Source organism: Streptomyces sp. NPDC005925 (genome assembly GCF_040638805.1).
In the GTDB taxonomy this organism is placed as follows: domain Bacteria; phylum Actinomycetota; class Actinomycetes; order Streptomycetales; family Streptomycetaceae; genus Streptomyces.
In genome coordinates this window covers 56,384-171,726 of the sequence record NZ_JBEXVL010000008.1, presented here as the reverse complement: position 1 = coordinate 171,726, position 115,343 = coordinate 56,384, and the positions used below count along the sequence as shown (strand labels likewise).

The 115,343-nt window shown below is 72.6% G+C and carries 99 protein-coding genes and 2 pseudogenes (2 of these 101 running past the window's edge); 56 read left to right on the top strand and 45 right to left on the bottom strand.

Translation table 11 applies throughout. The annotated features are described in order from the left end of the window. The 13 genes from uvrC to ABZ354_RS13255 form a co-directional block, all read left to right on the top strand. Positions 1–271, top strand: the 3' end of a protein-coding gene (gene uvrC / locus ABZ354_RS13315) for an excinuclease ABC subunit UvrC (protein ID WP_358656113.1). The gene continues 1,769 nt to the left of window position 1, outside the view; 271 of the gene's 2,040 nt are visible here — the last part of the coding sequence; the start codon falls outside the window, past its left edge; the stop codon is at positions 269–271. After that, complete coding sequence (gene rapZ / locus ABZ354_RS13310; RefSeq protein WP_358656111.1) at positions 268–1,230, top strand: RNase adapter RapZ; 963 nt, start codon at positions 268–270, stop codon at positions 1,228–1,230. Before uvrC ends, rapZ begins: the two co-directional genes overlap by 4 nt. Then, positions 1,227–2,342, top strand: a complete 1,116-nt coding sequence (yvcK, locus tag ABZ354_RS13305; protein WP_358656109.1) for a uridine diphosphate-N-acetylglucosamine-binding protein YvcK — start codon at positions 1,227–1,229, stop codon at positions 2,340–2,342. Before rapZ ends, yvcK begins: the two co-directional genes overlap by 4 nt. Then, positions 2,333–3,322 (top strand): DNA-binding protein WhiA, encoded by a 990-nt coding sequence (gene whiA, locus ABZ354_RS13300; RefSeq protein WP_358656107.1) that lies wholly within the window; start codon positions 2,333–2,335, stop codon positions 3,320–3,322. The genes yvcK and whiA overlap by 10 nt, the downstream gene beginning before the upstream one ends. Before the next feature lie 210 nt (positions 3,323–3,532). Then, complete coding sequence (locus tag ABZ354_RS13295; RefSeq protein WP_358656105.1) at positions 3,533–6,499, top strand: M14 family zinc carboxypeptidase; 2,967 nt, start codon at positions 3,533–3,535, stop codon at positions 6,497–6,499. 223 nt (positions 6,500–6,722) lie between these two features. Further along, complete coding sequence (gap, locus tag ABZ354_RS13290; protein ID WP_358656103.1) at positions 6,723–7,730, top strand: type I glyceraldehyde-3-phosphate dehydrogenase; 1,008 nt, start codon at positions 6,723–6,725, stop codon at positions 7,728–7,730. A 126-nt stretch (positions 7,731–7,856) separates the two neighbouring features. After that, positions 7,857–9,068, top strand: a complete 1,212-nt coding sequence (locus tag ABZ354_RS13285; protein WP_358656101.1) for a phosphoglycerate kinase — start codon at positions 7,857–7,859, stop codon at positions 9,066–9,068. A gap of 5 nt (positions 9,069–9,073) precedes the next feature. Continuing rightward, a complete protein-coding gene (tpiA, locus tag ABZ354_RS13280) occupies positions 9,074–9,850 on the top strand; it encodes a triose-phosphate isomerase (RefSeq protein ID WP_358656099.1) in 777 nt (258 codons plus the stop codon). Positions 9,851–9,964: 114 nt separating this feature from the next. Then, on the top strand, positions 9,965–10,195 hold the full coding sequence (gene secG / locus ABZ354_RS13275) for a preprotein translocase subunit SecG (protein ID WP_358656227.1): 231 nt from the start codon (positions 9,965–9,967) through the stop codon (positions 10,193–10,195). Between the two features lie 199 nt (positions 10,196–10,394). Then, positions 10,395–10,730, top strand: coding sequence for an RNA polymerase-binding protein RbpA (locus tag ABZ354_RS13270; RefSeq protein WP_003976875.1), 336 nt, complete (start codon positions 10,395–10,397; stop codon positions 10,728–10,730). 145 nt (positions 10,731–10,875) lie between these two features. Then, the gene (locus ABZ354_RS13265) at positions 10,876–12,156 is read left to right on the top strand and encodes an MFS transporter (protein ID WP_358656097.1); all 1,281 of its coding nucleotides are present in this window, start codon (positions 10,876–10,878) and stop codon (positions 12,154–12,156) included. Between the two features lie 72 nt (positions 12,157–12,228). Further along, positions 12,229–13,881, top strand: coding sequence for a glucose-6-phosphate isomerase (gene pgi / locus ABZ354_RS13260; RefSeq protein WP_358656095.1), 1,653 nt, complete (start codon positions 12,229–12,231; stop codon positions 13,879–13,881). 90 nt (positions 13,882–13,971) lie between these two features. Further along, the gene (locus tag ABZ354_RS13255; protein ID WP_358656093.1) at positions 13,972–15,012 is read left to right on the top strand and encodes a hypothetical protein; all 1,041 of its coding nucleotides are present in this window, start codon (positions 13,972–13,974) and stop codon (positions 15,010–15,012) included. A 99-nt stretch (positions 15,013–15,111) separates the two neighbouring features. Here the strand turns inward: ABZ354_RS13255 and ABZ354_RS13250 are convergent, their stop codons facing one another. The 3 genes from ABZ354_RS13250 to ABZ354_RS13240 all read right to left on the bottom strand — a co-directional run bounded on the left by ABZ354_RS13250 (position 15,112) and on the right by ABZ354_RS13240 (position 18,941). Continuing rightward, complete coding sequence (locus tag ABZ354_RS13250; protein ID WP_358656091.1) at positions 15,112–17,394, bottom strand: ABC transporter permease; 2,283 nt, start codon at positions 17,392–17,394, stop codon at positions 15,112–15,114. Between the two features lie 285 nt (positions 17,395–17,679). Continuing rightward, positions 17,680–18,429 (bottom strand): ABC transporter ATP-binding protein, encoded by a 750-nt coding sequence (locus ABZ354_RS13245; RefSeq protein WP_358656089.1) that lies wholly within the window; start codon positions 18,427–18,429, stop codon positions 17,680–17,682. Further along, positions 18,426–18,941, bottom strand: a complete 516-nt coding sequence (locus ABZ354_RS13240) for a PadR family transcriptional regulator (RefSeq protein ID WP_358656087.1) — start codon at positions 18,939–18,941, stop codon at positions 18,426–18,428. Before ABZ354_RS13240 ends, ABZ354_RS13245 begins: the two co-directional genes overlap by 4 nt. 122 nt (positions 18,942–19,063) lie before the next feature. On the opposite strand from ABZ354_RS13240, the gene ABZ354_RS13235 reads away from it, so the two are divergent. From ABZ354_RS13235 to ABZ354_RS13175, 13 genes are all read left to right on the top strand, one after another. Then, on the top strand, positions 19,064–20,329 hold the full coding sequence (locus tag ABZ354_RS13235) for an ABC transporter substrate-binding protein (RefSeq protein WP_358656085.1): 1,266 nt from the start codon (positions 19,064–19,066) through the stop codon (positions 20,327–20,329). Positions 20,330–20,533: 204 nt separating this feature from the next. Beyond that, positions 20,534–22,156: a glycoside hydrolase family 13 protein gene (locus ABZ354_RS13230; RefSeq protein ID WP_358656225.1), complete on the top strand. Its 1,623-nt coding sequence runs from the start codon at positions 20,534–20,536 to the stop codon at positions 22,154–22,156. 45 nt (positions 22,157–22,201) lie between these two features. Continuing rightward, positions 22,202–23,530 carry an extracellular solute-binding protein gene (locus tag ABZ354_RS13225; protein WP_358656083.1) on the top strand — a complete coding sequence of 443 codons (1,329 nt, stop codon included), beginning with the start codon at positions 22,202–22,204 and terminating at the stop codon, positions 23,528–23,530. 6 nt (positions 23,531–23,536) lie between these two features. Then, complete coding sequence (locus ABZ354_RS13220; protein ID WP_358656081.1) at positions 23,537–24,898, top strand: ABC transporter permease subunit; 1,362 nt, start codon at positions 23,537–23,539, stop codon at positions 24,896–24,898. A gap of 8 nt (positions 24,899–24,906) precedes the next feature. Continuing rightward, complete coding sequence (locus ABZ354_RS13215) at positions 24,907–25,746, top strand: carbohydrate ABC transporter permease (RefSeq protein WP_358656223.1); 840 nt, start codon at positions 24,907–24,909, stop codon at positions 25,744–25,746. Between the two features lie 198 nt (positions 25,747–25,944). Next, positions 25,945–27,057 (top strand): LLM class flavin-dependent oxidoreductase, encoded by a 1,113-nt coding sequence (locus tag ABZ354_RS13210; RefSeq protein WP_358656079.1) that lies wholly within the window; start codon positions 25,945–25,947, stop codon positions 27,055–27,057. Between the two features lie 749 nt (positions 27,058–27,806). Next, complete coding sequence (locus tag ABZ354_RS13205; protein WP_358656077.1) at positions 27,807–28,307, top strand: flavin reductase family protein; 501 nt, start codon at positions 27,807–27,809, stop codon at positions 28,305–28,307. 297 nt (positions 28,308–28,604) lie between these two features. Then, a complete protein-coding gene (locus ABZ354_RS13200) occupies positions 28,605–30,122 on the top strand; it encodes an FAD-binding oxidoreductase (RefSeq protein WP_358656075.1) in 1,518 nt (505 codons plus the stop codon). Between the two features lie 50 nt (positions 30,123–30,172). After that, positions 30,173–31,384 carry an acyl-CoA dehydrogenase family protein gene (locus ABZ354_RS13195; protein WP_358656073.1) on the top strand — a complete coding sequence of 404 codons (1,212 nt, stop codon included), beginning with the start codon at positions 30,173–30,175 and terminating at the stop codon, positions 31,382–31,384. After that, entirely contained in the window at positions 31,381–33,186 is a 1,806-nt protein-coding gene (locus tag ABZ354_RS13190; RefSeq protein WP_358656071.1) for an AMP-binding protein, read from the top strand. The genes ABZ354_RS13195 and ABZ354_RS13190 overlap by 4 nt, the downstream gene beginning before the upstream one ends. Next, a complete protein-coding gene (locus tag ABZ354_RS13185) occupies positions 33,183–33,710 on the top strand; it encodes a flavin reductase family protein (protein WP_358656069.1) in 528 nt (175 codons plus the stop codon). The genes ABZ354_RS13190 and ABZ354_RS13185 overlap by 4 nt, the downstream gene beginning before the upstream one ends. 55 nt (positions 33,711–33,765) lie before the next feature. Beyond that, positions 33,766–34,749: an LLM class flavin-dependent oxidoreductase gene (locus tag ABZ354_RS13180; RefSeq protein ID WP_358656067.1), complete on the top strand. Its 984-nt coding sequence runs from the start codon at positions 33,766–33,768 to the stop codon at positions 34,747–34,749. A 64-nt stretch (positions 34,750–34,813) separates the two neighbouring features. Beyond that, positions 34,814–36,037 carry a styrene monooxygenase/indole monooxygenase family protein gene (locus ABZ354_RS13175; protein ID WP_358656066.1) on the top strand — a complete coding sequence of 408 codons (1,224 nt, stop codon included), beginning with the start codon at positions 34,814–34,816 and terminating at the stop codon, positions 36,035–36,037. A gap of 22 nt (positions 36,038–36,059) precedes the next feature. Here the strand turns inward: ABZ354_RS13175 and ABZ354_RS13170 are convergent, their stop codons facing one another. Continuing rightward, a complete protein-coding gene (locus tag ABZ354_RS13170; RefSeq protein ID WP_358656064.1) occupies positions 36,060–36,686 on the bottom strand; it encodes a TetR/AcrR family transcriptional regulator in 627 nt (208 codons plus the stop codon). Between the two features lie 215 nt (positions 36,687–36,901). Between ABZ354_RS13170 and ABZ354_RS13165 the strand changes: the two genes are divergently transcribed. Then, complete coding sequence (locus tag ABZ354_RS13165) at positions 36,902–38,398, top strand: MFS transporter (protein ID WP_358656062.1); 1,497 nt, start codon at positions 36,902–36,904, stop codon at positions 38,396–38,398. Positions 38,399–38,510: 112 nt separating this feature from the next. Here the strand turns inward: ABZ354_RS13165 and ABZ354_RS13160 are convergent, their stop codons facing one another. The 9 genes from ABZ354_RS13160 to tkt form a co-directional block, all read right to left on the bottom strand. Next, the gene (locus ABZ354_RS13160) at positions 38,511–39,323 is read right to left on the bottom strand and encodes a class II aldolase/adducin family protein (RefSeq protein WP_358656060.1); all 813 of its coding nucleotides are present in this window, start codon (positions 39,321–39,323) and stop codon (positions 38,511–38,513) included. A 127-nt stretch (positions 39,324–39,450) separates the two neighbouring features. Further along, positions 39,451–40,971: an FAD/NAD(P)-binding protein gene (locus tag ABZ354_RS13155; RefSeq protein ID WP_358656058.1), complete on the bottom strand. Its 1,521-nt coding sequence runs from the start codon at positions 40,969–40,971 to the stop codon at positions 39,451–39,453. 438 nt (positions 40,972–41,409) lie between these two features. Next, on the bottom strand, positions 41,410–42,402 hold the full coding sequence (locus ABZ354_RS13150) for a helix-turn-helix domain-containing protein (RefSeq protein ID WP_358656056.1): 993 nt from the start codon (positions 42,400–42,402) through the stop codon (positions 41,410–41,412). Positions 42,403–42,777: 375 nt separating this feature from the next. Then, positions 42,778–43,440, bottom strand: a complete 663-nt coding sequence (locus tag ABZ354_RS13145) for an SDR family NAD(P)-dependent oxidoreductase (protein ID WP_358656054.1) — start codon at positions 43,438–43,440, stop codon at positions 42,778–42,780. A 256-nt stretch (positions 43,441–43,696) separates the two neighbouring features. Next, the gene (pgl, locus tag ABZ354_RS13140; RefSeq protein ID WP_358656052.1) at positions 43,697–44,482 is read right to left on the bottom strand and encodes a 6-phosphogluconolactonase; all 786 of its coding nucleotides are present in this window, start codon (positions 44,480–44,482) and stop codon (positions 43,697–43,699) included. Continuing rightward, positions 44,479–45,561 (bottom strand): glucose-6-phosphate dehydrogenase assembly protein OpcA, encoded by a 1,083-nt coding sequence (gene opcA, locus ABZ354_RS13135; protein ID WP_358656050.1) that lies wholly within the window; start codon positions 45,559–45,561, stop codon positions 44,479–44,481. The genes pgl and opcA overlap by 4 nt, the downstream gene beginning before the upstream one ends. Next, positions 45,558–47,096, bottom strand: a complete 1,539-nt coding sequence (gene zwf, locus ABZ354_RS13130; protein WP_358656048.1) for a glucose-6-phosphate dehydrogenase — start codon at positions 47,094–47,096, stop codon at positions 45,558–45,560. Before zwf ends, opcA begins: the two co-directional genes overlap by 4 nt. Before the next feature lie 4 nt (positions 47,097–47,100). Next, positions 47,101–48,219, bottom strand: a complete 1,119-nt coding sequence (tal, locus tag ABZ354_RS13125) for a transaldolase (RefSeq protein ID WP_358656046.1) — start codon at positions 48,217–48,219, stop codon at positions 47,101–47,103. A gap of 34 nt (positions 48,220–48,253) precedes the next feature. Next, a complete protein-coding gene (tkt, locus tag ABZ354_RS13120; RefSeq protein ID WP_358656045.1) occupies positions 48,254–50,341 on the bottom strand; it encodes a transketolase in 2,088 nt (695 codons plus the stop codon). 407 nt (positions 50,342–50,748) lie between these two features. Here tkt and ABZ354_RS13115 point away from each other — a divergent pair, with 407 nt between their 5' ends. The 3 genes from ABZ354_RS13115 (at position 50,749) to ABZ354_RS13105 (ending at position 53,335) form a co-directional block, all read left to right on the top strand. After that, positions 50,749–51,702, top strand: coding sequence for a heme o synthase (locus ABZ354_RS13115; RefSeq protein ID WP_358656043.1), 954 nt, complete (start codon positions 50,749–50,751; stop codon positions 51,700–51,702). Between the two features lie 94 nt (positions 51,703–51,796). Beyond that, positions 51,797–52,153, top strand: a complete 357-nt coding sequence (locus ABZ354_RS13110; protein ID WP_358656041.1) for a hypothetical protein — start codon at positions 51,797–51,799, stop codon at positions 52,151–52,153. Positions 52,154–52,222: 69 nt separating this feature from the next. Continuing rightward, entirely contained in the window at positions 52,223–53,335 is a 1,113-nt protein-coding gene (locus ABZ354_RS13105) for an amidohydrolase family protein (RefSeq protein ID WP_358656039.1), read from the top strand. 35 nt (positions 53,336–53,370) lie between these two features. Here the strand turns inward: ABZ354_RS13105 and ABZ354_RS13100 are convergent, their stop codons facing one another. The 3 genes from ABZ354_RS13100 to ABZ354_RS13090 form a co-directional block, all read right to left on the bottom strand. After that, positions 53,371–54,378, bottom strand: coding sequence for a COX15/CtaA family protein (locus ABZ354_RS13100; RefSeq protein ID WP_358656037.1), 1,008 nt, complete (start codon positions 54,376–54,378; stop codon positions 53,371–53,373). Positions 54,379–54,451: 73 nt separating this feature from the next. Then, positions 54,452–55,168, bottom strand: coding sequence for an ABC transporter permease (locus ABZ354_RS13095; protein ID WP_358656221.1), 717 nt, complete (start codon positions 55,166–55,168; stop codon positions 54,452–54,454). A 152-nt stretch (positions 55,169–55,320) separates the two neighbouring features. Next, positions 55,321–56,244 carry an ABC transporter ATP-binding protein gene (locus tag ABZ354_RS13090; RefSeq protein ID WP_358656035.1) on the bottom strand — a complete coding sequence of 308 codons (924 nt, stop codon included), beginning with the start codon at positions 56,242–56,244 and terminating at the stop codon, positions 55,321–55,323. A gap of 274 nt (positions 56,245–56,518) precedes the next feature. On the opposite strand from ABZ354_RS13090, the gene ABZ354_RS13085 reads away from it, so the two are divergent. The 11 genes from ABZ354_RS13085 (at position 56,519) to dapD (ending at position 65,438) form a co-directional block, all read left to right on the top strand. Continuing rightward, on the top strand, positions 56,519–57,298 hold the full coding sequence (locus ABZ354_RS13085) for a metalloregulator ArsR/SmtB family transcription factor (RefSeq protein ID WP_358656033.1): 780 nt from the start codon (positions 56,519–56,521) through the stop codon (positions 57,296–57,298). Beyond that, a complete protein-coding gene (sufB, locus tag ABZ354_RS13080) occupies positions 57,295–58,716 on the top strand; it encodes a Fe-S cluster assembly protein SufB (protein WP_358656031.1) in 1,422 nt (473 codons plus the stop codon). The genes ABZ354_RS13085 and sufB overlap by 4 nt, the downstream gene beginning before the upstream one ends. Positions 58,717–58,897: 181 nt before the next feature. Further along, positions 58,898–59,998 (top strand): Fe-S cluster assembly protein SufD, encoded by a 1,101-nt coding sequence (gene sufD / locus ABZ354_RS13075; RefSeq protein ID WP_358656030.1) that lies wholly within the window; start codon positions 58,898–58,900, stop codon positions 59,996–59,998. After that, entirely contained in the window at positions 59,995–60,312 is a 318-nt protein-coding gene (locus ABZ354_RS13070) for a non-heme iron oxygenase ferredoxin subunit (RefSeq protein WP_358656028.1), read from the top strand. Before sufD ends, ABZ354_RS13070 begins: the two co-directional genes overlap by 4 nt. A gap of 7 nt (positions 60,313–60,319) precedes the next feature. Then, entirely contained in the window at positions 60,320–61,084 is a 765-nt protein-coding gene (gene sufC / locus ABZ354_RS13065) for a Fe-S cluster assembly ATPase SufC (protein ID WP_358656026.1), read from the top strand. Then, entirely contained in the window at positions 61,081–62,337 is a 1,257-nt protein-coding gene (locus ABZ354_RS13060) for a cysteine desulfurase (RefSeq protein WP_358656024.1), read from the top strand. The genes sufC and ABZ354_RS13060 overlap by 4 nt, the downstream gene beginning before the upstream one ends. 101 nt (positions 62,338–62,438) lie before the next feature. After that, positions 62,439–62,906 (top strand): Fe-S cluster assembly sulfur transfer protein SufU, encoded by a 468-nt coding sequence (gene sufU, locus ABZ354_RS13055; protein WP_358656022.1) that lies wholly within the window; start codon positions 62,439–62,441, stop codon positions 62,904–62,906. Then, complete coding sequence (locus ABZ354_RS13050) at positions 62,903–63,235, top strand: metal-sulfur cluster assembly factor (protein WP_358656021.1); 333 nt, start codon at positions 62,903–62,905, stop codon at positions 63,233–63,235. The genes sufU and ABZ354_RS13050 overlap by 4 nt, the downstream gene beginning before the upstream one ends. Before the next feature lie 134 nt (positions 63,236–63,369). Continuing rightward, positions 63,370–63,690 (top strand): multidrug efflux SMR transporter, encoded by a 321-nt coding sequence (locus ABZ354_RS13045; protein ID WP_358656018.1) that lies wholly within the window; start codon positions 63,370–63,372, stop codon positions 63,688–63,690. Beyond that, positions 63,690–64,271, top strand: coding sequence for a TetR family transcriptional regulator (locus ABZ354_RS13040; RefSeq protein WP_358656016.1), 582 nt, complete (start codon positions 63,690–63,692; stop codon positions 64,269–64,271). Before ABZ354_RS13045 ends, ABZ354_RS13040 begins: the two co-directional genes overlap by 1 nt. Positions 64,272–64,448: 177 nt before the next feature. Continuing rightward, positions 64,449–65,438, top strand: coding sequence for a 2,3,4,5-tetrahydropyridine-2,6-dicarboxylate N-succinyltransferase (gene dapD / locus ABZ354_RS13035; RefSeq protein WP_358656014.1), 990 nt, complete (start codon positions 64,449–64,451; stop codon positions 65,436–65,438). Between the two features lie 297 nt (positions 65,439–65,735). Here dapD and dapA read toward each other — a convergent pair whose 3' ends face one another. After that, the gene (dapA, locus tag ABZ354_RS13030) at positions 65,736–66,791 is read right to left on the bottom strand and encodes a 4-hydroxy-tetrahydrodipicolinate synthase (protein WP_358656012.1); all 1,056 of its coding nucleotides are present in this window, start codon (positions 66,789–66,791) and stop codon (positions 65,736–65,738) included. A 145-nt stretch (positions 66,792–66,936) separates the two neighbouring features. Between dapA and ABZ354_RS13025 the strand changes: the two genes are divergently transcribed. From ABZ354_RS13025 to ABZ354_RS13015, 3 genes and pseudogenes are all read left to right on the top strand, one after another. After that, a complete protein-coding gene (locus tag ABZ354_RS13025; protein ID WP_358656010.1) occupies positions 66,937–67,371 on the top strand; it encodes a phage holin family protein in 435 nt (144 codons plus the stop codon). Beyond that, positions 67,368–67,883 carry a DUF3618 domain-containing protein gene (locus ABZ354_RS13020; protein ID WP_358656008.1) on the top strand — a complete coding sequence of 172 codons (516 nt, stop codon included), beginning with the start codon at positions 67,368–67,370 and terminating at the stop codon, positions 67,881–67,883. The genes ABZ354_RS13025 and ABZ354_RS13020 overlap by 4 nt, the downstream gene beginning before the upstream one ends. Before the next feature lie 222 nt (positions 67,884–68,105). After that, positions 68,106–68,366: pseudogene (locus ABZ354_RS13015) on the top strand (antibiotic biosynthesis monooxygenase); the annotation flags it as partial. Between the two features lie 54 nt (positions 68,367–68,420). On the opposite strand, the gene ABZ354_RS13010 reads toward ABZ354_RS13015, so the two are convergent. Continuing rightward, positions 68,421–70,235 carry an endonuclease/exonuclease/phosphatase family protein gene (locus ABZ354_RS13010; protein ID WP_358656006.1) on the bottom strand — a complete coding sequence of 605 codons (1,815 nt, stop codon included), beginning with the start codon at positions 70,233–70,235 and terminating at the stop codon, positions 68,421–68,423. Between the two features lie 473 nt (positions 70,236–70,708). Between ABZ354_RS13010 and ABZ354_RS13005 the strand changes: the two genes are divergently transcribed. The 3 genes from ABZ354_RS13005 (at position 70,709) to ABZ354_RS12995 (ending at position 76,344) form a co-directional block, all read left to right on the top strand. Beyond that, positions 70,709–72,220, top strand: coding sequence for a hypothetical protein (locus tag ABZ354_RS13005; protein WP_358656004.1), 1,512 nt, complete (start codon positions 70,709–70,711; stop codon positions 72,218–72,220). A 730-nt stretch (positions 72,221–72,950) separates the two neighbouring features. Then, a complete protein-coding gene (locus ABZ354_RS13000; protein ID WP_358656003.1) occupies positions 72,951–74,396 on the top strand; it encodes an alkaline phosphatase PhoX in 1,446 nt (481 codons plus the stop codon). Between the two features lie 355 nt (positions 74,397–74,751). Continuing rightward, complete coding sequence (locus ABZ354_RS12995) at positions 74,752–76,344, top strand: TROVE domain-containing protein (RefSeq protein ID WP_358656001.1); 1,593 nt, start codon at positions 74,752–74,754, stop codon at positions 76,342–76,344. 88 nt (positions 76,345–76,432) lie between these two features. Here ABZ354_RS12995 and ABZ354_RS12990 read toward each other — a convergent pair whose 3' ends face one another. From ABZ354_RS12990 to ABZ354_RS12950, 9 genes and pseudogenes are all read right to left on the bottom strand, one after another. Further along, positions 76,433–77,647: a TerD family protein gene (locus ABZ354_RS12990; RefSeq protein WP_358656219.1), complete on the bottom strand. Its 1,215-nt coding sequence runs from the start codon at positions 77,645–77,647 to the stop codon at positions 76,433–76,435. A gap of 144 nt (positions 77,648–77,791) precedes the next feature. Further along, positions 77,792–79,054 carry an MFS transporter gene (locus tag ABZ354_RS12985; RefSeq protein WP_358655999.1) on the bottom strand — a complete coding sequence of 421 codons (1,263 nt, stop codon included), beginning with the start codon at positions 79,052–79,054 and terminating at the stop codon, positions 77,792–77,794. Between the two features lie 215 nt (positions 79,055–79,269). After that, positions 79,270–80,259 carry a zinc-dependent alcohol dehydrogenase family protein gene (locus ABZ354_RS12980; RefSeq protein WP_358655997.1) on the bottom strand — a complete coding sequence of 330 codons (990 nt, stop codon included), beginning with the start codon at positions 80,257–80,259 and terminating at the stop codon, positions 79,270–79,272. Beyond that, a complete protein-coding gene (locus ABZ354_RS12975; protein ID WP_358655996.1) occupies positions 80,256–81,098 on the bottom strand; it encodes a carbohydrate ABC transporter permease in 843 nt (280 codons plus the stop codon). The genes ABZ354_RS12980 and ABZ354_RS12975 overlap by 4 nt, the downstream gene beginning before the upstream one ends. Then, on the bottom strand, positions 81,095–82,039 hold the full coding sequence (locus ABZ354_RS12970) for a sugar ABC transporter permease (protein WP_358655994.1): 945 nt from the start codon (positions 82,037–82,039) through the stop codon (positions 81,095–81,097). The genes ABZ354_RS12975 and ABZ354_RS12970 overlap by 4 nt, the downstream gene beginning before the upstream one ends. After that, a complete protein-coding gene (locus tag ABZ354_RS12965; RefSeq protein ID WP_358655992.1) occupies positions 82,036–83,406 on the bottom strand; it encodes a sugar ABC transporter substrate-binding protein in 1,371 nt (456 codons plus the stop codon). The genes ABZ354_RS12970 and ABZ354_RS12965 overlap by 4 nt, the downstream gene beginning before the upstream one ends. A gap of 88 nt (positions 83,407–83,494) precedes the next feature. Continuing rightward, positions 83,495–84,265, bottom strand: coding sequence for a DeoR/GlpR family DNA-binding transcription regulator (locus tag ABZ354_RS12960; protein WP_358655990.1), 771 nt, complete (start codon positions 84,263–84,265; stop codon positions 83,495–83,497). A 372-nt stretch (positions 84,266–84,637) separates the two neighbouring features. Continuing rightward, positions 84,638–84,784 (bottom strand): annotated as a pseudogene (locus ABZ354_RS12955) (NAD(P)-dependent oxidoreductase); the annotation flags it as partial. A gap of 170 nt (positions 84,785–84,954) precedes the next feature. Next, positions 84,955–86,223 (bottom strand): MFS transporter, encoded by a 1,269-nt coding sequence (locus tag ABZ354_RS12950; RefSeq protein ID WP_358656217.1) that lies wholly within the window; start codon positions 86,221–86,223, stop codon positions 84,955–84,957. A gap of 242 nt (positions 86,224–86,465) precedes the next feature. On the opposite strand from ABZ354_RS12950, the gene ABZ354_RS12945 reads away from it, so the two are divergent. Beyond that, complete coding sequence (locus tag ABZ354_RS12945) at positions 86,466–87,101, top strand: TIGR03086 family metal-binding protein (RefSeq protein WP_358655988.1); 636 nt, start codon at positions 86,466–86,468, stop codon at positions 87,099–87,101. A gap of 63 nt (positions 87,102–87,164) precedes the next feature. On the opposite strand, the gene ABZ354_RS12940 is transcribed toward ABZ354_RS12945, so the two are convergent. After that, positions 87,165–87,638, bottom strand: coding sequence for a GNAT family N-acetyltransferase (locus ABZ354_RS12940; protein WP_358655986.1), 474 nt, complete (start codon positions 87,636–87,638; stop codon positions 87,165–87,167). Positions 87,639–87,641: 3 nt separating this feature from the next. Beyond that, complete coding sequence (locus ABZ354_RS12935) at positions 87,642–88,415, bottom strand: IclR family transcriptional regulator (protein ID WP_358655985.1); 774 nt, start codon at positions 88,413–88,415, stop codon at positions 87,642–87,644. Positions 88,416–88,562: 147 nt separating this feature from the next. On the opposite strand from ABZ354_RS12935, the gene ABZ354_RS12930 reads away from it, so the two are divergent. The 3 genes from ABZ354_RS12930 (at position 88,563) to ABZ354_RS12920 (ending at position 91,857) form a co-directional block, all read left to right on the top strand. Further along, on the top strand, positions 88,563–90,092 hold the full coding sequence (locus ABZ354_RS12930) for an aldehyde dehydrogenase (NADP(+)) (protein ID WP_358655983.1): 1,530 nt from the start codon (positions 88,563–88,565) through the stop codon (positions 90,090–90,092). Between the two features lie 123 nt (positions 90,093–90,215). Further along, entirely contained in the window at positions 90,216–90,725 is a 510-nt protein-coding gene (locus tag ABZ354_RS12925) for a GNAT family N-acetyltransferase (RefSeq protein WP_358655981.1), read from the top strand. Between the two features lie 85 nt (positions 90,726–90,810). Next, positions 90,811–91,857: an aminotransferase class V-fold PLP-dependent enzyme gene (locus ABZ354_RS12920; RefSeq protein ID WP_358655979.1), complete on the top strand. Its 1,047-nt coding sequence runs from the start codon at positions 90,811–90,813 to the stop codon at positions 91,855–91,857. A 112-nt stretch (positions 91,858–91,969) separates the two neighbouring features. Here the strand turns inward: ABZ354_RS12920 and thpD are convergent, their stop codons facing one another. The 5 genes from thpD to ABZ354_RS12895 all read right to left on the bottom strand — a co-directional run bounded on the left by thpD (position 91,970) and on the right by ABZ354_RS12895 (position 96,781). Continuing rightward, entirely contained in the window at positions 91,970–92,860 is an 891-nt protein-coding gene (thpD, locus tag ABZ354_RS12915) for an ectoine hydroxylase (RefSeq protein ID WP_358655977.1), read from the bottom strand. A 6-nt stretch (positions 92,861–92,866) separates the two neighbouring features. Next, positions 92,867–93,265, bottom strand: a complete 399-nt coding sequence (locus tag ABZ354_RS12910; protein WP_358655975.1) for an ectoine synthase — start codon at positions 93,263–93,265, stop codon at positions 92,867–92,869. Positions 93,266–93,328: 63 nt separating this feature from the next. Then, positions 93,329–94,600 (bottom strand): diaminobutyrate--2-oxoglutarate transaminase, encoded by a 1,272-nt coding sequence (gene ectB / locus ABZ354_RS12905; protein ID WP_358655973.1) that lies wholly within the window; start codon positions 94,598–94,600, stop codon positions 93,329–93,331. Positions 94,601–94,637: 37 nt separating this feature from the next. Then, a complete protein-coding gene (ectA, locus tag ABZ354_RS12900) occupies positions 94,638–95,198 on the bottom strand; it encodes a diaminobutyrate acetyltransferase (RefSeq protein WP_358655971.1) in 561 nt (186 codons plus the stop codon). 458 nt (positions 95,199–95,656) lie between these two features. Further along, positions 95,657–96,781: an aminotransferase class V-fold PLP-dependent enzyme gene (locus ABZ354_RS12895; RefSeq protein ID WP_358655969.1), complete on the bottom strand. Its 1,125-nt coding sequence runs from the start codon at positions 96,779–96,781 to the stop codon at positions 95,657–95,659. A gap of 222 nt (positions 96,782–97,003) precedes the next feature. On the opposite strand from ABZ354_RS12895, the gene ABZ354_RS12890 reads away from it, so the two are divergent. The 5 genes from ABZ354_RS12890 to ABZ354_RS12870 all read left to right on the top strand — a co-directional run bounded on the left by ABZ354_RS12890 (position 97,004) and on the right by ABZ354_RS12870 (position 101,928). Then, positions 97,004–97,852 carry a transporter substrate-binding domain-containing protein gene (locus tag ABZ354_RS12890; protein ID WP_358655967.1) on the top strand — a complete coding sequence of 283 codons (849 nt, stop codon included), beginning with the start codon at positions 97,004–97,006 and terminating at the stop codon, positions 97,850–97,852. Continuing rightward, a complete protein-coding gene (locus ABZ354_RS12885) occupies positions 97,849–98,682 on the top strand; it encodes an amino acid ABC transporter permease (protein WP_358655965.1) in 834 nt (277 codons plus the stop codon). Before ABZ354_RS12890 ends, ABZ354_RS12885 begins: the two co-directional genes overlap by 4 nt. Next, complete coding sequence (locus ABZ354_RS12880) at positions 98,679–99,518, top strand: amino acid ABC transporter ATP-binding protein (protein WP_358655963.1); 840 nt, start codon at positions 98,679–98,681, stop codon at positions 99,516–99,518. The genes ABZ354_RS12885 and ABZ354_RS12880 overlap by 4 nt, the downstream gene beginning before the upstream one ends. A gap of 21 nt (positions 99,519–99,539) precedes the next feature. Then, complete coding sequence (locus tag ABZ354_RS12875; protein ID WP_358655961.1) at positions 99,540–100,631, top strand: amidohydrolase family protein; 1,092 nt, start codon at positions 99,540–99,542, stop codon at positions 100,629–100,631. A gap of 334 nt (positions 100,632–100,965) precedes the next feature. After that, positions 100,966–101,928, top strand: coding sequence for an SCO1860 family LAETG-anchored protein (locus tag ABZ354_RS12870; RefSeq protein WP_358655958.1), 963 nt, complete (start codon positions 100,966–100,968; stop codon positions 101,926–101,928). A 49-nt stretch (positions 101,929–101,977) separates the two neighbouring features. On the opposite strand, the gene cobC is transcribed toward ABZ354_RS12870, so the two are convergent. From cobC to cobN, 11 genes are all read right to left on the bottom strand, one after another. Beyond that, a complete protein-coding gene (gene cobC / locus ABZ354_RS12865) occupies positions 101,978–103,054 on the bottom strand; it encodes an Rv2231c family pyridoxal phosphate-dependent protein CobC (protein WP_358655956.1) in 1,077 nt (358 codons plus the stop codon). Beyond that, a complete protein-coding gene (locus ABZ354_RS12860; protein WP_358655954.1) occupies positions 103,044–103,970 on the bottom strand; it encodes a sirohydrochlorin chelatase in 927 nt (308 codons plus the stop codon). Before ABZ354_RS12860 ends, cobC begins: the two co-directional genes overlap by 11 nt. Then, positions 103,967–104,551 carry a precorrin-8X methylmutase gene (locus ABZ354_RS12855; protein WP_358655952.1) on the bottom strand — a complete coding sequence of 195 codons (585 nt, stop codon included), beginning with the start codon at positions 104,549–104,551 and terminating at the stop codon, positions 103,967–103,969. The genes ABZ354_RS12860 and ABZ354_RS12855 overlap by 4 nt, the downstream gene beginning before the upstream one ends. Next, positions 104,548–106,278 (bottom strand): precorrin-3B C(17)-methyltransferase, encoded by a 1,731-nt coding sequence (gene cobJ / locus ABZ354_RS12850; protein WP_358655950.1) that lies wholly within the window; start codon positions 106,276–106,278, stop codon positions 104,548–104,550. The genes ABZ354_RS12855 and cobJ overlap by 4 nt, the downstream gene beginning before the upstream one ends. After that, on the bottom strand, positions 106,275–107,660 hold the full coding sequence (cbiE, locus tag ABZ354_RS12845) for a precorrin-6y C5,15-methyltransferase (decarboxylating) subunit CbiE (protein ID WP_358655948.1): 1,386 nt from the start codon (positions 107,658–107,660) through the stop codon (positions 106,275–106,277). The genes cobJ and cbiE overlap by 4 nt, the downstream gene beginning before the upstream one ends. Continuing rightward, entirely contained in the window at positions 107,657–108,481 is an 825-nt protein-coding gene (gene cobM, locus ABZ354_RS12840; protein WP_358655946.1) for a precorrin-4 C(11)-methyltransferase, read from the bottom strand. Before cobM ends, cbiE begins: the two co-directional genes overlap by 4 nt. 125 nt (positions 108,482–108,606) lie before the next feature. Then, positions 108,607–109,338 (bottom strand): precorrin-2 C(20)-methyltransferase, encoded by a 732-nt coding sequence (gene cobI / locus ABZ354_RS12835; RefSeq protein ID WP_358655944.1) that lies wholly within the window; start codon positions 109,336–109,338, stop codon positions 108,607–108,609. Next, positions 109,335–111,047, bottom strand: coding sequence for a cobyrinate a,c-diamide synthase (locus ABZ354_RS12830; protein WP_358655942.1), 1,713 nt, complete (start codon positions 111,045–111,047; stop codon positions 109,335–109,337). The genes cobI and ABZ354_RS12830 overlap by 4 nt, the downstream gene beginning before the upstream one ends. 68 nt (positions 111,048–111,115) lie before the next feature. Beyond that, positions 111,116–111,715, bottom strand: coding sequence for a cob(I)yrinic acid a,c-diamide adenosyltransferase (gene cobO / locus ABZ354_RS12825; protein WP_358655940.1), 600 nt, complete (start codon positions 111,713–111,715; stop codon positions 111,116–111,118). Next, entirely contained in the window at positions 111,715–113,739 is a 2,025-nt protein-coding gene (locus ABZ354_RS12820) for a putative cobaltochelatase (protein ID WP_358655938.1), read from the bottom strand. Before ABZ354_RS12820 ends, cobO begins: the two co-directional genes overlap by 1 nt. Further along, positions 113,736–115,343, bottom strand: partial view of a cobaltochelatase subunit CobN gene (cobN, locus tag ABZ354_RS12815; RefSeq protein ID WP_358655937.1) — the end only. 2,112 nt of this gene lie beyond the right edge of the window; 1,608 of the gene's 3,720 nt are visible here — the last part of the coding sequence; the start codon falls outside the window, past its right edge; the stop codon is at positions 113,736–113,738. Before cobN ends, ABZ354_RS12820 begins: the two co-directional genes overlap by 4 nt.

Below are 115,343 nucleotides of genomic sequence, written 5' to 3'. Positions count from 1 at the left end.
GAAGGCGCTGATCAAGCACTTCGGTTCGGTGAAGAAGCTCCGGTCGGCGACAATCGACCAGATCTGCGAGGTCCCCGGCATAGGCCGCAAAACCGCGGAGACGGTCGCCGCGGCGCTGGTACGGGCCGCACCGGCCGCGCCCGCCGTGAACACGGCGACCGGAGAGATCATGGAAGACGAGGAAGACGGGGAACCCGGGACGACGGCGGGTTTCCCCGGGGAACCCGTGACAGCGGGAGTCCCGGACGATCGACGGGGGCAGGAGACATGACCGAGCACGACACACAGCAGGACACGCTCCATGAAGAAGCAGGTCAGGACGACGGGTCCCAGACGGGCAAGGACACGGCGGGCGGCGCCCCCGAGGTGGCCATCCCCGAGCTGGTGATCATCTCCGGCATGTCCGGAGCCGGCCGGTCGACGGCCGCGAAGTGCCTGGAGGACCTCGGCTGGTTCGTCGTCGACAACCTGCCGCCCGCGCTGATCCCCACCATGGTGGAGCTCGGTGCCCGCTCGCAGGGCAACGTCGCCCGGATCGCGGTCGTCGTCGACGTCCGGGGCCGGCGCTTCTTCGACAACCTCCGCCAGTCCCTCGCCGACCTCGACACCAAGGGCGTCACCCGGCGCATCGTCTTCCTGGAGTCCTCCGACGACGCCCTCGTGCGCCGCTTCGAGTCGGTGCGCCGCCCGCATCCGCTCCAGGGCGACGGCCGCATCGTGGACGGCATCGCCGCCGAGCGCGAGCTGCTGCGCGAGCTGCGCGGCGACGCCGACCTGGTCATCGACACCTCCAGCCTCAACGTCCACGAGCTGCGCGCGAAGATGGACGCCCAGTTCGCCGGCGAGGAGGAGCCCGAGCTGCGGGCCACCGTCATGTCCTTCGGCTTCAAGTACGGCCTCCCGGTCGACGCCGACCTCGTCGTGGACATGCGGTTCCTGCCGAACCCGCACTGGGTCCCGGAGCTGCGGCCCTACACCGGCGTGCACGAGGAGGTCGCGGCGTACGTCTTCAACCAGCCCGGCGCCAAGGAGTTCCTCGACCGGTACGCCGAACTGCTGCAGCTGATCGCCGCGGGCTACCGTCGGGAGGGCAAGCGCTACGTGACCATCGCCGTCGGCTGTACGGGCGGCAAGCACCGCTCGGTCGCGATGTCGGAGAAGCTCGCCGCCCGGCTGGCGGCCGAGGGCGTGGAGACGGTGGTCGTGCACCGGGACATGGGACGCGAATGACGGGACGTACACCGCGGCTGAGCCGGCTGCGCCAGGCGCTGCCCGAGGGACGCGGCGGCCGGTTCGCCGACCCGCGGGGCGCCGGATCCGCCGCGACCCGTGCCTCCCGGCCCGCCGAGGCCCGGGGTGCCCGGCCGCGACGCCGGGGAGCGCAGCCCAAGGTCGTCGCCCTCGGCGGCGGCCTGGGCCTGTCCGCCTCGCTCGCCGCGCTCCGCCGCATCACCGGCGACCTCACCGCCGTCGTCACCGTCGCCGACGACGGGGGCTCCAGCGGACGGTTGCGCGACGAACTGGGCGTGCTGCCGCCCGGCGACCTGCGCAAGGCGCTGGCCGCGCTGTGCGGCGACGACGACTGGGGCCAGACCTGGTCCCGCGTCATCCAGCACCGCTTCCAGTCCCGCGGCGACCTGCACGACCACGCGGTCGGCAACCTCCTGATCGTCGCCCTGTGGGAACAGCTCGGCGACCACGTCCAGGCGCTCGACCTGGTCGGCAGGCTGCTCGGCGCGCACGGGCGGGTGCTGCCCATGTCCGCCGTGCCGCTGGAGCTGCAGGCCTTGGTCAGGGGGCACGACCCGGCCCGCCCGGAGGACATCGACACCGTCCTCGGCCAGGCCACCGTCGCTCTCACCCCGGGCGAGGTGCAGTCGGTGCACCTGGTGCCGCACGACCCGCCGGCCGTGCCCGAGGCCGTCCAGGCGGTCCTGGACGCCGACTGGGTGGTGCTCGGCCCCGGCTCCTGGTTCTCCTCCGTCATCCCGCACCTGCTGGTCCCGGACCTCCTGGACGCGCTCACGCAGACCAAGGCCCGCCGGGTGCTCTCCTTGAACCTCGCGCCGCAACCCGGGGAAACCGAGGGCTTCTCCCCGCAGCGTCATTTGGAGGTTTTGGGACGACACGCCCCTAAACTCGCCCTGGACGTGGTGCTGGCCGACGAGGCCGCCGTGCCCGACCGCGATGCGATGACCGATGCCGCCAAACGGCTCGGTGCCGCGGTCGAGCTGGCGCCGGTGGCCCGGACCGACGGGACTCCGCGGCACGACCCGGAGCTGTTGGCAGCCGCGTACGACCGTATTTTTCGGATGCATGGAAGGATCGGCCCATGGCGATGACGGCAGCGGTGAAGGATGAGATTTCCCGGCTCCCCGTCACCCGGACCTGCTGCAGAAAGGCGGAGGTCTCCGCCCTCCTGCGGTTCGCCGGCGGCCTCCACCTGGTGAGCGGGCGCATCGTGATCGAGGCGGAGCTGGACACCGCGATGGCGGCCCGCCGTCTCAAGCGGGACATCCTGGAGATCTTCGGTCACAGCTCCGAGCTGATCGTGATGGCACCGGGCGGGCTGCGCCGCGGCTCGCGCTACGTCGTACGGGTCGTCGCGGGCGGCGACCAGCTGGCCCGGCAGACCGGTCTGGTCGACGGCCGCGGCCGGCCGATCCGCGGGCTGCCCCCGCAGGTGGTCTCGGGGGCCACCTGCGACGCCGAGGCGGCCTGGCGCGGGGCGTTCCTGGCGCACGGCTCGCTCACCGAGCCCGGCCGCTCCTCCTCCCTGGAGGTGACCTGCCCGGGCCCCGAAGCCGCGCTCGCTCTCGTCGGCGCCGCCCGCAGGCTGTCGATCGCCGCCAAGGCCCGCGAGGTCCGCGGCGTGGACCGCGTGGTGGTCCGCGACGGCGACGCGATCGGCGCCCTGCTCACCCGGCTGGGCGCCCACGAGTCGGTGCTGGCCTGGGAGGAGCGCCGGATGCGCCGCGAGGTCCGGGCCACCGCCAACCGCCTCGCCAACTTCGACGACGCCAACCTGCGCCGTTCCGCCCGCGCGGCCGTCGCCGCCGGCGCCCGCGTGCAGCGCGCGCTGGAGATCCTCGGCGACGACGTGCCCGAGCACCTCGCCGCGGCCGGGCGGCTGCGCATGGATCACAAGCAGGCCTCCCTGGAGGAGCTGGGCGCGCTCGCCGACCCGCCGCTCACCAAGGACGCGGTCGCCGGCCGTATCCGCCGCCTGCTGGCCATGGCCGACAAGCGGGCCTCAGACCTCGGCATCCCGGGCACGGACGCCAACCTCAGCGACGAACTCGCCGACAACCTGGTGGGCTGACGCCCCGGCAGCGCTGCCGGCCGGTCGGCCGACGCCCCGTCAGCGCCGTCTTGCGATGGCCTGACGCGCCGGCACTTCGCCGGTACCGACCACCCACTCGGGTGGTCGGTACCGGCTTTTTCGTGTCATTGCCGCTCTATTGACTGGATCATGGAGTGTCATGAGCCTGACTTCAGTTCGCCGCTGCGGCGGACAGCCCTAGGGGGGTTCATGAGACACAGAGCGAGATCGATCCTCGCTGTCGGCGCGCTCCTGCTCGGCGGAGCGGGCATCGCACCCGTCGCCCAGGCACAACCACAGCGACAGCCCGCGAGTCCGTCCACCGGTGACGCGGACGAGGTCAAGGTCTTCCGCGCCGACGTCACCCAACGCCAGGTGCCCCTGCTGCTGGCCGCCGGGCAGGACGGCCACGAACTCGGCGAACGGATCCCCGGCCGGGGCACCGGAACCGTCGAGGTCTACCTCACCGGCCGGCAGGCGGAGAAGCTCAGGAAGCAGGGCGTCGAACTCACCGAGCACACCCTGTCCGGCCGGGCGGAGTCCCGCCTCCAGGCCGCGGCCGAGGGGGGGTTCCGCCCGTACAGCGGCAGCGGTGGCCTGAAGGAGGAGATCGTCAGGACGGCCCGGCAGAACCCGGGCCTCACGAAGGTCGTCTCCCTGGGCAAGACCCTCAGGGGCCAGGACATCCTGGCGCTGAAGCTCACCAAGGGCGCCAGGAAATCCGCGGACGGCTCGAAGCCCGCCGTGCTGTACATGTCCAACCAGCACGCGCGCGAGTGGATCACGCCGGAGATGACCCGGCGCCTGATGCACCACTACCTGGACACCTACAAGAAGGACAGGCGGATCCGGCGGATCGTCGACACGACGGAGCTGTGGTTCGTGCTGTCGGCCAACCCCGACGGCTACGACTACACCTTCGACAGCGACGACAACCGCCTGTGGCGCAAGAACCTGCGCGACGTCGACGGCGACGGCACCATCACGACCGGCGACGGCGTCGACCTCAACCGCAACTTCCCCTACAAGTGGGGCTACGACGACGAGGGCTCGTCCCCGCTCCCCACCAGCCAGACCTACCGCGGCGCCGGCCCCGGCTCCGAGCCCGAGACCAAGGCCCTGGACGCCTTCGAGAAACGGATCGGCTTCACGTACGGCATCAACTACCACTCCGCCGCCGAACTCCTCCTCTACGGTGTCGGCTGGCAGGTCGCCACGCCCACCCCGGACGACGTCCTCTACAAGGCACTGGCGGGCTCACCCGGCAACTCCGCGATCCCCGGCTACCTCCCGCAGCTGTCCTCGGAGCTCTACACCACCAACGGCGAGGCCGACGGGCACGCGGCCAACGTCAACGGCATGGGGATGTTCACGCCCGAGATGTCGACCTGCCAGACGGCGTCGGAGGCCGATCCCGACGACGACTGGAACGCAGCCGACTGCCGCTCGGTCTTCACGTTCCCCGACGACGAGAAGCTGATCCAGCAGGAGTTCGCGAAGAACGTCCCGTTCGCGCTGTCGGTCGCCGAGACCGCCGCCCACCCCGACCGCCCGGCGTCCTCACTGGGCCTGACCGCCGCCGACTTCACCCCGGAGTCCTTCACCACCTCGTACGCGCGCGGCGCCGACCAGGAGGTCTCCGTCGTCGTACGCAAGGCGGTGCGCGACAAGGAACTCAAGTACCGCGTCGACAACGGCCGTGTCCAGCACATGGCGCTGAGGCCCTGGAAGGGCGGCGAGCGGTTCGGCGGCGAGGACAACCTGCACTTCGACGCGTACCGCGCCACGGTGCGGGGCGGGAACCCGGGCGACAAGGTCGAGGTCTGGTTCACCGGCGGGACGCGCGGCGGCAAGGACGTCTCCAGTGAGCACTTCACGTACACCGTCGCCGAACGCCCGCGCGCGGACGTCCTCGTCGTCGCCGAGGAGGGTGCGCCCGCCGCGCAGGCGCAGACGTACGTCGACGCCCTGAAGGCCAACGGCCGTGACGCGGTCGTGTGGGACGTCGCCACGCGGGGCTCGCCCGACGCGCTCGGCGTGCTGAGCCACTTCGACACGGTCGTCCACCACACCGGCGCGGCCGTCCCCGGCGTCGCCACCCAGCTCGAACTGCGCGCCTTCCTCAACGAGGGCGGCAAGCTGATCGAGGCCGGTGAGCAGGCCGGCGGCAACGTCGACCTCGGTGCCGGAGCCCTGTCGGACGACTTCGCCCAGTACTACCTGGGCGCCTATACCCGCACCTCCACGCCGGGCGCCGACGGCTTCACCGGCACCGGGAAGCTCGACGGTTTCACCGCGGCCCTCGGCGACGCCCCCGGCAACCCGCTCGACCGGGCCGGCACCTACAGCGTCACCTCCGACGAACTGCCCGCGGCCGACTACCCGCAGTTCGCGAGCGCGGGCGCGGGACAGTTCGCCGGCACCGTCAACCCGTACGGGCCGTACGCCGGGTCCTGGATGGCCGCCGCCGTCCACACCGACGACGCCTACAAGCGCCTCACCCGCACCATCGACCTCACCGGCACCGCCGCGGCCGACCGGCCCACACTCCGCACCCGTCTGCTGTGGGACACCGAGCCCGGCTACGACAACGCCATCGTCGAGGCGCACACCGCGGGCGCCGACGACTGGACGACCCTGCCCGAGGCGGGCGGAGCCACCGGCACCACCGTGCCCGCCGAGTGCGAGGGCGGCTTCTACCTCGGCGAACACCCCTGGCTGGAGCACTACCTCACCCTGAACGACGGCAGCTGCGCCGCCACCGGCACCTCCGGCGCGTGGCACAGCCTCACCGGCGCCTCCGACGGCTGGCAGCAGGTGAACTTCGACCTCAGCGCGTACGCCGGCACAACGGTCGAGGTCTCCCTCGCCTACGTCACCGACCCCGGCACCGGCGGCCACGGCGTCCTGGCCGACGAGGTCTCGCTCGTCCTGGGCGGCACGGCCACCGGCACCGAGGGCTTCGAGGCGTCGCTGGGGGACTGGCGGGTCCCCGGACCACCTCCGGGCAGCCCCGCCGTCCTGAAGGACTGGACCCGCACCGGAGAACTGTTCCGCACCCACGCGGCCGTCACCACGCGGGACACCGTGCTCCTCGGTTTCGGCCTGGAACACGTCACCTCCGCGACCGGACGGAGGAACCTCGTGGGCAAGGCGCTCACTGCCCTGAAAGGGTGACCTTCCGGTCAAGATGAATTGACCCCGTGCAGCGAAAACGAGTGACACGACCCCGTGGTCGCCGCGGTCCGTACCTCTACTGGTGGGTACGGACCGCGGCGCGGTGTATGGACCGGCTCAATGTCACCCCCCGGGCCCCGGAGAGGTAGGGTCGTAGGCGGTCGGGGACATCCCATACAGCTCGCCGGTCTCGAAACCGGCGTACCAACGAGGAGATCGGTTCGTGACGATCCGCGTAGGCATCAACGGCTTTGGCCGCATCGGTCGTAACTACTTCCGCGCGCTGCTGGAGCAGGGTGCAGACATCGAGATCGTGGCTGTCAACGACCTGGGTGACACCGCGACCACCGCTCACCTGCTGAAGTACGACACGATCCTCGGACGGCTCAAGGCCGAAGTGACCCACACCGAGGACACCATCACCGTCGACGGCCACACCATCAAGGTGCTGTCCGAGCGCAACCCCGCCGACATCCCGTGGGGCCGGCTGGGCGTCGACATCGTGATCGAGTCGACCGGCATCTTCACCAAGAAGGCCGACGCCGAGAAGCACATCGCGGGCGGCGCCAAGAAGGTCCTCATCTCGGCTCCGGCCAAGGACGAGGACATCACCATCGTGATGGGCGTCAACCACGACCAGTACGACGCGGCGAACCACCACGTCATCTCCAACGCCTCCTGCACCACCAACTGTGTGGCGCCGATGGCGAAGGTCCTGGACGAGAACTTCGGCATCGTCCGGGGTCTGATGACCACGGTGCACGCGTACACGAACGACCAGCGCATCCTGGACTTCCCGCACAAGGACCTGCGCCGCGCGCGTGCCGCCGCCGAGAACATCATCCCGACCACCACCGGCGCCGCCAAGGCCACCGCCCTGGTCCTGCCGCAGCTCAAGGGCAAGCTGGACGGCATCGCGATGCGCGTCCCGGTCCCCACCGGCTCCGCCACCGACCTGGTCGTCCAGCTGCAGCGCGAGGTCACCAAGGACGAGGTCAACGCCGCGTTCAAGAAGGCCGCGGACGGCGAACTCAAGGGCATCCTGTACTACACCGAGGACCCGATCGTCTCCTCCGACATCGTCAGCGACCCGGCGTCCTGCACCTTCGACTCCTCCCTGACCATGGTCCAGGAGGGCAACTCGGTGAAGATCCTCGGCTGGTACGACAACGAGTGGGGCTACTCCAACCGCCTCGTCGACCTGACGCTCTTCGTCGGCGGTCAGCTCTGATCGTCTGACCGGCACCTCGATGCGTGAGCAGGGCTCGGACAGTGCACCATGCATTGTCCGAGCCCTGATTCACGTGCAGATCAGAGCCACACCTCGATCACGAGCCCTTCTCAGGAGACAACCCTCATGAAGACGATCGACGAACTTCTCGCGGAAGGCGTCGCGGGCAGGCGCGTATTCGTCCGCGCCGACCTGAACGTGCCACTGGACGGCACCACCATCACCGACGACGGCCGTATCCGCGCCGTGCTGCCCACCGTCAGGGCACTGGCCGAGGCGGGCGCCCGCGTGGTCGTCGCCTCCCACCTGGGCCGCCCCAAGGGAACCCCGGACGCGGCGTTCTCCCTCGCCCCGGCCGCCGCCCGGCTCGGGGAGCTCCTCGCGGCGGACGTCGCGTTCGCCACCGACACGGTCGGCGAGTCCGCCGGATCCACCGTCGCCGGCCTCGCCGACGGCCGCGTCGCGGTGCTCGAGAACCTGCGTTTCAACGCCGGTGAGACCAGCAAGGACGACGCGGAGCGCGGCGCCTTCGCCGACCGCCTCGCCGCCCTCGCCGACGTGTACGTGGGCGACGGCTTCGGCGCGGTCCACCGCAAGCACGCCTCGGTCTTCGACCTGCCGGCCCGCCTGCCGCACTACGCCGGACACCTCATCGCCACCGAGGTCGGCGTCCTGAAGAAGCTCACCGAGGACGTCAGGCGTCCCTACGTCGTCGCGCTCGGCGGCTCCAAGGTGTCCGACAAGCTCGCCGTCATCGACCAGCTGCTCGGCAAGGCCGACCGGCTGCTCATCGGCGGCGGCATGGTCTACACCTTCCTCAAGGCCAAGGGCTACGAGGTCGGCGCCTCCCTCCTTCAGGAGGACCAGCTCCCGGCCGTCACCGAGTACATCGAGCGCGCCGGGAAGAACGGCGTCGAGCTGGTCCTGCCGGTCGACGTCGTGGTCGGCACCGAGTTCCCGGACCTGAAGACCAAGGCTCCCACGAAGGCCACCACGGTCGCCGCGGACGCCATGCCCGCCGACCAGCTGGGCCTGGACATCGGCCCGGAGACCCGCACGCTGTACGCCTCGAAGCTCGCCGACGCCGCGACCGTCTTCTGGAACGGCCCCATGGGCGTCTTCGAGCACCCCGACTACGCCGAGGGCACCAAGGCGGTCGCCCAGGCCCTCCTCGACTCCCCGGGCTTCACCGTGGTCGGCGGCGGCGACTCCGCCGCGGCCGTGCGCACCCTGGGCTTCGACGAGAACGCATTCGGCCACATCTCGACCGGCGGCGGCGCCTCCCTCGAATACCTCGAGGGCAAGACGCTCCCCGGCCTCGCCGCACTGGAGGACTGACTCACATGAGCACGCGCACGCCGCTGATGGCGGGCAACTGGAAGATGAACCTCAACCACCTCGAGGCCATCGCCCACGTCCAGAAACTCGCCTTCGCCCTGGCCGACAAGGACTACGAGGCCGTCGAGGTCGCCGTCCTGGCCCCCTTCACCGACCTGCGCTCCGTGCAGACCCTGGTCGACGGCGACAAGCTGAGGATCAAGTACGGAGCCCAGGACATCTCCGCGTACGACGGCGGTGCCTACACCGGCGAGATCTCCGGCCCGATGCTGGCCAAGCTGAAGTGCTCGTTCGTGGCGATCGGCCACTCCGAGCGCCGCCAGTACCACAACGAGACCGACGACGTCGTGAACGCCAAGGTCAAGGCCGCCTACAAGCACGGTCTGACCCCGATCCTGTGCGTCGGCGAGGAGCTGCAGGTCCGCGAGGCGGGCAACCACGTCGCCCACACCCTCGCCCAGGTCGAGGGCGGTCTGAAGGACCTGCCGGCCGAGCAGGCCGAGTCCGTCGTGATCGCCTACGAGCCCGTGTGGGCCATCGGCACCGGCAAGGTCTGCGGCGCCGGGGACGCCCAGGAGGTCTGCGCCGCGATCCGCGGCAAGCTCGCCGAGCTGTACTCCCGGGAGCTGGCCGACCAGGTCCGCATCCAGTACGGCGGCTCCGTGAAGTCGGGCAACGTCGCGGAGATCATGGCGCAGGCCGACATCGACGGCGCCCTGGTCGGCGGCGCGTCGCTGGACGCGGACGAGTTCGTCAAGATCGTGCGCTTCCGCGACCAGTAGCTCGACCAGTGAGTATGCGCTAGCGACGATCCGTCGTACTCTTGCGGGGGCATGGCCGCCGTGCCGTGCCCCCGTCGTCCGTCCGATTCCGAGGAAGTTGGTCCAGCCGTGGTTATGGGGTTCTCGATCGCCCTGATCGTCTTCAGCCTGCTGCTGATGCTGCTCGTGCTGATGCACAAGGGCAAGGGCGGCGGCCTCTCCGACATGTTCGGTGGCGGCATGCAGTCCTCCGTCGGCGGCTCCTCAGTCGCCGAGCGCAACCTCGACCGGATTACCGTCGTGATCGGTCTGCTGTGGACGGCGTGCATCTTCGTCCTCGGCCTGCTCATGAAGGCGAACAACTGAGCGGTACACGCATTGTGTACGTATGGCCCCATGTTGGGTACGCGCGACTGAGCGCGGCCTATCATGGGGCTTGCGTCTGGATGCGGGGGCTGTAACTCCCACCACTGGACGCGCGTTGGGCCTTACGTAGACTGAGGCGCTCGCAGTGAAGCGAAACGCCGACTCGCTTTGCGGCACCATCACGCAGGGAGTTACGACCGTGGCAAGTGGCAACGCGATCCGAGGAAGCCGGGTCGGGGCGGGGCCGATGGGCGAGGCCGAGCGCGGCGAGTCCGCGCCGCGTCTGCGCATCTCCTTCTGGTGCTCCAACGGGCACGAGACGCAGCCGAGCTTCGCCAGCGACGCGCAGGTGCCCGAGACCTGGGACTGCCCACGCTGCGGCTTCCCAGCCGGACAGGACCGGGACAACCCGCCGGACCCGCCGCGCACCGAGCCCTACAAGACGCACCTGGCGTATGTGAGGGAGCGGCGCAGCGATGCGGACGGCGAGGCCATCCTCGCCGAGGCGCTCGCCAAACTGCGGGGCGAAATCTAGACGTGGGGATCCGGCCGGGCACCGTGTGGTGCCCGGCCGGAGCTGCATCGGGCCCCTGGCCCGGGCCGTCGGTCCGCCGCGCTCCGGGACCCGTTGTCAGTGCCGCCCTCTAGGTTTGCGCATCGGCGAATCGTGAGGGGGAGCGATGGCGACGGTCGAGGCGGGGAGTGATGCGGCGGACGCGCGCACACCGGCGTGGCGGGGCGGGTTCGGCCGGCTGTGGACCGCCGCCGTGCTGTCCCGTTTTGGTGACGCGCTGCGTACGGCCGCGCTGCCCCTGATCGCCGTGCGGCTCACGGACGACCCGCTCGCCATCTCCTCCGTCACCGCCTGCGGATATCTGCCCTGGCTGCTGTTCGGGCTGCTCGGTGGCGCCGTCGCGGACCGGGTGGACCAGCGGCGCGCGATGTGGGCCGTGGACCTGACACGCGGACTGCTCGTGGCGGGCTTCGCGCTCGCCGTCGCCCTCGGACACGCCTCGATCCCGCTGCTCCTCGCCCTGGCCTTCTCGCTGACGGCGCTCCAGACCCTCTTCGACAACGCCGCCACGGCCCTGCTGCCCTCCCTCGTCGACCCCGCCGCCCTGGGCAGCGCCAACGCCCGGCTGATGACCGGGCAGCAGTTCGCGGGCGGCCTGCTCGCCGGGCCCGTCCTGCCGCTGCTGCTCGCCCTCGGCCTCGCCGTGCCGTTCGCGGCCGACGCCGCCACCTATCTGCTGGCCGCCGTCCTCGTGGCCTCCCTGCGCATCGTGCCGCCCGAGCGGGGGCCGAGGCCGGCGGGCAGCACCCTGCGTGCGGACATAGGCGACGGCCTGCGCACCCTGTGGGACGACCGCCCGCTGCGGGCGGTGTGCGCGGCCACCCTCCTGTGCAACATCGGCATGGGCGCGCTGATCGCCACCCTCGTGCTGCATGTGACGCGCTGGCTGGACGCCGGGAACACCGGGTTCGTGGCCGCGACGACGGCGTACGCGGCCGGCGGCATCGCGGGCGGCCTCCTCGCCCGGCGTGCCGCCGACCGTGTCGGGCGGATCCGCGCGCTGCTGCTCGCCGGAAGCGTCCAGACGGGGGCGCTGCTGCTCATGGGGACCGTGCGGTACCTCGGGGCGCTCCTCGTGGCGATGTCGCTGCTCGGCGTGATGGGCATGGTGTGGAACGTCAACCAGGCCACCCTCGTGCAGCAGCGCAGCCCCCGGGCCGTGCTGGGCCGCGTCGCCGCCGCCTTCCGTACCGCCTCCACGTCCGGAGCGCCGCTGGGAGCGCTGCTCGGCGGGGCCGTCGCCGGGCAGGCCGGTCCGAACGGGCCCGCGCTGCTCGCCGCCGCCCTGTTCGTGCTCGCCGTCGGCTGCCTGATACCGGCGCGCGAGCGGGACGCACCTGTCGTCGGACCGGACGACACCCCGACGACGGGCCGCGTCGCCCACTGATCAATTAGGTTGGACCGGCAGCGGGGCAAGGTACGCAGCAGGGACAGGTAGAAAAGAGGCTTGAGGTCCGAAATGAACGCAGACGGCCGTACCAGGCTCAATCAGATGCCCGAGTGGACCGCGCTCGCCGAGCACCGCGAGGAGTTCGGCGAGACGCACCTGCGTGAGCTGTTCGCCGCGGAGCCCGGCCGCGGCTCGGGGTACACGCTCCGGGTGGGCGACCTCCACGTGGACTACTCCAAGCACCTCGTCACCGACGAGACACTGCGGCTGCTGCGCCAACTGGCCGCGGCGACCGATGTGTTCGGGCTGCGCGACGCCATGTTCCGCGGCGAGCGGATCAACACGACCGAGGACCGCGCCGTGCTGCACACGGCGCTGCGCGCCCCGGCGGACGCCGTGATCGAGGCCGACGGGGAGAACGTCGTACCGAAGGTGCACGCCGTGCTGGACCGGATGGCGGACTTCGCGCAGCGGGTCCGCTCGGGCGAGTGGACCGGCCACACCGGCCGGCGGATCAGGAACGTCGTCAACATCGGCATCGGCGGCTCCGACCTCGGCCCGGCCATGGCGTACGAGGTGCTGCGGGCGTACACGGCGCGGGACCTGACGTTCCGCTTCGTGTCGAACGTGGACGGCGCCGACCTGCACGAGGCGGTCCGCGACCTCGACCCGGCGGAGACGCTGTTCATCGTGGCGTCCAAGACGTTCACCACGATCGAGACGGTCACCAACGCAGCCTCCGCGCGCGCCTGGCTGCTCGCGGCCCTCGGCGACGACAAGGCCGTGGCGAAGCACTTCGTCGCCCTGTCGACCAACGCGGAGAAGGTCGCCGGCTTCGGCATCGACACGGCGAACATGTTCGAGTTCTGGGACTGGGTCGGCGGACGCTACTCGTACGACTCGGCGATCGGCCTGTCGCTGATGATCGCCGTCGGTCCGGACAACTTCCGGGAGATGCTCGACGGCTTCCGGCTCGTGGACGAGCACTTCCGCACCGCGCCCGCCGAGTCCAACGTGCCGCTGCTGCTGGGCCTGCTGGGCGTCTGGTACGGCAACTTCATGGGCGCCCAGTCGCACGCGGTGCTGCCCTACAGCCACTACCTGTCCAGGTTCACCGCCTACCTCCAGCAGCTCGACATGGAGTCCAACGGCAAGTCCGTGGACCGGCAGGGGCGCGAGGTCGAGTGGGAGACCGGTCCGGTCGTGTGGGGCACGCCGGGCACCAACGGGCAGCACGCCTACTACCAGCTGATCCACCAGGGCACAAAGCTGATCCCGGCCGACTTCATCGGCTTCGCCGAGCCGGTCGCCGAGCTGAGCGACACGCTCAAGGCGCAGCACGACCTGCTGATGGCCAACTTCTTCGCCCAGACGCAGGCCCTGGCCTTCGGCAGGCCGCCCGACGAGGTGCGGGCCGACGGCGTGCCGGAGGACCTGGTCACGCACAAGACGTTCAAGGGCAACCACCCGACGACGACGATCCTCGCGCGTGAGCTCACGCCGTCCGTGCTGGGGCAGCTCGTCGCGCTGTACGAGCACAAGGTGTTCGTGCAGGGCGCGATCTGGGACATCGACTCCTTCGACCAGTGGGGCGTCGAGCTCGGCAAGGTCCTCGCCAGGCGCGTCGAGCCCGCCCTCACCGGGGGCGACGGGGTCGAGGGCCTCGACGCGTCCACGCGGGCGCTGGTCGCCACGTACCGGGAGCTGCGCGGCCGGAGGTGAGCCGGTCGGGCAGTCCTCGGCAGGTGCCGTGTCGTACCGGTCACGTAAACTCCCGGCGATCGTGAGAACCACGTCTCGGGGGAGGCCAACGTGGCCGGTGGGCACGGAAGTTGGACGGGCGGCACGCTGACGGGGCGGGAGGCGTGGAAGCCGAAGCACGTGGCGCGGGCCGTGTTCCACCCGGCGTGGATCCCGGACGCGCTGGACCCGGCGGTGGAGCAGCTCAAGCGTGCGCGGCTCATCGCCGGGACGGTCGCGGCGGTCGGTGTGTACACGTTCCTCGAAGGTGGTCTCGCCTTCGACGAGCTGCTGGAGAACATGCTGACCGCCTCCGCCGTCCTGCTGTTCATCACACCGCTGACGGTCGCCGTGATGCTGTATGTGTGGCGGCGCGGTGGCCGGGTGGGGGCGTTGAGACAGCCCCTGATCAACTCGCTGAAGCTGCTGCTGGCGTTCGTGGGAACAGTCGTCGGGACGGTGCTGGTGTGGCAGTTCGCGGCAGGCACCGGCCTGTTCGCGCTGCTGCTGTTCCCCGTCGCGTTCTGGCTCACCGCCGTCGTGATCCGCGGCGCGGTGCACGTCTCGGGGAACTTCTTCGGCACCGCGGGTGTGCACCGCTGCCTGCCACCGCTGCTCGCCACCGTCACCTCGTGGCTGATGGCCCTGCCCGACCTCCTGACGGGCGACCTGCACGGGCTCGGGTTCACCGTGGGCGTCGTCTTCGTCCTCGGCGCACCGGTCACCGTCACGGGCATCGCCCTGCTGGAGGCCAACCGGCTCAGGGACCGCTACGGCATCAGGCTGGGCGCCCACCCGGCCATCCTGCCGCCCGCATCCCCCACGCCCCCTGTTCCCCCGATGCCTCCGACGCCCCCGCCCGTCGGCCCGCCGCCGGGCCCCGTGCCGCCGCAGGCCGACCCGTACGGCCGGAGGTACGGCTACCCGCAGGGACCGGGAGTGCCGGGCGCCGGGCGCCCGCCCTGCCCCCCGCCCGCCGGCCGGCCCCCGTACCCGCCCACCGGACCGAACCCCTACGGACCCGGCGGCGGCAACCCGTACTCACCCGGCGGCGGCAACCCGTACTCACCCGGTGGGGGCAACCCGTACGGGCCCGGTGCCGGGGACCGTTAGTCACCGCCACCGCCACCGCCACCGCCACCGCCACCGCCACCGCCACCGCCACCGCCACCGCCACCGCCACCGCCACCGGGGACGTCCCGCGGAACGGTTTCACGCCACGGCGCTGAGGGTGTCCGCCAGGCGGCGGCGGGCGGCCCGGGCCGCGGGAAGGGCTGCGAGGGCGGTGGCGCCCAGTACCGCCGCCGCGCCGAACAGCAGCAGGAGCAGCGGGGACGGCAACTGCGCGATCCCGGCGCCGATGCCGCTGGAACTGCCCTGGTAGTCGATCAGCCAGTAGGCGAGGGGCAGCCCCAGGGCCGTGGCGACGACGACGGCGAACAGAGCGGTGCAGCCGGTCGCGGTGACGGTGATCGAGGTGATCTGGCGCGGCGTGAGGCCGATGGCCTTCAGCGCCAGCAGATCGCGCTCGCTCTCACGCACCGTGCCGCCGATCGCGGTCAGCAGCTCGAGGAGCCCGATGAGGGCGAGGACGCCGATCACCCCGACGACGACGCCGCGCAGCGGGGACAGCCCGTCGGCCGGGTTGGGCACGCTGTGCACGTCCAGGTGGCCCGCGCCCTCCGAGGTGATCCGGGCGGCCACGGCATCCGGGTCGGCGCCCGGCGCGAGCCGGATCTGGTACAGGGTGGGACGCAGTTGCGGGTCGTTCTCACGCAGAGTGTCCAGCGAGGTGGAGATGACGCGGCCGGCGTTCTCCGCCTCGATGCTGCGGCCCACGATGTGCAGGATCTGCGGCTGGTCGCCCACGGTCATCCGCACCCAGTCGCCGACGCGCACGTTCAGCAGGTCGAGCAGGCCCTGCCCGGCCACGGCCTCGTCGGAGCCGCGCGCGGCACGGCCCTCGGCGATCGGGTACGGGTACGGCTTGTCGCGGGTGCCGAGGCCCCGCAGCGCGATCGTGGCGGTCTGACCGGGGACCAGCGCGGCCATCTCCACACCGGGATGCGCGGCGGCGACCTGCGGATCGCGCTCCAGCAGGGAGCGGGTCTCCCGGTCGCTCAGCCGGGCGTCGGTGTGGACGGTGAGCGCGGCGGGCAGGCCGATGCGCTCGGGGTTGTCGCTGTAGCGGTCGATGGTGGTCCAGGCGCTCATCGCCACCACGATCAGCAGCAGCGGCAGCGCGAGCCGCGCCACCGTGCCGAGCGAGCGCGGGCGGCGTGAGAACGCCTTGTGGCATCCCAGGACGAGCGCGGGCGGCACCCCCGTGCCGAGGGCCCGGCGCGCCGCCACCGGCAGCCGTCCGCCCGACGAAGCGGCCGGCCTCGGCAGCGGCACCGGCGGCACCCGGCCCGCCCGCCAGGCCGCGAGTCCGGTCGTCGCGCCGATGAACAGCACCGCGCCCACCGGCACCGTCCCCAGCGCCAGGGTGTGGCCGGGCAGCCCCTGCCACACGCCCACCGCGTCCCCGAGCCGCCCCGGCACGCGGCTGCCCAGCGCCTCGGCGAGCGCGGCGGCGGACACGGCGCCCAGCAGCGCGTAGGCGATGTGCTGGATCAGGAACACCCGGACGACCTGGCCGGGCGTGAAGCCGATCGCCTTCAGCACGGAGATGTCCCGCAGATGGCCCCGGATACGGGTGCCGATCGCGCCGTGCACCGCCAGCCCGGCGGCGACCAGCGCGCCCAGCCCGAACAGTCCGAGCACCTGCCCCAGCAGCCGGTTGTCGCCCTGCGCCTCGGCCCGCGCCTGCTTCCACGTGCTGACCTCCCCGATCGCGCCGGCGCCCAGTACGGTCACGGCGCGCTGCACGGCGTAGTCCGTGTCCTGGGGGTCGGTCAGGCGCAGTCCGATCGCCTGGCCGGTCGGGTCGGGCACGACGGACGGCTGCGTCCAGATGACGCCGGGCCGCTCGCCCGGCCGGTAGCGCCGCTCGGCGCTGTCGGCGACGCCGAGGACGGTCAGGGTGCGGGTCGAGCCTGGCACGCGGACCGTGTCGCCGGGCTCGGCCAGCAGTGCGCGGGCCACGCGGGTCTCCAGCACCACCCCGTCGGGGTTCCCCGCGTCCAGCCAGCGCCCGGCGTTGAGCAGCGGGCGGCCGACCTCGGGCAGCTCGGGTGTGCCGCGCAGTTCGACGGAGGCGCGGGTGCCGCGGGCGGTGACGGCGGTGGACTCGGTGGGGTAGGGGCCGGCGACGGATTCCACGCCGTCCAGCGCGGCCAGGGCGGCCGGATCGGCGGACACGGCGGTGTGCAGCCACACGTGCGCACCGCGGGACTGCGTGAAGACCCGCGACCACGGGTTGGTGGCGTACCCGAACAGTGCCGTGGCCAGCAGCAGGGAGGTGACGATGCCCGCGGTGGCCAGCACCAGGAACAGCGCCTCGCCGCGGTGCGTGCGCAGATCGGAGTGCGCCCAGCGCATGGTGGCCCGCACGTGCTCAGCCCTCCGGCCCGCGCGGGACGGGGCAGCCCCGGAACGCGCCGTGACCGGCACCGTGCTCCGCGCGGCGCGCGGGTCCCGGCCCGCAGCGGGAGACCCGGCCGCGGCCCGCCCCCGCCGCTGCCCCGGGCGCGCGGCAGCAAACCGCTCCAGGCCCGCGCCTCACCCGGCAGCGACCGTCGTACGACGGCGGCAGTGCACCGTGCGCCGGCCGTGCCGCATCCCGCACCGGAGCCTGTGCCGCACCCCGTCCCCGCCACATCAGCCCCGCACCCCGCATCAGTCCTTGAGCTCCAGCACCCCGGATATGCCGGCGCCGCGCGGCGGGGCGCCGTCCAGGACGGCGTCGTCGGCGATCCGGCCGTCGAAGAAGCTGATGACACGGTCGGCGGCGCTCGCCATCCGGGCGTCGTGGGTGACCAGCAGGATCGTCTGACCGCGCTGGTGGAACCGGGACAGCAGCCGCATCACCTCGCGGGTGCCCTTGCTGTCCAGGCTGCCCGCGGGCTCGTCGGCCAGCAGCAGCGGCGGGTGGTTCACCAGCGCGCGGGCCAGCGCGACCCGCTGCTGCTCACCGCCGGACAGCTCGCCGGGCATGCCGCGCTCCTTGCCGGCCAGGCCCAGCTCGGTCAGCAGCCGCTCACGCTCGGCACGGGCCTGCTTGGGCGGCACGCCGGCGAGCAGCGCGGGCAGCTCCACGTTGTCGGCGACCGACAGGTTGGAGACGAGGTTGAAGAACTGGAAGACGATCCCGATGCGCTTCCTGCGCTCCACGGCCCAGCGCGCCTCGCCGTAGCCGTCCGTGCACTCGCCGTCCAGCCAGACGCTGCCGGCGTCGGGGCGCTGGAGGCCGCCGAGCAGATGCAGCAGCGTCGACTTGCCGGCGCCGGACGGACCGGTGATCGCCACGAACTCGCCCGCCCGCACGCTCAGGTCGACCCCGCGCACGGCGTGCGCGGGCGCGCCCTCGCCACGGTGTGTCTTGACCAGGCCCTCGGCGCGCAGCACGGGAGCGGAACCGTCGCTCAATCCAGCTCCTCCAGCTCTTCCTGACACCGCTCGAGCCAGTCGAGGTCGGCCTGCAGGTGCAGCATCGCACCCTCGATGAGCAGGTGCGCGATGCGGTTCTCCCGGCTCTCCGCCGCGGCCAGTTTGGACAGACTGCGCATGGTGTTGAGGTACTGGCGCCGCTGTCTGTTGATGAGGGCGATCTGGTCGGCGAGGCCGGTCTGCGGGGCGACGGCGAGTTTCATGAAGAACTCGTCGCGCACCCGCGGCTCGTCCTCGGGTTCCGCGAACCAGGCGCGCAGCGCCTCACGCCCGGTGTCGGTGAGGTGGTAGACCTTCTTGTTGGGCCGGCCGTCCTGCTGGACGTCCTCGCCCTCGATCAGTCCGGACTTCTCGAGGCGGCCGAGGGTCACGTAGATCTGGCCGACGTTCGGCTGAGGGTACGCGGAGCCCAGCAGTAGCTCAAGGTCCTGTTTGAGCTCGTAACCGTGAGCCGGGCCGCGTGCCAGGAGTGCCAGGAGGGGCAGACGCACTCGTGCTGTCCTCCTGTCTTCGGTATACGCTCCAGGCCCTAGTATCGCCCATTACCTAACAGGTATACATGGCCATCGACCGCGGGCGAAGAGGCCCGGTGACGGTGATCGGGGAGGGACCCATGCGGTGGACGCACGCCGCCGGCAGGTGCCTCCTGGCTCTCGCGGTGGTTCTGGCCGGTTACGTGACGTCCGGGCCGCGGGCCGGCACCGGGGAGGCGCGGGGGCCGCTCACGCTGGCCACCGCCGGAGACCTCACCGGCTATCTCGGCCCCCTGCTGGAGGGCTGGAACCGGACACACCCCGGCGAGCACGTCACCCTCGTCGAGCTGCCGGACTCCGCCGACGAGACGCGCGCGCAGATGGCCACCGATCTGCGGGGCGACGGCGAGCGCAGCCGGTTCGACGTCCTCAACATCGACGTCAACTGGACCCCGGAGTTCGCGGCGGCCGGATGGATCCGCCCGCTGCCGCGCGAGCGCTTCCCGCTCGACACCTTCCTGCCACCGGTGGTCGCCACGGCCACTTATGACGGCAAGCTGTACGCCGTGCCGTACGTGACCAACGCAGGACTGCTCCTGTACCGCAAGGACGTCCTCGCCGAGGAGGGCGTGCCGCCGCCGCGGACCTGGGCCGAACTGGAGCGGGCGGCGAAGACGATCGCCCCGGAGCACGGACTCGACGGTTACGCGGGCCAGCTGCTGCCCTACGAGGGCCTGACCGTGAACGTCGCCGAGGCCGTGTACTCGGCGGGCGGTTCCATCCTCGGCGACGAGGGCGAGCGCGTCACCGTCGACTCGCAGGCGGCCCGCGACGGCATCGGCTTCCTCGTGCGCGGCGTCCGGGAGGGCTGGATCCCCGAGCGGGCGCTGACGTACAAGGAGGAGGAGTCCAAGCAGGCCTTCCAGGACGGCCGGCTGCTCTTCCTGCGCAACTGGCCCTACGCCTACGTGGGCGCCTCCGCCGAGGGTTCCCGGGTCGCCGGCAAGGTCGGTGCCGTACCGCTGCCGGGGCCCGACGGGCCGGGCACCAGTGTCCTCGGCGGCTCCAACCTCGCCGTCAGCTCGCGCGCGCGGCACCCCGACTCGGCGGCGCGGCTCATCGCGTACCTCACCAGTGCGCGCGTCCAGCGGCAGGTGCTCACGCGGGGCGCGCTGCCGCCCGTGCGGGCCGACCTCTACGAGGATCCGGGGCTGATCGCGCGCTTCCCGTACCTGCCGACGCTGCGCAAGAGCGTGCTCGCCGCCGCGCCGCGGCCCAAGAGCTCGCGCTACGACCAAGTCTCCCTGGTGGTGCAGGCGGTCGTGCACGACGCACTGACCGGACACGGCACGCCGAGGACAGCGGTGCACCGTCTGGCGCGTGAACTCTCCGCGATCACTCGCTAAACCTGTGACAGTTACCTGTTAGGTAACGCTCGCATCTCAACTCAGTGCGGGATGCCCGAATGTGGCCGGATATTGTCTGGTCAACTCGCCAGTAGCATCCGCAAGTTCATTGACACTCCCGCGTGACGCCTACCTAACATGAATGCATAACGTCCGGCATGAACCCGCACGCACAGACAGGTCGACGGGGTGAGTCTCAAGCGCATCGACACCCACCGCTGGTGGCGCGACGCAGTGATCTACCAGGTGTACGTCCGCAGCTTTCTGGACAGCACCGGTGACGGCATCGGCGACCTCGCCGGAGTCCGGGCAGGACTGCCCTACCTCAAGAAGCTCGGCGTGGACGGCATCTGGCTGAGCCCTTTCTACCCCTCGCCGCAGCACGACCACGGCTACGACGTCGCCCACTACTGCGGTGTCGACCCCGTCTTCGGTGACCTCGACGAGTTCGACCGGCTGATGGCGGCGGCCCGCCGGCTCGGCATCCGCGTCCTGCTCGACATCGTCCCGAACCACTGCTCCAGCGAGCACTCCTGGTTCCAGGCGGCCCTCGCGGCCGAGCCCGGCAGCCCGGAGCGCGCCCGCTTCCACTTCGCCGACGGCCGCGGCCCGGACGGCGACGAGCCGCCCAACAACTGGCACGCCATGTTCGGCGGGCCCGCCTGGACCCGCGTCACCGAGTCCGACGGCAGGCCCGGCCAGTGGTACCTCCACATGTTCACGCCGGAACAGCCCGACTGGAACTGGCGCCACCCCGAGGTGCCCGTCGAGTTCGACCGCGTCCTGCGGTTCTGGCTCGACCGGGGCGTCGACGGCTTCCGCATCGACGTCGCCGCCGGCCTCTACAAGCACCCCGACCTGCCGGACTCCGACGACCCGGAGGCCGACGCGCGCACCCGCGACTCGGTCAACCCGCTCGCCTGGAACCAGCCCGAGGTGCACGACGTGTGGCGACGCTGGCGGGCCATCTGCGAGGAGTACACCGCCGAGGACGGCCACGACCGTCTGCTGGTCGGCGAGGTGTCCGTCCCCACCGCCCGCGAGCACGCCATGTACGTCCGTCCGGACGAGCTCCACCAGGCGTTCTTCTTCGACCTGCTCAGCGCGCCCTGGGACGCCGACGCCTTCCGCAAGGTGATCTTCGAGGCGATGCAGGACATCGCGGGCACCGGTTCCACGGTCACCTGGGTGCTCAACAACCACGACCAGGTCCGTACCGTCACCCGCTACGGCGAGCACGACCCGCACGGCAGCGGCCTCGGTGCCTCCCGGGCTCGCGCCGCCGCGCTGCTGATGCTGGCGCTGCCCGGTGCCGCGTACATCTACCAGGGCGAGGAGCTGGGTCTGCCCGAGGTCGTCGACCTGCCGGACGACGTCCTCACCGACCCGATATTCCGCCGCACGGGCAGCCGCTCCCGGGTGCGCGACGGATGCCGGGTGCCGCTGCCCTGGTCCGGGCAGGCCTCCCCGTTCGGGTTCACCTCCGGGGCACACAGCGCCAAGCCGTGGCTGCCGCAGCCGGAGTACTTCGCCCTCTACACCACCGACCGGGCGCTCGACGACACCCGCTCCTTCTGGCACCTGTACCGCGACGGCCTGCAACTGCGCGCCGCACTGCCCCAGCTGGGCGAGGGCACGCTGCGCTGGCTGGAGTCCGCGCCCGGCGTGCTGGCGTTCGACCGCGGCGACGGTCTCGTCTGCGCCGTGAACTTCGGGACGGCGGACACGCCGGCCCCGGTCCCCGGCGCCCCCCTGCTTGCCAGCGGCCCCTGCCCCGCAGGGGTCCTCCCCGGCTCGACGGCCGCCTGGTGGCTCACCGACGGCTGAGCCCCACAACTTCCCGGCCAACCCCATCTCGAAGGGACATCAACGATGATGCGACGACGTACCACTCTCGCGAGCTGCACCGCCATAGCCCTGGCGTTCGGCATGACCGCCTGCGGCGGCGGTGACGACGACTCCACCGGCGACGACAAGGCTCTCAGCGGCCAGACCGTCAGCGTGGCCGGCGTCTGGTCCGGCTCGGAGCAGAAGAACTTCCAGAAGGTGCTCGACGCCTTCACCGAGAAGACCGGCGCGAAGACGCAGTTCACGTCGACCGGTGACAACGTCTCCACCGTCGTCGGCAGCAAGATCGAGGGTGGCAACGCCTTCGACGTGGTGATGGTCCCGCAGGTCGGTGTGCTCCAGCAGTTCGCCAAGAAGGACTGGCTGAAGCCGCTGTCGAAGAAGACGCAGACGGCCGTGGACGAGAACTTCGCGCCGGTGTGGAAGAACTACGGCAGCGTCGACGGCGAGCTCTACGGCCTCTACTTCAAGGCCGCGCACAAGTCGACCGTCTGGTACAGCCCCGACGCCCTGGCACAGGCCGGCGTCGAGACGCCGAAGACCTACGACGAGATGCTCAAGGCCGGCCGGACCGTCTCCGACTCCGGTCTCTCCGCCTTCGCGGTCGCCGGCCAGGACGGCTGGACGCTCACCGACTGGTTCGAGAACATCTACCTCTCCCAGGCCGGCGCGGACAAGTACGACGCGCTCGCCGCCCACAAGCTGAAGTGGACCGACCAGAGCGTCGTCGACGCGCTCACCACGCTCGGCAAGCTCTTCAAGGACAAGCAGCTCATCGCCGGCGGCCAGAAGGGCGCCCTGAACACCGACTTCCCCGGCTCGGTGGAGAAGGTCTTCGGCCCCAAGGCCGAGGCCGGCATGGTCTACGAGGGCGACTTCGTCGCGGGCGTCGCCAAGGACCAGTTCGGCAAGAAGATCGGCGAGGACGCCAACTTCTTCCCGTTCCCGCCGGTCGGCTCCGGTGACGCCCCCGTGGTCAGCGGCGGCGACGCGGCCGTCGTCCTGAAGGACGGCAAGAACAGCGAGGCCGGCATGGCGCTCCTGGAGTACCTGGCCAGCCCCGAGGCCTCCGCCGTGTGGGCCGAGATCGGCGGGTACATCTCCCCGAACAAGAACCTCGACCTCGCCTCCTACGGCGACGACGTGACCCGCGCGACCGCCAAGTCCCTCGTCGACGCCGGCAACTCCGACTCCGTCCGCTTCGACATGTCCGACCAGGCCCCGGCGGCCTTCGGCGGCACCAAGGGCACCGGCGAGTGGAAGATCCTCGCGGACTTCCTGCGCGACCCGTCGAACCCCAAGGCCACCGCGGCCGAGCTGGAGAAGGCGGCTGCCAAGGCGTACGGGAGCTGACCTGAGATGACCGCCACCATGGTGAAAGAAGCGGGGCCGCCCAGCGCGGCCGGCCCCGCGCCGAGCCCCCGGCAGAGGCGGCGCCGCGGGCGGATCGTCGCCCTGCTGTTCGTGTTCCCCGCGGTCCTCCTGCTCGGCGCCCTGGTCGTCTACCCGGTGCTGTTCTCCTTCGGGCGCAGTGTCTTCGACGCCTCCGGGGACAAGTTCGTCGGTGTCGACAACTACACCGAGATGTTCCAGGACCCGGCGACGCTCAAGGCCATCCGGAACACCACGATCTGGGTGGTGGTGGCGCCGGCCCTGCTGACCGGCCTCGGCCTGATCCTGGCCGTGCTGGTGGAGAAGGTGCGCTGGGCGACCGCCTTCAAGCTGCTGATGTTCCTGCCGATGGCGGTGTCCTTCCTGGCCGCCGGCATCATCTTCCGGCTGGCCTACGAGGAGGACCCGGACAAGGGCGTGCTCAACGCCGCCATGGTCTCGGTCCACGACGCCTTCGAGGAGTCCTCGTCCTACCCGACCGCCCGCGCCCGCGACGGCCAGGGCATCGTCAAGGACAAGGACGGCTCGTACCGCACCGGGGCGGCCGTGTCGCCCGGCGACACGGTCAACCTGGGCCTGGTCGGCGTCCTGCCGGGCGACCTGCCCGGCAGTGCGCAGCCGGCCCACGACGCCGCCGCCCGCAAGGCCGGCGCGGAAGAACTGCGCGGTGTGGTCTACCTGGACTTCACGCCCGGTGGGGGAGGGGAGCAGGGCCGCGTCGACCGGCGCGAGAGCGGCCTGCCCGAGATGAAGGTCGAGGCGGTGCGCGACGGCAAGACGGTCGCCGGCACCACGACCGCGTCCGACGGCTCCTTCAGCTTCACAGGTCTGACGGACGGCTCCTACGAGGTGAAGCTGCCCGCGAAGAACTTCGCACCCCCGTACGACGGCATCTCCTGGCTCGGGCCGACACTGGTCACCCCGGCGATCATCGGGGCGTACCTGTGGATCTGGACCGGCTTCGCGATGGTACTGATCGGTGCGGGCCTGGCCACGCTGCCCCGGGACGCTCTCGAGGCGGCACGCATGGACGGAGCCAACGAGTGGCAGATCTTCCGGCGCATCACCGTACCGCTGCTGGCCCCCGTGCTTACGGTCGTCTTTGTGACGCTCGTGATCAACGTCATGAAGGTCTTCGACCTGGTGTACATCATCGCCCCAGGACCGGTGCAGGAGGACGCCACCGTACTCGCGACGCAGATGTGGCTCGTGTCCTTCGGCGGCGGCAACAACCAGGGACTCGGCAGTGCGCTGGGTGTGCTGCTTCTGGTGCTGGTGCTGCCCGCCATGGTGTTCAACGTCCGGCGCTTCCGAAGGAGTCAGCGATGAACTCGGCGATGAACGCGATCCGCCGTGGTCTGAGCAGCGCCGTTGTGCAGGCCTTCCTGGTCCTCGTCGGCTTCGTGTGGCTGACGCCGCTGGCCGGCCTGTTCCTGTCGTCGCTGCGCTCCGCCGAGGAGTCCGCGACGGACGGCTGGTGGACGGCGCTGGCCAGCCCCGGGCAGCTCTCCTTCGAGAACTACTCGGCGCTGCTGGACAACTCGGGCATCACGCAGTCCTTCTGGAACACCGTGCTGATCTCGGTGCCGACGACCGTCCTGGTCGTCGTCATCGCGGCACTCGCCGGATACGCCTTCGCGTGGCTGGACTTCCCGGGCCGTGACTCGGTGTTCCTGCTGGTGGTCGCCCTGCTGGTGGTCCCGGTGCAGATCGGTCTGCTGCCGGTCGCCAAGCTCTTCGGCGAGCTGGGCCTGTTCGGCACGATCCCGGGCGTGGTGCTCTTCCACGTCGCCTACGGTCTGCCGTTCGCGGTGTTCCTGCTACGGAACTACTTCGCGGAGATCCCGAAGGAAATGCTGGAGGCCGCCCGCATGGACGGCGGCAGCGAGTGGCGCATCTTCGTCCAGCTGGTGCTGCCCGTGGGCCGCCCGGCGATCGCCTCGCTGGCCATCTTCCAGTTCCTGTGGGTGTGGAACGACATGCTGGTCGCGCTGCTGTTCGCGGACAGTTCCTCGCAGCCGCTGACCGTGGAACTGCAGTCGCAGATCCGCCAGTTCGGCAGCAACGTGGACGTGCTCGCACCGGGTGCGTTCCTCTCCCTGATCGTGCCCCTGGTGGTGTTCTTCGCCTTCCAGCGGCACTTCGTGCAGGGCGTCATGGCCGGCTCGGTCAAGTAACGCCCGCCCCTGTACGCCGGCCCTCCGCTTTCGGCGGAATGCGGAGGGCCGGCTTTTCGCTGTGCCCCGCCGGGCGCTGCCCCGGGAACAGGGCGGCCCCAAGCCGGGCAGGCACGGCTCAACTGCCCGGTGAGGACCGGCACGCGGGGTGCGGCCGGGTGAGGAATAGCGTGCGCCGGGCCCGGGGTTGTTGCGGGCATGACTGATTTATACGGCGTCCCCTCGCGGAACAGTGCGCGCGGATCCGCTCCCGTTCCGTTGTCCGTCCTGGACCTGGTGGCCCTCGGCGAGGGCAACAAACCGCACGAGGCGCTGCTGACCTCCCGGCGACTGGCCCGTCAGGTCGAGGCCCGCGGCTTCCTGCGGTACTGGGTCGCGGAACACCATTCGATACCCGGGATCTCCAGCAGCAGCCCGGCGGTCGTCCTCGCCCACCTGGCGGCCCACACCCACCGCCTGCGCCTCGGCTCGGGCGGCGTGATGCTGCCCAATCACGCGCCGCTGGTCGTCGCCGAGCAGTTCGGCACCCTCGAGGCGCTCGCCCCCGGGCGTATCGACCTCGGTCTCGGGCGGGCACCCGGCACGGACGGCGCCACCGCGGCGGCACTGCGCCGCAGCCAGGCCGCGCCGGGCGCCGGCTCCGGGGACGACTTCCCTGCCGAGGTCGCGGAACTCGTAGGCTTCCTGCGCGGTGACTTCCCCGACCGGCACCCCTACCGCCACGTGCACGCCGTCCCCGGCCCGGTACAGGGCAGTACCGAGCACCCGCAGGTGTGGCTGCTCGGCTCCTCCGGCTTCTCCGCGCGCCTCGCCGGGCAACTGGGTCTGCCGTTCGCCTTCGCCCACCACTTCTCCGCGCGGAACACGCTGCCCGCGCTGGAGCTGTACCGCAGCAGCTTCCGGCCCTCCGCCGCGCTGGCCGAACCGTACGTGGTGCTCGGTGTCTTCGCGTTCGCCGGGGACGACCCCGCGGAGGCCCGCAGGCAGGCCCTCACCGGCGCCCTCACCACCCTCCGGCTCCGCAGCGGCAGGGCCGGACTGGTCCCGACGCCCGAGGAGGCCGAGGCGTACGTCTTCACCGAGCGGGACAGGGCCGTCCTCGGCGGCTGGCTCGACAACGCGCTGTACGGGACGGGGGAGGAGGTCGTCGCCGGGCTGGACGAGCTGCAGAAGCGGACCGGCGCCGACGAGCTGATGCTGGCGATGAACTCGCACACCCTGGACTTCCGGCTGCGGTCGTACGAGGTGATAGCCGACGCCTACGGCCTGCCGGCGGCACCCGACCCGGCCGGCTCGACGCCCGGGGACTGACAGGACGGGGCACTGGTCGCCCGCTGGACTGGACGTGGCCGGGGGCGCTCGAGGGCCGCCGGACGTGGGCCCGACCTCCGGGTTCCGGCCCTGGAGGGGAGCGGGGCGGAGCGGGGGGAGCCGCCCCGTCGCCCGTGCGCTGACACGACGGGGCCCGACCCGGCGGCCGGACTCGGTCCGGGGCCCTCAGGGACATCCGCCGGACTCGGTCCGCACTGCCGGGACATGCTCCGGACGTGGGCCGGGCCGTGGGGGCGTGCGCCGGACGTGGGCCGGGGCCGTGGGGACGTCCGCAGGATGTGGCCCGGGGGCGTGGGGGCGTGCGCCGGACTCGGTTAGGGCCGCCTGGACGTGCGCCGGACGTGGGCCAGGGCCGTGGGGGCGTCCGCCGGACGTGGCCCGGGGCCGTAAGGACATGCTCCGGACATGGCCAGGGCCGTGGGGACGTCCGCAGGATGTGGCCCGGGGCCGTGGGGGGACTCGGTCCGGGTCGCCTGGACATGCACCGGATGTGGGCCGGGGGCGTGGGGACGTCCGGTGGCGGGGGTCAGCACTCGTGGGCCGAAGGGGCGAGTGCCGTGTCCGCGACCCGGAGGTGTTCGCGGACGCGACAGAGCACATGCGCGTGCACGGCACAGGGCGCCCCCGGCAGTTCGTAACGTCGTCGTGCCGGAGCCCGCCCGACGCATTCCGGAGGGCGGCGACCCCGGATTCCCCGCGGGGCCGGCACACGACGGAGAGGATGAGCGGTGGAACTCGATCTGCGTACCGTGATGCGGCATTTCGCCACCGGCGTCGGCGTGGTGAGCACCTGGACCGAGGAACCGAGCGCGCCCGGGGGCCGACGTCACGACGCCATCACCGTCAACTCGCTGATCCCCGTGTCGTACGGCCCCCCACTCGTCGCACTCTCACTGCGCCACGGCTCGGTCTTCCTCGCGGACCTGCTGACGTCCGGGTTCTGGGGCGTGTCGATCCTGGCCGCGGACGCGGCGGACACCGCCCGGACGCTGGCGCGCCCGTGGGAGGTCCGGGCGGGCGCGCTGCGCACGCTGGCCGCCTCCCCCGGGCCGCACACCGGCGCGCTGCTGCTGGACGGCCCCGGCTGGATGGAGTGCACGCTGGCGGACACCTTCACCGCCGGCGATCACCTGATGGTGATCGGCTCCGTCGTCGCCACCGGCGTGCGCGAGGCCCAGAACCCGCTCGTCTTCCTGCACGGCTCGCTCGCGCCCGCCCCCGCCGCCTGACCCGCCTCCCCGCCGCGCGGACACCACCGGCCGCCCGGCCGGTCGCCGCCGCCCCACTCGCCTTCGACCGTCCGGCCCGCCAGCGCCGCACGACACGCTCCGCCCGCCCGACTCGCCTTCGTCCGTCCGGCCCGCCGCCGCACGCCCCCACGCCCGACTCCCCATCGACGGCCCGGCCCGCTCCGCCCGCCCGAGTCGCCGTCGGCCGTCCAACCCGCTGCCGTCGCGCGACACGCTCCGCCGCCCCACTCGCCACCGACCGCCCGGCCCGCATCCGCAGCGTCCAGGGAGACCCGTATGTCCGACCTGTCCACGGCCGTCGAAAGTCCCGCCGCCTCCTCGCACACGCCGGAGCCCGCCGCCCTGCGCTCGGCGCTCGACGCGGCCGGCCGGCTGCTCGGTGAGGACCGGGTGACGAGGGCCGGGGGCGGCCCCGAGCAGACCCGGCTGCTCGGCCCCAACACGAGTCTGTTCCGCTCCCGCCGGGTCGCCGCCGTGCTGCGGCCCGCCACCGCCGAGCAGGCCGCCGGGATCGTCGAACTGTTCTCCCGCGAGCCGGACTCCGGCAGCCTGCACGCCGTCAGCACCGGACGCAACTGGGGCCTGGGCTCCCGCGAACCCGCCCAGGACGACACCGTGGTGCTGGACCTCGGCGGTCTCGACCGCGTGCGCTCCCTGGACCTGGACGCCGGGTGGGCGGTCGTCGAACCCGGCGTCACGCAGGGGCGGCTCTCCCGGCTGCTGGCCGACACCCCGCGGATGGTCAACGTCACCGTGTCCGCCGCGGCGACCAGCGTCGTCGGCAACGCCCTGGACCGCGGGGTCGGGCTGCGCGGTCAGCGTACGGAGGACCTCGCCGGCCTGGAGGTGGTGCTGCCGGGCGGCGAGACCGTGCGCGTGGGCTGGTGGCCGACCGAGGGGCGCACCGCGCCGGTCTACCCGTACGGCCTCGGCCCGTCGGCACTGCAGCTCTTCGTCCAGTCCAACCTGGGCGTCGTCACCGCCGCCGTGATCCGGCTGCCCCAGCGGCCCGAGGCCGTGCGGGTGACCCGGCTCGGCTTCCCGGGCGGGGCGCTCGCCGAGGTGACCGACTTCGTGCGCCGCCTGGTCGCCCAGGGCCTGACCCGTGGCGTGCCCCGGATCTACGACCCGGCGGCCGGCCGGTCGTACGGCGGGGCCGAGGGCGAGTACACAGCGCACCTCGCGGTCGACGGCACCGCCGAGTCGGTGGAGGCACTCACCGGCATCCTGACCGACGAGGCACGCCGCTCCGGCCTGTTCACCGGGATCTCCGCCACCGAGGGCGCCGATCCGGACGACCCCCACCACGAGGTGACCCGCCTCGTGGAACGCGCCTACGCCGGCGACCCGGACGTCAGCGACCGGCTCTTCCGGGACAAGATGGGCGTGGGCGCCGACCAGGTCGACTCGGACGCCGGGTTCCTGTTCTTCCTGCCGCTGCTGCCGTTCACCGGCGAGGCGGTCACCCGCGCGGACCGGCTGCTCCGGCAGGCCGCGGCCGAGACCGGTGTCCGGCTCTCGGCGACCCTGCACATGCTCGGCCCCGACCTCGTCGACTGCGTCGTGGCGATGAAGTTCGCCCACGAGAAGGAGGCGGCCGGCCGGGCCCACCGGGCCCTGGATCTGCTGTACGCGTCGTTCGCCGAGGCCGGTTTCGTGCCGTACCGGCTGGACGTCGACCACGTCGAGCAGCGGGACACGCTCGCCGCCGACGCCGCGGCCATCGCGCTCACCCGCCGGCTGAAGGCGGTGCTCGACCCCAACAACGCCATCGCTCCGGGACGTTACCGCTGAGTGCGGAACGCCGTCGGACACGGACACCAGTGAGACAGGGGACTTCACAGATGGTCACATCCAAGGCGGAGGCCAACGGGCACGCCGTCACCTCTGGGCCCGTCACGGCGGAGGAACTGCTCCGCAGGGCCGAGGCCCTCATCCCGGTGCTGCGGGCCGCTTCCGAGGGCATCGAGCAGGCCCGCATGCTGCCGGCGGAGATCGTCGAACACCTCCGCGAGGCGGGTGCCTTCCGCACGGGCGTACCCGTGGAACGCGGCGGGCCGGGACTGAACTCCGTCCAGCAGACGCTGTTCGTCGAAACCCTGGCGCGCGGCGACGCCTCGGCCGCGTGGTGCGCCATGATCGGCATGGACACGCCGCTGTACTCCCAGTTCCTGCCCGAATCGGTCGCCCGTGAGGAACTGAGCGACCCGGACAGCGTCACCGCCGGCCTGATCCTTCCGCTGGGCCGGGCGGAACGGGCACCGGGCGGCTACCGGGTCACCGGGCGCTGGCCGTTCGGCAGCGGCATCACCCACGCCGACTGGGTCGTGGCCGGCTGCTTCGTCCACCGGGACGGCAGCCCCGAGCCCGGACCGGGCGGAGCACCGCGCCACTGGCGCATCATGCTGGCCCGCCGCGAGGAGTTCGAGATCCTGGACACCTGGCACACCACCGGCCTGGCCGGCAGCGGCAGCCGCGACTACCAGGCCAAGGACCTGTTCGTGCCGGAACACCACTCCTTCAGCCTCGGCTCCCCGCGCACCACCGGGCCCAGCGCGACCCCGGAGGCCATCCTGCGCAACATGCCCGGCGTACCGCTCGGCGTGGCCAGGGCGGCGCTCGACTACGTGCGTGAGCTGGCCGCCGAACGCACGGACCGTGCCACCGACACGCCCTGGGCGGACACCTACCGCGTGCAACTGGCCGTCGCCGAGTCGGAGATGGAGCTGGGCGCGGCCCGGCACGCCGTCTACGGCAGCCTGCGCCGTCAGACGGAGATCCTCGAGGCGGGGGGCGAGATGGGGCGCGACGAACGGGTCGACACCGTCCTGGCACGGGTCAACTCCTTCCGGGTGGCGCGCGCCATCGTCACCCGGCTGTACGACCTCGTGGCGACCACGGCGATCTACCGGCCCTCGCCGTTGGACCGCTGGCTGCGCGACCTGACCACGATGCGCCAGCACGTGATCGCGCAGGACCAGGTGCTCCAGTCCGCGGGGGCTCACCTGCTCGGCGGCACGCCGCACAACCCGTTCAGTCTGGGCATCGTGGCATGACCGTGCCCCCGCGCACAGGATGCTCCGGCCCGCCGGCCCCGCCCGCGGCCCCCGAGGTTCCGTACGGCGGGGACCTGCCCGCCGACCCCGACGTTCCGTGCGGCCGGGACCTGCCCGCCGGCCCGGTGGTCCCGTACCGCCGGGACGTGCCGGCCGCCCCCGCGGTCCTGCACGGCGGGGACCTGCCCGGGCCGGCCGTCGGCACGCTCGGCGAGGCGCTGCTGCGTGCCGTCCGCTCCCCGCACGGTGTGGTCCTCGTCGACCGGGACGGCACCGCCACGCGGCGGACCTACCGCGAGCTGTACGACGACGCGGCCCGGGTGCGGGCCGGGCTGGCCGGGGCCGGGGCACGCCCCGGTACGCGGGTGATCCTGCGGACCGCGGAGGCCGCCGATCTGCTCGCCGCCTTCTGGGCGTGCGTGCTGGGCGGGATGGTTCCGCTGCCGGTGTCACGGGACACCGGGGCGGACGCCGTCGAGGAGGCCGCCGCCGCGGTGGGGGAGGCGTGGCTGGTGGGCGACGCCCTCCCCGCCGGACTGTCCGCGCGGGTCCGTCCGCTCGGCCCCGTCCGCGCGCTGCGGGCGGCCGGCGCCGGAGTCCCTTCCGCTCCGCCGGTCACCGCCCGGCCGGACGACCTGGCGGTGCTCACCCTCACCTCGGGCAGCGGAGGCCGCCCGAAGGCCGTTCCCCTGACTCATCGTCACGTGCTGAGCCGGGCCCGGGCCACCGCCCTCGCGCGCGGTCTGGGCACGCGCACCCGAAGCCTCAACTGGATGCCGCTCGACCACGTCAGCGGGATCGTCATGTTCCACGTCCGGGATGTCCTCCTCAGCTGCCACCAGGTGCACGCCGACACCGCGTGGGTCCGCGCCGACCCGCTGCGCTGGCTCGACCTGGCCGACAGTGAACGGATCGACACCACCTGGGCACCGAACCCCGCGTTCGCGGTCCTGGTCGACCGGCTGGCGCGGGAGCCGCACCGGGACTGGGACCTGAGCGGGCTGCGCTACGTCATGAACGGCGGTGCCCCGGTCAAGGACCGAGTCGTGCGGCAGTTCGTGGCGGCGCTCGGACGGTACGGCCTGCCGCCGGACGCGGTGCACCCGGGCTGGGGCATGCCGGAGACCGCCTCGGGGGTCGTCGACAGCGTCTTCACGCCGGGCGGGGGCCCCCCGCGCCGGTTCGTGCCCGTGGGCGTCCCGCACCCGGGAGTGTCGGTACGGGTGGTGGACGAGCGGGGCGAGGTGCTGCCGACGGGCGTGGTGGGCCGGCTCCAGGTTACCGGGGCACCGGTGGTCCACGCCTACCTGGAGGACGGCGCGGTGCGGCGGGCCCCGCTCTCCGCCGACGGCTGGCTCGTCACCGACGATCTCGCCTACGTCGCGGACGGCGAGCTGGTGGTGACGGGCCGCGCCGACGGCCTCGTCGAGCTGAACGGCGCCGAATGGTACGGCCACGAGATCGAGGACGCGGTCGAGGAACTGCCGTGCGTCCTGCCGGCCTCCGCGGTCGCCCGCCCCGTGCCCGTCGGGGCCGGCGAAGACGGCGAAGGCGGCCCCGCAGGGCCCGCGGTGTTCTTCCGGCCGAGGCCGGGAGTCCCGCCCGGCACGGCGGAGGTGCGGGTGCGGGAGCGGCTGCGCAGCCGGTTCGGTGCCGAGGCCGTCCGGGTGCGGGCGCTGGCGGAGCACGAACTGCCCAGGACGGCCACGGGCAAGCTCCGCCGCTCGGAGCTGGCCGCCCGACTGCCCGATGCCCGGTGCCCGGCGGCGGCCGAGGCACCCCGAACGGAGGGACCGACGTGACCCCGGACCTGAGCGCGACCATGCGGACGTTCGCCACCGGACTCACCGTCGTCACGACCTTCGCGAAAACGGAGGCGGAAACGGAGGCGGAGGCAGAGGCGGGGGCGGACGGCGTACGGCGGCACGACGCCATGGTGGTGCGTTCCTTCACCTCCGTGTCCCTGGACCCTCCCCTCGTCTCCCTGGCCGTCCGGCGCGACTGCGACGTCCTGGGGACACTGCTCGACACCGGTGTCTGGGCGGTGTCCATCCTCGACGTGGCCGGCGCCGATCTGGCCCAGGCGCTGGAGGGCGACCGGGAGTCCAGGGCGCGCGCCCTGCTCACCTGCGCGACCACGCCCGGCTCACGGACCGGTTGCCTGGTGCTGGACGCGCCGGGCTGGCTGGAGTGCCGCCTGGACGCCCGGCACGACACCGGCGACCACACCGTGCTGATCGGTGAGGTGCTCGCCACCGGCGGCCGGCACCGGCGCCCGCCGCTGGTGTCCGTCAACGGCACGCTGCGCGTGCTGTCCGAGGCCTGACCGCCGGCGTACTCCCTCCCCTTGCCGAACCAGAACCCAACTCGCAGGAGGAACCGTGAAATTCGGCATCTGGCTCGACTTCCGCAATCCCGAACGCTGGCGGCAGCCGTGGGCCGAGGTGTACGAGGAGAACCTCTCGTTGGCGACCGGGGCCGAGGACCTGGGGTTCGAGTCGGTCTGGCTTTCCGAACACCATCTGACCGACGACGGCTACCTGCCGTCCCTCTTCCCCGCCCTGGCGGCCATCGCCATGCGCACCAGCCGGATCCGGCTCGGTACGGCGATGCTGCTGGCGAGCCTCGTCCACCCGCTGCGTCTCGCCGAGGACGCCGCCGTCACCGATCTGCTCTCCGGCGGACGCCTGGAACTGGGCCTGGCCCCCGGCTACCGCGAGAAGGAGTTCGAGGCCCTGGGCATCCCGCGGGCCGAGCGCGGGGCCCGCACCGAGGAGACGGTGGAGATCCTGCGCCGGGCCTGGGAGGGCAAGCCGTTCTCCCACACGGGCCGGCACTTCACCCTGGAGGACGTCGAGGTCACCCCGGTTCCCGACGCCGCACCGCCCCTGTGGATCGGCGGCGGTGGCAGGGCGGCCGCACTCCGGGCCGGCCGGCACGGTCTGCGGTTCCTGCCCGACCTCGGCACCCCCGCGGAGATCCTCGGCCTCTACCGCCGTACCCTCGCCGAGCACGGCCACGACCCGGCCCGGTTCGGGATCACCGCGATCGTCACCCCCGGCGTGTACGTCTGCGAGGACGCCGAGGAGGGCTGGCAGGAGATCAGGGAGCACTACTGGTATCTGCTCGACAAGTTCCAGGAGTGGTTCGGCAACCCCGGTCTGCCGTCCGTCGAGGACCTGCCGCGCGAGCTGTTCCTGGTCGGCCCGCCCGACACCGTCGCACAGGGCCTGCGCGAAAGGGTCGAGCCGCTCGGCGACGTGGAACGGGTCATCTTCTTCGGCCGGGCCCCCGGTCTGCCCGCCGACCGGGCCCGCCGCTCGCTGCGGCTCTTCGCCGAGCACGTGATCCCGCAGTTCGCCTGAGGCGCGGTATCCGCGCAGGCACGCCGCATCCCCCCGCACGACGTTCCGTCACCGAAGGAGCACCATGCCAGACATCGCCATAGTCGGAGCAGGCGTATCGGGTCTGCACCTGGCCCTGCGGCTGCAGCAGGCCGGGGTGAGCACCACCGTGTACGCCGAACGCAGCCCGGAGGAGGTCGCCGCGGGCCGCCCCCTCAGCCTCCCGGTACGGTTCGGCAACACCGTCCGGCGCGAGCGGGAACTGGACGTCGCGCACTGGGACCAGCCCGAGAACCACACCCTGGGCGTGCACCTCGTCGCGGCCGGCGAGCCGGACATCCGCTTCCTCGGACGCCTGGACGAGCCCGCGAGCGGCATCGACCTGCGGCTCTACCTGCCGACCCTGACCGCCGACTACCTGAACCGCGGCGGCCGGATGGAGGTGCTGACCCCCGACGCCGAGGGCATCGACCGCGTCTCCCGCCGCCACGACCTGGTCGTCGCGGCGAGCGGGCGCACGGCGCGCACCGGACTGTTCCCGCGCGACCCGGAGCGCTCGCCCTACACCGAGCCCCAGCGGATCCTGACCGCCGGTCTGTTTAACGGCATCGCGCCCGTCGAGCCCGGTCACATCCACTTCCAGGTCTCCGGGGCCGGCGAGATCTTCTCCACCCGCATCCTCACCGCCGACGGCCCCGTGCACGGCATGGTGGTCGAAGGCCTGCCGGGCGGCCCGCTGGAGCAGCTCGCCTCCCACGACCACGCGGCCGACCCGGCCGGCTTCGAGAAGACGCTGCTGGCGCTGGTCGCCGAGTACGCCCCCGACCTGCGCGCGCGCATCACGGACAGCGAGTTCGGCATCCGCCGCCCCGGCGACGTGATCCAGGGCGGTCTCACCCCGACGGTGCGCCGGGGCTGGGCCACCCTGCCCTCGGGCCGGGTGGCCCTGGCGCTCGGCGACGCCTGGGTGCTCAACGATCCGCTGACCGGCCAGGGCGCCAACCTCGGCTCGCGGTGCGCGTTCGAGCTGGCCGGACTGATCGAGCGGGGCGGCCCCTTCGACGCCTCGTTCGCCGAGCGGGCGAGCGAGCGGCTGTGGCGGATCGCGGAACCGGTCGTCTCCTGGTCCAACCTCAACATCGGGCCGCCCCCCGAGCACCTGGGCGGCATCTTCGTCACGGCCACCGGCGACCAGCGGGTCGCCGACGCGTTCGTCAGCAACTTCAATCACCCGGCGGACATGTGGGAGGCCGTCAAGTCGCCGGAGGCGACCGAGGCGTGGCTGCGGGACGTCACGGCCGCCGGCTGAGGTCCCGTCCCGTCCGGTCCTGTCAGGCCCTCGCCGCGGTGCCGGCGAGGGCGCCGGGCGCGTCCCAGGCGGCCATCGCCATGTCCACCAGGCAGTGCAGCCCGTCCCGGTCCGCTCCGTCGCGCGCCTGGACGGACAGGCCGTTGAGGAAGGTGGTGTAGAACGCCGCGAGGCGGTCCGTGTCCGCTCGCGGGGCCAGTTCACCGGCGGCCCTGCCTCTGTCCAGACGCGTCTTGATCGTGTCCTTGGTGCGGGCGCGGCAGCGCAGGGCGAAGTCGCGGACCGACTCGTGGTCCTCGGTGCAGTTGGTGGCGGCGAGCACGATCATGCAGCCCCGCGGTCTGTCCTCGGCGGTGAACGCGTCGACGCTGGCGTGCAGCAGTGCGGCGACGGCCTCCCGGGCGGTGGGCGCCGCGTCCATCGCCCGCCGGGAGGCGTCCGCCTCGGTGCGCTCGTAGAGGCCGATGGCCTCCCGGAACAGGTTCTCCTTGTTCTGGAAGGCGGCGTACAGGCTGGGCGGGTTGATGCCCATCGCGACAGTGAGGTCATTGGTCGACGTGGTCGCGTAACCACGCTCCCAGAAGACCAGCATGGCCGTGTACAGGGCCGCGTCGCGGTCGAAGGCGCGGGGGCGTCCGGTGCGGGCCACGGGACCTCCTTGACGGCGGATCAGCCGATCGTTAGCTTCTTCTGTAGAGGCTAGTACAGAAGTCGTGCTGTCTGTTGTCCGCGCATACGGGCGGACGTACGGCTCCTTCGTTCGTTCTGCGTCGATTTTACGGCCCCCCGCCCCCGCCCGGCCCAGGCCGGTCACGGCGGAGCCGTGCTCCAACCCGAAGCCCTATCCCGAAGGAGATCCAGCTGATGGCTATCGCGGACGACGTTTCGGAGGGCGGCGCATTACCCGGCGCGGATGCCCAGGCCCCCGTGCGCTGGGGCCCGCGCCAATGGCTGATGCTCGTGGTGGTGTGCGCCGCCTTCTCGCTGGACGCCCTGGACAACATCATGGTGGGCATCGCGACCCCCCAGATCAAGGACGAGTTCGACATGAGCACGTCCGCCGCACAGTGGATCGTGAGTGCCTACGTCCTCAGCTTCGGCGGCTTCCTGCTGCTGGGCGGCCGGATGGCCGACCTGCTCGGCAAGCGCCGCGTGTTCCTGACCGGCCTCGCCGTCCTCGCCGTCGGCTCCCTCGCCGGCGGCCTCGCGACCGACGGCTTCATGGTGATCGCCGGCCGCCTGGTGATGGGCATCGGCGCCGCCCTGACCGCCCCCTCCGCGCTGTCCATCGTCGTCGGCGGCTTCCCCGAGGGACCGCAGCGCAACCGGGCCATCGGCATCTACACGGCCTGCGGCGCCGTGGGCTACTCCATCGGCGTGGTCGTCGGCGGCGCCCTCACCCAGGCGAGCTGGCGCTGGACCTTCATGCTCTCCGTGCCGGTGGCCGTCGCGGCCCTGATCGGCGCCCTCGTGCTGGTCCCCAAGGACCCCGCGCGCGGCCCGGGCACACGCCACTACGACGCCGCGGGCGCCGTCACCGTCACCGCCGCGATGCTGCTGCTGGTCTACGGCATCGTGCAGGCCCCCACCGAGGGCTGGTTCTCCGTCCGTACCCTGGCAGTCCTCGCCGTCGCGGCGCTGCTGCTCGCCGCCTTCACCGTCATCGAACTGCGTGCCCCGGAGCCGCTGCTCCGCCTCGGCCTGCTGCGCAACAAGTCCCTGGTCGGCGCCAGCCTCGTCGCCGCGGCCATCCTGGGCACCTACATGAGCTACCAGTTCATCGGCAGCCTCTACATGCAGTCCTACCGCGGATGGTCGCCGCTGGAGATGGCGTTCGCCTTCCTGCCGCTGGGTCTGATGATCCTCACCTTCGCCCCGCGCGCCGGAAACTGGCTGGGGAAGACCGGGCTGCGCCGGCCGGTCTTCGGCGGCATGGCCGCGTACGCCGTCGCCTTCCTGCTGTTCCTGCGGGTCGGGGAGCACTCCTCGTACTGGGTGATGATCCTGCCGAGCATGCTGCTCATCGGCATCGGCTTCCCCTTCGCGTTCACCGCGGCCAACGTGCAGGCCACCCAGGGCGTCGACGAGTCCGAACAGGGTCTCGCCGCGGGCATCCTGCAGACCGGCTACCAGGTGGGCGCCGCCGTGGTGCTCGCGGTCGTCACGGTGCGCATGGGCGGAGAGGAATCCAGTGTCGCGCGTGCCGACCTGCTCAACGGCTATCACCAGGGCACGTGGGTGATCGTCGCCATCGCCGCCGTAACGGCCCTCGCGGTCCCCGCCGCGGCCCTCGTCGGCCGTCGTCGGACCGGCAGGACCGCTCCCGCGGCGGCCGGACCGGCCGAACATCACGCGGGCTGACGGTCGTCCGGACCACGGCCGGCCCCGCGCGGCCCCGCACGGCCTGAGGCCGCCCCCCGGACCGGGGGGCGGCCTCAGGCCGTGCACGCGGCGGGAAGGCCGCGCGGCGCGGTCACTCCTCCAGCAGGTCAGGCTGCTCGTGGACGATCTCGTCCCACAGCAACTGGAAGCTGAACCAGCCCAGTTGCCGGTCACCGAAGCCGTCGCGCGCCGCCACCGCCTGCTCGTGCCGCATGGGCCGGGGCCGCCCTGCCGCCGCCGCCAGCAACTGCACCTGCGCGGCCGCCTCGTAGGTGAAGAACCAGTGCACCGCCTCGTCCACCGAGCCGCCCACGGTGATCAGCCCGTGGTGCCGCAGCAGGATCGCCCGGTGGTCGCCCAGCTTGTCGGCGATGTCCTCGCCCTGCGCCAGGCTGATGGACGGCCCCTCGTAGTCGCTGTAGAGCACCTGGTCCTGGTAGAAGGCGGCGGACTCCTGGTCCAGCGGCTCCAGCAGCCTGCCGAGCGCGCCGAGCGCCCGGGAGTACGGCGTGTGGCCGTGGGCGGCGGCGGTCGCGTCCGGGTGGGCGCGGTGGATCGCGGAGTGGATCACGAACGCGCTGGGGTTCACGCGGTGGTGCCCCTCGACCACCCGGCCCTCGGAGTCCACCAGGATCAGGTCCCGGACCTTGACCCGGCTGAAGGAGACACCGAACGGATTCACCCAGAACCGGTCCGGGTCCCCGGGGTCACGGACCGATATGTGCCCCGAGATGCCCTCGCCGTAGCCGTACTTGCCGAACAGCCGCAGGGCGGCCGTCAGGCGCTGCTTGCGGTGCCTGCGGGTCTCCTCCACGGAGTCGAAGACCGGCTCCGACGGCAGGGGAAGACCGGTCTGCGTGTCGGCGAGGTAACCGGGCCGTTCATGGGTTGCGGTTTCGCTCATCGGGCAACTCCTCGGTTGTCGACGGTCGTCCGGCCCGTGAACCGGACAGGGACACGGACGCGGACAGGGATACGGACGCGGACAGGGATACGGACAGGGGCCCGGCGGGCCGGCCGCCGGGCCCGGGTCAGACGGACTGCATGGAGTCGGCGGTCCCCACCGGACCGCGTACCGCCTCCCGGCGTATCGCGTCGGCGATGTCGACGGCGCGGTCCACCAGCGAGGGAACACCGAACGTGAAGAACAGCGACCCCGAGGCGAGGTCCCCCAGGGCGTAGATCTGCCGGTCGGTGCCGGCGGGGGTGCGCAGACCGCTGGTGGCCCGGGCGACACCCACTCCGCCGCGCGGATGCCGCACGGCGAGCCCCCGGCCGGTCAGCGAGTCGATCAGCGGCGCGGCGGCCGGCGGCACGCGGTGGGCCGGCGGGCTCACCGCGTTGACGACGACGTCGGCGCGCAGGACACCCTCGGCGCCGTGCACCTCGAACCCCCCGGACGCCGTGGGGCGGATGGACTCCACCCCGCGCACCATGCTCAGCCGTCCGCCGTCGGCCTGCTCCAGCAGCGCCGCCGCGCTGGACGGCGGCATGGGGCAGCACAGGCTCATGATCGTCCGGTAGTGATCGCGCAGCAGCCGCTCCCGGTCCGGCTCGCGCAGCAGCGGCCACACGTCGGGTCCGGTGTCCGGCACCGCGCGCTGCAGGATGCGCAAACCGGGGTCGGGGTCGTCGACCATGCCGAGCTGGCGGCGCAGCCGGGCGAGCGGGTGCTCGCCGCCGTCCGGGCCGATCTCCCGCAGCACGGTGCCGAGGCTGGAGCCGGCGGCCGTCAGCTCGGTCCGCATGAGGGCCACGGCGTCCTCCAGCGCCAGCCGCTCGCCGCGCGCCGACTGCGCGCGGAAGCGCGCCGCGGTGAAGAACCGCAGCTCGTGCTCGATCGGCTGCTGCCGGACACCGGGCAGGACGCCGCGCCGGGACGCCATGACGACGTTCCCGGTGTGTCCGGCGGCGGTGAGGGACAGCACCACGTCCACCGCGGTCAGCCCGCTGCCCAGCACGACCACCCGGTCGCGCGCGCCGATTCCGGCCAGCCGCCACACCACCGGGTAGGGATCGGCGATGAAACGCGGCACGCCGGTCAATCCGTACGGATCGGCCGGCGGCCCGGTGCCGACGCACAACACCACCTGGTCCAGGGTGCAAGAGGCCTGGTCGTCGGCGGTGCGGGCGACGAGAAGGCCGCCCTCGCGGGCCAGATCGGTGACGGCCTCGCGCACGAGCCGGATGCGGCAGCCCCGGGCCGCCAGCCGGCTCAGTGCGCCGCGGGCGCACTGTTCGAGATAGTCGCCGTAGACGGCCCGTGGCGGAAACGCGATGCCCGCCCGCGCGTCCACGTGGTCCTTGTGCGGGTCCAGCAGGACCGCGCGCGTCTGCAGCCAGCGAGTGAAGTGGTCCGGGTCTGCGGCGTGCACCGTCATGTCCTCGGGCGGGGCATTCACCCGCAGGACCGCCGAGTCCGGTTGATAGGCGCGGCCCCGCCAGAGATGCGGGGACGGGTCGAATACGGTTACTGAGCCCGGGACGTCTTCGTGCCGGCTCAGCGCATCGAGCAGACATACTGCGGAGGCGCCCCCTCCGACTATTCCCATGCCTGTTGGAATCGGCATGCGTGAACCCCCGTTTCCCTTCCAGGGTGGTGTTCTTTCGGTGGCCGCCGCATTCCAGAACCGAAAACTGAAATCGATAAGGGGACGGTGCGTGGAAGTCGTTCGCGCCGTCTGGTGAACCGGAATACGTACGTGCGAAAGTACGGGTACATTCTTGTGACGTATGCGGGGCGTCCCTGGCGTGTGCACGCATACCGGATGACGGATTCGCGCACGGCGGGCGCGGTGGCCGTGGCGGGCCACCGGCCGGATGCGAGGGGGTGGGACGGGAGCGCCCCCGGCGGGGGCACCGGTGGTATCCGGGCGGGGTGTCCGGCACCTGAGCGCGGGAGCGGGAGCCGGTGGTGTCCGGCGCGTGTGCCCGCCGGACGCCGGAACGCCCCCGGCGGGGTCCCCCGCGCGAACGGGGCCGGCCGTTGTCTACGTGCGCGACAGCAGGGACTGCCGTCGCCACTCCCGCGGCGTCAGCCCATAGCGTTCCCGGAAGAGCTTGCTGAAGTGCGAGGCGCTGTCCAGCCCCCACCGTTCGGCGACGTTGGCGACCGTGAGGTGGGCGGTGCGGGGGTCGGCCAGGTCGTCGCGGCAGCGCTCCAGTCGCTGGTCGCGGATCCACAGGGCGGGGCTGGTGTTCTCCTCCTGGAAGAGCAGCTGCAGGTACCGCAGTGAGATGTTGTGGCTCCGCGCCAGCATGCTGGGGCACAGGTCGGAGGAGTTCAGACGGGCACGCGCGAACATCTTGATGCGGTGCAGGAGGGCCCGGCGGGCCGCGGCGGGGCCGGCGCCCGCCGCCCCCAGCTTCTCCGCGCACACGGCCGTGACCAGACTGGCCAGACTGCTGCCCAGCTGGTCCGCCACCGTCCGGTCGAAGTCGGCGATGTGCGGCGCCGCGGTGCGCAGGAGTCCCGCCAGCAGCACACTCGCCCCCTGTGTGCCGCACCAGGTGGCCGCCCACAGCGGGTGTTCGAGTCTGGCCCTGAGGTCGACCAGGCGATGGTCGAACTTCACGCTGACCATGTGGATCGGCCATCGCATGGACATGCGGAAGGGGTGGGAGCCGTCGTAGGAGAACAGACTGCCGGCCCGGACGACGGCCGTGCGCCCGCCCTGGCTCACCCGCACTTCGCCGTCCAGGACGCAGGTGAGGTGCAGCGGCGTGAACTCGGCCCGGCGGGCGAGGCGTTCGGTGCGTTCGACGGAGTGCGGCCCGGCTTCGATGGAGGCGAGCTGGACGGTGCCGAAAGTACCGGCGGAGATCGCTCCCCGGAACTCGCCCGGCTCCGTCCGGTAGACGTGCAGGGGCCCGCAGGCGTCGTCCACCATTTTTCCCCAGGCGTGGAAGCTCTGACGCGGGCGGGAATCTGGTGCGCGGAGCGCCCGCACTGCGGTCGGCGAGTCGGTCTGCCCGGAAGTCATGATTGGTGTCCCGGAACCGGCCCGGGTATGCTTCCACCTCGTCTTGAGCGGGGCATGAAATCTCCTTTCCTCATGCCGTGCAAACGGGTAGGAACAGATTCCGTTCGGCATTCTGTTCCAGCGCCCCGCCGGGTTGTCAGTGACGTTTACGCCATGCTAAAGAGGTAATCAACTTACTCTGCGTAGTGATCGCTCGTCGTGTGTACCGCGGCCCGGTATTTCACGGACAATGAGCGCACCGGTGCGCCCATGCAAAGAAACCGGGCGGCCGGTGTCCATGCCCGGACGGACGAGGCGGGGACGCCGGCCGCACCGTGTCGGAAAGGGCCGAAAAGCCGCCCTTGACGTCGTGGGCGTGACCCGGTGGCCGATTCTCTACGGAACGGGCACACCGCCGTGCACGACTTCGTGCTCCCACGCCTCCCGGGGCTGGGAGTGAAGCCGCCAGTAGTGCTCCGCGATGTCGTCGGGGTCGCAGGCCGTGCCGGGCGCGACCGCCCCGGGCACCGTCACCGAGGCCACGTGGACACCGGCGGGACCGTAGTGCGCGTCGAGCAGGCCGACCAGCGCCCGCACACCGGCCTTGCCGAGCCCCAGGCTGACGTAGGCCGGGTCGGGGCGTGGCATGCCGCCGGTGACCAGGATCGATCCGTGTCCCCGCGCGGCCATGTCCGGAGCGACGTGGGCGGCCATGGTCAGCGCTCCGACCACGTTGACGGCCCAGGCGTCCAGTTGTCCCCGGACGCCGAGCTCGCCCGGAGCGTCGGGACGGATGAGAGCGGCGTTGTACACGGCCGTCTCGATCGGCCCCAGTTCCGACGCCGCCGTGCTCAGCGCGTCGCGCAGCGCCGCCTCGTCCGTGCTGTCGGCGGTCAGCGGCAGGACCGTGCGCCCGCTGTGCCCGACGGTCGCGGCGGACCGTTCCACGGTGCTCCGGCGGCGTGCGATCACGGCCACGGAGAAACCTTCCCGAGCGAACCGTTCCGCGACCGATGTGCCGATTCCTGGCCCCGCACCGACCACCACTGCTGCCGGCATCGTCAGCTCCCTTGCTTCCGAGGTCTGTTACGCCCCGGAGCGTATGCTCCGCGAGCGGTGCGAACACATTCCGCCGCGCGCGTCACCCACCCGGAAGCGGGGCCGCCGGCGCGCGAGGTGACAGACAGTCAGATTTCCAGCCACACGGACCCGGCGCATTCGAGCCCCCGGTACGGCACTGGGGCGACGGAAGTGTTCCCGCCACCCCAGTGGTGCGCCCGTGACTCAGGTCATCCCCGGTTCTCGACCCAGGTCCTCACGACGTCGCCGGCGGATACAGCGCCCGCGGCAACCGCGAGGCCGCGCCCGCGTCCAGCAGCCACAGGGTGCGGCCGCGCCCGTACGCCCCCGCCGCCGGCGCCTGGATCTCCCCGGCGCCCGACAGGGCGATCGCCGCCGCCTCCGCCTTGTCCTCACCGGCGGCCAGCAGCCACACCTCGCGGGCCGCGCGGATCGCCGGGAGCGTCAGCGTCACCCGGGTCGGCGGCGGCTTCGGCGCGCCGTGCACCCCGACCACCGTCCGCTCCGTCTCCCGCACCGCGGGCAGCTCCGGGAACAGCGACGCCACATGCGTGTCGGGACCGACGCCCAGCATCAGCACGTCGAACACCGGGACCGCGCCATGGTTCCCGGGGCCGGCCGAGGCGGCCAGCTCCTCCGCGTACGCCGCGGCCGCCGCGTCCACGTCGGAACCGTACGGGCCGTCCGACGCCGGCATCGGGTGCACCCGCTTCGGGTCGAGCGGCACCGAGTCGAGCAGCGCCGCGCGGGCCTGCGTGACATTGCGCTCCGGATCACCCTCCGGCAGGAACCGCTCGTCGCCCCACCACAGGTCCAGCCGGCCCCAGTCGACCGCGTCACGGGCCGGCGCCTCGGACAGCGCCGCCAGCACGCCGTTGCCGTTGCGCCCGCCCGTCAGCACCACGGAAGCCGAACCCCGGGAGGCCTGCGCGTCCACGATCCTGGTGATCAGCCGGGCCGCCGCGGCCCGGGCCATCAGCTCCTTGTCGCGGTGCACGACCAGCTGAGGTGCCGTGCTCATTTCGCCGCCGCCTTCCTCGCCGGTGCCCTCTTGGCCGCCGCACGCCTGGCGGGAGCCTTCGCGGCCGTCTCCACGGGCGCCTCGACGGCCGCGGGGGCGTCGCCGGTCACCTCGGGACGGTCCGCCGACGGAGTGCCGTCGCCCACCGCACCCGGTGCGTTCAGCCGGTCCACGCCGTAGCGCAGCGCCGAGGCGTACGTGTCGTCCGGGTCGAGCCGCCGCAGCTCCTCCGCGATCAGCTCGGCCGTCTCCCGCCGCTTCAGCGCCACCGCGCGGGCCGGCTGGCCCTCGATGGACAGGGTCGCCAGGGAGCCGTCCGCCCGGTCCAGCACGATCGGCCCGCAGTCGGTGTCCATCCGGACCGCGGTCAGCCCCGGCCCGTCCGACAGCGAGCGCCGCACGGGCACGCCGAGCCGGTCCGCGAGCCACATCGCGAGCAGTTCGCAGCTCGGGTTGAACTCCTCGCCCTCCACCTCGACGCCCCGCACCTCGCAGACGACCTGGTCGAGCGCCGCCGCCAGCATCGAACGCCAGGGCGTGATCCGGGTCCAGGACAGGTCGGTGTCGCCGGGCGTGTACGACTCGGCGCGGGCCACGAGGTCCCGTACCGGCTGCTCGGAGGCGTAGCTGTCGGTGACCCGGCGCTGCGCCAGCGCGCCGAGCGGGTCGCTCGCCGGGTCGAGCGGGGCGTCCACCGGCCACCAGACCACCACGGGGGCGTCCGGCAGCAGCAGCGGCAGCACCACCGACTGGGCGTGGCCGACGACGTCGCCGTACAGCCGCAGTACGACCGTCTCGCCGGTGCCCGCGTCCGCGCCGACCCGTACCTCGGCGTCCAGCCGCGAGCGGGTGCGGTCGCGGGGCGTGCGCGAGACGCGCCGGACGACCACGAGGGTGCGCGACGGATGCTCGCGGGACGCCTCGTTCGCGGCCTTCAGCGCGTCGTAGGCGTTCTCCTCGTCCGTCACGATGACCAGCGTGAGGACCATGCCGACGGCCGGCGTGCCGAGGGCGCGGCGGCCCTGCACCAGCGCCTTGTTGATCTTGCCGGCCGTGGTGTCCGTGAGGTCCGTCTTCATGGCCGGCGCCAGCTCCGTCCGTCTCGCTCGAGCATGTCGTCCGCCTCGACGGGGCCCCAGGTGCCGGCCGGGTACTGGGCGGGCTTGCCGTGCGTGTCCCAGTACTCCTCGATCGGGTCGAGGATCTTCCAGGACAGCTCGACCTCCTCGGTGCGCGGGAAGAGGTTCGAGTCGCCGAGCAGCACGTCCAGGATCAGCCGCTCGTACGCCTCCGGGCTGGACTCCGTGAACGACTCGCCGTACGCGAAGTCCATCGACACGTCCCGGATCTCCATGGACGTACCGGGGACCTTCGATCCGAAGCGGACCGTGACGCCCTCGTCGGGCTGGACGCGGATCACGATCGCGTTCTGGCCGAGCTCCTCCGTCGCCGTCGTGTCGAAGGGGGAGTGCGGGGCGCGCTGGAAGACGACCGCGATCTCCGTGACCCGCCGGCCCAGCCGCTTGCCGGTGCGCAAGTAGAAGGGGATGCCCGCCCAGCGGCGGTTGTCGATGCCCACCTTGATCGCGGCGTACGTGTCGGTCTTCGACGCAGGGTCGATGCCCTCCTCGTCGAGATAGCCCACCGCCTTCGCGCCGCCCTGCCAGCCGGCCGCGTACTGTCCGCGCACCGTGTCGCGCCCGAGGTCCTTCGGCAGCCGCACCGCACCGAGCACCTTGGTCTTCTCCGCGGCCAGCGCGTCCGCGTCGAAGGAGGCGGGCTCCTCCATCGCGGTCAGCGCGAGCAGCTGGAGCAGGTGGTTCTGGATGACGTCGCGGGCGGCGCCGATACCGTCGTAGTAGCCCGCCCGCCCGCCGATGCCGATGTCCTCGGCCATGGTGATCTGCACGTGGTCCACGAAGGACCGGTTCCAGATCGGCTCGAACATCGTGTTGGCGAACCGCAGCGCCAGGATGTTCTGGACGGTCTCCTTGCCCAGATAGTGGTCGATGCGGAAGACCTGGTCCGGGGCGAAGACCTCGTGGACGACCCGGTTGAGCTCCTCGGCCGACCTCAGGTCGTGCCCGAACGGCTTCTCGATCACCGCGCGCCGCCAGGAACCGCCCGTCTGGTCGGCCAGCCCGTGCTTCTTCAGCTGCTGGATGACCACCGGGAAGGACCGCGGCGGCACCGACAGGTAGAAGGCGAAGTTGCCGCCCGTGCCCTGTGCCTTGTCCAGCTCGTCGATCGTGGCGCGCAGCCGCTCGAAGGCGTCGTCGTCGTCGAACGTGCCCTGCACGAAGCGCATGCCCTGGACGAGCTGCTGCCAGACCTCCTCGCGGAAGGGCGTGCGCGCGTGCTCCTTGACGGCGTCGTGGACCTCCTGCGCGAAGTCCTCGTGCTGCCACTCGCGGCGCGCGAAACCGACGAGGGAGAACCCCGGCGGCAGCAGACCCCGGTTGGCGAGGTCGTACACCGCGGGCATCAGCTTCTTGCGGGACAGGTCGCCCGTGACGCCGAAGATGACCAGGCCCGACGGCCCCGCGATCCGCGGGAGCCGTCGGTCCGAGGGGTCACGAAGCGGGTTCGCTCCGGAACCGGAAACGGGGGGCAAGATCTCAGCCCTCCGACGGGGCGAGGCGCTGGAGCTCGGCCTCGGTCGACTTCAGCAGGTCGTTCCAGGACGACTCGAACTTCTCGATGCCCTCTTCCTCGAGGAGCAGCACCACGTCGTCGTACGCGATGCCGAGCGCCTCGACCGCGTCCAGGTCGGCGCGGGCCTGCTCGTAGGTCCCGGCGACCGTGTTCCCGGTGATCTCACCGTGGTCCCCGGTGGCCTCCAGGGTGGCTTCCGGCATGGTGTTCACCGTGTTCGGCGCCACCAGGTCGGTGACGTACATGGTGTCCTTGTACGCCGGGTCCTTCACGCCCGTGGACGCCCACAGCGGACGCTGCCGGTTCGCGCCCGCGTTCTCCAGCACCGACCAGCGCTCCGAGGAGAAGACACCCTCGTACGCCTCGTAGGCCAGGCGCGCGTTGGCGACGGCGGCCTTGCCGCGCAGCGCCTTCGCCTCGTCCGTGCCGAGCGCGTCGAGCCGCTTGTCGATCTCGGTGTCCACGCGGGACACGAAGAAGGACGCCACGGAGTGGATCTGCGACAGGTCCAGGCCACGCTCCCTGGCCTTCTCCAGGCCGGACAGGAACGCGTCCATGACCTCGCGGTAGCGCTCGAGGGAGAAGATCAGCGTGACGTTGACGCTGATGCCGTGGCCGATCACCTCGGTGATCGCCGGCAGACCCGCCCGGGTCGCCGGGATCTTGATGAGCGTGTTCGGCCGGTCCACCAGCCACGCCAGCTGCCTGGCCTCGGCGACGGTCGCCCGCGTGTGGTGCGCCAGACGCGGGTCCACCTCGATGGAGACCCGGCCGTCCTGTCCGCCGGTCGCGTCGAACACCGGGCGCAGGATGTCGGCGGCGTCCCGGACGTCCGCCGTCGTGATCATGCGGACGGCCTCTTCGACCGTGACCCTGCGCGCGGCGAGGTCGGTGAGCTGCTGGTCGTAGCCGTGGCCCTCCGAGATCGCCTTCTGGAAGATCGACGGGTTGGTGGTGACGCCCACGACGTGCTGCTGGTCGATCAGCTCGGCCAGGTTGCCGGACGTGATCCGCTTGCGCGACAGGTCGTCCAGCCAGATCGCGACGCCCTCCTCGGAGAGGCGCTTGAGTGCGTCTGTCATGGAAATTCCATCTCCTACGTGTCGTATGTGAGCGTCAGCGCCGGGCGGCGGCGAGTGATTCCCGCGCCACGGCGGCCACGTTCTCGGCGGTGAAGCCGAACTCGCGGAACAGCACCTTGCCGTCGGCGGACGCACCGAAGTGCTCCAGGGAGACGATGCGGCCCGCGTCCCCCACGTACTTGTGCCACGTCAGACCGATACCGGCCTCGACCGCCACGCGCGCCTTCACCGACGGCGGCAGGACGCTGTCCCGGTACCCCTGGTCCTGCTCCTCGAACCACTCCACGGACGGCATCGACACCACACGCGTCGGCGTGCCCGCCGCCTGCAACTGCTCCCGCGCCTCCACCGCCACGTGCACCTCGGAACCGGTGGCGATCAGGACGACCTCCGGCGCGCCGCCCTCCGCCTCGAACAGCACGTAGCCGCCCTTGGCCGCGTCCTCGTTCGGCGCGTACGTCGGCACGCCCTGCCGGGTCAGCGCCAGGCCGTGCGGGGCGCCCTTGCCGAACTCCTTCGTCCAGCGGCGCAGGATCTCGCGCCAGGCGGTCGCCGTCTCGTTCGCGTCGGCCGGGCGCACCACGTTCAGACCGGGGATGGCGCGCAGCGAGGCCAGGTGCTCCACCGGCTGGTGGGTCGGGCCGTCCTCGCCGAGACCGATGGAGTCGTGCGTCCACACGTACGTCACCGGCAGGTGCATCAGCGCGGACAGCCGCACCGCGTTGCGCATGTAGTCGGAGAACACCAGGAAGGTGCCGCCGTAGATCCGGGTGTTGCCGTGCAGCGCGATGCCGTTCATCTCCGCGGCCATGGCGTGCTCGCGGATGCCGAAGTGGATGGTGCGGCCGTACGGGTCCGCCTCCGGCATCGGGTTGCCCGCCGGAAGGAAGGAGCTCGTCTTGTCGATGGTGGTGTTGTTGGAGCCCGCCAGGTCGGCCGAGCCGCCCCACAGCTCCGGGATCACCGCGCCGAGCGCCTGCAGGACCTTGCCGGACGCGGCACGCGTGGCGACCGCCTTGCCCGGCTCGAAGACCGGGAGCGTGTCCTCCCAGCCCTTGGGCAGCTCGCCCGCGGCGACCCGGTCGAACTCGGCGGCCCGCTCCGGGTTCGCGGCGCGCCACGCCCGGAACGACTTCTCCCACTCGGCCCGCGCCGCACGGCCGCGCTCCAGCGCGCCACGGGTGTGCGCGAGGACCTCCTCGGACACCTCGAAGGTCTGCTCAGGGTCGAAGCCGAGGACGCGCTTGGTGGCGGCCACCTCGTCGTCGCCGAGCGCCGAGCCGTGGGCGGCCTCGGTGTTCTGCGCGTTCGGAGCGGGCCAGGCGATGATCGAACGCATCGCGATGAACGACGGCCGGTCCGTGACGGTCTTGGCCTCCTCGACCGCGGCATGGATCGCCACCGGGTCCAGGTCGCCGTTCTCCTGCGGCGCGACGCGCTGCACGTGCCAGCCGTACGCCTCGTACCGCTTGACGACGTCCTCCGAGACGGCCGTCTCCGTGTCGCCCTCGATGGAGATGTGGTTGTCGTCCCACAGAAGCACCAGGTTGCCGAGCTTCTGGTGCCCGGCCAGCGAGGACGCCTCCGCGGAGATGCCCTCCTGCAGGCAGCCGTCACCGGCGACGCAGAAGACGAAGTGGTCGAACGGGGAGGTGCCCTCGGCCGCCTCCGGGTCGAACAGGCCGCGCTCGTAGCGGGCGGCCATCGCCATGCCGACCGCGTTGGCGACACCCTGGCCCAGCGGGCCGGTGGTCGTCTCCACGCCCGTGGTGTGGCCGTACTCCGGGTGGCCGGGGGTCTTCGAGCCCCAGGTCCGGAAAGCCTTCAGATCATCCAGCTCAAGACCGAAACCGGCCAGGTACAGCTGGGTGTAGAGGGTCAGGGACGAGTGGCCGGCGGACAGCACGAAGCGGTCGCGTCCGACCCAGTCGGCGTCCGCCGGGTCGTGCCGCATCACCTTCTGGAAGAGGGTGTAGGCGGCGGGGGCCAGGCTCATCGCCGTACCGGGATGGCCGTTGCCGACCTTCTGTACGGCATCGGCGGCCAGGACGCGCGCGGTGTCGACGGCCCGCTGGTCCAGCTCGGTCCAGTCGAGGTCTGTGGTGGTCGGCTTGGTGCTCACCCTGAGTCAGGGCTCCTCTCCACATGTCGGATGCCGGTGCACGTGACGCCCACCGGCTGCCGGCGTACTGCTGGGCAATGGCCGGACGCAGCCGAGCCTACCCCCGAAGCGCGTACGATTTTTCGGTCCATTCCAGACTGCCGGTCCCCTTTGCAAGGCGCTCTCGACCAGGCCTGTTCGATATTCGGCATCCGCATCCGGAGGCGGCCGAACGAGCGCTCGATCGAGCGCCGGAACGCCCTTCGGAGGGCGCCCCGGCCAGGACACGACACCCCCCTGCGAGCGGGCCCGCCAACACGACCGACCCCCGCGGAGATCCAGGTGTGGGCAACGTCTACAGTGGCGTGGTACGCGCGGGCCTTCACCCGGAATTCACACCGGCCGGCCCGCTGGGATGTCTCTTAGGGGTGTGCGTGACGGCCGTTGAATCCCGTCCAGCGGGGGTAATCGGTGCGAGCCAAAGCCCGGTCCACCGGCCGTTCGGGGCCCGTGTCATGGGCTTCGTGGCTCTCACGAAGCCGCGGATCATCGAACTGCTGCTCATCACCACCGTTCCGGTGATGTTCCTCGCGCAGCGGGGCGTGCCCGACCTCGGCCTCGTGCTGCTCACCTGCCTCGGCGGCTACCTCTCCGCGGGCGGCGCCAACGCGCTGAACATGTACATCGACCGTGACATCGACGCGCTCATGGACCGCACCTCCCGGCGCCCGATCGTCACCGGCATGGTCAGCCCCGCCGAGGCCCTCGTCTTCGGCATCGCCCTGGCGGTCGTCTCCACCCTGCTGTTCGGCCTCACCGTCAACTGGCTCTCGGCCTGGCTCGCCCTCGGCGCCCTCCTCTTCTACGTCGTCGTCTACACGATGATCCTCAAGCGCCGCACCTCGCAGAACATCGTCTGGGGCGGCATCGCCGGCTGCATGCCGGTGCTGATCGGCTGGTCGTCCGTCACGAACTCCATGGCGTGGGCGCCGGTCATCCTCTTCCTCGTCATGTTCTTCTGGACGCCGCCGCACTACTGGCCGCTGTCCATGAAGGTCCGTGACGACTACGCGCGCGTGGGCGTGCCGATGCTCCCGGTCGTCGCCTCCAACAAGGTCGTCGCCCGCCAGATCGTCCTCTACAGCTGGGTGATGGTCGGCGTGTCGCTGCTGCTGACGCCGCTCGGCTACACCGGCTGGTTCTACACGGCCGTCGCCCTGCTGGCCGGCGGCTTCTGGCTGTGGGAGGCGCACGGGCTGCAGAACCGCGCCAAGGCCGAGGTGACCGGCGCGAAGCTCAAGGAGATGCGCCTGTTCCACTGGTCCATCACCTACGTGTCGATCGTCTTCCTGGCGATCGCGGTGGATCCGTTCCTGAGCTGAACCCCCCTGATTCCCGCGCGGGCGGGGGTGCGTGGCCAAAGCCACTCACCCCCGCCCGTCGCCGTTTGGCCTACCCGTGGGTAGCATCCTGGCCATGGCAGACACCAAGCAGGTTGACGAAGGCGACGGCGGCGCCCGGCAGGACGCCAGGGAACAGCGCCGGGTGGCCAGGGTCGCCCGCCGGATCGGCGCCTTCGCCAAGGCGCACGGCGGGGCCGAGGGCCAGGTGGCGTACCTCGGGGAGCGCGGCTCCCGGATCGTGCTCGTCGGCGCGGACGGCGGCTGGGGCGACATCGTGGCACCCACCGGGATCGCCCGGCAGGCCGTCGAGAAGTCCGGCATCACCGTCCACGAGGACTTCGACGGCGAGTTCGCGGCCAGGGTCAGGACCGGGCCGTACGAGTGGTCCCGCATGGCGGGCATCCAGGTGGGCGGCAAGAGCAACACCTGATCGCCCGTTCACCCGTTAGGACCGTAGGAAGCCGTTCGACGCGGCACGGTCCAGCCACGGGGAGCCCGGATGATCGAGACGCCGTCCCTCGTGGACCAGTACTGCCACGGCGTGGTGCGGACGGAGCTGGGCCTCGGCACCTTCGAGGCCCGGCTGTCCCGCACCGAGGGACAGCCCGCGCCGGGCACCACCCTGTTCGACACCCAGACCGGCTTCGCGGTACGCCGCTGGTGCCCGCCGCTGCTCGGACTGGAGCCGCACTGCCCGCCCGCCCGCTACCTGGCCCGGCGCCGCGAACTCGGCGCGCCGGAGGTGGGCCGCAGGCTGCTGCGCGGCAGCGGCATCACCACGTACCTCGTCGACACCGGACTGCCCGACGACCTCACCGGGCCCGACGAGATGGCCTCCGCGGGAGCCGCCGAGGCCCACGAGGTCGTGCGCCTGGAGCAGCTGGCCGAGCAGGTCGCCGACACCTCCGGCACCGTCGAGTCCTTCCTCGCCAACCTCGCCGAGTCGGTGCACGCCGCCGCGGCACACGCTGTCGCCTTCACGTCCGTCGCGGGCGTTCGGCACGGTCTCGCGGTCGCGCCCGAGCCGCCGGGCCCGGGGGAGGTGCGGGACGCCGCCGCGCGCTGGCTCGCCGCCCGCCGGGTCGGCGGCGAGCTGAGCGACCCGGTGCTGCTGCGACACCTGCTGTGGATCGCGGTCGCCTCCGGCCGGCCCCTCCAACTGCATGCGGGGCTCGGCGAGCCGGGCCTGAGGATCGACCGCACCGACCCGGTGCTGCTCACCGACTTCGTCCGGGCGACCGCCGGGCTCGGCACCGACCTGGTGCTGCTGCACGGCTACCCCTACCACCGGCACGCCGCCCACCTCGCCGGGGTGTTCCCGCACGTCTACACCGACTCGGGCGCCGCCCTGGTGCGCACCGGGGCGAGGGCCGCGACCGTCCTCGCGGAGATCCTCGAGCTGGCCCCGTTCGGCAAGATCCTCTTCTCCAGCGGCGCCCACGGGCTGCCCGAGCTGCACGTGGTGGGTGCCCGTCTGTTCCGCGAGGCCCTCGGGCGGGTGCTGGGCAACTGGGTGGTCGAGGGCGCGTGGTCCCTGGCCGACGCGGAACGAGTGGCCGGCCTGATCGCGTCGGGGAACGCCCGGCGGGTGTACGGGCTGGACCAGCGGTAGCGGAAGGTGCCGGGGCGGCGCCGGCCGGTCTCCGCTCAGGCGGTCGTCAGGGTGGCCTCGGCCGACGGGTTCGGCAGCCCGGCGCTCGTCGCGGGACGCTCGCGCAGTGACAGCAGCACCCGCAGCACCGCGATCCAGATGACGGCGGAGCCGAGCATGTGCAGGCCCACCAGCAGCTCGGGCAGGTCGGTGAAGTACTGGACGTAGCCCAGGGCGCCCTGGGCGAGGAGCACCAGGAACAGTTCGCGGGTCCGGCCGAGCGGGCCGTGCGGGGCGTCCACCGCCTTCAGCACGAACCACAGGGCGAACGCCAGCGTCACCACGATCCACGCCAGCACGGCGTGCGCCTTCGTGACCGTCTCCCAGTCGACCGGCATCCGCTCGACCTCGCTGGAGTCGCCCGCGTGCGGACCCGCGCCGGTGACGACCGTGCCGGCCAGGATCAGCAGCGTGCTCGCGCCGACCAGGACCCACACCAGCTGCTGGATCGCCGTACCGACCAGCGGACGCGGCGGCGCGTCGCCCTCCCGGGCGCGCTGCCACATCACCGTGGCGACCGCGATCAGCGCCGAGGTCGCCACGAAGTGCGCCGCGACCGTGTAGGGGTTCAGCCCGACCAGGACGACGATGCCGCCGAGGACCGCGTTGCTCATCACGATCCAGAACTGGGCCCAGCCCAGCCGGGTCAGGGAGCGCCGGTACGGCTTCTCGGAGCGCGCGGCGACGATGGCCCAGCCGACGGCGGCGCACAGGACGTACGTCAGCATGCGGTTGCCGAACTCGATGGCGCCGTGGATGCCCATCGCGCCGGTCGCGGTGAGCGAGTCGGAGGTGCACTTGGGCCAGGTCGGGCAGCCGAGGCCGGAGCCCGTCAGCCGTACGGCACCGCCGGTGACCACGATGATCACCGCCATGACGAGTGCGGAGAGGGCCGCCCGCCGAACCGTCCGGGGGGCCGGGGTCCAGCGTTCGGCGATGAAGGCGAGAGGGTTGCGTACGGCCGCCAGGGCGTCGTCGCGGGTCACGTTCGGCACGCGCACCATGGTAGGCCGCCCGTTTCTGCACGCTTTCGCGAGGGTCGCTCCCCGGTCGGCGTGCGGAAGGCGGGGCGGCCGGCTACTCCCAGCGGAAGAACCTCCCGGCGGCGGCGAGCCCCGCGACCGCCCACACCGCCAGGATCGCGAGGGTGCCCCAGGGCATGCCCGCCCCGTGCTGCAGGACGTCCCGCAGGCCGTCGGACAGCGCCGAGATCGGCAGCAGACCGAGGACGTCCTGCGCACCGGCGGGGAACCTGTCCAGCGGCACGATCACGCCGCCGCCGACGAGCAGCAGCAGGAACACCAGGTTCGCGGCGGCCAGCGTCGCCTCCGCCTTGAGAGTGCCCGCCATCAGCAGCCCGAGCCCGGAGAACGCCGCGGTGCCGAGAACCAGCAGGAGCAGTACCGCGAACGGGTCGCCGTGCGGCGACCAGCCCAGCGCGAACGCGATCACCGTCAGTAGCACGACCTGCAGCACCTCGGTGACCAGCACGGACGCCGTCTTGGCGGTCATCAGGGCCCAGCGGGGCAGCGGCGAGGCGGCGAGCCGCTTCAGTACGCCGTAGCGGCGCTCGAAGCCGGTCGCGATGGCCTGCCCGGTGAACGCGGTCGACATCACGGCGAGCGCGAGCACACCGGGTGTGAGGAAGTCGACGGCCTCGCCGGAGCCGGTGTCGACGACGTCGACCGTGCTGAACAGGACCAGCAGCAGCGCCGGGATCACGACGGTCAGCAGCAGTTGCTCGCCGTTGCGCAGCAGCATCCGCGTCTCCAGCGCGGCCTGCGCGGCGATCATCCGGGAGAGCGGCGCAGCCCCGGGACGCGGCGCGTACTGGCCGGTGCCGGTGGTGCCGGTGGTGCCGGTGGTGCCGGTGGTGCCGGTGGTGCCGGTGGTGCCGGTGGTGCCGCCAGGTGCGGCGGTGGTGCCGGGGGAACTGGGGGTGGCGGTCACGAGCGCAACTCCTTGCCGGTGAGCTCCAGGAACACGTCTTCGAGGGTGTGCCGTTCGACCGAGATGCGGTCCGGCATCACGCCGTGCTGGGCGCACCACGAGGTGACCGTCGCCAGCAGCTGGGGGTCGACCATGCCGACGACCCGGTACGAGCCCGGTGTCAGCTCGGCGGCGGCGGTGTCCGGGGGCAGCGCCTTGAGCAGGGAGCCGACGTCGAGGCCGGGGCGGCCGGTGAAACGCAGGGTGTTCTCGGCGCCCCCGCGGCACAGCTCCTCGGGTGAGCCCTGGGCGACGACCCGGCCGGAGTCGATGATCGCGACGTCGTCGGCGAGCTCCTCCGCCTCGTCCATGTAGTGCGTGGTGAGGATCACGGAGACGCCGTCGGCGCGCAGGTCCCGTACGAGGTCCCAGGTGGCGCGGCGGGCCTGCGGGTCGAGTCCGGCGGTCGGCTCGTCGAGGAACACCAGCTCGGGCCGGCCGACGACGGCCATGGCGAGCGCGAGCCGCTGCTGCTGCCCGCCGGACAGCCGCCGGTAGGCCGTGCGGCCGCAGGAGCCGAGCCCGAGGCGCTCGATCAGCGCGTCCACGTGGAGCGGGTGGGCGTGCAGCCTGGCGACGTGCCGCAGCATCTCGTCGGCCCGCGCGCCGGAGTAGACGCCGCCGGACTGGAGCATCACGCCGATCCGGGGGCGGAGTCCGGCGGCCTGCCGCACCGGGTCGAGGCCCAGGACCCGCACCGTGCCGCCGTCCGGCCGCCGGTAGCCCTCGCAGGTCTCGACCGTGGTCGTCTTGCCCGCCCCGTTGGGGCCGAGCACGGCGGTGACGCCCGTACGGGCCACCAGGTCGAGGCCGTCCACCGCGGTCTTCGTTCCGTACCGCTTCACCAGGGCCTGGACCTGGACCACGGGCTCGCTTCGCATGGGTCCTGAGTCTAGGGACGCGTGCGGGCCCCCGAACCGGCGGGTTGGGGAGTTCCTCCGCACGGGCCGACCCGCCGGAAGTCCGCGCTCCGCGTACGCCCACGCGCCCCCACCACGTACGCCACCGGGAGCGGCCGCGCGCCGGCGGCGTACGGTGTGACCGGTCAGAGATCGTCGCCGCAGGTCACCTTAGGTATACCTAAGTGACGCAGGGCACCCGGGGCACCCGGGGCGCGGCTTGTCACGCTCCGCGGAATTACGCAACAATGGCGTTGTGAAAAACGTCGGTGAGGCTCGGGAGACCCCCACGGGGGCCCCGCAGGAGGAGCTGGCGACCGGAGAGCGTTCGACGCGCAACCGAGTCGCGCGGTCCATCCTGGACCACGGCCCCTCCACCGTCGCCGAACTGGCCGGCCGCCTCCGCCTCACCCAGGCCGCCGTCCGCCGCCACCTCGACGCGCTGGTCGCCGACGACGTGGTCGAAGCCCGTGAGCAGCGGGTCTACGGCGCACGCACGCGCGGCCGCCCCGCCAAGGTGTTCGCGCTCACCGACTGCGGCCGCGACGCCTTCGACCAGTCGTACGACGCGCTCGCCGTGGACGCCCTGCGCTGGATCGCCCGGCAGGAGGGCGGGGAGCAGGCGGTCGCCGCCTTCGCCCGCGCCCGCATCGCCGACCAGGCGAAGGCGTACCGCAGCGCCGTCGAGTCCGCCGCGCCCGACGAGCGCACCGAAGCCCTCGCCAGGGCTCTCAGCGCGGACGGGTACGCTGCTGCCGCACGCAGCGCCCCCCTCCCGCAACAGGGCGAACAGCTCTGCCAGCACCACTGCCCGGTCGCCCACGTGGCCGAGCAGTTCCCGCAGCTGTGCGAGGCCGAGACGGAATTCTTCGCCGAGCTGCTCGGTACCCACGTGCAGCGGCTGGCGACCATCGCGCACGGCGACGGCGTCTGCACGACGTTCATCCCCGCGGCGTCGAAGAAACCGCCGCCCCCCGAGTTTTCCAACGCCACACGTAACGCATCTGCAAGCAAGGCCGGGAGGAACCCCGCATGACTCTCCCCACGGAGACTGCCCACCCCGAGCTCGAGGGCCTGGGTAAGTACGAATACGGCTGGGCCGACCGGGACGAGGCCGGTGCGTCGGCGCGCCGCGGCCTGAACGACGACGTCGTCCGGGACATCTCCGACAAGAAGTCCGAGCCGGAGTGGATGACGAAGCTCCGGCTCAAGGGCCTGAGGCTGTTCGAGAAGAAGCCCATGCCGAACTGGGGCTCCGACCTGTCGGGCATCGACTTCGACAACATCAAGTACTTCGTGCGCTCCACCGAGAAGCAGGCCGCTTCCTGGGAGGAACTGCCCGAGGACATCAAGAACACGTACGACAAGCTCGGCATCCCGGAGGCGGAGAAGCAGCGCCTCGTCGCGGGCGTCGCCGCGCAGTACGAGTCCGAGGTCGTCTACCACCAGATCCGCGAGGACCTGGAGGAGCAGGGCGTCATCTTCCTCGACACCGACACCGCGCTGAAGGAGCACCCGGAGCTCTTCAAGGAGTACTTCGGGACCGTCATCCCGGTCGGTGACAACAAGTTCGCCTCCCTGAACACCGCCGTGTGGTCGGGTGGCTCTTTCATCTACGTGCCGCCGGGCGTGCACGTGGAGATCCCGCTCCAGGCCTACTTCCGCATCAACACGGAGAACATGGGCCAGTTCGAGCGGACCCTGATCATCGTCGACGAGGGTGCCTACGTGCACTACGTCGAGGGCTGCACGGCACCGATCTACAAGTCGGACTCGCTGCACAGCGCCGTGGTCGAGATCATCGTCAAGAAGAACGCCCGCTGCCGCTACACGACCATCCAGAACTGGTCGAACAACGTCTACAACCTGGTCACCAAGCGCGCCGTGGCGTACGAGGGCGCGACCATGGAGTGGATCGACGGCAACATCGGCTCCAAGGTGACGATGAAGTACCCGGCCGTCTACCTGATGGGCGAGCACGCCAAGGGCGAGACGCTGTCCATCGCCTTCGCGGGCGAGGGCCAGCACCAGGACGCCGGTTCCAAGATGGTCCACATGGCGCCGAACACGTCGTCCAACATCGTCTCCAAGTCGGTGGCGCGCGGCGGTGGCCGCACGTCCTACCGCGGTCTCGTGGAGATCGGCGAGGGCGCCCACGGCTCCAAGTCGAACGTGCTGTGCGACGCGCTGCTCGTCGACACCGTCTCCCGCTCCGACACGTACCCGTACGTGGACGTCCGCGAGGACGACGTGTCCATGGGCCACGAGGCGACCGTCTCCAAGGTGTCCGAGGACCAGCTCTTCTACCTGATGAGCCGCGGCCTCAGCGAGTTCGAGGCGATGGCGATGATCGTGCGCGGTTTCGTCGAGCCGATCGCCAAGGAACTGCCCATGGAGTACGCGCTGGAACTCAACCGGCTGATCGAGCTGCAGATGGAAGGCTCGGTGGGCTGACGCCCCCGCCGCCCCGTCAAGCCACTCAGGTACGCAAAGGAAAGCGAGCACTACGACAGCCATGGCTGAGGCTCAGAACTCCCCCACTCCCGGCTCCGCTCGTGCGGGGGGACCCCCACCCGGGGGGTCCACCACCGCGGGTTCGATCGCGGTGGCCGCGGAGTCGACCGTCGCCACGCGCATGAGCGCGCCCCCGTCCTTCGACGTCGCGGACTTCCCCGTCCCGCACGGCCGCGAGGAGGAGTGGCGGTTCACGCCGCTGGAGCGGCTGCGCGGCCTGCACGACGGCACGGCCACCGCGAACGGCGCCGGCGTGAAGGTCGACATCCGGGCCCCCGAGGGCGTCACCGTGGAGACCGTCGGGCGCGACGACGCGCGGCTCGGCAGGGCCGGCATCCCGGTGGACCGTGTCGCCGCGCAGGCGTACTCCGCCTTCGAGAAGGCCTCGGTCGTGACCGTGCCGAAGGAGACCGTCCTCACCGAGCCGGTCCGCATCGCGGTGCACGGCGAAGGCGGTGTCGCCTACGGCCACCAGGTGATCGAGCTGGGCGCGTTCGCCGAGGCCGTGGTCGTCATCGACCACACCGGTGACGCGGTGCTCGCCGCCAACGTCGACTACGTCCTCGGCGACGGCGCCAGGCTGACCGTCGTCTCCGTCCAGGACTGGGACGCCAAGGCCGTGCACGTGGGCCAGCACAACACCGTCGTCGGCCGCGACGCCTCCTTCAAGTCGGTCGTCGTCACCTTCGGCGGCGACCTGGTCCGGCTGAACCCGCGCGTGACGTACGCCGGTCCCGGCGGCGAGGCCGAGCTGCTCGGCCTGTACTTCACCGACCGGGGCCAGCACCAGGAGCACCGCCTCCTGGTCGACCACAACGTCCCGCACTGCAAGTCCCACGTCGTCTACAAGGGCGCCCTGCAGGGCGACGACGCCCACGCCGTGTGGATCGGCGACGTCCTCATCGAGGCCGCCGCCGAGGGCACCGACACGTATGAGATGAACCGCAACCTCGTGCTGACCGACGGCGCCCGAGTCGACTCGGTCCCCAACCTGGAGATCGAGACGGGCGAGATCGTCGGCGCCGGACACGCCTCCGCGACCGGCCGCTTCGACGACGAGCAGCTCTTCTACCTGATGGCCCGCGGCATCAAGGAGCACGACGCGCGCCGCCTGGTGGTGCGCGGCTTCTTCGCCGAACTGGTCCAGCAGATCGGTGTCCCGGACATCGAGGAGCGCCTGCTCGCCAAGATCGAGGAGGAGCTGGAGGCGTCGGTCGCATGACCTTCGTACGCGCCTGCGGACTCGGCGAGCTGGAGGAGGACACCCCGAAACGGGTGGAACTCGACGGCACGCCGCTGTCCATCGTGCAGACCGAGGGCGAGGTGTTCGCGATCCACGACATCTGCTCGCACGCGAACGTGTCACTCGCCGAGGGCGAGGTCGACGACTGCCACATCGAGTGCTGGCTGCACGGCTCGCGCTTCGACCTCCGGTCCGGCAAGCCCGACAGTCTTCCGGCGACGCGCCCCGTCCCCGTATACCCCGTAAAGATCGAAGGGGACGACGTGCTCGTCTCCCTCACCCAGGAGTCCTGAGGCACCCATGGCAACGCTTGAAATCCGAGACCTGCACGTCACCGTCGAGGCCGACAACGCCACGAAGGAAATCCTCAAGGGCGTCGACCTCACCGTGAAGCAGGGCGAGACGCACGCCATCATGGGCCCGAACGGCTCCGGCAAGTCGACCCTCGCCTACTCCCTCGCGGGTCACCCCAAGTACACGATCACCGGCGGCACCGTCACCCTCGACGGCGAGGACGTCCTGGAGATGTCCGTCGACGAGCGCGCCCGCGCCGGCCTGTTCCTCGCGATGCAGTACCCGGTCGAGGTCCCGGGCGTGTCGGTGTCGAACTTCCTGCGCACCTCCGCCACCGCCGTGCGCGGCGAGGCCCCCAAGCTGCGGCTGTGGGTCAAGGAGGTCAAGGAGGCCATGCAGCGCCTCAACATGGACCCGGCCTTCGCCGAGCGCAACGTCAACGAGGGCTTCTCCGGCGGTGAGAAGAAGCGCCACGAGATCCTCCAGCTGGAGCTCCTCAGGCCGAAGGTCGCCATCCTCGACGAGACCGACTCCGGCCTCGACGTCGACGCCCTGCGCGTCGTCTCCGAGGGCGTGAACCGGGTACGCGAGACGGGCGAGGTCGGCACCCTGCTGATCACGCACTACACGCGCATCCTGCGCTACATCAAGCCCGACTACGTGCACGTCTTCTCCGCCGGCCGCATCGTCGAGTCCGGCGGCGCCGAACTCGCCGACAAGCTCGAGGAAGAGGGCTACGAGGCCTACGCGAAGGGTGGCGCATCCGCGTGACACAGCTGCCGGGCCTCCTCGACACCGAGGCGATCCGCAAGGACTTCCCCATCCTGGACCGCCAGGTCCACGACGGTCAGAAGCTCGTGTACCTGGACAACGCGGCCACCAGCCAGAAGCCGCGCCAGGTGCTGGACGCCCTGAGCGAGTACTACGAGCGCTACAACGCCAACGTCCACCGCGGTGTGCATGTGCTCGCCGAGGAGGCCACGGCGCTGTACGAGGGCGCGCGCGACAAGGTCGCCGAGTTCGTCAACGCGCCCTCCCGCGACGAGGTGATCTTCACCAAGAACGCCTCGGAGTCGCTCAACCTCGTGGCGAACATGCTGGGCTGGGCCGACGAGCCCTACCGCGTGGACTCCGACACCGAGATCGTCATCACGGAGATGGAGCACCACTCCAACATCGTGCCGTGGCAGCTGCTCGCGCAGCGCACGGGCGCGAAGCTGCGGTGGTTCGGTCTCACGGACGACGGCCGCCTCGACCTGTCCGACATCGACGAGGTCATCACGGAGAAGACGAAGATCGTCTCCTTCGTGCTGGTGTCGAACATCCTCGGCACGCACAACCCGGTCGAGGCCATCGTGCGCCGCGCCCAGGAAGTCGGCGCGCTGGTCTGCGTCGACGCCTCCCAGGCCGCGCCGCACATGCCGCTGGACGTGCAGGCCCTCCAGGCCGACTTCGTGGCCTTCACCGGCCACAAGATGTGCGGCCCGACCGGCATCGGTGTCCTGTGGGGCCGCCAGGAACTGCTCGAGGACCTGCCTCCGTTCCTCGGCGGCGGCGAGATGATCGAGACCGTGTCGATGCACTCGTCGACGTACGCCCCGGCCCCGCACAAGTTCGAGGCGGGCACCCCGCCGGTCGCGCAGGCGGTCGGCATGGGCGCGGCGATCGACTACCTCAACTCGATCGGCATGGACAAGATCCTCGCCCACGAGCAGGCCCTCACCGAGTACGCGGTGAAGCGGCTCCTGGACGTCCCCGGCCTGCGCATCATCGGCCCGGCGACGGCCGAGGACCGCGGTGCCGCGATCTCCTTCACGCTCGGGGACATCCATCCGCACGACGTGGGCCAGGTCCTCGACGAGCAGGGCATCGCGGTCCGGGTCGGCCACCACTGCGCCCGCCCGGTCTGCCTCAGGTACGGAATTCCTGCGACCACGCGAGCGTCGTTCTATCTGTACTCCACACCGGCGGAGATCGACGCGCTCGTCGCCGGCCTGGAGCACGTACGGAACTTCTTCGGCTGAGGGGCCGGACGGACGGCGCTGTGCCGTCCCGGGGACGACCCCCGGACCCCCGGCCGGAAGAGCACGCGGCGGACGCTGGCAGAGACGCGAGGTTGATTGGTGTGAAGCTGGATTCGATGTACCAGGAAGTCATCCTGGACCACTACAAGAACCCGCACGGGCGGGGCTTGCGGGACGGCGACGCCGAGGTGCATCACGTCAACCCGACCTGCGGTGACGAGATCACGCTGCGCGTGAAGTACGACGGCACGACCGTCAAGGACGTCTCCTACGAGGGGCAGGGCTGCTCCATCAGCCAGGCCTCCGCCTCCGTGCTGAACGACCTCCTCGTCGGCAAGGACCTGGCCGAGGCGAAGAAGGTCCAGGAGACCTTCCTGGAGCTGATGCAGTCCAAGGGCCGGATCGAGCCCGACGACGCGATGGAGGAGATCCTGGAGGACGCGGTCGCGTTCGCCGGGGTCTCCAAGTACCCGGCACGGGTGAAGTGCGCCCTCCTGAGCTGGATGGCGTGGAAGGACGCGACGGCCCAGGTGCTGGGCGGAGCCGACGCCGAAAGGAAGACGGCATGAGCGAGACCCTTGAGATGAAGCCCGCCTCGGAGGAAGAGGTCCGTGAGGCGCTGTACGACGTCGTCGACCCCGAGCTGGGCATCGACGTCGTCAACCTCGGACTGATCTACGGCATCCACATCGACGACGCGAACATCGCGACGCTCGACATGACCCTGACCTCGGCGGCCTGTCCGCTGACGGACGTCATCGAGGACCAGGCCAAGTCCGCCACCGAGGGCCTCGTCAACGAGCTGCGCATCAACTGGGTCTGGATGCCGCCGTGGGGCCCGGACAAGATCACGGACGACGGGCGCGAGCAGCTGCGCGCGCTGGGCTTCAACGTCTGACGGCCGTCCGGCCGGGTGTGCGGAGGCCCCCGGGAGAACCCAAGGAGCGCGGGTTCTCCCGGGGGCCTCACTGCTTGCCGCCCGCGGGGCGGTGATGCGTACGCCTGTACACATCGCGGGGTACCGTCGGCCGTATGGGATACCTGATGCTCGCCGCGGCGATTGCGGCCGAGGTCGGCGCGACGACGGCGATGAAGTACAGCGAGGGATTCAGCAGACTGGGCCCGTCGCTGCTGACGGTGCTCGGCTACCTGGTCTCCTTCACGCTCCTCGCCCGGACGCTGAAGACGGTCCCGGTCGGCACGGCGTACGCGATCTGGGCGGGCGCGGGCACCGCGGCGATCGCCACGATCGGCATCGTGTTCCTGGGGGAGGGAATGACCGCGGCCAAGGCGACGGGCATGTCCCTGATCATCGCCGGGGTCGTGGTGCTCAACCTGGGAGGCGCGCACTGATGCCCCGGCGGTACGACCCCGAACGGCGCCAGCGGATCGTCGACGCGGCGATCCGCGTCGTGGGCGCGAAGGGCATCGCCGGGCTGAGTCACCGCTCGGTCGCCGCCGAGGCGGACGTCCCGCTGGGTTCGACGACGTACCACTTCGCGACCCTGGACGAGCTGATGGTCGCCGCGCTGCGACAGGCCGGCGAGGGCTTCGCCGAGGCGGTCGCCTCCCGGGGCGGCCTCACCGACCCGGACACCGACCTGGCCGCGGACCTGGCGGCCCTGCTGGGGGAGTGGCTGGCCGGTGACCCGACGGGTGTGGAGCTGGAGTACGAGCTCTACCTGGCCGCTCTCCGCCGCCCGGCCCTGCGCCCGGTGGCCGCCGAGTGGTCCCGGGACCTGACCGCGCTGCTGGCGCGCCGCACGGACACGGTGACGGCTCGCGCGCTGGTGGCCGTGCTGTACGGCATGTGCCTCCAGGTGCTGCTGACGGGGGCGGCGTACGAGGAGCGGTACGCGCGGGACGTCTTCGCGAGGGTGCTGGCGGGGCCGGCGCGCGCAGCATCCCGCGGTGAGCCGGCCGGAGAGGCGTAGTCCGGCGGTGAGAGGCCCGGGAGGTGCGGGACGTGTGCGCCGGGGATGTCGCCCGGACCGTCCCGCCGGAGGGACGCGGGCCCGGCCCGTGAGCCGTCGGAGTGGCCGCGGACCGGCCGGTGAGACGCCCCGGGGACCGGTTGGCCGGTACGACGCCGGGCGGGTTAGGTTTCCCTCATGACCGACACGACCGCACCTCGCACCACCGGCGCCGTTGCCGCCGGCCTCGCCACGATCGCCGCCGACGGCACCGTTCTCGACACATGGTTCCCCGCGCCCGAACTCGTGGAGGAGGCGGGTCCCGCCGGCACCGAGCGGCTGACGGCCGAGCGTGCCGTGGAACTGCTCGGCGAGGGCGCCGCCAAGGCGATCGGCCCGGACGCCCGCCGCCGCGTCGAGGTGGTCGCGGTCCGCACGGTCATCTCCTCCGTCGCCGAGAAGCCGGTCGACGCCCACGACGTCTACCTGCGCCTGCACCTGCTGTCGCACCGCCTGGTCACGCCGCACGGCCAGAGCCTGGACGGCATCTTCGCCCACCTCGCCAACGTCGCCTGGACCTCCCTCGGGCCGGTCGCCGTGGACGACCTGGAGCACGTGCGGCTGAACGCCCGCGCCGAGGGTCTGCACCTCCAGGTGACCTCGGTCGACAAGTTCCCGCGCATGACGGACTACGTCGCGCCGAAGGGCATCCGCATCGCCGACGCGGACCGGGTCCGGCTGGGCGCCCACCTCGCCGAGGGCACCACGGTCATGCACGAGGGCTTCGTCAACTTCAACGCCGGCACGCTCGGCACGTCGATGATCGAGGGCCGCGTCTCCGCGGGCGTCGTCATCGGGGACGGCTCGGACATCGGCGGCGGCGCGTCCACCATGGGCACGCTGTCCGGCGGCGGCAACGTCACCATCTCTATCGGCGAGCGCTGCCTGATCGGCGCCGAGGCGGGCATCGGCATCGCGCTGGGCGACGAGTGCGTGGTGGAAGCCGGCCTCTACGTCACCGCGGGCACCCGCGTCACGATGCCCGACGGCCAGATCATCAAGGCCCGCGAACTCTCCGGCGCCTCCCACATCCTCTTCCGCCGCAACTCGGTCACGGGCGCGGTGGAGGCCCGGCCGAACAACGCGGTGTGGGGCGGGCTGAACGAGGTGCTGCACAGCCACAACTGAACCAAACGCTGGATTGCGGTTCCGGGCGGACGGGGCGTCGGCGCGCTCGCGTTCTCGCGCGACGGGCAACGGCTCGTCGCAACGACGTACGAGGGTCATCCGGACGAGATGCGGCTGCCCGAAGGCGGCGGGGGGCCCGACTGGGGGCCGCTGTCCGGCGGATCGAGCCGTACGGGCTTCGCCGTCCTCGACGTGGCGTCCGGCGCGGGGACCTGGGCCGCACCCCCGCCCCGTCCCGCCCGACGCCGACGACAAGCGGCTCGTCGCCTGGGAGCGGGTCACGAGCCTGGAGGAGCCCTACCGGCTACGGCTCGTGCTGGTCACGATCGGCAGCGACAGGGTCGTACCGCTGAGTGGGGTTCGTGAGCCGGACGTCGGCATGTCGCGGCACGGGTGGGAGCCCGTCTTCGTCGAGCGGTGCTCCGCGCCCTGGCCGAGGGTCTGGGCCAACAGCCGTTCGTACGCTGCCCGGAGCCCGTCGGTCGTCTTGCGGTCGGCGGGCCGCAGCGGTGGGCGGGGTGGGCCCGCCGGGAGGCCCAGCTCGGTGAGCAGCGCCTTCGCGGTGACCGTGCCGGGCAGGCCACCCGCCATCATCGACTCCACCAGTTCGGCGGCCTGTTGCTGGAGCCGGGCCGCCCCGGTCGTGCATCCCGCGTCGAACGCGTCGAGGATCGCCCGGAAGTGGCCCGGCGTCACGTTCGCCACCGTGCTGACGCATCCCGCGCCACCGCTCGCGTAGAGGGCGAGCGTGTACTCGTCGCAACCCGTGTAGTACGCCAGCCCGGTACGGGACATGACCCGTTGGGTGCCCAGGAGGTCGTACGCGCAGTCCTTGACGGCCACGATCCTCGGATGGTCCGCGAGCCGGAGCATCGTGTCCGGCTCGATGCGGGTGCCGGTGCGGGCGGGGATGTCGTACAGCATCAGCGGCAGTCCGGACGCGTCCGCGACCTCGCGGAAGTGCGCCTCGACCGCGTCCTGCGGCGGCCTGCTGTAGTACGGCGTGACCACCAGCACGCCGTCCGCTCCCGCCTTCTCGGCGTCCCGGGCCAGCTCGATCGTGTGCCGCGTGTCGGAGGTGCCCACGCCGGCGACGACGTGCGCGCGCTCGCCCACCGCGTCACGTACCGCCCCGACCAGCGCCGCCTTCTCCGCGTCCGTCGTGGTGGGCGACTCGCCCGTCGTGCCGGACAGGACCAGGCCGTCGCAGCCCCCGGACACCAGCCGGTGGGCCAGCCGCCGGGCGCCGTCGAGGTCCGGGGCCCCGGACTCCGTGAAGGGCGTGACCATCGCGCACAGCAGGCGGCCGAAGGGGCGGGGAGGTCCGGGCGCGGTCGTGGAAGCCGTCGTCATGGACGTAGTTTCCGTCTGCCGACAGTGAAGCACTACTTATATTTTCTGCCGCACATTGCTTAGGGGTCCTTAGCGGTCCCGAGGGTGGTGTCCGCCACCTCCGGAGGGGTACCCGGGGCTTTCCGGAATCGAGAGGAGGCGGAACGTGACCGGGACCATGGACACCCAGCGCCCCACGCGCAACGGGTACGCCCGTGACGAGCACTCCGTGGGCGAACTCGTCGGGCAGGCCACCGAACAGCTCTCCCGGCTCGTACGGCAGGAGATCGCCCTCGCCAAGAACGAGCTGGCCGAGAAGGGCAAGCGGGCCGGCAAGGGCGGCGGCATGCTCGCCGGCGCGGGAGCCTTCGCCTACGCCGGGCTGCTCGCGCTCGCCGGCACGGGCGTCGCCGCACTCTCGCTGGTGCTGCCGGTCTGGGCCGCGGCGCTCATCGTGACGGCGGTGCTGTTCGCGATAGCGGGCGTTCTGGCCGTGCTGGGGCGCGCCCAGTTGCGCCGCGCCACGCCGCCCACGCCCGAGGCGACCCTCGGCAGCGTCCGGGCCGATGTCGAGGAGATCAAGGAAAGGGCACACCGATGAAGCCGTCGGCCGGGGCCAAGGGGCCCGATGAGCTGAGGGAGCAGATCGCACGCACCCGCACCCAGCTCGGCAACACCGTCCAGGAGTTGGCGGGCAAGACGGACGTGAAGGGCCGGGCCCGGGCGCGGGCGGCCGACCTGCGCGACAAGGCCGGCGCGATGACCGTCCAACTGCGCAGCTCCGCCGCACAGGCCGGGCACACCGTGCAGGGCAAGGCGGCCAAGGCGGGTCACACCGTGCAGGGCAAGGCGGCCAAGGCCGGTCACACCGTGCAGGGCAGGGCGGCCAAGGGCGGCCATGCGGCACGGAGCGCGGCCGACGGAGCCGGGCACCTGGCACGCGGCGGGTCCACGCGGGTCGAGCGCGCGGCCGAGGGCACCGCGGGTCCCGTCCGCCGTCTCGTCGGCGCCGGGCGACGGCATCCACGGCCGCTGCTGCTGGCCGCGGTGGCGACCGTGGGCGCGGTGATGGCGGCGGGCGCCGTACGGCGGCGTCGCGACGGGCGCTGCTGACCACCGGGGCGGCGGCCGGCCATACGGCGATCAGTCCCGGGACCCCCGGTCGAGGTCACTCGGCCGGGGGTCCGTCTCGTGCCCCGCGCCCCGCGCGCCCCCGCGTGCCCCGCACGCCGCAGCGTGCTTGACCTCGACCTCACTTGAGGCACCACCGTGTCCGCCATGATGTCCTGAACTCCCGGTACTCCCCGGACTCCCGGTACTCCCCGGACCCCGCGCACGCGCCGTACCGCCGCGCACCCCGATCCCGCCGACCCCCGCGTCGGCGCCCCCTTCTTCAGCACCTGGCGCCTCGGCAGGCCCGAGCGGCAGTGGCAGGCCGTCGATGCCGTGGCCGAGACCTGGGAGCGCCGGCCCTGGCCCGCTCGCGGCCTGCTCGGCCACCACCTCTACACCGGTCACGACGGCTCCACGCTGCTGCCCTACTCGCAGTGGCGCGACGAGCAGGGGTACGAGGGCTTCGTGACGACGCACCGGCAGGCGCGGCGGTAGCGCCCCCGGGGCCGCGCGGCAGCGGCCCCGGGGCATCCCGGATCACGGGTGGAAGCGCAGCACCTGCGGGTCGTGGTCGCTGATCTGGTCGTGGAACTCGGCGTTGATGTGCACGCTGTCGTAGGCGAAGTCGCCGCCGCGCCGGATCGCCGGGCTGACGAGGATCTGGTCGAGCGTCTGGCTGTTGCCCTGGTACGTGTAGGTGTAGCGCTCGCCGCGGGGCAGCGACTTGATCGCCGACCACAGCGCGCCGTCCCGCTCGAGCGTCCGCGCCGTCCCGGAGAACTCGAAGTCGTTGATGTCGCCGAGCGCGATCACGGCCGCGTTCCGCCGGACGTCGAGGATGTCCTTGGCGAAGGCGTTGACGGCGGCGGCCTGCAGGTGGCGCCGCGTCTCCGAACTGCGCACCGGCGGCTGGAACTGCGAGGTCATGCCCTGGTCGCCGCCCTTGGAGGAGAAGTGGTTGGCGATCACGAAGACGGTACGGCCGCGGAAGACGAACTCGCCGGCCAGCGGCTTGCGGCTGTCCTCCCAGGCCTCGTTCGCGGGGTCGACCCGCCCGGGGGAGAACGTCAGGGCGGCCCGGCCGTGCCGTTCGGTGACGCCGGTGGCCGTCGTGGCGTCGCCTCCCGCGCGGTCCGTGAAGGAGACCCGGTCCGGGTTGAACAGGAACACCTGGCGGATGTTGCCGCCCGGCTCGCCGCCGTCCGCGCCGTCGGCCGGGTCGATGCCGCGCCAGTCGTAGCGCGGGCCGCCCGCCGCGGCGATCGCGTCGATCAGCTTCGCCACCGTCTCGTCGGCGGCGACCGTGCCGTCGTCCGTGGCGCCGTTGTTGTCCTGGATCTCCTCCAGGGACACGATGTCGGGCGACTGGAGGTTGTTCACGATGGCGGCGGCGTGCGCGCCGAACGTGTCGTCGGACGGGTCCAGGTTCTCGACGTTGTACGTCGCCACGGCCAGCTCGCCGGGGCGCTGCGCGCGGGTCGTCTCGCGCTCGGTGCCGCCGTCGCGCAGGGTGCCGAGTTCGCCCGCGACCAGCGTGTAGCCGCCGAACTGGTTGTAGTCCAGGGGGCCCGTGGTGGTGCCGGCCAGGGTGTCGCCCACGTTCGCGGCGGGGAAGTCGGCTGCGGCGCCCAGGGACTGGATCTGGAGGCGGCCGGAGTTCTGGGCGTCGTACGAGCCGTACACGGTGCCGCCCCGGCGGGCGGCGTTCTCGTCCGGCTTCACCGTGACCCACAGCTCGGTGTACGGGTCGGTGGCGCCGACCACGCGGGCGTCGGCCACCTGGACGTTCATGCCTTCCAGGGACTCGTAGAAGTCCAGGGCGTACGCGTCGGGCCGCAGCGGCAGCGCGTTGATCGAGCCGTTCGGCTCCGCGGTGTACGCGTCCGGCACCGAGGCGGCGTCCAGGACCGCCGGCGCCGGGAGCGCGTTGCCCGCGGACACGACCTGCACGGTGGGCCGGGTGATCTCCGTGACCGACTGGTTGCCGGACGAGGTGCCGCCCGGGACGTACTCCGAGACGGTGCCGGACACGGTCACGGCGTCGCCGACGGCCACCTTCGGGGCGGAGCCGGTGAAGACGAGCACGCCCTCACTGGTGGCCGGGTCGGCGTCCGGGCTCGGGTCCTGCATCCAGAAACCCTTGGAGGAGCCGTAGGCGCGGATGGCGGTGACGATTCCCGCCACGTCCGTGACCTGCTTGCCGGCGTACGGGGAGATCCGGGTGCTGCCCTGGATGTCGTGGACGCGCACGGTGTCGGCGTGCGCCGGGGAGACGAGAGCGACGGTGGACGCCGCGGAACACACGGCGGCGACGGTGAGCGCGGCGAGGCGCGTGGACGACTTGCTCGGCAACGGAATCCCTCCGGGGACATGACAATGCGCCGGGACCAGGGGCGATCGGGCAACACCCTGGGGCGGCGGACGGGAAACGCGGATGGCGCGACCGGATGGGGCGGTGCGACGCTCGTAGCCGTCGGGTCGGTGAACGGCTGTCGCCCGACTTCTACGCGCGTCAATCTCCTGCCTGATCTCACCACTTGTCAAGGTTTCAGCCACGTCCGGCGGCCGACCGCGAGATGAACCGGGCGGCATGGGGTGAAATCCGTCTAGGCTGAGCGGCTGAGCCGTACGACGGCCACGGGCGGTCGTACGGTACGTCGTACGACGGCTTCCCGGTGGTCGTACGGCAGGTCGTACGGCGGCTCCCCGGCTGCCGCACGGCACGTCGCGCGCCGGCCTGCGGGCGGGGGTGCGGCACCCCGCACGGGTCGTACGGCACCCGCGCGGGTCGTACGGCCTTCGAGGCGTCCTAGGAGAATCCGCCGATGTCAGACAGCTCCCCCCTCCCACCGGTGCGGCTGCGCCCCGAAGCGGAGCTGGCCCGCGCCGCGCTGTCCACGCCCCTGCTGTCGCGGGCGGTACGGATCGCCCGCTGGGCCGGGCCGGACACCCGCGTCGACGCCGGGGGCGGCCTCGTCGACGAGCAGCTGCCCGCCGCCGCGGAGGCGCTCGGGCCGAGAGGAAACCACACGGCCACCGGGACCCCCGGCCCGAACGTGCCCGACGCGGCGGCGGACCCGGCCGCGGGCACGGCGGCCGGCACCGCAGCGGACGCGGTGGCTCTCGCGAGCGAGGCGTGGCGGGTCGCCGTGGACACCGGGCTCGTGAGGATCACCGACGAGGAGGAGGGCACCGTCGCACCCGGCGAGGACCTCGCCCTGCTCACCGGCGGTTCCCCGCACGACGTGCTGGGGGTGTGGCTCGGCGCGCTGGACACGGTGCTGGCCGACGCGAGCGTGCCCGCCCTCGACGGGCTGGTGGAGGCGGTCGACCGGGGCGGCGACATCGACCTGTCGGCCCTCGGCTGGGACCCGGAGGCCGAGGCGGAGTTCCTCGACGGGGTGCTCGGCAACCTGTACCTGATGAGCGTCAGCGAGGACGGCCCCGGCGACGCCGCGGTGCCGCTGCCCGCCCTGGCCGCCTCGGTGATCGTGCCCGGCGACATGGCGGAGCCCACCAACGCCGTGCTGGAGCAGGTGTCCGACGCGATGATGCGGCTCGACGACCAGTTCCGGATGCTGGAGCCGGTCGGGCTCGTGGAGTACCGGCCGGTGGCAGAGGCACTGCTGGCCGACGCCGAGGAGGAACCGGCCGCGCCTGTCGACGAGACCGACGTCTCCCGCTACGGCATGGTGCGCCTGACACCGCTCGGTCGGTACGGGCTGCGGGCGCGGCTCATGGACGCCGGGTTCGAGGCGCCCGCCGTCGGGGACCTCGCCGACAAGGGCGCGGACGCGCTGCTCGACGGGACGTCGGCGTTCGGGCCGGCGGCGGCCCGGGCCGAGACCGAGCAGTGGCTCGCGCGCCGCGAACCGCTCGCCGCGGCGCGGGAACTGCTCGCGGCGGCCCGCGGCACCGACACCGGGGCGCCGCTGCGCCGGCTGCGCTGCCAGCAGGCCCTGTCGCTGGTGGGCGGCACGGCGGAACCGGCTCTGCGCGAGGTCCTCGACGACGCCGAACTCGGTGGTCTCGCCCGGGTGTGGCTGACCGAGCACGGCGCTGCCCACGTGCCGCCGCCCGCCGAGGCGATGGTCTACTGGCTGACCATCGACACCCTCGCCGCGCAGCTCGCCGCCGAGGGCGACTCCGAGGAACTGCGGGCCCTCGTCCAGGGCCTGGCCCAGCAGCACGGCCGCTTCTTCGAGGCGGTCTGGCGCGTGGACCACCCGGCGACGGCGGACGTCCTGGAGGCCATGGGCCGTCTGCACCCCGACAAGAACATCGCCAAGGAGGCCCGCAAGGCCGCCTTCAAGGCGCGGTCGCAGCGCGGCGCCTGAACGGAAGCCGCCAGCCTCTGCGGGCGGGGGCGTCGCCGGGGGTGGCGGCCACGCCGGGTTTCGCCCACCGCGGGGCCGTCCACCGCGGGGCCGCGCGGCGGGGGCCACGCGGCGGGCGGAGCGAGGCCGGGGGCCAGCGGCGCGCGTTGTGCCTCTCCCGGACCCGGAGCGCTGTTCGGGGCGCGGTGCGGCTGCCTGGCGCCGGAGCGCTGTTCGGCGTGCGGTGCGCTGCCTGGCGGGAGGTGAGCTGCCCGGTCCCGGGGCGCCGCACTCCAGGCAGGGGTGCGCTGCCGTCCGGGGCGCCGCGCGGGGCCCGCGTCGCTCGGCGTGCGCCGCTTCGGCCTGCCCGCGTCGTTCGGCGTGCGTCGATCCGGCCTGCCCGCGTCGTTCGGCGTGCGCCGCTTCGGCCTGCCCGCGTCGTTCGGCGTGCGTCGATCCGGCCTGCCCGCGTCGTTCGGCGTGCGTCGATCCGGCCTGCCCGCGTCGTTCGGCGTGCGTCGCTCCGCCCCGCCCGCGTCGTTCGGCGTGCGTCGTCGGTGGCCCGTCCCGGCGCGCCCCGTGGCGCGGTTTCCGGTAGGCGGGCCGGCTCCGGGCAGGTTGGTTCACCGAACCGGGGCCGGTCGCGTCGCCCCGTGTTCAGGCGGTGTTCAGGCGCGGGCGGGACGGTGGCGCGGAACGGGACGCACCGCCCACCACGGTCCACCGCCCGCCCACCGTCACAGGAGACCCCATGTCGCTCACCCGCAGGGACTTCGCCAGATCCTCCGCGCTCACCGGGGCCGGTGTCGCCCTGGCGGGCAGCGTCGGCGCCCTCGCCTCCGCCCCGGGCGCCCTCGCGGCCACGGACACCGAGAGCACCGGCCGCGGACCGGCGGACCCGCACGACGGGGTCGGCTACGGCCCCCTCGTCCCCGACCCCGACGGCATCCTCGCGCTGCCCGCCGGATTCTCGTACCGCGTCATCACGCACAGCGGTCGCACCAGGCTGGAGTCCGGGGAGTTCACCCCGTCCCACCACGACGGCACCGCCGCATTCCCCGGCCCGCGCGGCACCACCCTCCTCGTCAACAACCACGAGCTGAAGGGCCCGCGCGCCGGCTGGGACCACCCCGTGCCGCTCACCGAGGGTCTCGTCTACGACCCGGCCGCGTCCGGCGGCTGCACCGTCGTCGAGGTGCGCCCCGACGGACGCGTCGCCGAGTGGGTCGGCATCGCCGGCACCTCCACCAACTGCGCGGGCGGCAGCACCCCGTGGGGAACCTGGCTGACCTGCGAGGAGAACTCCGACAAGGCCGGCGTCAACGGCATGACCAAGGACCACGGCTACGTCTTCGAGGTCGACCCCGCCGACCGGCGCGCCAACCGCGACCCCGAGCCGCTGAAGTTCTTCGGCCGCTACGACCACGAGGCCGTCGTCATCGACCCCCGGCGCGGCCACGCCTACCTCACCGAGGACGCCTCCGGCCCCAACGGCCTGTTCTTCCGCTGGACCCCGCCGGAAGACTTCGCGTACGGCCCCGGAAAATTCCGTGACCTCGCCGACGACGCCGGACGTCTCCAGGCGCCCCGGTGCCACGACTCGGGCGGCACGTTCGTCGACGACCTGTCCCGCGCCACGAAGACCGGCACCGTGTACGGCGTCGACTGGGTCGACGTGCCCGACCGCGACGCCCGTACCGTCGCCGTCCGCAGGCAGTTCGCCGACGGCGACGTCACCCGCGCCCGCAAGCTGGAGGGGATGTGGTGGGGCGACGGCGGCGCGTACCTCGTGTCCTCCTACGCCCGGGAGGAGAGCCCCGTCCAGCACGACGGGCAGGTCTGGTTCTACGACCCCCGGCGCCGAACCCTCACCCTGAAGGTGCTGCTCGGCGTGAACCCCGACCCGTCGGAGGACGGCGCCCTCGACGGCCCGGACAACATCACCGTCTCCCCGTACGGCGGTCTGGTCCTCGCCGAGGACGGCGAGGGCATCTCGCACCTCTTCGGCGCGACGGAGAGCGGCCGCACCTACCCCATCGCCCGCAACGAACTCAACATCGGCACCGGGGAGGCACCGGAGTACAGCGAATTCACCGGTGTCACCTTCTCGCCCGACGGCCGCACCCTGTTCGCCAACATCCAGACCCCGGGCATCCTGCTCGCCGTCACCGGGCCCTGGAAGCGGCAGCGGAAGTAACCCCCGGCGCACGCCCCGTTATTCGTTCGCACCGCGCGAGCTGCGCCTCCTACAGTGTGATCAGAACGTCACGCACCTCCCGGTGCGAAGGCGGCGGCTCCTTCTTCTCTTCAAAGAATCCGACGCCGCCGCCGACCTGATCTCGGGAGGCGCAGCTCACGGCGGGTGTCCGGTGCGCAGGCAGCGGATACTTCATTGGATCAGAGGGCTGCGGGTTCGAATCCCGTCACCGGCTCAGGGCCGGTGTAGCTTAATCGGGTAGAGCATCCGGCTAAAAGCCCGTCGCCGACTCGATCTCGGACACCTCCCTTTTGCTGCGCCCTCCGGAACACTGCCGAATTCGGGGGAATTCACCATGGCGCGATTCAACACACGCGGCGCGAAGGCGCGGCCCGTCTCACGGGTGACGTCGACCGGCCGTGTCCTGCGCACCCACGAGGGCGGCCGGGGCCGCGAGCGGGACCCGCGTTCCGAGCTCTTCCTCCTCGCTGTGTCGAACTTCGTCTCCCAGCGGACCTTCTACGAGACCGGCGCCGACCGCGACGACCGGTTCGCGAGGCTCGTGCGCGAGCTCGCCGTCACCGACCCCGAGTGGACCGCCGGCCTGCTCGGCTGGCTGCGCGGCGCGGGCAACCTGCGCACCGCGTCCCTCGTGGGCGCCGCCGAGTACGTGAAGGCACGCCTCGACGCGGGGGCGACCGGCGGCCCGTCCAACCGGCGGGTCGTGGACAGCGTGCTGCGCCGCCCCGACGAGCCCGGCGAACTGCTCGCCTACTGGGCCGCGACGTACGGCCGCGCCCTGCCGAAGCCCGTCAAGCGGGGCACCGCCGACGCCGTGCGGCGGCTCTACAGCGGGAAGTCGCTGCTGAAGTACGACACCGGTTCACGGGGGTACCGCTTCGGCGACATCCTCAACCTGGTGCACGCCGCACCGGACCCGGACAAGCCGTGGCAGGGCGAGCTCTTCCGGTACGCGCTGGACCGCCGGCACCACCCGGACACCGCCGTGCCGCCCTCGGCCGACCCGGTGCTGACCGCGCACCGCGAGCTGATGGCGGTGCCGGCCGGTGAGCGGCGCGCGGTCGTCACGTCGCCCGGCGCCGCCGAGCGGCTGGCCGCGGCCGGCATGACGTGGGAGGCGCTGGCCGGCTGGCTCCGGGGCCCGCTGGACAAGGCGGCCTGGGAGGCCGTCATCCCCTCCATGGGCACCATGGCGCTGCTCCGCAACCTGCGGAACTTCGACGAGGCGGGCGTCTCGGACGAGGTCGCCGAGCAGGTCGCGGCCCGGATCGCCGACCCGGTGCAGGTCGCGCGCTCACGGCAGTTCCCGTTCCGGTACCTCGCCGCGTACCGGCACGCGCCGTCGCTGCGCTGGTCGTACGCGCTGGAGCGGGCGCTCGGGCATTCGCTGGCCAACGTGCCGGCACTGCCCGGCCGGACGCTGGTCCTGGTCGACCGCTCGGGCTCGATGTTCTGCGCGCGGCTCTCGGACCGCTCGGAGCTCGACCGGGCCGACGCGGCGGCCGTCTTCGGTACGGCGCTCGCGCTGCGGGCGGCGGACGCGGACCTCGTGGAGTTCGGTACGACGAGCCGCGCGGTGCGGTTCCGGCGGGGCGAGTCGGTGCTGAAGATCCTCGGCCGCTTCGGCGACCTGGGCGGCACGGACACGACGGAGGCGGTGCGCCGGCACTACCGCGAGCACGACCGGGTGCTGATCGTCACCGACGAGCAGTACGCGTACAGCCGTCACGGCGACCCGACCGAGCAGGTCCCCGCCGACGTGCCGGTCTACACCTGGAACCTGGCCGGCCACCGGGCGGGCCACGGCCCGTCAGGAAAGGCGAACCGGCACACCTTCGGCGGCCTCTCGGACGCGGCGTTCCGCATGGTGCCGCTGCTCGAGGCGGCCCGGGACGCCGACTGGCCGTGGGCGGCGACAGCCGGCTGAGCCGGGCGGCCCGCCTCCTTCCGTGCCTCCCGGCGGGGCGGCGCGCATCCCTGCCGGGGTGCGGGCCGCGCCTTTCCCGTGCCGTCCGCTACAGCGCCTGGGCCGCCGGCTTCACCATGCCCCGTACCGTGCGCGACTTGACGAAGGTGCCCATCGCCGTCATCTCCCACTCGCCGGAGTACTGCCTGATGAGCTTCGCCATCATCACGCCCGTCTGCGCCTCGGCACCGGTGAGGTCGAAGCGGACCAGCTCCTCGCCGGTCGTGCCGTCCAGGAGGCGGCAGTAGGCCTTGGCGACCTCGGTGAACTTCTGGCCCGAGAACGAGTTGACCGTGAAGACCAGGCCCATGACGTCCTGCGGGAGACGCCCGAGGTCGACCGTGATCACCTCGTCGTCACCGCCGCCCTCGCCGGTGAGATTGTCCCCGGAGTGCCTGATGGCGCCGTTCACGATCTGGAGCTTGCCGAAGTAGCAGCTGTCGATGTGGTTGCGCTGCGGGCCGTAGGCGATGACCGACGCGTCCAGGTCGATGTCCTTGCCGCGGTACGCCGGCTCCCAGCCGAGGCCCATCCTGATCTGGCTGAGCAGCGGCCGGCCGCCCTTGACGAGGGACACGGTCTGGTTCTTCAGGAGGCTCACGCGGCCCTTGTCCAGGTTGACCTTGCCGGTGCCGGGCGCCGCGGCGGGCGGGGCCGGGGGAGCGGCGGGCACGGGCGGCGCCTGCGGCGCGGACACCGGCGGTGCGGGCGGCGTCACCGGGGGCCGCACCGGCGCCGCCGGGGCCCCGGCGGGGGCGGCCGACTGGGCCGGTTCCTCCACCGTGACGCCGAAGTCGGTGGCGATTCCGGCGAGGCCGTTGGCGTAGCCCTGCCCGACCGCGCGGGCCTTCCAGGCGCCGCCCCGCAGATAGACCTCCACCACCACCAGGGCGGTTTCCGCGCCGAGCTGCGGCGGGGTGAACGTGGCCAGCACGGAGCCGTCGTCCGCGTCGCGCAGGGTGGCCGTCGGCTCGACGCCCTGGAAGGTCTGGCCCGCGGCGTCCGGGCTGGCGGTGATGACGATCTTCTCGATCCCCGGGGGCACCGCGCCGGTGTCGACGGTGATGGCGTCGGGGGCGGTGCCGCCGCCCGAGCGGTAGGTCACGCCGGGGCCCGCGGGCTGGTTGTAGAAGATGAAGTCGTCGTCGGAGCGCACCTTGCCGTCGGCGGTGAGCAGCAGGCCCGATACGTCGAGCCGCACCGGGGCGGCGACGTCCACCGTCACGCGCGCGGCGGAGAGAGGGATGTTCGAGCCGGGGGTCATAGCTGTCATGCCGGGTGAACGAGCGAGCCCCTCTTACCGTTCCCTTACTTGACGGCCGGACGGGTCGGAGCGCACGGCCCTCCGGGCCCGGGCGCGGCCCCCGGGCGGGGCGCGTACCTGGGCGTCACGGCTCAACCCCGCGGATCAGGGCGCGTCGGCCGCGGGTGCGGCCTCCGCCGGGACCGGCTCCGCTTCGTGGCGGGGCAGCAGCAGCGGCGTCGCGAGCAGCAGGACTCCGGCGAGGGCGAGCGCCGTACGGATGCCCGCGAGGCCGGCGAGCAGACCCCACAGGGCGGTCAGGGCCGCGATGGTGAGCTTGCCGGTCACGGACCACGCCGACAGGGTGCGGGCCACGCGGCCGGTCTCGGTGTGGTCGAGCCGGGTCGTCGAGAACACCGGGTTGAACACACCCATGCACAGGATCAGCCCGAACTCCACGCCCATCACGAGCACGAGCCCGCCGGTGCCGGGCCCGACGAAGGCCAGCCCCACCGACCAGCAGGCGCGCAGCGTCCCGGTGACGCGCAGCACCCGGTGCCGCCCGTGCCGCGCGACGAGCCGGCGGGACAGCCGCGAGCCGATCAGCCCGCCCAGGCAGGGCACCGCGAAGGCGAGTCCGTACTGCCAGGGCGCGAAGCCGAGCCGGCCCACCATGAGCACGATCATCAGGGGGGCGGCGGCCATGATCAGGCCGTTGACGAGGACTGTGTTGAGGAACAGGGGGCGCAGCACCGGGTGGCCGAGGATGTAGTGCCAGCCGCCGAGCAGGTCCCGTGCCTCGAGCCGGCCGGAGGACCCCTCCGCCCGCGCGGGCGGTGCCTCCTCGCCGCCGACGGCGCGCAGGCCGAGTGCCGACAGCAGGAAGCTCGCCGCGTCCACCAGGACGGTCGTGACCGGGCCGAGCAGGCCGACGGCGGCTCCGCCGAGCGGTGGGCCCAGCATCGTCGTCGTCCAGGTCGTCGCCTCGAACCGCGCGTTGGCGGTCAGCAGGTCCTCGCGGCGTACGAACGACTTCAGGAAGGCGCCGCTCGCCGCGGCGAACGTGATGTCGGCCGCCGCGACCATGACCGACACGAGCAGCAGCTGTGTCAGCGACACCATGCCCAGGGCGTAGGCGGCGGGCACGGAGAGGAGGGCGGCGCAGCGGATCAGGTCGGTGGCGATCATCACGGGCCGCTTGCGCCGGAGATCCACCCATGGGCCGAGCGGCACGGCCACCGCGGCGCCGGCCGCGAGGCCCGCCGCGGCCAGTACCGACACCTCGGTCGGCCCGGCGTCCAGCACCATGACGGCGATCAGCGGAATCGCGTCGAAGGCGAACCGGGTGCCGAAGGCGCTGACGGCGTACGCCGCCCACAGCCAGCCGAAGCGCCGTCCCAGCGAGGTGCCGGGCGTCCCGTCCGGCACCCGTGTCTTCCGGTCCGGTGTCGTTCCCGGTGTGTTCGACGCCCCCGGCGTGCCGTCCGTCACCCGTCGCCCCCGCCCCGGCGAAATGTGTCCGCCACCTGCCATTTCCGCGTTCCGTGCCGCGGGACAACCTACCGGCGGGGGAGGGGCGGACAGCGCGCGGCTCCCGGGACGGGGGAGGCACCGGGAGCCGCGCTGTCTTGGGGAGGGTGCCGTTACGGCACCACCACGATCTTCCGGCCGACGCCCGCCGCGAACTGTGCCAGCGCCTGCGGGTAGCGGTTCAGCGCGATGCGGTCGCTGATGAACACGTCGGGGTCGAGCACCCCGTTCGCGAACAGTTCGGCCGCCCGCTCGAAGCTGTGCAGCACGGCCATCGACCCGGTGATGGTGATCTCCTGGTTGTAGATCCGGTACGGGTCGATCGTGACACGTGTCGCGTAGTCGGCGACACCGAACTGCAGGAAGGTGCCGGACTTGGCGACCCGGTCGAGTCCGTCCTGGATGGCCGCCGCGTTTCCGGTGGCGTCGATGACGACGTCCCAGCCCTGCGGGCGGTCCAGTTCGTCGGCGCCCGTGGCCGACGCCGACGCCCCGAGCTGCCGGGCGGTCTCCAGCCGGGCCGGGTTCACGTCGACGATGTCGACGGCGGCGGCGCCCGTGCGCTTGGCGAGCTCCAGCATCATCAGGCCCATGGTGCCGGAGCCGTAGATCAGGACGTGGGCGCCGAGCCGGGACTGCAGGATGTCGTAGCCGCGTACCGCGCAGGACAGCGGTTCGACGAGGGCGGCGTCCTGGGTGCGGACGTGGTCGGGCAGTCTGACGCAGTTCGCGACGGGCGCGAGGGCGTACTGGGCGGCGCCGCCGGGGGTGGTGACGCCGATCGCGGCCCAGCGTTCGCAGAGGTTGTTGTGGCCGCTGCGGCAGTAGCGGCACTCGTGGCAGTACAGGGAGGGATCCACGGCGACCCGGTCGCCCACGGACACCTCGGTGACCTGAGAGCCGACCTCGGCGATCACCCCGGCGAACTCGTGTCCCGGCACGATGGGCAGCTTGGGCGCGAACTCGCCCTGCAGGATGTGCAGGTCGGTGCCGCACAGCCCGCACGCCGCGACCGCCACGACCACGTCACGCGGTCCCGGGGTCGGGTCGGGGACCTCGGAGACGACGGCGCGGCCCACGGACTCGATGACGGCGGCCTTCATTTCACGGCTCCCAAGGACAGGCCCTGGACGAGTTTGTCCTGGGCGGCGAACCCCGCGGCGAGCACCGGCAGGGAGATGACGAGCGACGCGGCACACACCTTCGCCAGGAACAGGCCCTGGCTGGTGATGAAGCCGGTCAGGAAGACGGGGGCGGTCTCGGCGGCCACGCCCGTCAGGACCCTGGCGAACAGCAGTTCGTTCCAGCTGAAGATGAAGCAGATCAGGGCGGTCGCCGCCATGCCGGGCAGGGCGATCGGCGCGACCACGCGGGTGAGGACGGTCGGCAGCCGGGCGCCGTCGATCTGCGCCGCCTCGATCACGGCGACGGGGATCTCGGAGAGGAAGGACTGCATCATCCACACCGCGATCGGCAGGTTCATCGAGGTGTAGAGGATGACGAGCAGCCAGATGTTGTCGAGCATCCCGGTGTTCTTCGCGAACAGGTAGACCGGCAGAAGTCCCGCCACGGCCGGCAGCATCTTCGTGGACAGGAAGAAGAACAGGACGTCCGTCCACTTCCTCACCGGCCGGATCGACAGGGCGTACGCGGCGGGCAGTGCCAGCAGCAGCACGCACAGCGTGGAAGCGACCGACGCCACCGTGGAGTTGATCAGCGCGGGCCAGGGGCTGGCACCGCCGCCCGTGCCGAAGAACTCGCGGTAGCCGTCCAGGGTGAGGGCGGCGGTGAAGGAGGGCGGGTTGGTCGCCGCGTTCTCCTCCGAGTGCAGGGACGTCAGCGCCATCCACGCGATCGGCAGGAAGAACACGATGCCGGCCAGCCAGGCCACCAGGCCAAGACCGGCGCCCTTGCGGTTCACTCGTACGGCCGTGGCGCTCATGCGCGGGACACCTCCTCGCGGAACAGGGACGACACCACGCGCAGCGCGAAGGTCGCGATGAGAATCGAGCCGATGACGACCAGGACGCCCGCGGCCGAGGCGAGGCCGTTCTCGTGGGCCTGGTAGAAGCTCTGGTAGACGGTGTAGGGCAGGTTGGCGGTGCCCAGGCCGCCGGAGGTGATCGTGAAGACGGCGTCGAAGTTCTGCACGATGTAGATCGAGCCGAGCAGCGCGCCGAGTTCGAGGTAGCGGCGCAGGTGGGGCAGCGTGAGGTGGCGGAAGATCTGCCAGTCGCTCGCGCCGTCGACACGGGCCGCCTCGATCTGCTGGTGGTCGCGGCTCTGCAGGCCGGCCAGCAGGATGAGCATCATGAACGGCGTCCACTGCCACACCAGCGAGGCCTCGACCGCGAGGAGTGGAGTGTGAGAGATCCAGTCCGGCTGGGGGCCGCCGACGTAGTGCAGCAGGCCGTTCAGCAGCCCGTACTCGGGGTTGTAGAGGACGTGTTTCCACAGCAGGGCCGCCGCGACCGGGACCACCAGGAACGGGGCGATGAGCAGGGTGCGGACCAGGCCCCGGCCGCGGAACCTGCGGTCCAGCAGCAGGGCCAGGAGCAGGCCCAGCACCAGGCAGGCCAGGACGACGCCCACGGTCAGCAGGACCGTCGTCCACACCGAGTGGCGCAGGTCCGCGTCGGTGAGCACCTCGTGGTAGTTGTCGAGTCCGGTGAAGCTGCGGGCGTCCGGGTAGAGCGCGTTCCAGTCGAAGAACGAGATGACCAGCGTCGCCACGAACGGCAGCTGGGTCACCGCGATCATGAAGACCAGGGCGGGCAGCAGCGGGGCACGGGTGGCCCAGGCGCGCAGCCGGCGGGAGGGCCCCCGGCGTGCGGGTCCGGGGGCCTCGGGGGCGGCCACGGGGGCCGGTGTCGTGGCGGTCATCGTCCCTCGTACTCCTCGGAGATCTTCTCGGCGAGCGCTTGCGCCTTCCTCAGGGCCGTCTCGACGGACTGGCGTCCGGCGATCGCCGCGCTGATCTCCTGGGAGACCTTGGTGCCGAGGTCGGTGAACTCGGGGATGCCGACGAACTGGATGCCGGGCGCGGGGCGCGGCTGCACCCCGGGGTCGGTGGGCCGGGCGCCCTCGATGGCCTCCCTGGTCATCTCCTGGAAGGCGGCGGCCTCCTTGCGGTAGGCGGGGTTGTCGTACGTCGAGGCGCGCTTGCCGGCCGGCACGGCGGACCAGCCGATCTCGTCGCCGACGAGCTGCTCGTACTCCTTGCCGGAGGCCCAGGAGACGAACTTCCAGGCCTTGTCGGGGTTGCGGGAGGCGTCCTGGATGCCCCACGCCCAGGTGTAGAGCCAGCCGGAGGACTCGGTCCTGTCGACCGGGGCGGGCGCGTAGCCGACCTTGCCCTTGACGGGGGACTTGGCGGACTCCAGAGAACCGGCCGCGGAGGTGGCGTCGTACCACATGGCGGTCTTGCCCTGCGTCATGTTGTTCAGGCATTCGGCGAAGCCGGCCTGGGAGGCGCCGGACTCACCGTGCTCGCGCACCAGGCCGACGTAGAACTTCGTCGCCTTCACGAACTCGGGCGAGTTCAGGCGGGCCGTCCAGTCCTTGTCGAACCAGGTGCCGCCGAAGGTGTTCACCACGGTCGTCAGCGGCGCCATGACCTCGCCCCAGCCGGGCAGGCCGCGCAGGCAGATGCCCTTCATGCCCTTCTCCGCCCCGTCGGCGCGGGCGGCGAGATCGGCGACCTGCTGCCAGGTGGGGTGCTGGGGCATCGTCAGGCCCGCCTTCGCGAAGACGTCCTTGCGGTACATCAGGAAGGACGACTCGCCGTAGAAGGGCTGCCCGTAGAGCTTGCCGTCGTCGCCGGTGAGCGACTCGCGCATCGGTTTCAGCACGTCCTGCTCGTCGTACGCCGGGTCCTCGGCGACGTAGGGGTCCATCGGCCGCAGCCAGCCGTTGCGGGCGTAGATGGGGATCTCGTAGTTGGACAGCGTGGCGACGTCGTACTGACCCGCCTGGTTGGCGAAGTCCTGGCTGATCTTGTCGCGGACGTCGTTCTCGGGCAGGACGGTGAAGTTGACCTTGATGCCGGTTTCCCTGGTGAAGTGCGCGGCGGTCAGCTTCTGCAGCTCGGTCATCTGGGGGTTGTTGACCATCAGGACGTTGATCGAATCGCCGCCGGACCCGGCCCCGCCCGCTCCGACCCAGCAGCCGGAGAGCAGCGGGGCGAGCAGCGTCCCTGCGGCGGCCGCTGCGAGTGTGGCTCGCGGCCTCCGTCGGCTCTGGGTTCGCATGGATCGCTCCTGGAGGTACGTATGGGGGGGATGTGCGGGGAGGTGAGGGATGGGGGCGGGCAAGGGGGTGCCCGGGGAGGGGTGGGGGTCAGGCGCGGATGACCTGCGGGCCGAGCAGTGAGTAGCGGTGTGCCTCGGACGACGGCAGCAGGGTGCTCGTCACGATCGCCTCCAGTGCGTCGACCCGGGCGAACCGGCAGAAGCTGACCGCGCCGAACTTGGTGTGCACGCCCGCGAACACGGTGCGGCGCGCGGCCCGCATCGCCTGCGTCTTGACCTCGCTGACCGCCGGGTCGGGCGTGGTCAGGCCGTGCTCGCGGGAGATGCCGTTGGCGCCGATGTAGGCGAGGTCGAGGACGAAGCCGGCCAGCATCTTCGTCGTCCAGTGGTCGACGGTGGCCAGCGTGCCGGGGCGGACCCGGCCGCCCAGCAGCAGGACGGAGACGTTGCCGGCCTCGGCGAGCGCGCCCGCGACCGGCAGGGACGCGGTGACCACGGTCAGCGGACGGTCCCGGGGCAGGGCCTCGGCGATGAGCTGGGGGGTGAAGCCCTCGTCGACGAAGACCGTCTCGGCGTCCCCGAGCAGGTCGGCCGCGGCGGACGCGATCCGGCGCTTCTCGGGCACGTGGCTGGTGGCCCGGAAGGCGAGCGTCGTCTCGAAGCCGGCGCTCTCCACGGGGTAGGCGCCGCCGTGGGTGCGGCGGACCAGGCCGTGGTCCTCCAGAGCCCGCAGGTCGCGCCGTACGGTCTCCTTGGCGACGCCGAGCCGGGCGGCGAGCGTGGTCACGTCGACCGATCCGGCGGCGCGGGCGACCCGCACGATCTCGTGCCGGCGTTCCTCCGACGTCCTGGCGTCCATGGCCGTCACCGCCTCCGTGCGTCATCGCCCGCGCGTCGTTGCCCGTGGCGTCGTTGCCCGTTCGGGCCCGGTGGGGCCCTAGGGGGAAGTTCTACAGTGGGTGTGCGGCACTGACCAGGCCTGTCGCCGATCCGATGCTGCCCGTTTGGGCCCGACTCGGGCAGGGGCGGTCCGCTGCGGACCTGCGCCGGGAGCGGCCGGCGGCAGGAAACGGGCGGTGCGGGCGCCCGGATGCCCGGACGGACGGGCCCGTTCGGTGCCCGTCCGCCACCCGTCCGGCGGAACGGGGACGTGTCCGTGCCGCCGGGGGGCCCGCGCGACGCCGGTCCGGGCGGGGCACGGGGAGCACATCGGGGACCGCGCCGGGCGCTGGTACGGCCAGACCGGCGGATCGGTGACGAAGTGACCGCCCGGGCAGGGGTGCGCCGGATTGCCCGGATCGAGCTCGCCCTGCTCGGCGGTCAACCGCCCGGTGAACCTCTCGGAGTCGTCCTGCGGCTCGTGACCGAGCGCGACGGCCCGGGGACAGGGCGGCGCGGTGACCTCACGGGTGGGGCTCTGGAGGCGCTGGGACGGCCCGCCCCGTCCACGGCCGCGCGTCGGCGGGCCGTGACACCATCGCCCTCGTGCCCGCGCCGTGCCGGGGTCCCCCCACAGCCGGGTGTGGGCGGAGGAGCCGTACACGACCATCACGCCGGGTCGGCGTCCGACGGGGGCCTCGCCGCCGCACGGGAGGCACGCGCCGGACCGGGGCGCAGCGCCGCCGCCGTCAGCAGCAGCGCCACGCCCACGGCGACCAGCAGCAGCCTGTGGTCGACCAGTTCGACCAGGGCCGCGCCTGCCGCCAGACCCAGCACGTTCGGCGTGAACACCAGCGTGTTGGCGGTGGCGGTGACCCGGCCCAGCAGCGCGCCCGGCGTCTCGCGCTGCACGGCGGTCAGCGCGGCGATCAGCACCGCGGGCAGCCCCGCCCCGATCGCCACGCCGCACACCACGGCCACCGCGGTGGACGGCACCGCCCGCGACGCCACGGCGACCGCGAGGACGGCGATGCCGAGCGCCGCGAACCGCCGCTCACCCAGCCGGCGCATCGCCGGTCCCGACAGCAGCCCCACCGCCACGGAACCGGCGCCCTGCGCGGCGTACAGCACACCGGCGAACGCGGGAGGCCGGCCCAGGGCGTCGACCACGGCGTACACCAGCGCGCCCGCGAGACCCGCGCACAGCATGGTGCCGCCGCCGGCGAGGACGAGGGGGCGCAGCAGGGCGTGCGAGCGGAGGTGGCGGACGCCTTCGGTGACGCCCTGGCGGCCCGGAACCCCCTGGTGCGTGCCCCGGTGGTCGTCCCCGTCGTCCCCCTCGTCCCTGGACTCCCCGTCGTTCCTGGCCGGCGTGGGTGTGTCCTCCCGTACCCGCAGTCCCAGGCACAGGGCCGCCGCCAGGACGAACGTGGCCGCGTCGAGCAGGGCGACGGCCGGGCCGCCGTACGCGCTGTACAGGCCGGCGCCGGCCAGCGGAGCCAGCAGTTTCATGCCCTCGGCGGCGGTCATGCGCAACCCGTTGACGTCGCCGAGCAGGGCGGTGTCCACGGCGGTGGCGATCACCGCCGACTCGGCCGCGTCGTGGACGACGCCCGCCGCGCCGTACACGAACAGCACCGCGAACACGAGCCACACCCGGTCCGGCCCGTCCACGGCCGTCAGAACGGGGAGCAGCGCGGCCATCAGCAGGTTCGCGCCGGTCAGCAGCGGCCCCCGGCGGAGCCGGTCGGCGAGCGCGCCCAGCAGGGGCCCGGCCAGGGTGGGGGCCCACATGGCGAGCATGCACAGCGCGGCCAGGCCGTCCGAGCCGGTGAGGTCCTTGACCCAGACGCCGGCGGCCAGCCAGAGCGCGGAGGTGCCGAAGCCGGAGATCACGACTGTGCTCAGACACAGGGCCGCGTTGCGGTCGCGCAGCACCCGCGTCACCGCCCATGGCGTCGATGGGGTGCCCGTCAGGTCGGTGGTGCTCGTGTCGGTGTTCTTCACACCTGGTCATCGTGGTCCTGAGGAGGCGCCGGGGGGATCGGGAGAATGCCTCAGGAATGCGGTCGGAGGCCGATGAGCCGGGGCGTCGCCGTAGGTCTACCTCCTCAGTGAACCGTCTTCGCAGCGGACCCGCCGCGGGCCCGCGAGCCACCCCCGACGACCAGGAGCCCCCGATGACCGACCCGACCCGGACCCCGCCGGTGCCCCCGCCCGTGGCCCCGCCCTTCGACCTCGCGGCGCAGGCCCGGATCGTGGCGCGCCTGGCCGAGGGCGTGACCGAGGAACAGCTGGCGGGCGCGACGCCCTGCCCGGACTACACCGTGCGCAACCTGCTGGGCCACCTCCTCGGGCTCGCCGTCGCCTTCCGTGACGCCGCGCGCAAGGACCTGGGACCGACGACGGACACCACCCCGGACGCCTCCGTGCCGGACGCCGGGCCCGGCTGGCGCGAGGAACTCCCCAAGGCGCTCGACGAGCTGGCCGACGCCTGGCGCGACCCGGCCGCCTGGACCGGCATGACCCGCGCGGGCAGTGTGGACCTGCCCGGAGAGGTCGCCGCCGCCGTCGCGGCCGACGAGATCGTCGTCCACGGCTGGGACCTGGCCCGCGCCACCGGCCAGGACTACGCGCCCGACCCGGTGCTGCTGGAGACGGCGTACGGCTTCCTCTCGGCGGCGGTTGAGGAGTCGGGCCGGGACGGCAACGGCATCTTCGGGCCGGTCGTGCCCGTCCCGGCCGACGCCCCGCTGCTCGACCGCGCCGTCGGCCTGAGCGGCCGCGATCCCGGCTGGACGCCGGCGGCCGCCTGAGGCCGGGGCGCCGAGGGCCGCCGGGTTCGCCCGAGCGACAGGGCCGGCGCGGAGCCGGCCCGCTCAGTCGTCGAGCCGCAGGACGACCTCGGCGATCTCGGCGCCCCGCGCGGGCGCGTAGCCGGTGGTCCGGGCAGACTCGCGGAAGCCGCACTTCTCCAGCACGCGCACCGACCCGGCGTTGTCCGCCGCCGCACGCGCGTACAGCGGGCGTTGCGGCACCTCGGCCAGCAGCGCCCGCAGCGCGGCCGTCGCGATGCCGCGCCCCCAGTACGCCCGGTCCACCCAGTACGTCACCTCCCGCTCGCCGGGCTCCCCGTACACGGCGGCGTGGCCCACCACGTCCCCGTCCAGAAGTACGGTGCGCTTCACGATGTCGGCGGCGGCGCGCACCCGCTTCCAGTGGGCCTCGAAGACGTCCCAGTCGGCCGGGTTCTCGGGGGTGAAGGCCGCCATCCGCAGCGACTCGGGGTCGTTCAACTGCCGGTAGAACACGGGCAGATCGCTGTCGTGCACGGCACGGAGCGCGATGTCCACGGGTCAGAGCCTCCTGGTGGCGAGCGTGAGCCGGTCGCGCGCGTCGGACAGCGCGTCCCTCACGAGTTGTTCGTGGGCGGGTGTCAGCCGCGCCACCGGTACCGAGCAGCTGATCGCGTCGCGGGCCGGTGTGCGGTAGGGGATGGCCACGCCGAAGCAGCGCAGACCGAGCGTGTTCTCCTCGCGGTCCACGGCGAACCCCTGCTCCCGCACCCGGCGCAGCTCCTCGATGAGCTCGTCCCGGTCGGTGAGGGTGCCCTCCGTCAGCGCGGGCAGCGTCCGGGGGAGCATCTCGCGGACCTGCTCGTCCTCATACGTGGCCAGGATCGCCTTGCCCAGCGAGGTGGAGTGTGCGGGCAGCCGGCGGCCCACCCGCGTGAAGGGCCGCAGATGGTGCTGCGACTGCCGGGTGGCCAGACAGACGACGTTCGTGCCGTCGAGGCGGGCCAGGTGGATGGTCTCCGTGGTGTCGTCCGAGAGCCGGTCCAGCGTCGGGCGGGAGGCCGCGACGACCTCGTCGCCGTCGATGTACGAGGTGCCGACCAGCAGGGCCCGTACGCCGATGCCGTACCGCGTGCCCGTCGCGTCGGTCTCCACCCAGCCCAGCTCCACCAGGGTGCGCAGCAGCATGTACAGGCTGGACTTGGGGTACCCGACGGCCTCCTGGACCGCCGCGAGGGAGTGCATGCCGGGCCGGCCCGCGAAGTACTCGAGCAGCTCCACCGTCCGTACCGCGGACTTGACCTGCGCCCCGCCGCCCGTCCCGTCTGCCGACATCGCCGTTGACCCCTTCGTCCGACGAGCACGTGGAGATATAGTCGCCAAAGTTCATCATCAGAGACAGTGTTCAGTATATCGAACGCGTCCGGTGGACCGTACAGAACTGCGGCATGGCATGCGGCAACAAGTGTGGAGGGATCCGCGGTGGCAGCAGCACCAGTCTGGAGTGTCGACCCACGAACCGGGAAGCAGCGCGAGCAGGTTGCGGTGGAGGCCACGGCCCAGGAGGTGGACGCCGCCGTCCGTGCCGCCCACGCCGCGCGGTCCGCGCTCGCCGACCGCGCGGTGCGCTCGGCGTTCCTGCGCTCCGCCGCCGACGAACTGCAGGCGGCGGAGGACGGCCTGATCGAGACCGCCGACGCCGAGACCGCGCTCGGCCCGGTCCGGCTGACCGGCGAACTCGCCCGCACCCGCTACCAGCTGCGCGCCTGCGCCGACCTGGTGGACGAGGGCGCCTTCCTCGACGTCGTCATCGACCACCCCGACGACACCGCCACCCCGCCCGTTCCCGACCTGCGCCGCTACAAGGTCCCCCTCGGCGTCGTCGCGGTGTACTCCGCCTCCAACTTCCCCTTCGCCTTCTCCGTCCCCGGCGGCGACACCGCGAGCGCCCTCGCCGCGGGCTGCCCCGTCGTGGTCAAGGCACACCCCGGCCACCCGGCCCTGTCCGAGCTGGTCGCCAAGGTGCTGCGCCGCGCCGCCGCCCGGCACGGCATCCCGGCGGGCGTGCTCGGCCTGGTCCACGGCTTCGAGGCCGGCACCGACCTGATCAGGCACCCGCTGGTCGCCGCGGCCGGGTTCACGGGCTCGGTGCGCGGCGGGCGCGCCCTGTTCGACGCGGCCGCAGCCCGGCCCGCACCGATCCCGTTCCACGGCGAACTGGGCTCCCTGAACCCCGTCGTGATCACCGAGGCCGCCGCCGGGGAGCGCGCCGAGGCGATCGGCGCGGGGCTGGCCGGCTCGATGACACTGGGCGTCGGACAGTTCTGTGTGAAGCCGGGCCTGGTGCTCGCCCCGTCCGGCCCGTCCGGCGACCGCCTGCTGAAGTCCCTGACGGAGGCCGTCAGCAACACCGGCGCCGGGGTCCTCCTCGACCACCGCATGCGGGACAACTTCGTGTCCGGCGTCGCCGAGCGCGCCCAACTGCCGGACGTCGACTCGCCCGTGACGCCGGGGGCGGGCGGCGAGCACACCGTCAGCGCGGGCTTCCTCACCGTCCCGGCGAGCCGGCTGGCCGGCGGGGACGCGCACGACCTGCTGCTGGAGGAGTGCTTCGGCCCGGTCACCGTCGTCGCCCGCTACGACGACGAGTCCGAGGTCGGGGCCGTACTGTCCCGCCTTCCCGGCAATCTCACAGCGACCGTCCACCTCTCGGAGGCGGAGACGGCGGGCGAGGGCCGCGGGACGCAACTCCTCGCCGACCTGACGCCGCTCGCGGGCCGCGTCCTGGTCAACGGCTGGCCGACCGGCGTCGCGGTCGCCCCCGCCCAGCACCACGGCGGCCCCTACCCGTCGTCGACGTCGACGTCCACGTCGGTCGGCGGCACCGCGGTCGAACGCTGGCTGCGGCCGGTCGCGTACCAGAACACGCCGGAGGCCCTGCTGCCCCCCGAGCTGCGTGACGACAACCCGCTGGGCCTGCCGCGCAGGTTCGACGGGCGCCTGGAGCGCTGACCCCCACCGGCAGGGGAGGGCCCGGCCCCGCCGACCGCGTGCGCGCGGCGAGGACGGCCCCGGCCCGGTCCCCGGACGGCCGTGCGGCGGAACCGGACCGGCGGCGGTCCCGTCCTCCTTCTCATGATCAGTGACCGTGGAACCGGGCGGCGCATCATCCGCACCGTGCTGCCCGCCGAGGCCGGGACCGTCGCCGCCCTGCACGCGCGGGCCCGGGCGACGTACTACCCGGACGGGCTGCCCGAGGACGGCATCGACTGGACCGCCGCCTGGCGCGGTGCCGTCGGACGTCCCGACGGGCAGGTGCTGTGCGCCGTGCGGGACGGCCGGATCGTCGCCGTCGCCTCGTACCGCACCCCGGACGGCGCACCCGCGGAAACGATCAAGCTGTTCCAGTTCCACGTCGACCCCGCCCACTGGGGCGCCGGGATCGGCACCGCCCTGCACGCCGCCTGCGTGGAGCAGTGGCAGGGCGACCGGCGCGCCACCGCCGTCCTGGACGTGCACGCCGGCAACCACCGGGCCCGCGCCTTCTACGCCGCCCGCGGCTGGACCCCCGACCCGGACCACCCGGCCGCACCGGACGACCACCACCTCGCCCTGCGCCTCCCCGTTCGGCACATCCGTCCATAAGCGGCTCTTTTCATAAGCATCGCTTTGAGGAACCGTCAAGAAATACGCGATGGACTTTGGGTGGGGTCGGCGTCACAGTGAAGGGATGGAGACCTTCGAGAGCCTGGTCCGAGCCGAGTTCGCCCCGAAGACCACCTATCTGAACAGCGCGAGCACGGGCCTGCCGCCCGCCCGCACCGTGGCCGCCGTGCACGCCGCCTTCCAGGCCGCCGCGGCGGGCCGGCCGGCCGACATGTTCGCCGACGTCGAAGCCGCCCGTGCCTCGTTCGCCCGGCTGACCGGTGTCAGCACCGACCGGGTCGCCGCCGGTGCCTCCGTCGCCGTCTACAGCGGCCTCGTCGCGGCCTCGCTGCCGCCCGGAGCCGATGTCGTCACCGCCGAGGGCGACTTCAGTTCGCTGGTCAACCCCTTCCACCAGCGCGGCGACCTCAAGGTCAGGGCCGTACCGCTGGAGCGGGTCGCCGAGTCGGTGCGGCCCGGCACCGCCCTCGTCGCCGTCAGCGCCGCACAGTCCGCGGACGGCCGGATCGCCGACCTGCCCGCGATCCGCGCCGCCGCCCACGAACACGGGGCCCGCACCTACGTCGACGCCTCGCAGGCCGCGAGCTGGCTCCCCTTCGACGCGGACGCCTACGACTACGCCGCCGCCGTCGCCTACAAATGGCTGCTCTGCCCGCGCGGCGTCGCGTTCCTCGTGGTGCGCGACCCCGACTCGGCGCCCGCGCTGTTCGCCGGGTGGGTGGCGGGGGAGCGGCCGTGGGACTCCTGCTACGGCCCGATCGGCGAGCTCGCCCGCAGCGCACGGCGGTTCGACGAGAGCCCGGCGCTCTTCTCCTACACGGGCGCCCGCCGCTCCCTGGAACTGATCGAGGAACTCGGCGTCCCGGCGATCCGCGCCCACGACCTCGCCCTGGCCGACCGGTTCCGCGCGGGGCTCACCCGCCTCGGGCACGCGCCGGTCCCCGCGCCCGGCTCACCCATCGTCTCCGTGCCCGGACTGGGCAGCCGCCAGGCCGCGCTGAGCGCCGCCGGCATCGAGGTCTCCGCCCGGGCGGGACACCTGCGGGCCGCGTTCCACCTCTACAACACCCACGCCGACGTGGACCGCCTGCTCGAGGCCCTGTCCGGCTGACACGGCGGCGGGCCGCGCCACCCGAAGGTGACACGGCCCGCTCGAGCCCGACCGGGACCACCGCACGGGGTGAGGCTCCCGGCCCCGCGCCGGCACGGCCCCCGGCCGGGGCTCACCGCACCGGCGTGAAGTCCCGCGCCCCGATGAAGTCGGGGCGCCGTACGGGTGCCGCGAACGGCTCCACCGCCTCGTTCTCCACGCTGTTGAACACGATGAACACGTTGCTGCGCGGGAACGGCGTGATGTTGTCCCCGGAGCCGTGCATGCAGTTGCAGTCGAACCAGGTCGCCGAGCCGGCCCTGCCGGTGAACAGCTTGATGCCGTACTCCGACGCCATCTCCGTCAGCGCCTCGTCGGACGGCGTACCCGCGTCCTGCATCTGCAGCGACTTCTTGTAGTTGTCCTTCGGCGTCGACCCCGCGCACCCGAGGAAGGTCCTGTGCGACCCCGGCATGATCATGAGCCCGCCGTTGGTGTCGTGGTTCTCGGTCAGCGCGATCGAGACGGACACCGTGCGCATCTGCGGCAGGCCGTCCTCGGCGTGCCACGTCTCGAAGTCCGAGTGCCAGTAGAAGCCGCTGGCACCGAAGCCCGGCTTGACGTTGATCCGCGACTGGTGGACGTACACGTCCGAGCCGAGGATCTGCCGCGCCCGGCCGACGACCCGCTCGTCACGGACCAGCTCCGCGAACACCTCGCTGATCCGGTGGACCTCGAAGACGGACCGGATCTCCTGCGACGCCGGCTCGACGACGGAGCGCTCGTCCGCGCGGATCGCCGGGTCGGCCACGAGCCGCTCCAGCTCCCGCCGGTAGACGGCCACCTCGTCGTCGGTGAGCAGCCGGTCGACGGCGGCGAAGCCGTCACGTTCGAAGCCCTGGAGGTCGGTGGCCGAGAACGGCCCCGGTGCGTCGGGCGAGCCCCAGACCACCGGGTCCTGGCGCGGGACGGCCACCTCGGTGGCGCCCCGGCTGGGGTAGAGATCGATGACGGTCGTGGTCACGGCGAATCACACCTCCTCGGTGAGCAGCGGGTACACCCCGTTCTCGTCGTGGTCCTCCCGTCCGGTCACGGGCGGGTTGAAGACACAGATGCAGTGGAAGTCCTCCTTGACCTTGAGCGTGTGCCGCTCATGGCCGTCGAGGAGGTACATGGTGCCGGGCGTGATGCGGTACGTCTTCCCGGTCTCGCGGTCGGTCAGCTCGGCGTCGCCCCGGGTGCAGACGACGGCCTCGATGTGGTTCGCGTACCACATGTCGGTCTCGGTGCCCGCGTAGAGGATCGTCTCGTGCACGGAGAAGCCGACCTTCTCCTTGGCGAGGACGATGCGCTTGCTCTCCCAGGTGCCGGACGCCGATTTCACGTGCCGGTCGGTGCCTTCGATCTCCTTGAACGAACGGACGATCACGGTGGTGCGATGCCTCCTAGATGGGGTGTTCTCCGGGTGCGGCGCCGGCGGTGCGGCGCCGTCTCAGGCCGTCTCGCGGACGGCCCGGGCGAGGGTCTTGAGGCCCTCGTCCAGTTCCTCGGGGGAGACGGTGAGCGCGGGAAGCAGCTTGACGACCTCGCTCTCCGGCCCGGACGTCTCGATGAGCAGCCCGAGTTCGAAGGCCCGCTGGGCGATCCGGCTCGCGCGGTCCTTGTCGTGGAACTCCATGCCCCACACCAGGCCGCGGCCCCGGTACTCCTTCACGTCGGCGAGGTTCTCCTCGGTGATGGCGATCAGGTGCTGCTCGACCTGCTCACCGCGGGAGCGGGTCTGCTTCTCCATCGCCGACCCGTCGGCCCAGTACGTCTCCAGCGCGGCCGTCGCCGTGACGAAGGCCGGGTTGTTGCCGCGGAAGGTGCCGTTGTGCTCGCCCGGCTCCCAGACGTCCAGCTCGGGCTTGAACAGGCACAGCGACATGGGCAGGCCGTAGCCGCTGATCGACTTGGACACCGTGACGATGTCGGGCGTGACGCCGGCCTCCTCGAAGGAGAAGAAGGCCCCCGTACGGCCGCAGCCCATCTGTATGTCGTCGATGATCAGCAGCAGGTCCTGCCGGTGGCACAGCTCGGCCAGGGCGCGCAGCCACTCGGCGCGGGCCACGTTGATGCCGCCCTCGCCCTGCACGGTCTCCACGATCACGGCGGCCGGCTTGTTCAGACCGGAGCCCTGGTCCTCCAGCAGCCGCTCGAACCACAGGAAGTCCTCGACGGTGCCGTCGAAGTAGTTGTCGAACGGCATCGGCGTGCCGTGCACCAGCGGGATGCCCGCGCCGGCCCGCTTGAAGGCGTTGCCGGTCACGGCGAGCGAGCCCAGCGACATGCCGTGGAAGGCGTTGGTGAACGACACGATCGCCTCGCGGCCCTTCACCTTCCGGGCCAGCTTCAGCGCCGACTCCACGGCGTTGGTGCCCGTCGGGCCCGGGAACATGACCTTGTACGGCAGGTCCCGGGGCCGCAGCACCAGGTTCTGGAAGGTCTCCAGGAAGCGGCGCTTGGCCGTGGTCGACATGTCGAGCCCGTGCGTGACGCCGTCGCGCTCCAGGTAGTCGATCAGCGCGCGTTTCAGGACCGGGTTGTTGTGGCCGTAGTTGAGTGAACCGGCGCCCGCGAAGAAGTCCAGGTACGCGTGGCCGTCCTCGTCGTACATGCGGCTGCCGAGCGCGCGGTCGAAGACGGTGGGCCAGCCGCGGCAGTAGCTGCGCACCTCGGACTCGAGCGTTTCGAAGACACTGAGGTCGGGCTGGATGATGGTCACGACGAATCGCTCCTCGTTGCGTGGATGCGGTGGGGGGTCAGGCGGAGGGGACCGGGTCGGCCGCGCGGAGCGGCCCGATGCGGTGGAGGACCTCGGACTCGTGCGGACCGTCGGGGAACCGGCCCGCCTCGAAGAGCACCTCGCGCTCGACACGTGCGCCGTGCCGGTCGGCGAACGACTGGAACAGCCGCTCGGAGGCGGTGTTGCCCGGGGTGATCGTGGTCTCGACGGTGGTCAGCGGCTGCTCGGCGGCGACGCGCTCCGCCAGAGCGTCGAGCAGCCGTGCGGCCAGGCCGTGCCCGCGGTACGCGGAGTCGACGGCCACCTGCCAGACGAACAGCGTCCGCGGGCTCTCCGGCCGCAGGTACCCGGTCACGAAACCGACGGGTCGTCCGTCGGCCGCCCGCGCCACCACTGAGGTCCCGGCGAAGTCACGGCACCACAGCAGGTAGCTGTAGGAGGAGTTCAGGTCGAGCTTCCCGGAGTCCTTGGCGATACGCCAGAGCTCCGCACCGTCCGCAATCACCGGGCGGTCGATTCGCAGCCCGTCCGGAATTTCCGGGCGAGAGGTGTGCAGGTCTGCTTGTGCGGCAGTCATGTCAATTCAATTTACCCAGGGAAATCCTTGATTGCATGTCGGGTTGGGGTTTCGCATGTGCGTGTCGTGTGTTATCAGGCGACCGGTATGGACCCCTGAGACCCTGGCAGTAGTCCATGGTTTGTCCGGAAAATAACGGGCAAACTGACCTTGGTGTGGAACGCATCACAGCCGTGTAACCACCGCGTGGCCCCTCCGGATCACGGTGATCGATCACATCGAAATCTTGGCGTTTAGGGTCGGGAAAAGCGGGCAGAAGGCTACGGGAAGCTGGTCGCTGGAGAATTCAAGAAATGCGCTTGGAGTATCTCGATAATCAGATGGAATTCAGGCGCGGTCATTGCAGGGCGGCTGCCGCTCACGGGCGAGCGGCAGCCCCGTCGCCGGCGGCAGGCGGTGGTGCGCCGGCAACCGGCGTTGGTGCGCCGGTGGACGGCGGCCGGTCGTCTGCGCCCCGGTCACTGCCAGGCGGCCTCGGCGGCGCGCCGCGCGGCGTCCGGGTCGACGTCCAGGCCCTGCTCGGCGAGCGCGGTGCCCAGCGCCGCGAGGCTGCCCTGCACGGCTCCGCGCCGCGCGTCCGGGCCGTAGTGGTTGACCCGGATCATCTCCTTCGCCAGCGCGCCCCCGCCCGCGGCCAGCGGCAGCGCCGGATCGGACTCCAGCGCCCGTGCCACCAGCTCGGCGGCCACCACGCCCGGCGGGGTCCGCAGAGTCGTGGCGACCGGCGCCGCGTCCCGCGCCTCGTGCACGTACGGCTCCAGACCGCCGCCCAGCGCGAGCACGCCCGCCCGGGTCGCCGCGGCCGCCGACCGGTGCCGGGCCATCACCTTGTCCGGGCCCGCCGCCTCGATCCGCTCGACGCACGCCTCGAGCGCCAGCATCTCCAGCTGCGCCGGCGCGTGCGGCAGCACCGCCCGGCCCGCGTCCAGCCAGCGCTCCTTCCAGTCGAGCAGCGACAGGTAGGAGCGGCGCGGGGCGCGCGGGTTCGCCGCCATCCGTGTCCAGGCCCGCTCGCTCACCGACACCGCCGACACCCCGGCCGGCCCGCCCATCGCCTTCTGCGCGCCGATCACGCACAGGTCCACGCCCCAGGCGTCCGGGAGGACCGGCTCCGCGCCGACGGAGGCCACGGCGTCCAGGTAGAACAGCGCGCCCCGCTCCCGCACCACCTCGCCGATCTCCGCGACCGGGTTCGTGTTGCCGGTCGCGGCCTCGGCGTGCACCAGGGACACGAAGTCGATCTCCGGGTGCCCGGCGAAGGCGGCCCGGACCTGGTCGGCCGTGACCGCCGTGTGGAACGGCACGGACAGGTCGATCACCGTCGCACCGCAGTCCCGCAGCCAGTTCCCGAACGTCTGGCCGTACGGGCCGGTGATCACGTTCAGCGCGGTCGTGCCCGGGCCCGCGGTGCCCCGGATGGCGCCCTCAAGCGGCAACAGCGCCTCGCCCTGCATGATCACGACGTCCTTGCGGGTATCCAGCAACCGGGCCACGCGGTCCTCGACGGAGGCGAAGTGCGCGGCGCTCAGCGGGGGCAGATCGAGGAAGGGGTGGGTCGTCACGACGGGGCTCTCTTCGCTCACGGAGGTGGACACATCGTCACGCGAGGCGGACACGTCGGCCGGGCAGGCGGACTCGTCGGTCGCGCGAGGCGGACGGGAACGAGCGTAACCGGCACCCCCCACACCTCCGGGCGACCACCGACTTCTTAGGTCGTACCACTCATTTGCCATGGGTTTGGTTTGAGGCGGCCAAAGATCTCCTTATAATCAGAACTCATACGTTGCCGCACGAGGAGGACCCCAGTGACAACGCTCCACGGGCGCCGGACCCGCATCCTGGCCGCCACCACCGCGACGGCCGGGCTGCTGCTCGTGGCCGGGTGCACCTCCACCGACGACGGCGGCAGCGGCTCCAAAACCGCCGGAGGAGTCGCACTCGTCAAGGCCGGACAGCTCACCACCTGCACCCACCTGCCCTACCCGCCCTTCCAGTCGGAGATCGGCGGCAAGGTGCAGGGCTTCGACGTCGCCCTGATCGACCTCGTCGCCAAGAACCTGGGCGTGAAGCAGGCCATCGTCGACACGCCGTTCGAGAACTTCAAGACGGGCGCGTTCCTCAACTCCGGCGAGTGCGACCTGGCCGCCGCCGGCATGACCATCACCGAAGAACGCAAGAAGAACGTCGACTTCTCCGACCCGTACTTCAACGCCACCCAGGCCGTCCTCGCCGACAAGAAGAGCGGCGTCACCTCGCTCGCCGACGTGAAGGCCAAGAAGATCAAGCTGGGCGCCCAGGCGCAGACCACCGGCGAGGACTACGCCAGGAAGCAGGGCTTCGACCCGGTCTCCTTCGAGTCCTCCGACGCCGTCCTCAACGGCCTGCGCACCGGCCAGGTCAAGGCCGTCGTCATCGACTACCCGGTCGTCCAGGGGTGGCTGAAGGACAAGGCCAACGCCGCCGCCCTCGAGGTCGCCGACAACATCGACACCGGTGAGCAGTACGGCTTCACGGTGAAGAAGGGCAACACCAAGCTCCGCGAAGCTGTCGACAAGGCCCTCTCCGACGCCAAGGCCGACGGCACGTACAAGAAGCTGTACGAGAAGTGGATCGGCCCGTACGACGAGTCCGCCGCGTCGCCCGCCGCCTCATGAGCGGAACGGACACCGCACTCCAGCCGAAGAAGAAGGGCCTGACCCGCCGCCAGAGGCGCAGCCTGTCGCGGGGCGCCCAGTACGCCGTCTTCGTCGCGGCCGTGATCGCCTTCGCGGTCGCGGCCGACTGGGGACGGCTGAAGAACCAGTTCGCGCAGGCCGACATCGCACGGCAGATGTTCCCCGAGGTCATCACGCTGGCGCTGAAGAACACCGTGCTCTACACGGTGACCGGCTTCGCCATCGGCGTGGCGCTCGGCGTGATGATCGCGCTGATGCGGCTGTCGTCCGTGGGGCCGTACCGCTGGCTCGCCGGGATCTACATCGAGATCTTCCGCGGCCTGCCCGCCCTGCTGATCTTCATCTTCATCGGCGTGGCCGTGCCGCTCGCCTTCCCCGGCACGGAGATCGTCGGCGGCACGTACGGCAAGGGCGGCCTGGCGCTCGGCCTGGTGGCGGCGGCGTACATCGCGGAGACCGTGCGCGCGGGCATCCAGGCGGTGCCCAGGGGGCAGATGGAGGCCGCCCGCTCGCTGGGCTTCTCACCGGCCCGCGCGATGATCTCGATCATCATCCCGCAGGCGTTCCGGATCATCCTCCCGCCGCTCACCAACGAGTTCGTGATCCTCTTCAAGGACTCCTCGCTGGTGCTGTTCCTCGGCGTCACCCTGGAGGAGCGCGAGCTGTCCAAATTCGGCCGCGACCTCGCCAGCACGACCGCCAACTCCACGCCGATCCTGGTGGCCGGCCTGTGCTACCTGCTGGTCACCATTCCGCTCGGCTTCGTCGTACGCCGCATGGAGGCGAAGGCCCAGGAGGCCGTGAAATGAGCGAGAGCGAGAACCGCGAGAAGGACGGCGGCGGGAAGACCCCCGCGGGGCGCCCGGAGATCGAGGTCCGCGACCTGCACAAGTCGTTCGGCGACAACCACGTCCTGCGGGGCATCGGCCTGGAGATCGGCCGGGGCGAGGTGGTCTGCGTCATCGGCCCGTCCGGCTCCGGCAAATCGACGCTGCTGCGCTGCGTGAACCTCCTCGAGGAGCCCACCGGGGGCCGGGTCTTCGTCGGCGGTACGGAACTCACCGACCCCGACGTCGACATCGACGCCGTACGCCGCCGCATCGGCATGGTCTTCCAGCAGTTCAACCTGTTCCCGCACCTCACCGTCACCGAGAACCTCACCCTGCCGCAGCGCCGGGTGCTGCGCCGGGACCGGGCGGAGGCGGCGCGGGTGGCGGCCGAGAACCTGCGGCGCGTGGGACTGTCGGAGAAGGCCGGCGCGTACCCGTCGTCGCTGTCCGGCGGGCAGCAGCAGCGCGTCGCCATCGCCCGCGCGCTCGCCATGGGCCCCGAGGTGATGCTGTTCGACGAGCCGACCTCGGCGCTCGACCCGGAGCTGGTCGGGGACGTCCTCGCGGTGATGCGGATGCTCGCCGACGAGGGCATGACGATGATGGTGGTCACCCACGAGATGACCTTCGCCCGCGAGGTCGCCGACCGGGTCGTCTTCATGGACGCCGGGGTCATCGTGGAGGACGGCAGCCCGGAGCAGGTCATCGGCTCCCCGAGGCACGACCGCACCCGTCACTTCCTCTCCCGCCTGCTCGACCCGGCGATGGCCGAGGTGGAGGAGGAGACCTCGGACCAGGTGGGCGGGCGGAAGTAGGCCCTGACTAGGGTGCGGGGCATGAGCGATCGCGCGGTGCTGCACGTGAAGGGGCGGGTGCTCGTCGGGGCGGAGGACGTCCGCGACGAGCTGTGGGTGATCGGCGGGCGGATCACGTACGACCGCCCGGCCGGGGCCCGGGACGTCACGACCGTCGAGGGCTGGGCACTGCCCGGCCTGGTCGACGCCCACTGCCACGTCGGGCTGGACCAGCACGGGGCCGTTCCCGAGGAGACCGCCGAGAAGCAGGCCCTCACCGACCGGGACGCCGGCACGCTGCTCATCCGCGACGCGGGCTCGCCGTCCGACACCCGCTGGATCGACGCCCGCGACGACCTGCCGAAGATCATCCGTGCCGGCCGGCACATCGCCCGCACCCGCCGCTACATCCGCAACTACGCCTGGGAGGTCGAGCCCGACGACCTCGTCGCGTACGTCGCCCAGGAGGCCCGGCGCGGCGACGGCTGGGTGAAGCTGGTCGGCGACTGGATCGACCGCGACCTCGGCGACCTGTCGGCGTGCTGGCCGCGCGGCGCGGTCGAGGCGGCCATCGCCGAGGCCCACCGGCTGGGCGCCCGCGTCACCGCGCACTGCTTCGCCGAGGACTCCCTGCGCGACCTCGTGGAGGCGGGCATCGACTGCATCGAGCACGCCACGGGCCTCACGGAGGACCTCGTCCCGCTGTTCGCCGAGCGGGGCGTCGCCATCGTGCCGACCCTCGTCAACATCGCGACCTTCCCGCAGCTCGCCGCGGGCGGCGAGGCCAAGTTCCCACGCTGGTCGGCCCACATGCGCCGGCTCCACGAACGCCGCTACGACACCGTCCGCAACGCCTACGACGCGGGCATCCCCGTCTTCGTCGGCACCGACGCCGGCGGCGCCCTGCCCCACGGTCTGGCCGCCGCCGAGGTCGCCGAGCTCGTCACGGCCGGCCTGCCGCCCGTCGACGCGCTCGCGGCGGGCACCTGGGCCGCCCGCGGCTGGCTCGGCCGGCCCGGCCTGGACGAGGGCGCGGCGGCCGACCTCGTCGTCTACGAGACCGACCCGCGGGCGGACGTACGGGTGCTGACGGCGCCGCGCCGGGTGGTGCTCAACGGGCGCGTCGTCGGGTAGCGGGCCGGCCCGGGACCCGGGGCGACGGGCCCGGCTGCGAGGAGGGCGGGCTGCAGGCGGCCGGGGCGGCCCGCACGGCGCTCCGGCCGCGGCGCGTGACGGGCGCGTGCGTCCCCCGGCCGTGCTCACCGCCTGCCCCGCCCGCCGCCCCGCGCGCTCACCCGGGGGGAGGTGCCGCGGGCGTCCGGAGAGAACGCGTGTACCGAAAGAATTCGAAAAGGTTACGCAAAACCCCCCGATGGAGTGAAGTTACGCCGGATCGGGGCTTCTGCGCTTCCGGTGCGATCATCCTTACGGAGTTCCCGAGCATGACTCATTTGGGGGTCCCACCACCTTGAACAGCAACAAGTTCCGCATGCCCGCACGCCGTCTCGCCACCATCGCGACGGCCACGGCCCTGGCCGCCGGTCCGGCCGCCCTGGCCGGCGCGGGCTCCGCCCACGCGACGGGCGACCACGGTCACGCGAGCGCCGTCGTGCTGCGCACGGGCCTCGACGTCTCCCTGCTCAACAAGACCGTGAACGTCCCGCTCGCGGTCACCCTCAACGAGGTCAAGGCGCCGAGCAGCGCCGAGAAGACCCTCCTCAAGGCCACCCTCGACGGTGTCGACCGCGGGCGCCCCTTCACCATGCTGCGCGCCGACGTGGCCCGGGCCAGCGCGACGACCACCGCGGCGAAGGCCGAGGGTTCCACCGAACTCGTGCACGCCAAGGTGCACGTGCCGGGTCTGCCGCTGCTGTCCCTCATCGAGGTCGAGCAGGTCACGGCGAAGGCCACTTGCGAGGCCGGCAAGAAGCCGGTCGCCGCGTCCAACGTGCTGGGCACGGTCACCGTGCTCGGCAAGCGCGTCACCCTCAAGGCGGGTGGCACGACCGACGTGAACGTGTCCGGTGTCGGTGACGTCCGGCTCTCCCTGTCCAAGAAGGAGACCACGTCCAGCAAGGCCGCGGCCACCGCCCTGGAACTCACGGTCAACGTCAACCCGCTGAAGCTGAACGTGGCCGAGGTCCAGGGCACGGTCACCCTCGTCAACGCCACCTGCGAGTCCCCGGCCGCACCCGCCGGCGGGACGGCGTCCGCGCCCGACGGGTCCTCCGCCGCACCTGCCGACGCGCCCGCGGACGGGACTGCCGGCAAGGCCGCCGACGGTGTCGAACCGCAGGGCGGCGCCGCCGAGGACACCAACCTCGCGGAGACCGGCGGCAACTCGGCGACCCCGTACATCGCGGGCGGCGCCCTCGCCCTGCTCGTCGCGGGCGGTGGATCGGTGCTCGTGGCCCGCAGGGGCAGGAGCTAGCGCGATGGCGGACACCCGCTGGCCGCGTGTCCGCGCCCACTGACTGAGGTCAGTCCCGTGCGTCCATGAGCGCCCTGTCCAGGGCCCGGAGGAAGGCGTCCGTCGTGGTCCGGTCCCGGACCGCGAGGCGGAGCCACTCCTCGTCCAGCCCCGGAAAGGTGTCCCCGCGCCGCACCGCGAAGCCGAGACCGCGCAGGCGGCGGCGGACGGCGGCGGCGCGGGGCAGGCGCACAAGGACGAACGGTCCCTCGGCCGGGGTCACGACCGTGACCCCGGCCGAGGCGAATTCCGCGAGACCCGTCACGAGACGGTCCCGGTCGGCGGCCACGCGGTACGCCGCGTGCGCCGCCCCGGCCAGGGCCCTCGGACCCACGCACGCCTCGGCCGCCGCCAGCGCCGGCGTCGACACCGGCCACAGCGGCTGCGCCCGCCGAAGCTCCGTGACCGTTCCCGGGGCGGCCAGCACATAGCCGATACGCAGGCCCGCCAGCCCCCACGTCTTGGTGAGGCTGCGCAGCACGACCAGACCCGGCACGTCCGTACGGCCCGCAAGGGCCTCCCGCTCGCCCGGCACCGCGTCCATGAACGCCTCGTCCACGACGAGCGTCCGCCCCGGCCGGGCCAGCCCCGCGACAGCGGCCGCCGGATGCAGCACCGACGTCGGGTTGGTCGGATTGCCGATCACCACCAGGTCCGCGTCCTCCGGTACGGCGGCCGGGTCGAGCCGGAAGCCGTCCGAGGCCCGCAGCAGCACCCGGTCCACGCTGTGCCCGGCATCCCGCAGCGCCGCCTCCGGCTCCGTGAACTGCGGATGCACCACTACCGGCCGGCGCACCTCCAGGGCCCGGGCCAGCAGCACGAACGCCTCGGCCGCACCCGCCGTGAGCAGCACCCGCTCCGGTGGCAGCCCGTGCCGCGCCGCCACCGCCGCCCGCGCGGCCCGGTCGTCCGGATACGCCGCGAGCGACCCCAGCGACCCGGCGACGACCTCCCGCAGCCAGTCCGGCGGGGTGCCCGCGCGGACGTTCACGGCGAGGTCCACGAGGTCCGCGCCGTCGTCGCGGACCTCCGCGTCCCCGTGGTGGCGCAGATCGTGCCCGGTCCCGGCAGGGCCCTCAGCGGGCATGGGAGTGCGTGTGTCCGCCGTGGTGGTGGTGCCCGTGGTGGTGGCCGTCGTCGTCCGGGTGGAAGTGCGGCTGCTGCGGCATCCCCACCTTGTCCTCGAAACCGGGCAGCGCGATTCGGTACACGCAGCTGTCGCAGTTCATCCGCAGGTCACCCCGCACGGCCTCCGTGTACCGCTCCATCACCAGATCCAGCAGCTCCGGCTCCGGGCCGATGACGTCCGCCGACCGCACGTCGGCCTCCGGGTGCGCCTGCGCCCAGCTCTCCGTCTGCCGCCGCACACGGTCCGGCAGGATTCCCGTGAACAGGAAGTACGGCAGGACGACGATCCGCCCGGCGCCGAGTCGCAGGCACCGGTCGAGGCCGCTCGGCACGTCCGGCGCCGCCAGCGACACGAACGCCGTCTCCACACCCGCGTAACCCCGCCCCTCCCACAGCAGCCGGGCCGCCTTGTGCACCTCGGCGTTGGCGTCCGGGTCCGTCGAGCCGCGCCCCACCAGCAGCACCGTCACGTCCGCCCTGTCCCGCGGCGTGCGCACCGCGCCGCCCAGCGCCTCGTCCAGGCGCCGCTCCAGCACGCTCAGCAGCGCCGGATGCGGGCCCAGCGGACGGCCGTACGTGTACGAGACGCCGGGGTGGCGTTCCTTCTCGCGGGCCAGTGCCGCCGGGATGTCGCCCTTGGCGTGGCCGGCGGACACCAGCATCAGCGGTACGGCGGCGAACCGGCGCACGCCGCGTTCCACCAGCTCGGTCACCGCGTCGCCCAGCGGCGGCGGGGACAGCTCGATGAAGCCGCCCGCGACGGGCAGTCCGGGACGGCGGCGGCCCAGCTCCCGGACGAAGTCGCGGAACGCCTCGGCTCCGGCCTCGTCCCGGGTGCCGTGGCCGGCGATGAGCAGGGCGGGCGGGGTGGTCACGGTTTCTCCTCGGTGGTGGGGTGGTACAGCAGGGCGTTGAGCGCGGCGGCGGCGACCGCCGACCCGCCCTTCTCGGACACGTTGCTCACGGCGGGCAGCCCGCTCTCGCGCAACGCGGCCTTGGACTCGGCCGCGCCGACGAAACCGACGGGCAGCCCCACGACGAGCGCGGGGGAGGCGTCCAGTGTCAGCAGCTCCTCCAGGGCGGTCGGCGCGCAGCCGATCACCCACAGCGCGCCGGGCCCGACCTGCTCGTACGCCAGGCGCATCGCGTGCGCCGAACGCGTCAGACCCGGCCCGGACCCGGCGTCCCCGAGGCGGCAGACGGTGTCGCGGCGGGTGATGCCCGCCGCGACCATCTGCACGTCCACGACGACCGGCGCCCCGGCGTGCAGCGCGGCACGGGCGGTCGCCAGCTCGCCCTCGTCCATGACGAGGTCGTCGGCGTAGCCGAGGTCGGCGGAGGAGTGGACGACGCGTTCCACGACCGCCCGGGTCAGCGGCGGGAAGTGCGAGGTGTCCAGTCGGGCGCGTAGCCGCCGGAAGGACTCCCGCTCGATGGGATGGACCACACGGTTCACCGGGACACCGCCCGCTCGCCCTGCTCGGCCCGGCCGGTGTGCTGCCAGCGGTAGCCGCGCGGGGTCACCATGCGCCCGGCGATCTCACGGGTCGCCGTGTTGCCGACCGTCACGACCGTCATCATGTCGACCGTCGCCGGGTCCAGCGCGGCCAGCGTCGTCAGCCGGACCGACTCGTCAGGGCGTGAGGCGTTGCGGACGACACCGGCCGGAGTGGCCGGCTCCCGGTGCTCCGCGAGGACGGACAGCGCCTTCGGCAGCTGCCAGTCGCGGCCCCGGCTGCGCGGGTTGTAGAACGTCACGACGAGATCCGCCTCGGCCGCCGCCCGCACCCGCCGCTCGATGACCTCCCACGGCGTGTGCAGGTCGGACAGGCTGATCGACACGTGGTCGTGCCCGAGCGGCGCACCCAGGACCGCCCCGGCCGCGAGTGCCGCCGTCACCCCGGGCACGCCCACCACGTCGATGTCGTCGGAGGCCTCGGCGAGCGCGGGGGAGGCCATCGCGTAGACACCTGCGTCCCCGCTGCCGATGAGCGCGACGGCCTGCCCGCGCCGGGCCTCCTCGACCGCCGTGCGGGCCCGCTCCTCCTCGGCGCCGAGCCCCGACTCCAGCACCCGGGTGCCCGGCCGCAGCAGGTCACGGATCTGGTCGACGTACTGGTCGAGCCCGACGAGTACGGCCGCGCGCCGCAGCTCCGCCTCGGCACGCGGCGTCAGCAGGTCCCGGGCGCCGGGGCCGAGCCCGACGACCGCGAGCCGCCCGCGCGCGGGGCGCCGTACGACGGCACAGGTCGCCATCGCCGGCCGACCGTCCGTCCGCTCCGACTTCCGCTTCGCGACGAGCAGTTCGCCGCCGCGCCCCGCCCGCGCCAGGGCAGCGGCCTCCGCGACGGAGGGCGTGCCGACCGCGGCGAGCGGCGCGCCGGAGGGATTCGGCACGTCGACCCCGGCCAGCTCCTCCGCGGGGTACGTCACGAGGGGCACCCCCAGCCGCTCCGCGGCCCGTACGATCCCGGGCTCGCCGGCCTTGGCGTCGACCGTGGCCAGCTCGGCGACACTGCGCACCGACAGCCCGGCGTCCCGCACCGCCGCCTCGACCAGCCCCAGCACCTCTTCGACGGGCGCGCCCCGGGAGGCGCCGACACCGACGACGAGAGACGGCGGCCGGAGCACGACCTCCCGCTCGCGCGGCGAAGTGTGACGGTCCGTCAGGCGCACCGTGTACGAGCCCTCCTCGCCCACCGGCAGCGCCGGCAGCGGCCAGGGCACCTCGGCGCGCAGCGCGACCGGCTCGCCGTCGAGCAGCGCCCGCGAGACCCCGGCCACGTCCCCCTCGACCGGCAGCCCCAGCGTGTCCAGCGCGGTGACGTGCACCGCGTCCGTCGCCGTCGTCACCACGGGCCGCGCGCCCAGCACGTCGCCCACCTCGCGGGCGAGTTCGTTGGCGCCGCCGCCGTGCCCGCCGACCAGCGACACGGCGAACCGACCGCCCTCGTCGACGCACACCACGCCCGCGTCGGACGCCTTGTCGGACAGCAGCGGCGCGATCAGCCGCACCACGGCGCCCGTCGCGAGGAAGCACACCACCTGCTCGCACGCGGCGAACGCGGCCCGTACGGCGCCCGGTACGGGACCGTCGTACACACGGGTGCGGTCCGGCCAGGCCGCGGCCAGCCGGTCGCGCGCCGCCGCCCCCGCCGCGGTGGCGGAAATGAGGCCGATCACTGAGCAACTCCTTCGGTAGGACGGGTACGGGCGGCAGGACGGGCCCGGGGGCTCGGGGGCCGCGCGCCCCACAGCAGGAAGACGGGATTGGTGGCAGCCAGCCGGGTCACGTCCCCGGGCAGCGGCGCGAGCCGCGACGACTGCAGCAGCACCCCGTCGCAGTCGAACCCGGCCCCGGTCAGCGCCTCCCGCACGGCGGGCACCCGGTCCAGCGCCGCCATCGCCACGACGACGGTCCGCCGGGCCCGGCGCGCGCAGGCCGCGACGATGCCGGGCAGGTCGCGGCCCCCGCCGCCGACGAACACGGCGTCGGGGTCGGGGCCGGCCAGACCGGACAGCACGTCCGGCGCCGACCCGTGCACCACGCGCACGTCCACCCCGTGCGCGGCGGCGTTGGCGCGGACGCGCTCCACACCGTCCCGGGTCTTCTCCACGGCGGTGACGGCCGCCCCCAGCCGGGCGCACTCCACGGCCACCGAACCGGAACCCGCGCCCACGTCCCACACCAGGTCACCGAGGCGCGGCCCGAGCCGGGCCAGGGCCAGCGCCCGCACCTCGAACTTCGTGATCATCGAGTCGCGGTGCGCGAACGCGGTCTCGTCCAGGGCCCACCCGGCGGGCGGTGCCGCGGGCCCGGCGACCGTACGGACACCGCCCGGCGCGCGCGACTCGTCCAGGCACAGCACCACGCTGACGGCGGTGCCCCAGTCCCGGGCGGCGGCCTGCGCCGGTGTGACCCGCTCGATCCGCTCGTCCGCCGAGCCGAGCGACGAGGCGACGATCAGAGTGCGGGCGGCCGGGAGGAGGGACGGGACGGACGGGCCGGACAGGCTCGACGGCCCGGACGGGCTGAAGGAGACCGGCGGACCGGCGGGGCCGGACGGTCCGGCGGGGTCAGCGGAGCCGGGCGGGGCGAGGGCGGCGCCCAGCTCGGCGGGGCCGGCGCCGGGGCCGGTCAGCACGGCCACCTTGGGGCGGGCCAGACAGACGTTGACCGCCGTACGCAGGTCCCGCCCGTGCGCGCTGACGACCACGGCGTCGTCCCACGGCAGCCCGGCCCGCGCGAACGCGGCGGCGACGGAGGACACCCCGGGACGGACGTCGAGACAGTCCGGACCGAAACGTTCCGCCAGCATCCGCACGATCCCGAAGAAGCCGGGGTCACCGGACGCCAGCACGACGACCGGCCGCGCCTCGCGCACGTACGCGGCGATCCGGTCCAGGGCGGGCGCCGGCGGCCCGAGCACGACCCGCTCCGCCGCCTCCGGCAGCCGTGACCGCAGGGCGTCCAGATGCCGCCGTCCGCCGACGACGAGCCGCGCCCCGGCGAGGAGGCCGTCCTCGACCGGCGCGCCCGTGCCCGTACCGACGACCGTGATCATGTGCTCGCACCCCGCGTGCGCAGTGCCCTGCGGGCCTCCGGGTCGGCCCTGCGGTGGCCGTGGAAGTGACCGGGGTGGTAGAGGTGCGAGCGGGTGCCGTGCGCGTCGAGGGCCGGACCCACGAGGAACAGCGTGTGCTTCCAGAGCCTGTGCTCCTTGACCGTCTCCTGCAGCGTGCCGATCGTGCAGGTCACGACCAGTTCCTCCGGCCAGGTCGCCCGGTACGCGACGACGACCGGCGTGTCCGTCGGATAGCCCCCCTCCAGCAGCTCCCGCACCAGTTGTCCGCTGCGGGCCGCCGACAGGAACACCGCCATGGTCGTGCCGTGCCGGGCGAACTCGCGGACCTCCTCACCGGGCGGCATCGGCGTCTTGCCGCCACCGAGCCGGGTCAGGACGACGGACTGCGCGACCTCCGGGATCGTCAGCTCCCGCCGCGCGAGCGCGGCCACGGCGGAGAAGGAGGAGACACCGGGCACGATCTCGGTCGCGATGCCGATCCCGGCGCACCGGTCCACCTGCTCCTGCGTGCCGCCCCACAGCGCCGGATCGCCGGAGTGGATACGGGCGACGCGCAGGCCCTCCTCGGACGCGCGCCGGTACACGGCCACCACGTCCTCCAGGGACATCGTCGCCGAGTCGAGGATCTCCGCGTCCGCGCGCGCGTGGACGAGGACTTCCTCCTGGACGAGGCTCGCGGCCCAGATCACGACGTCCGCCTCGGCGATGGCGCGCGCCGCGCGGAACGTCAGCAGATCGGCGGCGCCGGGCCCGGCACCGACGAAGGTCACCTTGCCGGCGGGGGCGGCGGCATCGGCCATGGAAATGGTTTCCTCTCCTGCGGGACCCGCGAGTGCTGCGCACGCGGGAAGGGGGACGGGGGCGGGGACTCGGGACTGGGACGGGGACCGTCAGGGGGCCGTGCGGCGGTTCGCGGGGCGGGCGGTCAGAGTTTTCCGCCCCGGCCCCCGTCGCGCCGGGCGGGCGCGATGAGCGTCGACAGGTACGGCAGTGGGGCGCCGTCGAGGTCGGCGGCGGGCCGGACGGACTCCTCCGGCAGTCCGAGCGCGGACCCCCACACGGCGTCGTCGATCCGCCCGGTCTCGCGCAGCGCCTCGGCGACCTCGCCGGCCTGCCGCCCGAACTTGTAGGCCACGACGGTCCCGGGACCGCTCAGGGCGTCCCTGAGCACGGCCGCGCCCGCGGTGACCGGCACCAGCGTGAGCGGCTCGGTCCCCTCCGTCAGCACGGCACCCGACCGGGAGGCGAGGTCCTGCATGGCGGTGATGCCCGGCACGGTCCCCACGACGGTCCCGGGCACCAGCTCGCCGACGGTCTGCGCGAGATACGTGAACGTGGAGTACACGTTGGGGTCGCCGATGGTCGCGAAGGCGACGGAGCCGTGGGCGCGCAGCAGACCGGCGACGCGGGCGCCCGCCGCGTCCCAGGCGGCCTCGCGACGTGCCCGGTCGGTGCGCTCGTTCAGCGCGAACACGACCCGGACGACCTTCTCCCCGGGCACGTAGTGCAGCACGGTCGCCTCGGCCCGGCCGCGCTCCCCGGTGTCCAGCACCGGCACGACGACGACCTCGGCGGCGCGCAGGGCGTTGACACCCTTCACGGTCACCAGCTCCGGATCGCCCGGACCGACCCCGACTCCGATCAGCCTGCTGCTCATGACGTCCGGCACCTCTCCACGAACCGACGGGCGACACCGGGCTCGGACGCCCAGTGCGTGTGCAGATAACTCGCGTGCACACCGCGCTGTACGAATCCTTCGACCCGCCGCGCGGGGGTGAGGACGCCCCAGGCGGGTCCGGCCCCCGCGCCCGGCTCGACGGCGGTGCGGTGGAACTCGTGCCCCCGCATCCGCGTCCCGGCCACGGCGAGCACGCTGTTCCCCACGGCCACCGCGTCCCGGTAGCCGAGGGTGAGCCGCTCCGTCATCCGGGCCGTGGCGTCGAGCACCCCGCACATGGGCAGCCCGTCCAGCTCCCGGCACAGGTACAGCAGCCCCGCGCACTCGGCGGCGACGGGGGCCCCGGCGTGCGCGAGCTCGGTGACGGCCTTGCGCAGCGGCTCGTTGGCGGACAGCTCGGCGGCGTACACCTCGGGGAACCCGCCCCCGATCACCAGTCCGCGTGTCCCGTCGGGCAGGTGTTCGTCGCGGAGCGGGTCGAAGGTGACGACCTCGGCCCCCGCGGCGGCGAGCAGCTCGGCGTGCTCGGCGTAGGAGAAGGAGAAGGCGGGCCCGCCGGCCAGCGCGATCAGGGGCCCCTTCGATCCGTCCGGCGTCCGGGGACGAGGCCCTTCGGGCGGAAGCGGGGGTCCGGCAACGACGGCCCCCGTGGACGGGACGGGAAGGTGCCCAGGGGCCGCGGAATCCAAGGCGCCGGCGGAGAAAACCGAGGCGCCGGCGGCCGAAGACGTCGTAGCGCCTGCCGCAGAGGCCGGAGCGCCAGCCGCGGAGGCCACGGCACCGGCGTAAGGAGCCGGGACGCCCGCCGAAGGGGCCACCGCACCGGCGGACGAAACCGGGGCGCCGGCCGAGGGCGCCGCAGCACCGGCCGGCGAACCCGGAGCCTCGGCCGAAGAGGCCAGCGCCGCCCCCGCGTCCCAGGCCGCGCAGGACAACGCCCCCGCCCCCCGCGCCACCGCGACGAGGGCCTCCAGATCACACCCGGTGACGACCTGCGCCGCCATCGCGGCCACGGCCTCCAGGGCATCCGCCCGCCGCTCGGCGACCGGCACCAACCCCAGGTGCCGCGACGGCGTCCGGACCTGCGCGACCCGCCGCAGCACCCCGAGCACCGGCACCCCGGCCGAATCCAGCGCCTCCCGCAGCAGTTCCTCATGCCGATCGGACCCGACCTTGTTCAGGATCACGCCCCCGACCCGCACCTGCGGGTCCCAGGACGCGAACCCGTGCACCAGCGCCGCCACCGACCGCGACTGCGCCGACGCGTCCACCACCAGCACCACCGGAGCCCGCAGCACCTTGGCGACCTGCGCGGTCGACGCCAGCTCACCCTCCCCGGCGGCACCGTCGTACAGCCCCATCACCCCCTCGATCACGGCGATGTCGCAGCTGCGCGCCCCGTGCGCGAACAGCGGCCCGATCAGCCAGGTACCGCACAGGTACGCGTCGAGGTTCCGCCCCGGGCGCCCGGTCGCGAGCGCGTGATATCCGGGGTCGATGTAGTCCGGGCCGACCTTGTGCGGGGACACGGTGAGACCCCGCGCGGTCAGCGCGGCCATCAACCCCGTGGCCACGGTGGTCTTGCCACTGCCCGAGGAGGGCGCGGCGATCACCAGCCGGGGAACAGCGCGGACGGGCGAGGCGGACGAGACAGGCGAGACGGCGGACACGGCGGAGACAGACTGCATGGGCGAGACGGTGGAGGCGGACGACACGGGCGCGGCGGCCGGGGAGGCCGGTCCGGCCGGGGAAGGAGTCACCACTCGATGCCCCTCTGCCCCTTCTGCCCGACGTCCATGGGGTGCTTGACCTTGGACATGTCGGTCACGAGGTCGGCGAAGTCCACCAGGCGCTGCGGCGCGTTCCGCCCGGTGATCACCACATGCTGGTTGCCGGGCCGCGTACGCAGCACGTCGACCACCTCGTCGGTGTCGACCCAGCCCCAGTGCATCGGGTACGCGAACTCGTCCAGCACGTACAGCCGGTACGTCTCGGCGGCCAGGTCCCGCTTGACCTGCTCCCAGCCCTCGCGGGCCTTCTCCTCGTTGTCGAGCTGCGCGTCGCGCTGGACCCAGGACCAGCCCTCGCCCATCTTGTGCCAGTCGACGGTGCCGCCCTGCCCGCAGGCGCCCAGCACGCGCAGCGCGTTCTCCTCGCCGACCTTCCACTTCGCGGATTTGACGAACTGGAACACCCCGATCGGCCACCCCTGGTTCCAGGCGCGCAGCGCCAGTCCGAACGCGGCCGTCGACTTGCCCTTGCCGACGCCCGTGTGCACGACGACCAGCGGCCGGTTGCGCCGTTGACGGGTCGTCAGGCCGTCGTCGGGTACGACACTCGGCTGTCCCTGCGGCATTACGCGGCCCTCCTGTTGCCCGGTACGTCCCTGCCCCGCACGTCCTTCACGAGCCCGGCGATCGAGTCCGCCCGCAACGCGTCCAGCGTCACCGCCGTACCACCCAGCTCTCCCGCGAGCTGCCCGGCCAGCCCCAGCCGCACCGGCCCCGACTCGCAGTCCACGACCACGGAGGCGACACCCCCGGCGGCGAACAGTCGTGCCGCACGCGCGGCGAGCGCCACCGGCTCGGGACCGCCGGTGGCCCGGCCGTCGGTCACCACGACGAGCAGCGCCCGCCGCGCGGGATCGCGCAGCCGCTCCACCCGCAGCACCTCGTGGGCGCGCAGCAGCCCGGCCGCGAGCGGCGTACGGCCACCCGTGGGCAGCGACTCCAGCCGCGAGGCCGCCGCATCGACCGACGACGTCGGCGGCAGCGCCACGTCGGCCGCCGACCCCCGGAAGGTCACCAGCCCCACCTTGTCCCGCCGCTGATAGGCGTCCAGCAGCAGCGACACCACGGCACCCTTCACGGCACGCATGCGCTGCCGCGCGGCCATCGAGCCGGAGGCGTCCACGACGAACAGCACGAGGTTGGACTCGCGGCCCTCCCGCACGGCCTGCCGGAGATCCTCCCGCCGGAGGACCAACCCCGTCCCGCTGCGCCCCCGTGCCCGCTGATGCGGGGCGGCGGCCCGCACGGTCGCCGCCAGGTGCAGCTTGGTCAGCGCGCCCCGGGGACGGCGCGCCCCGGTGGTCCGCCCGTGCTCGGTCCGCGCCCGCGAACGCCGCCCGGCGGCGCCCTCCCCGATGCCGGGCACGCTCAACGCCTTCGCGCGAAACGGCTCGGCGGCCCGTACGGCGGACTGCTCGCCCGCGCCGGCCCCGGACGGCTGCGGCTGCCCGTCCCGGCCGGCCTCCGTCTGCGCGCCGGTGCTCCCGCCGTCGGGCCCCTCGGACGGCGACCGGCCACCGCCGCCCCCTCCGCCGCCACCGTCGTCCGGCCCGTCCGGGCCGGGATCGTCGCCGCTCGCGTCGCCGGACTCCTCCAACGCCTCGTCCAGCTTGTCCTCGTCCAGACCGGGCGCGTCGAACGGATTGCGGCGCCGGCGGTGCGGCAGCGCGAGCAGCGCGGCCTGCCGCACGTCCTCCGCGAGTACGTCGGTCCGGCCCGCCCACGCGGCCAGCGCCGTCGCCGTACGCGCCATCACGATGTCGGCCCGCATGCCGTCCACCTCGAACGCGGCGCAGGTCGCCGCGATCTGCCGCAGCGCCCCGTCCCCCAGCCGCACCCGCGGCAACAGCGCGCGCGCCGCCACGACCCGCGCCCGTACGGCGGCCTCCTCGTCGGCCCAGCGCGCCGCGAACCCGGCCGGATCGTCGTCGTGGGCGAGGCGTCGCCGCACGACCTCCACCCGCTGACCGGGTTCCCGCGACGCCGCCACCTCGACGGTCAGCCCGAACCGGTCGAGCAACTGCGGCCGCAGCTCACCCTCCTCGGGGTTCATGGTCCCGACGAGCAGGAAACGTGCGGCGTGCCGCACCGAGACACCCTCGCGCTCGACGTACGAGGCGCCCATCGCCGCCGCGTCCAGCAGCAGGTCCACCAGGTGGTCGTGGAGGAGGTTGACCTCGTCGACGTACAGGATCCCGCGGTGCGCGTCCGCCAGCAGGCCCGGCTCGAAAGCCTTCACGCCCTCCGACAGAGCCCGCTCGATGTCGAGCGCGCCGACGAGACGGTCCTCGGAGGCGCCGACGGGCAGCTCGACCATGCGGGCGGGACGCGTCCCGCCCGCCCCCGCCCCGTGCGGCCCGTCCGGGCACGACGGGTCGGGCGAGCCGGGGTCGCAGGAGAACCGGCAGCCGGGCACCACCGGCACCTCGGGCAGCAGCGCCGACAGCGCCCGTACGGCCGTGCTCTTCGCGGTGCCCTTCTCGCCGCGTACGAGTACGCCGCCCACCTGCGGCGACACCGCGTTCAGCAGCAGCGCGAGCCGCAGGTCGTCCTGGCCGACCACGGCCGTGAAAGGAAAGGGGGTGGTCACCGGTCGCCCTCCAAGTCGCCTTCGAGCTCCAGATAGACGGCGCGCAGCCGCTCCAGCGTGTCCGCGTCCGGCTCCGCCCACAGACCGCGGTCCGCGGCCTCCAGCAGCCGTTCCGTGATGCCGCGCAGGGCCCACGGGTTGGACTGCCGCATGAACTCCTGGTTCTCCGGTGCAAACACGTACTCCGCGGACAACTTCTCGTACATCCAGTCGTCCACGACCCCGGCCGTCGCGTCGTACCCGAACAGGTAGTCCACGGTCGCCGCCATCTCGAAGGCGCCCTTGTAGCCGTGCCGGCGCATCGCCGCCATCCAGCGGGGGTTGACGACCCGGGCGCGGAAGACCCGGTGGGTCTCCTCGCCGAGCGTCCGCGTCCTCACCTGGTCCGGGGTGGCCGAGTCGCCGACGTACGCCTCGGGGCTCGCGCCCGTCAGGTGCCGCACCATGGCGACCATGCCGCCGTGGTACTGGAAGTAGTCGTCGGCGTCGACGAGGTCGTGTTCCCTGGTGTCGACGTTCTTCGCCGCCACCGCGATCCGCCGGAACGCCGTCTCCATGTCGCCGCGCGCCGCCCGGCCGTCGAGCCCGCGCCCGTAGGCGTAGCCGCCCCACACCGCGTACACCTCGGCGAGGTCGGCGTCCGAGCGCCAGTTGCGGGCGTCGATCAGCGGCAGCAGGCCGGCCCCGTACGCCCCCGGCTTGGAGCCGAAGACGCGGGCGGTGGCGCGGCGCCGGTCCCCGTGCTCGGCGGTGTCCGCGTCGGCGTGCGCCCGCACGTGGTTGACGTCGGCCGGCTCGTCCAGGTCGGCCACGGTCCGCACCGCGTCGTCGATCAGCCCCACGACGTGCGGGAACGCGTCCCGGAAGAAGCCCGAGATGCGGACCGTGACGTCGATGCGCGGCCGGCCCAGCTCCGCCGGGGGCACCACCTCGAAGCCGGTCACGCGGCGCGAGGCGTCGTCCCACACCGGGCGGCAGCCCAGCAGCGCCAGGATCTCGGCGATGTCGTCGCCCTGCGTACGCATCGCGGACGTGCCCCACACCGTGAGGCCCACGGACTCCGGGTACCTGCCGGTGTCCTTGACGTAGCGGGCGACCAGCGAGTCCGCGAGGGACTGGCCGACCTCCCAGCTCAGCCGGGACGGGATCGCCTTGGGGTCGACCGAGTAGAAGTTCCGGCCGGTCGGCAGGACGTTGACCAGGCCGCGGGTGGGGGAGCCGGACGGGCCGGCGGGCACGTAGCCGCCGTCCAGCGCCCGCAGGATGTGGTCGATCTCGTCCGTGGTGCGCGCCAGCCTCGGCACGACCTCGTCGCAGGCGAACTCCAGCACGGCGACGGCGTCGGGGAGTTCGGTGCCGAGCACCTCCCGCACCAGCCCCGGTACGGCCGTGACGTCCCAGGCGCGCGCCTCCATGCCCTCCGCGCACCGCCGGCACAGCTGTTCCAGCAGGTCGATGGCGTCGGCCCCGGTGCGGTCCGGGCCGTCCACCAGGCCGCTCAGCCCGGCAGGCACCTTCACGGGCGCGCCCGGTTCGGCGAGCAGTTCCTTCTCGCTGAGGCCGAAAGACGACGCCAGCGCGGCCCGCAGGCCAGGCAGCGCGTT

Coding starts and splice junctions, on each gene's coding strand:
- rapZ (WP_358656111.1), top strand. CDS start 268: ATGACCGAGCACGACACACAGCAGGACACGCTCCATGAAGAAGCAGGT.
- yvcK (WP_358656109.1), top strand. CDS start 1,227: ATGACGGGACGTACACCGCGGCTGAGCCGGCTGCGCCAGGCGCTGCCC.
- whiA (WP_358656107.1), top strand. CDS start 2,333: ATGGCGATGACGGCAGCGGTGAAGGATGAGATTTCCCGGCTCCCCGTC.
- ABZ354_RS13295 (WP_358656105.1), top strand. CDS start 3,533: ATGAGACACAGAGCGAGATCGATCCTCGCTGTCGGCGCGCTCCTGCTC.
- ABZ354_RS13285 (WP_358656101.1), top strand. CDS start 7,857: ATGAAGACGATCGACGAACTTCTCGCGGAAGGCGTCGCGGGCAGGCGC.
- tpiA (WP_358656099.1), top strand. CDS start 9,074: ATGAGCACGCGCACGCCGCTGATGGCGGGCAACTGGAAGATGAACCTC.
- secG (WP_358656227.1), top strand. CDS start 9,965: ATGGGGTTCTCGATCGCCCTGATCGTCTTCAGCCTGCTGCTGATGCTG.
- ABZ354_RS13265 (WP_358656097.1), top strand. CDS start 10,876: ATGGCGACGGTCGAGGCGGGGAGTGATGCGGCGGACGCGCGCACACCG.
- pgi (WP_358656095.1), top strand. CDS start 12,229: ATGAACGCAGACGGCCGTACCAGGCTCAATCAGATGCCCGAGTGGACC.
- ABZ354_RS13235 (WP_358656085.1), top strand. CDS start 19,064: ATGCGGTGGACGCACGCCGCCGGCAGGTGCCTCCTGGCTCTCGCGGTG.
- ABZ354_RS13225 (WP_358656083.1), top strand. CDS start 22,202: ATGATGCGACGACGTACCACTCTCGCGAGCTGCACCGCCATAGCCCTG.
- ABZ354_RS13220 (WP_358656081.1), top strand. CDS start 23,537: ATGACCGCCACCATGGTGAAAGAAGCGGGGCCGCCCAGCGCGGCCGGC.
- ABZ354_RS13215 (WP_358656223.1), top strand. CDS start 24,907: ATGAACGCGATCCGCCGTGGTCTGAGCAGCGCCGTTGTGCAGGCCTTC.
- ABZ354_RS13210 (WP_358656079.1), top strand. CDS start 25,945: ATGACTGATTTATACGGCGTCCCCTCGCGGAACAGTGCGCGCGGATCC.
- ABZ354_RS13200 (WP_358656075.1), top strand. CDS start 28,605: ATGTCCGACCTGTCCACGGCCGTCGAAAGTCCCGCCGCCTCCTCGCAC.
- ABZ354_RS13195 (WP_358656073.1), top strand. CDS start 30,173: ATGGTCACATCCAAGGCGGAGGCCAACGGGCACGCCGTCACCTCTGGG.
- ABZ354_RS13190 (WP_358656071.1), top strand. CDS start 31,381: ATGACCGTGCCCCCGCGCACAGGATGCTCCGGCCCGCCGGCCCCGCCC.
- ABZ354_RS13175 (WP_358656066.1), top strand. CDS start 34,814: ATGCCAGACATCGCCATAGTCGGAGCAGGCGTATCGGGTCTGCACCTG.
- ABZ354_RS13165 (WP_358656062.1), top strand. CDS start 36,902: ATGGCTATCGCGGACGACGTTTCGGAGGGCGGCGCATTACCCGGCGCG.
- ABZ354_RS13160 (WP_358656060.1), bottom strand. CDS start 39,323: ATGAGCGAAACCGCAACCCATGAACGGCCCGGTTACCTCGCCGACACG.
- ABZ354_RS13155 (WP_358656058.1), bottom strand. CDS start 40,971: ATGGGAATAGTCGGAGGGGGCGCCTCCGCAGTATGTCTGCTCGATGCG.
- ABZ354_RS13150 (WP_358656056.1), bottom strand. CDS start 42,402: ATGACTTCCGGGCAGACCGACTCGCCGACCGCAGTGCGGGCGCTCCGC.
- ABZ354_RS13145 (WP_358656054.1), bottom strand. CDS start 43,440: ATGCCGGCAGCAGTGGTGGTCGGTGCGGGGCCAGGAATCGGCACATCG.
- pgl (WP_358656052.1), bottom strand. CDS start 44,482: ATGAGCACGGCACCTCAGCTGGTCGTGCACCGCGACAAGGAGCTGATG.
- opcA (WP_358656050.1), bottom strand. CDS start 45,561: ATGAAGACGGACCTCACGGACACCACGGCCGGCAAGATCAACAAGGCG.
- tal (WP_358656046.1), bottom strand. CDS start 48,219: ATGACAGACGCACTCAAGCGCCTCTCCGAGGAGGGCGTCGCGATCTGG.
- ABZ354_RS13110 (WP_358656041.1), top strand. CDS start 51,797: ATGGCAGACACCAAGCAGGTTGACGAAGGCGACGGCGGCGCCCGGCAG.
- ABZ354_RS13105 (WP_358656039.1), top strand. CDS start 52,223: ATGATCGAGACGCCGTCCCTCGTGGACCAGTACTGCCACGGCGTGGTG.
- ABZ354_RS13100 (WP_358656037.1), bottom strand. CDS start 54,378: ATGGTGCGCGTGCCGAACGTGACCCGCGACGACGCCCTGGCGGCCGTA.
- ABZ354_RS13095 (WP_358656221.1), bottom strand. CDS start 55,168: ATGATCGCCGCGCAGGCCGCGCTGGAGACGCGGATGCTGCTGCGCAAC.
- ABZ354_RS13090 (WP_358656035.1), bottom strand. CDS start 56,244: ATGCGAAGCGAGCCCGTGGTCCAGGTCCAGGCCCTGGTGAAGCGGTAC.
- sufB (WP_358656031.1), top strand. CDS start 57,295: ATGACTCTCCCCACGGAGACTGCCCACCCCGAGCTCGAGGGCCTGGGT.
- sufD (WP_358656030.1), top strand. CDS start 58,898: ATGAGCGCGCCCCCGTCCTTCGACGTCGCGGACTTCCCCGTCCCGCAC.
- ABZ354_RS13070 (WP_358656028.1), top strand. CDS start 59,995: ATGACCTTCGTACGCGCCTGCGGACTCGGCGAGCTGGAGGAGGACACC.
- sufC (WP_358656026.1), top strand. CDS start 60,320: ATGGCAACGCTTGAAATCCGAGACCTGCACGTCACCGTCGAGGCCGAC.
- ABZ354_RS13050 (WP_358656021.1), top strand. CDS start 62,903: ATGAGCGAGACCCTTGAGATGAAGCCCGCCTCGGAGGAAGAGGTCCGT.
- ABZ354_RS13045 (WP_358656018.1), top strand. CDS start 63,370: ATGGGATACCTGATGCTCGCCGCGGCGATTGCGGCCGAGGTCGGCGCG.
- ABZ354_RS13040 (WP_358656016.1), top strand. CDS start 63,690: ATGCCCCGGCGGTACGACCCCGAACGGCGCCAGCGGATCGTCGACGCG.
- dapD (WP_358656014.1), top strand. CDS start 64,449: ATGACCGACACGACCGCACCTCGCACCACCGGCGCCGTTGCCGCCGGC.
- dapA (WP_358656012.1), bottom strand. CDS start 66,791: ATGACGACGGCTTCCACGACCGCGCCCGGACCTCCCCGCCCCTTCGGC.
- ABZ354_RS13020 (WP_358656008.1), top strand. CDS start 67,368: ATGAAGCCGTCGGCCGGGGCCAAGGGGCCCGATGAGCTGAGGGAGCAG.
- ABZ354_RS13005 (WP_358656004.1), top strand. CDS start 70,709: ATGTCAGACAGCTCCCCCCTCCCACCGGTGCGGCTGCGCCCCGAAGCG.
- ABZ354_RS13000 (WP_358656003.1), top strand. CDS start 72,951: ATGTCGCTCACCCGCAGGGACTTCGCCAGATCCTCCGCGCTCACCGGG.
- ABZ354_RS12995 (WP_358656001.1), top strand. CDS start 74,752: ATGGCGCGATTCAACACACGCGGCGCGAAGGCGCGGCCCGTCTCACGG.
- ABZ354_RS12990 (WP_358656219.1), bottom strand. CDS start 77,647: ATGACCCCCGGCTCGAACATCCCTCTCTCCGCCGCGCGCGTGACGGTG.
- ABZ354_RS12980 (WP_358655997.1), bottom strand. CDS start 80,259: ATGAAGGCCGCCGTCATCGAGTCCGTGGGCCGCGCCGTCGTCTCCGAG.
- ABZ354_RS12975 (WP_358655996.1), bottom strand. CDS start 81,098: ATGAGCGCCACGGCCGTACGAGTGAACCGCAAGGGCGCCGGTCTTGGC.
- ABZ354_RS12970 (WP_358655994.1), bottom strand. CDS start 82,039: ATGACCGCCACGACACCGGCCCCCGTGGCCGCCCCCGAGGCCCCCGGA.
- ABZ354_RS12965 (WP_358655992.1), bottom strand. CDS start 83,406: ATGCGAACCCAGAGCCGACGGAGGCCGCGAGCCACACTCGCAGCGGCC.
- ABZ354_RS12960 (WP_358655990.1), bottom strand. CDS start 84,265: ATGGACGCCAGGACGTCGGAGGAACGCCGGCACGAGATCGTGCGGGTC.
- ABZ354_RS12945 (WP_358655988.1), top strand. CDS start 86,466: ATGACCGACCCGACCCGGACCCCGCCGGTGCCCCCGCCCGTGGCCCCG.
- ABZ354_RS12935 (WP_358655985.1), bottom strand. CDS start 88,415: ATGTCGGCAGACGGGACGGGCGGCGGGGCGCAGGTCAAGTCCGCGGTA.
- ABZ354_RS12925 (WP_358655981.1), top strand. CDS start 90,216: ATGATCAGTGACCGTGGAACCGGGCGGCGCATCATCCGCACCGTGCTG.
- ABZ354_RS12920 (WP_358655979.1), top strand. CDS start 90,811: ATGGAGACCTTCGAGAGCCTGGTCCGAGCCGAGTTCGCCCCGAAGACC.
- ectA (WP_358655971.1), bottom strand. CDS start 95,198: ATGACTGCCGCACAAGCAGACCTGCACACCTCTCGCCCGGAAATTCCG.
- ABZ354_RS12885 (WP_358655965.1), top strand. CDS start 97,849: ATGAGCGGAACGGACACCGCACTCCAGCCGAAGAAGAAGGGCCTGACC.
- ABZ354_RS12880 (WP_358655963.1), top strand. CDS start 98,679: ATGAGCGAGAGCGAGAACCGCGAGAAGGACGGCGGCGGGAAGACCCCC.
- ABZ354_RS12875 (WP_358655961.1), top strand. CDS start 99,540: ATGAGCGATCGCGCGGTGCTGCACGTGAAGGGGCGGGTGCTCGTCGGG.
- cobC (WP_358655956.1), bottom strand. CDS start 103,054: ATGCCCGCTGAGGGCCCTGCCGGGACCGGGCACGATCTGCGCCACCAC.
- cbiE (WP_358655948.1), bottom strand. CDS start 107,660: ATGATCACGGTCGTCGGTACGGGCACGGGCGCGCCGGTCGAGGACGGC.
- cobM (WP_358655946.1), bottom strand. CDS start 108,481: ATGGCCGATGCCGCCGCCCCCGCCGGCAAGGTGACCTTCGTCGGTGCC.
- cobI (WP_358655944.1), bottom strand. CDS start 109,338: ATGAGCAGCAGGCTGATCGGAGTCGGGGTCGGTCCGGGCGATCCGGAG.
- ABZ354_RS12830 (WP_358655942.1), bottom strand. CDS start 111,047: ATGCAGTCTGTCTCCGCCGTGTCCGCCGTCTCGCCTGTCTCGTCCGCC.
- cobO (WP_358655940.1), bottom strand. CDS start 111,715: ATGCCGCAGGGACAGCCGAGTGTCGTACCCGACGACGGCCTGACGACC.